Origin of the sequence: Arthrobacter gyeryongensis, assembly GCF_039543785.1 — a bacterium.
GTDB classification, from domain to species: Bacteria; Actinomycetota; Actinomycetes; order Actinomycetales; family Micrococcaceae; genus Arthrobacter; species Arthrobacter gyeryongensis.
This window is the reverse complement of the sequence record NZ_BAABKK010000052.1, coordinates 1-84,711: the sequence shown is the minus strand read 5'-3', so window position 1 is coordinate 84,711 and position 84,711 is coordinate 1. Positions and strand designations below refer to the sequence as shown.

The window sequence follows — 84,711 nt, the reverse complement described above, 5'->3', positions numbered from 1 at the left end:
GGCGCCCCCTCTCCAGCGGGGGAGGCCCTCGTCCTAGAAGGCGAAACGGATAGGGTCAACGATGCCTACAAGTGTCGTGTCCGTTCCCCCTGGTGGAGGGTCCCACTGGTGTCCATCCCGGACTTGTTCCTGACGTATATGAATGCCGACACACCCCGTCTGACAACCAACAACGCAGGGGTGCACCACCTCAACTCCGTCCACGGTGTCTACTTCCATCTGGAACACAGGGAACTTGGACGCGAGCTTCTGCCGCTTGCGTCCATTAACACGCTGACCATGTTGGGCGCTGAAACAGTGGGCCGAGCATATGGGGGAGGCATGCTGAAGATCGAGCCCAAAGAAGCGGATCTATTGCCCGTCCCCGGGCCAGCTCTTGTTGCCGCGCAGGCAGAAGCCCTTCATGCGATCCGTTCGCGCGTTGCAGCCGCTCTACGCGACGGCGACCTGCCACGTGCCGTTGAACTGGTTGACGGCGTCGTCCTCAAAGACGGGCTGGGCCTCACCGACTCCGATATCCAGGAACTCAAATCCGCCCAGCACGCCCTGTTTAACCGACGCAAGGCACGATCCAAGCCGGCCATCCGTGGCTAGCCGCGATGCTTTCTCAGATTTTGACGCGATACTAGCCGGGGCCTCAACGGCAAGTCCCTGGCAGCATCACACGCCCGGGGCGCCGGAATTTGTGCCGGACCATGACCTATTGTGCCGCCTTCTCTCGGTCCCGTTGGCGGCCGGAGATAAGTCCCAGAGCGGACGATTCGCCAAGGCCATCGACTCGTGGTTTGCTCACGAGCTCCGGCGGGCTGGATTCGGCCCGGATGAAGTCTGGCCGAGGGCCAGCAGGCCTCGGGTCGTGTCCCAGGACATCATGGCACTACTGGAAAAGCTGCCCAAAAATCTGGCAGCGGAGGTCAGAGAATCCATCGATTCGAGAGGTCTTGGGGCAGCTGATGCGCGAATACTTGGCCGGGCCTACGTAAAACAAGTTGATGTTGCCATCGCGCGATGGGACCGAGGACCCGAACTGATTCTCTCTACCAAGGCTATGAGTTCATCCTTCGGAAAGAACCTGTCAAACCGCTTCGAAGAAGCCTACGGTGATGCCGCAAACCTCCGAGGGAGGTATCCACTCGCCGCCGTTGGATTCGGTTTTGTCCAGCGAGGGACCATCGTTCGAGACGAACCGGGTGCCTTCGCCCGGACCATTGACATGATGCGGAAACTTCGGGACCGCGGCGACGGGCACGGCTACACGACTACTGCCTTAGTCCTAGTCGACTGGGACGATGAAGATCCTGCTGGGACTGCCAGGCTCGTCGAGGAGCAGGTCCCTGATGACCTGGGGGTGGCACAGTTCATGAAGACGCTCATAGCGACGATTTTGGAAGCAACACCCATCGACGAGCATGTTCGCGTTCGCGAGCTTTACGAAAACCGATTTATCCCCCTGGAGGAGTCCCGGGGCCCCTTAGGGGACAGCTGATCCACCACTCCAAAGAGCCTTGGACCTTGGCCTGTTTTGTCTTCGAATCGGTCTGAGGGTGGGAGCACCGCAACCCGGTTCACAGTCTGGGAATCTATCTTTGGGGTTTCCGGCCGAGTTCCATCGCGCGGTCCCGCAGCTCTGTTGCAAACGTGGCCGGCATACACCACCCATCGGCTACCTCGGACAGATAAGTCTGAGCTGCCTGCTTACGTTCTGCGGCAGTGCATGCCATTAGCCATCGTCGGTGCTGCACCAACGAGAGCGCGATCTCGTCAAACCGCGATCGTATGTCCCCAGCACCCTGGCCATGATCCCGCCCGACGAGTTCGAGCAGAACTACTATGCTCAAATAGACGCCTCATCAGACGACGAGGCCACCAGCAAGAAGACAGCCTAAAACCCGGTACGGTTCACCTTGATCGGCCGTGCGATTCGAGAACTGTTATCGAGGTGCTTCTCCCGAAGGCCTGGCACGCCTTCAATTCTCGATTGAGGTCGTTCTCGGATTCCTTCGTTATAGAGAGCCGCCTGAACACTGCGCACGCGGCCACAGTGTGGCCGGAGAGGCCCTTCACGGATGAGCGGCCGGGCACTGCCATGATGAATCCGAGACCACTGCAAGAACGATCATCCTGTTCATCCTGGCCGCAGCGGCGGAGATCGGCGGGGCGTGGCTCGTATGGCAGGCGGCCCGCGACGGTAAGGACTGGTGGTGGGCCGGACTCGGGGTCCTGGCTCTGGGCATCTATGGCTTCGCCGCGACCTTGCAGCCTGATCCCCACTTCGGTCGGATCCTCGCCGACTATGGGGGCGTATTCATGGCTGGCTCCCTGGCGTGGGGAATGATCTTCGACGGCTTCCGGCCCGACCGGTGGGACATCACCGGTTCGGTGATCTGCTTGCTCGGAGTAGCCGTGATCATGTTCGCTCCGCGCAACGCCGGTTGATCCCTGCCTCCAGCACACAATCACATGAATACACCCCGTGCAATCACGCAAAGCATTGCAACCGCGCGGGTTTCAAGCCTTCCGGCGGGTGCCGGTTCCCGGGACAGCTTTGGCGGCGATGGCTGCAAGGTCCCGGGCCGGTCCGGGCGGGGGTGTGGGGCCGGTCTGCCAGATGGCGGTCAGGGTGCGGCGCAGGGGCAGCCCGCGGACGGGGACGGCGACGAGCCGGTGCAGGGCAAGGTCGTCACGGACGGCCAGTGCGCTGAGCACTCCGGGGGCCGTGCCGGCGGCGATGGCGGAGCGGACGGCCGCCGTCGTCGATAGTTCCACCAGCGGTTCTGCCAGGGTGGCGGCTCCGGCGGCTGTGAGCAGGTGCTCGAGGGCGTCCCGGGTTCCGCTGCCGTGTTCCCTCGTGACCAGTGCGGTTGCTGCCAGTTCGCTTGCTGTGACAGGTGTCCGGCGCCGGGCCCAGGGATGGTCCGGTGCGACGACCAGGACCATGTCATCGTCCCGCACCGCCGCGGTGCTCAGGTCTGGGGGAAGGTGCGGGCTTTCGATGAAGCCGATGGCCGCCTGTCCGGATCGGACCAGGGCTACGGTGGCCTCACTGTTGTTCACCGTCAGCTCCACGACGGTGGGGACGAGTCCGAGGCTCTCCTGCTGGCGGCGCAGCGCGACCAGCCAGAGCGGCAGCAGGTGTTCGGCGATGGTCTGGCTGGCCGCGACCTTCAACTGCCGGGCGGCGTCGGATCGGAGCGAGGCGATTCCGGCGTCCAGCCGTTCCGCGGCAGCGAGGACCTCCGCCGCCCACCCAGCGACCAGTGCACCTGATTCTGTCAGGGTGGATCCCCTCGGGGTCCGGGTCAGCAGGGCGGACCCGATCTGGGACTCCAGGGAACGCATCCGCGAGGAGACAGCCTGCTGGGACAGCCCAAGGTATTTCCCCGCGGCGGACAGGGATCCCAGATCATGAACAGCGGCCAGCATTTCCAGGGCGGAGAGCTCCGGTATCCGGGGGCTGAGCATCGGGGAATCTCCTTCAGAAAGTCACATGCGGTACAAGTCCGGCTTGTGCCCTGACAAGTCTATGGCCCCTACTGCGGCAGGTCCGGGACCGGGAGCATGGAAGGTATGGGAACACTGCTGCTGACCGCCGACAAACACCACACCACACCATCGGCACAGCCGTCGGGTGGCCGCACCGGGGGCTGGCGCGTCCTGCGCCGTCTGGACAAGCCGTCGGAGCTGTTCGCGAACCTGACCCCGAATTGGTTCGCCTCCATCATGGGTACCGGGATCGTCGCGACCGCCGCCGCGACGCTGCCCCTGCAGTTCCCCGGCCTGCGCACCGGCGCCACCGTCGTCTGGGCCCTGGCGTCCCTGCTGCTGATCCTGCTGACCGCCGCGACCGGGGTGCACTGGATCCGGCACCGGGAGACCGCCGCAAGCCACCACGGCCATCCGGTGATGGCGCATTTCTACGGTGCACCGCCCATGGCGCTGCTCACCGTCGGCGCTGGGACCCTGCTGCTGGGCAAAGACATCCTCGGCGAGGAGCTTGCGCTCGGCATCGATGCGGTGCTGTGGATCGCCGGTACCGTGCTGGGGCTGGCCAGCGCCGTCGCGGTCCCGTACCTGCAGTTCACCCGGCACCAGGTCAGACAGGACAGTGCGTTCGGCGGCTGGCTGATGCCCGTCGGTCCGCCCATGGTCTCGGCCTCCACCGGGGCACTGCTGCTGCCCTATATCCCGGCCGGGCAGGCGCGCCTGACCCTGCTGATGGGCTGTTACGCGATGTTCGGGCTGAGCCTGCTGGCGTCCATCATCATCACCACCCTGATCTGGAACCGGCTCGCCGGGTACAAGATCGGGGCCGCCGCGGCGGTTCCCACCTTGTGGATCGTGCTGGGTCCGCTGGGCCAGTCCGTCACTGCTGTGAACCTCCTGGGCGGGAACGCCCACCTCGCAGTGTCCGGGACCCTGGCCCGGGCGATGGAAGCCTTCGGTGTCCTGTACGGGGTGCCGGTCCTGGGCTTCGCGATCATGTGGGCGGCCCTTGCAACCGCCATCACGATCCGCACCGCCCGCCAAGGCATGCCGTTCTCCCTGACCTGGTGGTCCTTCACCTTCCCCGTCGGAACTTGCGTCACCGGCCTGACCGGCCTCGCCGCCCACACCCACCTGGCCGTGTTCGACGTGATGGCAGTTGCTGGCTACGCCCTACTGGTCGCCGCCTGGATCATCGTCGCCGCCCGGACTTTCCACGGCGGCATCCTCGAAGGCATCCTTTTCCAGAAGCCCGCAACGACTGCCTCGTAGGCGGGCCGCAGCGGACCAACGGCCCAGCGGCTCCTCACCGGTGCGGTAGAAGTCCCGGGCCCATTCGAACTCGGCCGCAGCTTCACGGTAGCGGGCCTCGTCGAAGGGCCGGTGCCCGATTTGGCGGCACGAGTGCCTCACGGGCGCGCGTTCCGGAAAGACGGAGTGCTTCTTCCTGGAGGGGGCGGCTTCGTTCCAGTTGTATTCTCGCTGGTGGGCCTGGGCGAGCACGAGGAGAGGGCGGAAGCAATCCTTGGAACGGGTCAGCAGTTCCTGTCCCTCGTCGATTGCTTCCCTTGTCCGGGTCCAGCAGGCACAAAATCCATACCCGTTCCAGATCGGGGCACTGTGTGAGAGGTAACTCCTGGCGGCACGGTCCAGGACGACATCGCGAAGCGTCGCAGGGTCCGTGCGCCAGACATCGGCGGGTCCGCGCGTCATAGGGCGGCCTCCTCCCCTGCGGTGCGTGGCCGTGCCGAGGTCGGACGCTGCCAGCTATCGTTTTCGACGGTCATGCCGTAAGGAACGTCTGCCGCGGCCTCGACGGTGAAAAGCGAAGCGCTTCGACGGGTGACCCGGATTCCGCGGCCGTCCATGGCCGCAGTGGCGCGGATCTGAGCTACGGCGCGGTTCAGGTCTGCCTGCAAAGACTCGGGGTTGTTGGCAATTACGTCCACCGCGTCGGTGGTCCCCGGCCGGGCGTGCGGAGATGGGGCTGCGGTGTTCATGGGCATTCGTGTCCTCCGATCGGTTAGGGTGCAGGCCGGCCCCGCGTTGAATACTCTTAGATTTCCCACTCCGGAGGGAATCTTTTCCGGTTCCGGCTGTGGGCCGGAAGCCGGGGTGGCGCGCTGCCTGCCTGCGGGGCGCACCCAGTAGAGGTGCGGCAAATTTGTCGGGGGGTTATGAGCGCATGGGGGCTCTCCTTCCGGCGCATACCTAAGCGACAGGGCATCGCCCGATTCCGTGCCGCCGCCGGAGGCTAATCTCCACGGGCGGGCTCCTTCGCCACGAGGGGATGCGGTGTCCGCGCCCGCCGAGATGTTGTCCCGGCGGCTGGGGGCCGGTGTCTGTTGAAAGACGTTGTCTGCGCCGCGAATGGGACGTTCATGAGCCGGGTAGGCGCCCTGCCTCGATGGCCGTAGCCGATGCTAGGTTGCCCAGATGGCCGAGTGCGTTTCGAAGGGTTTCTTCGACTCCCGGTATTGCTGCGGCCGCTGACTGATTCTCGGCGCTGATCTGGTCTCGCCTGGGCCTGCGCCCAGCAGATCCGAAACGTCTACACGACTACGGACCCGGTCCTCGGCAGAGAGACTGCAGAGCAGCTCCTGACCTGTCCGATCCCCGAGATCGCCCGCCTGCGCCGCTGGCGAGCGGCGTTCCTGGCCTACCTCACCACCCTCGGCATATTGAACGGCCCTCACGGAAGCCCCGTCAACGGCATCGTCGATACCACCAGACGCGTCGCTCGCGGCTTCCGCAACTTCACCAACTACCTGACTCAATACCCTGCTCTCAGCCGACCGGCCCCCGCCCATAGAAGAAAACCCTCAAGCACGCTTAGATTGGAGGGGCCGGTTTCGTCAGGTCGAGTTCTGCGATGGTACCCTGGGGCACCACATTGGATAACTCAACAGTAAAGGTTCCAGGACTGCGGCGGGTCACGAGGATGCCGCGTCCTGGATTGGCGATTGCAGACCGGATGGCATCGTCGACGACTCGATCTAGTTCGCGTTCGAGTACCGCACGCCTATCGATCTCTAGCGTCTTCATATAGTCACTACTCATCAACCCCATAAGCAATTCGCACCCATCTGTAGTGGAGAGAATCCAACGCTCGACGATTCGGACCTTTTTCCTCGGACGAGGAGATTCCGACTCACTGGCCGGCCACTGGAGACGCATCCTCGACGTCCTCACCCTGACCTACGGCAACCGCCTAGGCGCAGCTGAGCCGATGCTCCCCTAAACAAATTTCCGGGCCACCCTCCCTACGGCCATTGACGCGCAAGGAACTGCTCATCTAGGTGGCGCAGAGCAATGAGCCGGCGCGAGTCGGGAACCTTTGTGACCGTCACCCGCGCAGGAGCAGGGTTGGTTATCGCGGGAGCGGTCCGCCGTTCTGCAGGTATGCGTCGAGCGGGTTTTCCGAACGCCAACGGGTCTCGACGGTCTCCATCGACTCAAAGACGACACCCGGATGGCTGGCCATGTGCTCGAGGAGCCCATCCAGCATGTTGAGGCGCGAACCGCGCCCGATGACCTGCGGGTGCATGATGATGGTCATGACGCCGCCAGGCGCGTTGGCGTAGGCGTAGTCGAACTCGGTCTGCCAGATCTCGCGCACCTCAGACGGAGTGTGCTGCGGGGATGCGGAGCCAGGTGTGAGCTCGAAGAGCGGAAAATCGTCGAGCGCCCAGGCGATAGGAATTTCGATCAATTCTGAAGGTTCACCGAAGACGAACGGTTCGGTCTTCGAAACGACATCGCCATTGCGGACGTAGTAGGGCCAGAAGTCGGTCGCGGCCAGAGTCGATTCGTAACGGAACCCAGCCTTGATCAGAAGATCGACGGTGTCGGGGCTGAACTGACCGGACGGAGCCCGGTACCCAATCGGACGCACACCCGCCACCTCGGCGAGAGCGTCAATTCCCCGCTGGAGGATCTTGTTCTCGCCGTCCCGATCGAATGTCGCCGGGTTTTCGTGCACCCAGCCGTGGTGCCCGATCTCGTGGTCGGCCTTGGCGATGGACCGGACGGTCTCGGGATAGGCGAGGGCAGTGTGGCCGGGCACAAAGAAGGTCGCCTTAGCCCCGTGCCGGTCGAGTAATGACAAGATGCGCGGAATCGCAAACGCCCCGAATTCTCCCCTGGAGATCATTGCGGCGTTATCCGTCTTGTTGATCCATCCGGACATCGCGTCCACGTCGAAGCTCAGGCAGACAGTCAGCCTGCGCGCATCTGCTTCAGTCATTGCCTTCTCCTCTTTGTCTCCGACGGCTGACCATCCGGTCCCCACCCCTCTACAGAATCTTGTTCTGTTATACAGAGGATTCAAGCAGAGTGTGGCGCGTACCGCAAGTGGGTGCGCGTATTCGCTTCAAGCTGCGGTCGAGCCCAGTTCCACCGGGCAGCCTGATACAGTTTCGAGGGTAGCCTTGTAGGCCTCCTCTCGCGTGCAAGCAGGGCGCAACTCCATCTTGGTAGCAGAGCGACTATCAAGCCGATGCCTGGATAAGAATCTAACCACCACGCCGACCATGGCCGCACTGGCACACATGGCCCATAACCCCGCTGGTCCCGCCCAGCTGAGAAGTCAGCCGCCGGCGATCGGGCCAAAGAACGCCGCCAGACAAAAAGAGAGCGAGTACAGTCACTTGCCCCTAAGCCGACGGGCGCCATTTCGGCTGCGAGGCCGGCGTGTGCGCCAATGGTGACCAACCCGACCCGGCCCTTGCGCCGCCGTGCCGCGGGCAACCAGGTCGCGGCAGAAGGCCAGGCGCCCGGCCTCTGATCCTGAGCCGGTAGCGAGTCGCCACCACACTGGTGGGGGCTTGATCGGCTCGGCCCTGGTACCCAGCAACCAGCCGGGACATGCTTGCCCCTTCCGCAGTTACAAGCACCGGGATCTGGACGCCGGCTCGGCAGGATTGCGCCGGTTCACCAGCTCGGGGCTGGCCGTCCGGTAGACCGGCGTCGGGCCGTCCACCGGAGAGCAGGGCGTTGACGAACGTCGTCAATATCTGTCCGTAGCAGGTCCGAGGACGCTCGGGGCGAGGTGCTCCTCGAGGAAGCGGGCAGGGTCGACAGTCGGAGCCTTCTAGCTGCGCAGCACGGGCGCCTACTCCGCATTGGAGAGTGTTCAGTCACTGGAGAGGTCGGCGAACGGTTTCACGCATAAACCATACGAAAACGCCTGCGATCAGAGCAGTAAAAATGGCGAGGAGAGCCGGGGCAAGATTGCTTCCGGTGGCAGAAATCAAGAGAGTCGCTGCGAGGGGAGCCAGCCCGCCAAAAACTGAAGTTGATATGTTGTATCCCACTGCCATAGCCGTGTACCGAACCTCGGTGCGGAATAGCTCAACGAACGCGGTCATCACGGCACCGGAGTAGATGGCAAGCAGCGCGGCTGGGATAAGTTGCCCGATATAGATCAGTGCGGTTGACCCCTGAGTAATCAGATACATGGCGGGAAAACTGAGCAGTACGAAGCCGATGCAGGATCCGAGCAAGAGTGGCTTGCGCCCGACGCGGTCAGAGAGGCCGCCAAAGATTGGGGTGAGCGCTGCGAACGCGACAATTGCCGTGACGTTAGACCAGCGCGCAGTGTTCGGATCGACGTGGATTACCGCAATCAAGTAAGACGGCATGTACATGAGGAAGATGAAGTAACCGATTGATCCAATTGTCGCGACCCCGATGGTCACGACTATCTCTCTCCAGAATTTTTTGATGCTAACCATCAATGGGTTGTGCACAACTGCATCACTCTTTTCGAGTGCCTCAAACGTGGGGGTCTCCTCGACTCCGAGGCGCAGCCACAGGGCTCCGAGAGTTGTGAATATGGCGAGAAGGAAGGGGATCCTCCATGCCCAAACGAAAATTTCTTCCTGAGTGAATACGGCTGACAGGACACCAATCGCTCCCGAGCTAAGCAATAGACCTCCAGCTGTACTTACCTGCTGCCAGCTTCCGTAGAGGCCGCGGTGCGCGGGCGGGGCCGACTCAACCATAAAGATGGCCGAGCCAGATGATTCGCCTCCAGCTGCGATGCCCTGGAGCAGGCGGAGAATTGTAAGTAGGATAGGCGCAGAAATTCCGATGGAGGCCTGGGTTGGCAGCACACCAATAAGTGCCGTGCAAATACCGATGAGCAGGACTGAAGTAACGAGAGCCAAGCGCCGGCCGTAACGGTCTCCAATGTGGCCAAACAGCACGGCGCCCAGTGGCTTCGTGACGTAGCCGGAGGCGAAGACGGCAAAGGTTAAGATCAACGCGCCGGTTCCGTTGTCAGAAAAGAAGAGCTTGGCGAGGATAACCGCCGAATAGCCATAAATCCCGATGTCATAACCCTCCAAGACATTACCGACTGCGGCGGCGATGGCGGCACGGCGAGGGTGGGTACGTACCGACTCAGACTCGAATTTGGACAGTGTTTGTTTCATTGGTCAGTCTTCTCTAATAGGCGGAGGGTGAGAATGTCGAACTTCTCCATGTGTCTAATTCGCGATCACTGATGCATCCGACCACTTGAAGCGAAGTTGTGTCGAACACGCGACGGCATGTCGCGTCGCAGAAGCTTTTTGTCTCGCTCGAGAGCATTTTCACGTCGAAGGTCAATCTCTCTTCCTGGGGGAGATTGACCTGGCGCTGCATTCCAGTTGGAGCATGATGGCCTGTGGGCCACTACCCTCTGTTAGGCAGAGAGTGATTCTGATGGATGCTATCCACTCGCTCGTCGTTCGTCAATGGTTCCGCTCAATCCGGGCTTCGCAGCTCGTGGCGGTCGCCCGCCTACTCGATCGCGTTGACGCTGGCCAGGCGGCCCAGTGGAGCCGTGGAGAGCCAATGTCGAGTAGGCGCACGGATGTTGGTATGGCGCCTGGCAGCCAGCCGGTTGTGGTTGCTGTTGTATCGGCGTGTATTCACGTCAACCAAGGCGTACCAATCGGGATGGGCTCGGCGGGCCCCATCAGCAGCTGGCGCACAACGAGCGTCAACCGACGACCGGGATGTCGACGGCGATCGCGGGCGTTCAACTTGTCACCGGCGTTGAATCACGGATCCCTCTTGACAGAAGGCTTCTCTGTGTGACAGAAATGGCAGATACTCGCCCCATAGGCGAGCCAGTTGCTTTGATCAGGAGGCTTGAGTTGAACACAGACCTGTCCGTGAACTACATATCCGTCGGCGGAATCAGGACGCGCTATATCGATCAGGGCGAGGGTCCGGTCATCCTCCTGATCCACGGTGGCCACTCGGGTATGAGCATGCCGGGCGGCGGGGATGGTTGGGCTCCCGTCATCGCTCCTCTGGTCGACAAGGGCTTCCGCGTCGTGACCTTCGACAAGCTGGGGCAGGGAGAGACTGACCTCGCGCCGACGCATGCCGAGTGGACGTTCGATGCGGTGGTCAAGCACGCCAGGGGCTTCATCGACGCTCTGGGACTCGAGGACATGATTCTGGTCGGGCACTCGCGCGGTGGCCTGCTGGCGAGCAAGCTCGCTCTTGACATGCCGGAGTCGACCAAAGGTCTCTTCATCGTGTCGAGCGCGACGCTCGCTGGCACCGACCCTAAGTTCCGCGACGTTGAGTTCTACGACGCGATCACGCGTTCGCTTCCGGCGGACGCGTCTCCGGAGGAGATCTGCGGAGCCTACTTCCGTGCGCAGTACGTGACCCCGGTGCCGCAGGAACAAATCAATGCGGCCGCCGCTAAGTACGTCAAGGAGAACCACCAGAACGCCCTCAAGACCTACCCGATGGTTGAGAAGAAATACTGGGAGCCGAGTCTTCAGGCGGCGAAGGACGACATCCGCGCTCGCCTCTTCGCCGGCGAGGTCAATATTCCCGTCGAAGTCGTCTGGGGCCGCGACGATCGCTCGGCGCCGGTTGACCTGGGCATCGCCTTCTACCAGAAGCTCGCCCTCGTCTCGGAGACCACGAGCCTGCACATCCTGGGAACCGCGGGCCACAACGTCTTCGCGGAGCGAACCGAGGACTTCGTTCGAATCCTGGCGGACTACGCAGGCCGTCGCAGCGCCAGCTATGCGACGCGTCGTTGATGGTGATCCTGGGGAACTATCCCGCTTGACGGGGTCTTCGAGTCCGTGCCGGATTGGCGCAGCGCGCCCAGATCGTGCTGCTGGCTTCGGCGTGCGAGTCGAACACCGCGATCGCGGACAAACTGGCCTGTATCTCTTGAAGTGGCCCCCCTGTTCGTGTCCGGTTTCCGGCGACCACGGTGGGCTCTGGGAGAGGGGCCGAAGACAGCGGCGGTTTTCGGCTGGGCGTGATGTGCCCGTGAAAGAGATCGCGGCGCCCGTGGCTCCGTCCTCCCCGGACGAACCCGGTTGAGGGAATTGTTGCCCGGGCTGGTGTGCCGGTTGCGCTCAGCGCGCCGGGCCGGCCCGGCGCAGGCGCCGGATGACGCACAAGCGCGGGATCCTTCGGCGGGCGACAGCCGCAGGGCGGCCCGCATTGGGGCATGGCGGTCCTCCCGCGGGGTGGATTCTACCCCTGATTCCGCTCCCCCTTCCACGGGCCACTGGCTGGCCCCGCCAGAGGGGGCGGAGGAAGAAGCGGTCCCCATCGTGGAAGCCCTCGGCTGCGGCCGGTTCTGGGTCTGAGATCGGTGCCGGGCGGGGCTCACACTGGCCGGGCCTTCAGATCGGACTTGGTCATGCGGAAGGACGCCTCAACCTGCCACAGGTCGTGATACGCGCCGATCACCGCTGCTGCGGACATCTTCTCGGCGCCGGTGACCTTCAGGAACCTCGCCTTCTTCAGCGGCGTGCTGCCCGGGCAGGGACTGGGGAATTAACGGTGTATCCGGCTCGACACGCCGGGGCGGCAAGCCTGGCGGGAAGGAGCCCGATATGGCCGCAACACTTGAGGCTGTGCCGAGTACGAAAACCGTTGACGAACTGACAGAGAAATCCGAGGCCGAGGCTGCCCGCGAGCTGGTCAGGATGGCGAGGGAGCAGGGGCTGTCCCTGGCCGGTCCTGACGGACTGCTCAAGCAGCTGACCAAGACCGTCATCGAAACCGCCCTGGACGAGGAACTGACCGAGCACCTCGGTTATGAACGGCACGACACGGCGGCGAAGGATACTGCCAACTCGCGCAACGGAACGCGGTCCCAGACCGTGCTGACGGAGACGACAGGCCCGGTGCAGATCGACGTTCCGCGGGACCGGGAGGGGTGCCGATAGGCCCTGCTGCGAAGGTCCCGTGCTGCGTTGGCGCCGAGGATCAGCCCCCGATATACGGGGCGGTTTCTAGTGAACGTTGCGAATTAGATGTGTTTGCATCCGGTGTCCTAATCGTTGCATGGCTGCCCGTGGCGAGCGGTCGTTGAGACATGCTCGGGGCCTGTCGTTGAGTCCGTCGCAGACGTCATCGAGCTGGTCTAACTCCACACGTTCAGGTCCGTGCCCTTTGGAAAGTACTGCCGGAGCAGTACGGGGTCGCTTTAAGGGCCCTTCGCAGTTAAGCATGGTTGATGTCTCGGCCGGGCAGGGGCACTGACGGTCGGTGTTGTTGAAACCAAAGACCGGGCCGTGGAGAACGCGGCCTTGAAAGCTGCCGTTTCGTATTTGGCTGCGTCGATCGGGAGGTGCGCCCGGGCTTGTAGAGCCGCAGACCGTCCGTGCCGCAGGCCCATTCCGGTGGCGGACGGTGTGCCTGCGGCGCGGACGATCTGCGGCGGGACGAACCACCCGAGACTCCCCTTCCGTCGTACCGGAAGCACTCCGAAAAGACCAGGACTTTGAACAACCTGAAGGACAGACCCATGACCACAAACTCCTCAGATCTGGCCCTCACGGTCGCCGTCACCCACCGTGGCGCTGGAAAAGAAGCCTTCGCGCACCTAACGCGGGGTGAATCCCTGGCCATGATTCCGCCGATGATCCTCGAACTTTCCGGCAGGATCAGCCGCCGGGCTGCGCTCCTAGAGGCGTCATCAATCGACGCGGCCCACAGTTCCGATGACCTGGCCGCCCTCGCCTGGATTCAGCAATCCCTGGAAGATGTTGAAGCCACCATCATGGGACTGTCGGAGGTAAACCGCCGCCGTTCTGCAGCGTTCCACGGTCCTGCCCCTTCTTCTGCCGGAAGCCTTGGTCCCCTAGGTTCCGCCGGGGCCGCCGGGATTTGGGCCCTGGCTTGATCATGCCGGCGGGCTGCCGCTCCTCCGTTCCGTCCCAGGGACATTTGGCGTGTCCCAAAGTACTGATCACCGCCCTCAGATTAAGGATTTGACCATGCACGCAGCACCCGGTTGTCTCGTCGTCGCCGTTCACACCCGAAAAGAACTGGACGCCGCCCTGGATGAAGCGGTGGATCTGCTGAAGCCGGCGGCGATGGCTGAACACGTCGGCATCTCGGTGGCCCGCCTCGCCCCGGGCCGCTATGAAGCGCGCCTGGACAGCGACGTTCCACGCGGTGTGACACTCGAAAGGTGGGGGAGCGGGCTGCGATGAACGGACAGCAGAGCGATCTCTCCGGCGCGCCGGCTGGCAGCGTTTTTAGCATGGTCTGCCCCGCCGCCCGCCAGGCCGGCTGTTCCCTGCGTACGGCGGCTCTCGGCGCAGCGCCGGGGAGGAATGGGTTGAAAGAGTCGCTGACAGAATGCGAAATCGAAGTCTTCCTGTCCCTGGCCCGCGGGCACCGCATCGCTGTGAGGGATCATGAAACCGGGGCATTGTGGTACGGGCGGGTTGACATGACGTTTCCGGAACACGGATTTGTCTGGGTCATCACGGACGTCGGTGAGCGGAAGTTGCTCGACGTTGGCGTGCACACAATCTGGCGGCCGGAGGAGTCCGGCGCCTGCGGCCGCGTTCGCCGGGAAGCCGGTCGCCTTGGGCCTTCGACGATGAGCAGGGTGAGGGCCGTCTGACGCCGGGGGCAGGGCGTGGCCGCATGCAGCTGCGGCGTGGTGCGGCAGGAAAGAGGTCAGGGCCTCTTTGAATTGGTCGCGACCAAGCAACCAATACCCAAAAGAGACCCTGACATGAATAACTCTATGTCGTGTTCCGGTGGCCGCTGGTGCACGCGCGCGGATGCGCTGCTCGGTGTCGAGGGCGTCCGCGTCAGCTCCGTCACGGCAACCGGTACCGGCCTGCTTCTGGGCGTCGAAACCGGGGAGAACGTCACCGGCTGCGCCGACTGCGGCGTCATCGCGGTCGGGCATGGACGCCGCCAGGTCCGTCTCCATGACATTCCCTGTTTCGGCCGCCCGGTGCGGCTGCTGTGGGCCAAACGTGTCTGGCGGTGCCCGGACCCGGACTGCCCGAGAACGACGTTCACAGAGGAGCACCCGCTGGCAGGACCACGGGCGAAGCTCACCGCCAGGGCCGCCGGGTGGGCGACCGATGCGCTCCAGCATTTCGACACCTCGGTCTCCGCCTTGGCCCATCAGCTCGGCGTCTCCTGGCACACCGTCTGGGACGCGGTCAGGATCGAAGCCACCCGGCGGATCGCATCGACCGGCCGGCTGACCGGGGTAGATGCGCTCGGGGTCGATGAGCATGTCTGGTCCCACACCGGCCCGCCCGGAACCGGCATGGTCACCGGGATCGTGGACCACACCCGCGACCCCGCGGGGGTGGTGCACGCCAGGTTGCTTGACCTGGTTCCGGGCCGGTCGGGGAAGGCCTATGCGGACTGGCTCAAAGAACGCGGCGCAGGGTTCACTGCCGGGATCAAGACCGCCGCGCTGGATCCGTTCCGCGGCTACGCGAACGCGATCCGTGACGAGCTGCCCGAAGCCATCGCCGTTCTGAACGCGTTCCATGTCGTGAAGCTCGGCTCGGCCATGATCGACGAGGTCCGCCGCCGGGTCCAGCAGGACACCCTGGGACACCGCGGCCGCAAGGGCGACCCGCTCTACGGAATCCGTCGAACCCTGCAGATCGGCGCCGAACACCTCACCGACAAACAAGCCGCCCGGCTCGATGCTAAGCTCAGCGCCGGGGATCACGGCCACGAAGTCACCCTGGCCTGGCAGTGCTACCAGAAGCTCCGCAACATCTACCACGCCCGCCCGGAGCGGGGCCGGGAACTCGTCAACGAAGTAATCACATCATTCCCGACCTCCCCATCCCGGAAGTCGCCCGACTCGGGCGGACACTCAATGGAAGACAGCGATCCTAGCCTACTTCGACACCCACGGCGCTTCCAACGGACCCACCGAAGCGATCAATGGCGTCATCGAAACCACCCGCCGAATCGCCCGCGGCTTCCGCAACTTCACCAACTACAGACTCAGATGCCTACTGGCCGCCGGCGGCCACCGCCCCTACCGGAACAAACAGACCAACCATGCCTAAACGCGAAGCCGCTTTAAGTCTTCTAGACCAGGCGCCCCTGGAGTTCTTCTGCGGCTGCCCGGAGCATGCCCCCGAGGTCGCTGCGAAGCTCCTCCGACATGCGGTGGGCCGGCACAGATACGTTGATTCCGTAGACAGTGCCGCTTGGGCCGGCAACCGCGGCGGCGACCGATGTCACCCCGTCTTCGCTCTCTTCGCGGCTATTTGCGTAACCCCTGTGCCGGATTTCGTCGAGCTCCCTTTCAAGGTCCGACCTGGAGGTAATTGAGTTGGTAGTCAGCTTGGGGAGTTCCTGCCCTGGGTACAGATTCCGCAGCTGCTTCTCACCGAGGAGGCTCAGCATCGCTTTACCAGTCGCAGTGCAGTTTGCTGGCAAGGTGAGGCCCTGGCGGGAACCGACGCGGACCGCTCGCCTGCTTTCGATGGCGTCGATGAATTGGACGTCAGTCCTCTCAAGCCTGGCGAAGTGGACGGTTTCTCCCGTTTGTTCGAAGATCCGCTCGAGGACCGGCCGGGCCAGTGTCCGGATGTCCACCTGCCGTCTGATCGCAAAGGCAATCGAGCTCAGCGCCTGCCCAGGTTCGTAGGCCCGGGTCGCCGGGTTCTGCCGAACGAAGCCACGGTAGAGAAGCATGCCCATCAGCCGGTGCGCCGTCGACGACGCCACGCCCAAGTAAGTGCTGGCATCGGTCAGCCTGATGCTGGGCTGGGTTTCGAACAGCAGGAGCAGCCGCAGGGCGTTATCAACAGACTCGATGGGGTATTGCGGCGGCGGACCGTATTTGGATCCGTCTTCTGTCTCTGTCGATCGCATGCCTTGTATCGTACCCAGCGTCGGCGGGACTGTCGGCACTGCCGCGCTGGCCGGCTTCATGGGCTGACGCTCAGCCGGGCGAGCTCGTGTCGCCAGGCGGTCGCGATGTTGAACGGCCCTCCGAGATCTGGCAGCTCCGCCATGTCGGGACCGGGAAGGTCGTGCAGCTGCCCTCCGGCTGCTGTGATCTGAAGCGACAGGCCTGCCAAGATGTTTACGCTGATGGCTTGGAGGACCGCCTGCTCCATCGTCGGCGCCGCGCTGGTGAGGCCGTGTCCGCGCAGCAGCACCACGGGCCGATCGCCCATGGCGTCGAGCATTTCCGCTGCGAGCTCGCGGTTTCGCACGAGCACTCCTCTGGGGTAGACGGGTATTCCGTCTGCCGCCAGGCGGGTGCCCGGGATGTCGAACGCCCCGACGATCGGCCGGATGGCGAGCCCTGCCAAGTCGGCGGCCACGACCTGCGGGGGGTGGGCATGCACAACGGAGTTGATATCCGGGCGCCGCCGCAGCAGCTCGGTGTGCAGAGGCAGCTCGTTGGGGACCGTGTAGCCGCTGTCGAGCTCGCCTTCGGCGGCGGGATTGCCGTCGAGGTCGACCAGCCGGATGTCGTTGGCTTCGGTGTGCGCGAGGCCACGCTCCTTGGGACCCCTGCAACGGACCAAGAGCTCGTTCTCCCCCGTTCGCGCACTGATGTGGCCGAGGATTCCGTCGGCGAGGCCGCGGCCGGCCAGGACCCGGCAGGCCATTGCGATGGCCTGCCGTTGCTCTTCGTGGACCACCGGCGGCTGACTTCCCCGCATCAGAGTGCCGCCGTCGGCCGGGGCTCGAGCAGGAGCTCGAGTTTGTCGCGCAGTTCCTGCACGCCGATCCCTGATCCCATGCCGCGGCGGCAGGCAAGCAGGGCCTTCGGCCAGTTCACGATCGCGGCACCGTACAGTTCCACTCCGTCGGTGGTGTAGAGCGCTGCGAACCGACCGTGCAGCTCAGGGTCTCCGATGAGGACATGGTCGGCGTTGCCTCCCACGCGACCGACGACCTGGATTTTCCAGTCGTGCTGGTCGCTCCAGACGTATTCAACCGGTGTGTACTCGCGGGGACTGTCCGGATGGGTGATGTTGTGGGCGACGCATGAGGCTTGCTCAACCGCGTTTGTCCAGTGCTCGATCCGGATGTCCGCACCGTGCTTCTGATGCCGCCAGCGCGCCACGTCGCCGACGCCATACACGTTCGGGGCGTCCACAGCCCTGCAGAACTCGTCCAGCACGACGCCGTTGTCCACCAGCAGTCCCGAGGAGGCCAGCCAGGCGTCGTTGGGAACCGCGCCGATCCCGATGAGAACGGTGGCGGCTTGTACTGTCTGGCCGTTGGTAAGCCTGACGCTGAAGGACCCGTGCTCGCCCTCAATGGCCTCGACTCCGGTGCCAAAGATCGTGGTGACGCCGTTGTTGCGGTGGAGTTCTCCAAACAGCTGTCCGATTTCGGCGTTGAAGATGCGGCTCATTGGTATGGGCATCGGGTCGATGACTGTCACTTCCAGACCGAGCGTACGTGCCGTCGCGGCTGCTTCGGCACCGATGAAACCGGCGCCGATCACTGCCAGTTCCCCGCCTTTGAGGAGGTCGGCGCGCAGTTTCCGGGCATCGTCCAGGGAACGGAGCACGTGGATCCCGGGCCGTTGGCCCCAGGGTGAGGGTCGGGCAGATGCGCCCGTGGCGATCACAAGGTTGTCGAAGTGTAGGGGTTCGTGGTCCTGGAGGTACAACAGGTTTCCGGCGACATCGATGCCTGTGGCGGCGTGCCCGAGCAGCAGCCGGATGCTGGCTTCCTCCGCCTGCTCGCGGGTAAGGAGGCGGATGGACGACTCCTCTGCTTTGCCGGAGAGGACGGATTTGGACAACGGCGGCTTGTCGTACGGGAGTTCCGTCTCAGCACCGACGAGGACGATGTCGCCTTCATACCCCTCCAGGCGCAGGGACTGGGCAGCACGCACGCCGCCGATTGAGGAGCCGACGATAACTGTGGTCGTGTTCATCAGTCCTCCACTACTAGGGCGGACACCGGGCAGCTGCGGGCAGCCTCGGTGACACGGGAACGCTCGGCCTCGGGAACTTTGGTCCTGAGGAGAACAACGATTCCGTCGTCATCCAGATCAAAGTAGTCGGTTGCCCCAACGACGCAGTTGGCGTAGCCCTGGCAGGCTTGCAGATCTGCTTTTACGGTAGGCATTGTCAATCTCCTTGGCCTCTAGATGTTGTTTTTGTTCTGGGGCGGCTGCTCGTCCTCGGTGACAAGCGGCCCGAACGGATGCCCGATCATGGCCGAGAAGGTTGCCGGCGCCTGCCAGGTGAGGGCTTCCAGCTCCAGGGGGCACAGGGACACCCACTGGCCGGAGCGCGGGGACTTGATCATCAGCCGCGAGCCGTTCCGCGTCTCGACGCGGCTTACCTGGACTTCGGAGAATTCGTTGGCGATCACGATCGGAGCGCCGTTGACCCGTGCTTCCAGCCGGTCGCGCTCCTCCGCCGCTCGAATGGCGGCAAGGCGGTCCTCCTCTTCGCCTTCCCATTCGAGTTTCATAGGAATATGGCCAGATTCTGCATCCGGATGACCGCCTCGTCGACCATGATGGTGCGGCGGGCGAGCTGCCAGCCGGAGCCGGTGCGGCGCAGCAGATCCTCCCTGCCTGCCGACACGGTCGCGGCCTCGCGGACGTCGCCCCGGCTGCGGAACAGCAGGACCGCCGAATCCACGATGATCTCATCCGGGTTACCGGTACGGAACGTCCGGACGTTGGTGACGTAGTGGCGCAGCCGCGACGGAGGGTCTTCGGTCCAGGCGTGTTCCGTGGCGAAGCGCGCCGCCCTGCGGCTCAGCGAGTACTTGTTTTCATCCATGTGCGCCATCCCGGGAGACGTGCTGTAACCGGCCCCGAGGGCAGTGGTCACCCTCACCGGCATGAGATAGTGCACGTCGTCCGTGAGGCGGCTCAGCCACTCGTCGTACTCCTGTGCGTCGAGCAAATAGGATTCATCGACAAGCCACTTGTGGGCTTGCAGATGAAGTTCATCATTGAACGGCAGGGAGTCACCCGTCCTCTGAGTACGGGGGGCGTGCCCTCCCAGCACCGACTGCTCCGAGAGAGATTTGTTGCTGCGTTCGGTTACGGCTTCAATACCCACGGCTAGCCCTCCTTCGAAACGGTCATTGCCGGGGCGTGCCCGTTGTGCTCAGCGGGAGCCGGGAAAGAATCCGGGGTGTCAGACGGACAGTCCTGCACCGGATTGCTGCCGACGTGCACCTGGGCCGCTTTTTCCATCGGTCGTTCAAGATGGTTGGCCCATCGCAGGAGCAGTTCACGCTGGTTGTATTCGCTGTATCCGACGCGGGTCGAGCCGGGGCCGGAGTACTGCTCGGGGGTCAGGGGTTCGACGACGTTCTGTCCGTTTTCCAGCATGCCCATGCGGCTGTTCAGCAGCAGGCGCCGTGCCATCGGGCCGCCGGCGGTGCTGGTCAAGGAAACCCAGTTTTCCACGTCGTCCTGCTCGAACATGCCGCCGCTGCCAAAGCACATGAGATAGGCCTTGTAGGAAAGTGCCTTAAACTCTTCGGGCGCGTTCTTGTCGACGGCGAACCACGATACGATCTCGGTCTCGTCTTCACTGATTGGCTGCCACTGCCGGATGGAGATGAACGGGAGCACTTCATCGGAGTCTTCTTCGACCCGTGGCCAGTTGTGCACGAAGCTCATGTTCGGGAACACCGACGCCGCCGACACCATGAACCCGTCCTTGCCCACGACGTCGAGCTGCTCCTGGCTCCACTGCTCTTTCATGCGGGCGATCATCTCGTCCGGGTAGCCCACGTAGCGGAGGCGGTCCTCCAGGCTTCCTTCGGGAAGCTTGTAGGTAGTTCCGCCGCCGTTGCCGGCCCAATAGGTTGTCCCGTCCTTGCGCTTTTCCGCCTTTGGTTCGCGGAACAAACCAATTTCGACGACGGAGGTGTGGGTCTGGGGGGTGTGATACATGTCGCCGGCGAAGTTTTCGGCTCCGATTTTCCAGTTGGCCTTGACCCGCCACCGCTGCGGCCCGCGCAGTTCAATCCCGCCGGAGCTTTGCTTCGTGTAGTAGTCCATGTAGAACTTGAAGTCACCCAGGAAGTCCTCCAACGGCTCTGCGTCAGGATCCAGGCTGACGAAGATAAGGCCGTTGTAGATGCCCAGGGAAGGAGCAGGCAGCAACGTCTGCCCCTGCTTCTTGAAGCCCTCTTCGCCGCCGTATGCCTCTTTGTGGAAGGGCAGTCCGACTATGCGGCCGTCGTTACGGTAGGACCACCCGTGGTACGGGCAACGGAAGTGGGAAGCGTTTCCCATCTCCGTGCGGCAGACCTGCATGCCGCGGTGAAGGCACATGTTGAACAGTGCCCGGATTTCTCCATGTTCATCACGGGAAATGATGAATGAGTCTTCCAGGACGCGGCGCACCACGTAGTCGCCAGCTTCGGGCACCTCGGATTCGTGGGCGACGAAAAGCCAGCTGCGACCAAAGACCCGCTCCTTTTCAAGCTCGAAGATCTCTTTGTCGTTGTAAATGTGTGCAGGGATCATGCCCTGCCGTACATCCTGAATCACGCCGCTGTGGTCAGTCATTGATGGATCTCCTTGTCCGGGCCGGCAAGACGCCAGTCATCTCTGGTAATCAGAGATAGTTTCTTTTAGAAAGAGAATGACCTAAAGTGTGGCGTTCGTCAAGCCCCAGTCGGCCGAGTGGCCGAGGCCCCGCCGGACCGCGTCCGTTGGCCGGGATTCAGTGACCGTTTTCCGCAGCATCTGAGTCCCGCGCAGCAGTTTCGCCCATATCCAGGCGGGCCAGATCGTTCATGTCGTCGGCGGTCAGGGTGAAATCGAACGCAGAGATGTTCTCTCTCAACCAGACGGGGTCCGAAGCCTGCGGGATGGGCACCAGGTCCTGCTGAATGTGCCATCGCAGCAGGACCTGGGCAGGTGACCTGTTCAGACGGTCGGCGATGGCCACCACAAGGGGGTTCGCACGCAGTCCGGATTCACGGCCGATCGGGCTCCAGGATTGGGTGAGGATTCCCAGCTCCCGGTGGACCGCACGCGGTTGTGTGCGCGCCAGAGCGGGACTTAGCTGAATCTGGTTGACGTCCGGAACGACTCCGGTCGCTTCGATGATTTTCCTCAGGTGGGCCGGCTTGAAGTTGGAGACGCCGATGGCCTTGACGGCGCCTTCCTCTAACAGGGTTACAAGGCCTTTCCATGCCTCCGCATACGCGCCAAGCGCCGGCACCGGCCAATGGCACATGAACATGTCCAGATAGTCGACCCTAAGCTTCCGCAGGCTTTCGTCGTACGCCCGACGGACGCCGTCGACGCTGTGGGACTCCTTGTTGAACTTGCTGGAAATAAAGAGTTCCGCCCGCGGGACGCCGGCGGTTCTGATGCCGCGGCCCACGGCTTCTTCGTTGCGGTATTGAACGGCCGTGTCGACCAGCCTGTAGCCGGTCTGCACGGCACAGCGGACGGCTTGCTCGCATTCGGCGTCCAGCATCGGCCATGTTCCGAGGCCGATCCGCGGCATACTGTGTCCGTTCAGCAAGGGCAGCCTTGAGGTCGCACCTGGTCTCGGAGCCGTACTCGTTTCATTTATCATCGGAGGGCCTCGTCTTTCGGATCTGTCGATAGTTTGCTAAACGGCTGAAGCCTCAGCTCTTTATGTTTGGGCCATCACGGGTGCGGTCAGCTCAAGGTAGGCGTTTGCCTCCTGCAAGCCAACGCCGCCGCCACACTTGTTGTCGATGTCGAACAGACTGGCCAGATGCGGCAGCTCGGCACGGTCGCCGTAATCCAGCAAGTGAAGCACAACGCATAACTGCTGTCCAGATGTTAATTCCGTTCAGCAGAGAACTGGCGAGATCTGCCGGTGTGGCAGTGGTAGCCGCCCGCCCAGCGCCGTCTGGCCTGTAATCCTCGCCAGTGGGGGCCATTAAACGCATCGCCATGAGATAGCTTCGGATAGGGCCAAGCCTCCCGGAGACCGCCTCCCTTTTGAAGAAGAGCGACCCGGGCCATGTCGAGGCGTTGGCCCGGGCTTTGTCCGTGCTGAAGGCCTATCAGCAGCCAGGACAGGCCATTGTCGGTCTCGGATGTTGCCGAGTTCGTCGGGATCGCCAGGACCGCGGCGGGGCGATTCATCCTCACCCTGGAATACCTGGGTTATCTGTCCTACGACGCCAGTGGCTATTCCTTGCGGCTAGCAGTGCTGGAGATCGGGGATGCCTATCTGCTGAGCCATAAGCTGCTGGCGGTGGCCCATCCGCACCTTGCGTCGCTGGTGCAGGAGGCTGGCGAGACAGCATCGCTGACGGTGCTGCACCGGGGCAGCGGGGTCTACGTGGACCGGGTCCACGCCGACCGCGTCCTGACCGTCAACATCATCATCGGCACCAGCCTGCCGGCGTACGCGACGGCGACCGGGCGCGTCCTTCTCTCCGGGCTCACCGAGGGGGAGCTTGATGAATATCTGGAAGCCCTGGTGCCGGAAAGCCTGACCGGCAACACCGCGATCGACCGCGAGGAAATCCGGAAGAGGATAACCGCGGCCCGGGAGCAAGGCTGGTCGCTGGCCGACCAGGAGCTGACCGAGGGCCTGCGGTCCATTGCCGTCCCCGTGCGGGATGCCGGGACCGGCATCATCGCGGCCGTAAACGTCTCCGCGCACGCCACCCGCGTCAGCGCCGATGCCCTGCGCACCACCGTCCTGCCCCGCCTGCTGGGGGCCCGGCAGGCATCGCAGCCGAGCTCGCCGCCGGCGATGCCTGTTCCAACCGGGTTTTCGATTCCAATGTGCGCGAGTCTACCGCGACTGGGCGTGCAGCTGAGCGCCTGCGGCCGGTAACAGCTCGCTGTCCGACGTCCCTCCGCCACCGCTGGCCGGCTCCGTCAGGAACGGCCGGAGGCGGGGATCGGCGCGTGGGCCTAGACCAGCAGGCCCTGCAATTCTTCAGCGGCCGCCTGAAGCTTGGCACCGAGTTCGACGCGGAGTTGGTCCGACATGCGGTGGGCCGGCACCGAGACGTTGAGGGCGTAGGGGGTGCCGCTTGGATCGGTGAGGGCGACGGCGACGGACGTCACGCCGTCCTCGCTTTCTTCGTCACTGCTTGCAAAACCGGTCTGCCTGATCTTGTCCAGAGCCGATTCCAGGTCCGCCCGGGACGTGATGGAGGCCTTGGTCAGGCCGGGGAGCTCTTGCTGGGGGTAAAGGTTCCGTAGCTGGTCATCGCTGAGCCGGCTCAACATGGCTTTTCCCGTGGCGGCGCAGTTGGCGGGAATCATCCGGCCCTGACGGGAGCCAACGCGCACCGCGCGGGAGCTTTCGATGGCATCGAGGAAATGCGTGTCTGTTCCCTCAAGCCTAGCGAAGTGGACGGTCTCCCCGGTTTCGTCGAAGAGCCGTTCCAGGAACGGGCGGGCGACGGTCCGGACGTCGCTCTGGCGTCGGATGGCGAAAGCGATGGAGCCCAGTGCCTGGCCAGGTTCATAGGCCCGGGTGGCCGGATTCCGGCGCACGAATCCACGGTAGAGCAACATGCCCATGAGCCGGTGGGCAGTCGAGGAAGCTACACCCAGATACTTGCTTGCGTCCGTCAGCCTGATGCTGGGCTGGGTCTCGAAAAGCAGGAGGAGGCGGAGGGCGTTGTCAACAGATTCTATGGGGTACTGCGGAGGAGGGCCGTATTTTGCCCTGTCGTCCGCATCTGTTGATCGCATTTTACTAATCATACCCAGCGTCGGCGGGGCTGTCGGAATCGCCAGGCTGGCCGGCTTGACGGGCTGACGCCCAGCCTGGCGATTCCGTGCCTCCAGGCGGTCGCTATGTTGAACGGCCCTCCGAGGTCCGGCAGCTCCGCCATGTCGGGACCGGGAAGGTTTCCGGTGCATCGGAGTCGCAGGCAGTGGAGAGTGCGAAGTCGAAGACGGAGATGTTTTCGCTGAGCCAGATGGGTACTGACGTCTGGACGATGGGTACGAGGCCCTATTGGACGTGCCAGCGGAGCAGGACCTCGGTCGGAGCGACCGGAGCAAGCTATACACTTACACGGGTGTAAGTGGCTTGCCGCGCTCGACACTGGCGGGTCGAGTGCGGCACACTGGTCAGTGTGGTCCCCGGTTTCGGGGTCGCTGCGCTGGGCCTTTGAAGGGATGGAATGAATGGCGGATGAGGGATTCACTCACCGTTTCAATCTGTCGCGTCGACGCCGGGAGAACACTCCCGCCGGCACCAAGAAGCGCCGTGACCTGTGGGTCACTGTGGAGGAGGAAGCCGCGCTTGTCGCGAGGGCTGAGCGGGAGAAGGTTACGGTCCCGAACCTGCTGATCACAGCGGCATTGTCCGAGACCCAGGAGACGACTACCGAACGGCGTGCCGCCATCGCGGAACTGATGTCCCTCCACAACCTGCTGGCCCGTTCCTCCAACAACATCAACCAGCTCGCACGCCAGGCCAACGCCACGAGCGAGTTCCCCGCCGAGGCGCGCGAAGCCCTGAAACATATCCGCTCCGTTGCCATGAGAATCGACGACGCCATTGACGGGCTGATGTAGGGATGATCCCGAACATCACCCGCGGCTCGCGCATGGGCGGGCTCATGGTTTACCTGGCCTCCACGGACGCCAATAAGACGAAGAACGCCCACTCCGATCCGCACCTGGTAGCCGGCGATGCTGCGATCATGTCGTGGTACGACGACGGTGTCCTGGACCGTGACGATGCCCTGGCAATCGCTAAGCATCTGGACCGTCCGCGCAAGGCTTATGGCGTATCAGTTCAGATCAAAGACATGCAGTGGGACGCGGCCAAGAAAGAACGCGTCCACGTCGGCTACAAGGACGCCAGCGTCTGGCACTGCTCGCTGAGCCTGCGCGCCGAAGAAGGCGCCCTGACGGATCAGCAGTGGGGCGACATCGCCAACGACTTCGTGGACTCTATGGGCTTTACCGAAGCCAGCGGAAAGGCGCAGTGCCGGTGGGCTGCGGTCAACCACGGCACGAGTGAGAACGGCAACCACCACATCCACCTGGCCGTCTCCCTGGTCCGCGAAGACGGCACCAAGGCATCCACCCACGGCGATTACAAAAGGGCGCAGGAGACCTGCCGGGAGCTCGAGGTCAAGTACGGGCTGGAACAGCTCTCCACCGTGCACTCCACCCGTGGCTACGACCGGGCCGAGAAGGCCATTGCCGTCCGGGACGAGCGGGAGATGCACCGCTCATCTCTGGCCCGGAAAGTGCGCGCCAGCGCCAGCGCCTCGGCCACCGAAGGTGAGTTTGTCCGGCGCGCCCGCGACACCGGCATGCTGGTCCGGCCGCGCTATGCGAAGAACACCACCGACGTCATCGTCGGGTACTCCGTAGCCGAGCGGCCCAAGCAGGGCGAACGGCCTATCTGGTTTGGCGGCGGCACCCTCGCGTCCGACCTGAAGCTCGGTGCTCTGCGTGAAGAATGGATGGACTCACCGCACCAGGCAACAGAGGCCGCGGCGGAATGGAACGCAGCGGCCCGCAACAGGCGCACCGTGTCCAGGACCGGCCCCGAGAACGGAACACCACCAGCGGAAATGTGGGTCGAGTACACCCGGAACGCGACCGCGCTTGTTGAGCAGCTGCGCGCACTGCCGCGTGATGACCATGCCACCTGGGCGAAAGCAGCAAGGGAAGTATCCGGAGCGTTCGCGGCGTGGTCCTACCGGCTCGAACCGACGCCGGGGCCATTGGCGGCCACCGCCGCCGAACTGTCCCGCACCGCCCAGCTCCGCGCACCACGGCAGCACAGCAAGCCCGTCGCCCTGCCGTCCATTGCCGGGACTGCCATGTTGTTCATGGCCGCGTCCGGTAAGAACAAGACGGCCGCCCAGTCCGCGCTCATGCTGCAGCTGGTCAACACTGCCTTCGCCATCCACGAAATGCACCAACAGTCCGGACGAACCAGAGAAGCGCAGCGGCTCCGTGCCGTCGTCACTGAGCAGTTGAAACCGTTCGCGGCGACCATGCCCCGGCCGGTCACCGTCGGTGCACCGGAACAGGCAGCGGCAACGAACTCCGTAGAACTTGGACTGCGCGGCATGGCGCCCATCCGTCCAGGGTCAGCGGTGCCGAGCACACCAACGCCGGCCAAAACCCACCAGCACACGGGCCGTGATTCCGGCCCCGTACTGGACCGATAAAGACCACCACCAACTGCAAGGGGATTCTCAATGACAAAGTCAAACGCCTTGAGTGACCGGTATCGTCCGGTACTCGAAGCGTTTGTGGTCTCTGAGGAGCGCCCAGATGACGTCGATGCGGCGTCGGGCCAGGGCGAGGATGGCTTGCTTGTGGTTTTTCCCTTCAGCGCGTTTCCGGGCGTAGTAAGCCCGCGAGGTTGGACAGTGAACGGACGCGGTTTGGGCAGAGAGGTAACAGGCACGCAGCAGTCTTCGGTCGTAGCGTCTGGGTCGGTGGTGGTTGCCGCTGACCCGGCCGGAGTCACGCGGGACCGGGGCTACCCCAGCGACGCCGGCAAGCCGGTTGGGGTTCTCGTACTGGTCCATGTTTCCGCCGGTCGAGGCGAGGAACTCGGCGGCGAGCTGCACACCAAACCCAGGGACGCTCAGCAGGATGTCGGCGTATTCATGCTCTCGAAACCGGGCCTCTATCTGGGCCTCGACCTCCTCAATCTCTTCGCGCAGACGCAGGATCTGAGCCGCGATCTTAGCCACCAGCATCGCGGCCGCTGCCTGCCCGGGCACGGCGGTGTGCTGTCGGTTAGCCGTTTCCACCGTGGTCTTGGCAAGAAGGTCGGCCTGGCGGACTCCTTGTTTTCGCAGCCAGTTCGCGATTCTGGCGTGGCCTGCTTTGCGGATCCCGTCAGGGGTTTGGTACCTCGTCAGCAGCACCAGCGCGCCTTTACGCAAGGAGTAATCGAAGGCCGCTTCCAGTGCCGGGAAATACCCCAGCAAGGTTGCGCGGAGCCGGTTAATGGCGCGAGTCCGGTCCGCGACGAGATCGGTGCGGTGAGCCGAGAAGAGCCGGAGCTCGATCGAAATTTCATCGGATGCCCGGACGGGGCGGAGGTCGCGACGCATCCTGGCCTGGTCGGCAATGATGCCGGCGTCCTTGGCGTCGGTCTTTCCGTCACCGCGGTATGTGCGGGAGGCGTGGTGCACGGTTCTGCCAGGGATGTAGAGGACTTGTTGGCCGTTATCGACCAACAGGCTGATAGCGAGAGCACCGCCTCCATCGTTCAGATCGGTTGCCCAGACCACTTCAGCGTCCTCTGCCACGGAGGGAACGTCGGCGATCATGGCCAGCAGTTCGGTCTCATCATTCGCCACGCGGCGAGAGAAGAGCCGCCGGCCCTCCTCATCGATCGCCACGCAGTGATGGTGAGATTTTCCAGCATCAATGCCCGCCCACAATCGCGTCACGGGTACCTCCTTGGCTCGTCGGGGTGTGCTACGCCCAGTCGACAACCTCGCCGTCGTGTCCTTACACAGCGATCAATGTCGCACTTCTCAATTAGAGGTCGAGTTGTCGCGGGGCACCGGGCGGCCAATCCCCTTCAGCCACAAGCAGGGCGTAGAACACGATGAAGCCATACCCGGTGCCCTTGGGTGATGGCGAGCATACAAAGCCCACCGATCACACACCAACACGTAAGGAGCACGATGAGTGAATCAGACGGAATGGATGAAGTTCTGGACGGCGGCATGCGGCAGTCCCTCATGATCGCGTCCCGCATTGCCGAGACCCTGGCCCGGCGCCGGCAGGAATCCCAACGGCAGCAGGAACACCAGGATGCCCAGGCAGCGCACGAAGCCCAGGCCCGCCTCGCTGCTTCACGCAGTGCGGCACGCGCGGCGCTGGCGCCGGTCAATAGGGACCAGTGGTGGGACAAGGCCCAGCCCCATGACATTGCCACTGCACATGCCGTTGCTGAAGGCTGGAAGGACCACGACCCCGCCGCACTGGCGGCCTCGGAAAAGATCCGTCAGGAAGTCGTGACGCGCTACGGCATCGACACCCGCGACATCGGCACGGACGCCGCCTACCTGGAGTCAGGGATCCAGACCATCACCACGGAGAAGGCCCGGCAGGACGCGCTGGAACGCAGCCAGGAAGAGACACGGACGGCGGCCACCGAACATGAGAAGGCCATGGGCCTGCTCGCTGCTGCCCGTGCCGAAGAACTCCGCGCCCAGGCCACGACACTGGCCCCGGAAATGGAACGCCACCAGGTGCCCGCGGAGTACCTTGCCAACCCCGAGCTCGCCCAGGCATTGCAGACGGCACACACCGCGAAGACCCCCGCAGCGGTACAGACAGCGGACGCCACCGTGCAGGAACGCCTGTTCCTCATCGGCAAGGACGGCATCAGCGGCCCCGACATCGACCAGCTGCGCAAAGAAACCACCTCGAACATCAACGGCGCCGGTGACTCGCACTTCGAGGACCCCGCGTTCGTCCAAGCAGCCAAGGACATGCACGAAGCCAAACTCCTGGCAGAGGGCGGCTTCACAGGCTCCGAAAGGACGCCCGTGGAACAGCGGTACGAGCGCGCCGAAAAGGAACTCTTCGCCCGCATGGAAAGCGTCGGCCGAGAAATCGAAAACCACATCACCAGCGACAGCAGCCGGCTCAAAGACCAGGGCCTGAAAACTGAGACCACGTCGGCCGCTGACTACGGCTCAGCGGAACGCCAGAAAGCTTTCGCCGCATCCCTGGCAAACACCGGCGCGAATGAAACCCAGATACGCGGACACCTCGCCGCCGCACGCAGCGAGGGAACACACCCCAGCGCAGCAGTGACCATGGGGAAGGGTGCCGCTAAGGCCAAAAGAACCCCCACAGGGGCGGCAGCCGGTGCTGAGAGGACTAAGAGTGGTCCCAGCCGGTGAGGACGATGGAGATGCCACGGGAGGTGGCACTATTCAGCACATGCCTCGAGCCAGCGTCGTATGTCGCTTTTCGGCCGCGCGGACTGTCATACCCAGCGATGCAGTAATGCTCAGGCGTAGAGACGAGCGCGGTCATAGCAACGAACTATAGGACACCAAGATCGTCGTGGGATCACGGCCTTGAGCCGGATGGCGCTGTGGATCTGGCTCTCACACAGACGGAACTCAGCGAACTGTTCGGCGTCCCCGTACCACCATCTACCCCGAGCGGGCATGCTGCCACACTGAGCTGAGGAAACGGCCTAACTTCTGTGAAAACGTTCTCGACGCGAACTCCGGATAAGCGCGGAAATCGAGTCCGATGACTATGAGGTCGGGGTTCTGGGCTCGGTACACCCTCATTAGTTCATCGCTGGCCCCGAATTCTAGGGCGTGCACCCGCGGCCGCATCGCTGCCAAGGCCTCCCCATCGCCGCTCAGCGCGCGTTGACCCAGAATTCGAGCGTAGCGAAGCTGTGACGCATGCTCGCCCATATCCGCGCGCATCTGGAGTTCCGTCTCAGCAGTTTCGTCGCCGTTCTTGGTTCGCTTGTCAAGAACATCAGCCAGAGCGAATTGGGCGTTGGATTTGCCCCTCGATGCAAGTTCTCGAAGTTCTGAGACCGCTCTCTCATCACCATTCTCCCCGAGGAGCTGAAGTGTGTGGGCAAAATTCACTTCAGCATAGACGTAGCGCTCTGCATAAGCACGGAGAGCGGATAGTGCCGATTCGTCGCCTTCCCTCGCGAAATGTGATGCTACCTGAATAAAGTAGCCATCTCGACCGGCAGGGGGGCCCGAACGGAACATTGCCATGCCAAAGGAGGCAAAATCTTCAAGCGTTCCCCATGTTGAATAACGATCCATCGCTGAGCTCGCGGACCGCCTTTTCCTAGGAGCAATACGCCAGTAGAGCCTCTCTGCAAATTTATCGCCTTGGCGATATCTTTCCTTGAGCAGATTGAGGAGCTTCATATGGGCGGATACATAACCGTAATCCTCGAATGCCTGAGATAGTAATCGGCATGCAACAGTGGTCATTCCTCTAGCTTCAGCATTATCGGCTAACTCCGTTAGAATCACGGGTCCCATTCGTCGTCCGTTGCCTAATAGACTGTTCCATAGGACATGACTTACTGGGCGATATTTGTATCGCTTTAAATGGTCCTGCAGCAAAAAATCATGCAAGTGATACGACTCATCGCACGCTTGCTTCGCCAAAGTCTCCCTTGAAAGGGCAGGGACTCCCATCATGTGGATATCGTGTGTATAGGTGGATGGAGCGATGGGATTGGCGTTTCCAGTCTCGTGTACCGCCTCGGCGATGGCCTTTGCGAGCCAATTCTCGGGTAGGTACGACAAAGCTTCGGGAGTAAGGTAGCTCGGCGCCGCGTCCATAATCGCCCAAGCAGGTATGGGATTCGGATATCCGATTCGTCGAAGCTCCGCTGCGGCTTGGATTACTGCTCGCACCGCTGGAAGAAAAGCGAGTGCCCGCTGTTCAGGAGTAGTCGGATACATGCGGGTGACAAGTTGTGGGCCCCCCGCGAGTACCTGTGTGATTTGACCAGACTGTGCCGTTTCTATAGCCAAAGATATTCTGGGGTCCGTTCGGTCTGCCGTCTCGAGTTCCTCGTCGGTGAAATCGTCCGGAACCTCTACCCATGCGATCCGTTCGTCCCGAAGTAAGTCAGCGACTTGGGAACCATTTTTAGAAGTATGGCGTGAGGCTATTCGTTCCTTATGTTGATGGGGCCAGATGGTACCTAGGATGGCTATCTGGCCTGCCGAGGGTCGGTCAAGTAGCTTCCGGAGCGCATCCGCGGCTTTTTCCCCGTCTTCTGTGGAGGGGAGGCAGCTTTGCAACTCATCCAGCCAAATCACCAGTCTCCGGGCTGTTATTCCGTGATCCACACTATTGATTACGTCTATTGGTGTTCTTGCAGCGATGGTTGGCCAGTCGCCTAGAATCTTCCTTGCAGCTTCGTAGATGCCCCGTGTTTTACCGGTGCACGAGTTCCCAGTTACGATGATGAGCTTTGGGCGTGACTCATAGGGCTGACATTCTGTCAGGTGCTGTTCCAGGTCGTGGTCATGTGGCCTGACTATGTATGGCGACAGGAAACCGAGTGCGGAATCAGGGCTTGCGATTGATTTGTGAATGCCTAAGCGTTCTGGATCCCAGGCGACTAATGGGCGGACAGGTGGCTTGTCGCTTGCCCGTCGTGGAAGAAGTACAAGCTGCGGTCGGTCTTTCAGTTCTGGGATGCTTTGGCCCAGACGCTCCCACCATCGGGTGGGGTGTGGAACGCCATCGCCCCAGCCTGGTCGGCCGAGCTCGGGGTGGAGTGCGGTGAGTGGTGTGAAGGCAAGGGTGCTTTGACCTTCGCGAGGCGCGTGGATGGCGACTACGCCAATGAGATATCCATCAGCTAAGACGGGTGCGCCGGACATCCCTGCCCAAGGCGTTGCGCCAAGGGACCCGATTCTCCGCGGAGGCAAGGGCAGGGGAGCATACTTAACGTGAAGGTGCCCCAGGCCATTCACCATCCCCGACAGCGTGGGAATCTCGCCTGTGGCATGTACCGTCTCACGGATCATACCTTCGGAGTGTTCTGCAAAGAGAGGGTAGCCGATTGCGTGTGCTTCCGTGATCGAAGTTGGTTCCAATGTGTCGCGATCAATACCAGCGATCGGGATCGGGGACACGTGGTTCGGCCAGTCCGGGACGGAAATGAGCGCCAAGTCCGGGGCTACCTTTCCTTCGGGATCCCCAACGAACTCTGGGTCTATGACGGCGGTGTACTCAATCTTCCCTGGGGTACGGACGAAGACGGCCAAAGCGTCCTTCACGACATGTGCCGAGGTCAGGACGGTACGTCCGGCAATAACCGCGCCGGATCCATAGCGCCAGCGCTTGCGTGTTCCTTCGCCTAGGTCACAGCACACTTCGACGACGCGAGAACCCATCGGGGAGTTAGGAACGCCGGGACCTTCTCGGGCGTCATCTTCTCCTGCGCCGGTGCTCGGCTCAGATGCTTGTATCGGTTCGCTGTCAGTCATAGTGGAAGCGCAATCCGATTTAAGTGTTCAGCACATCGTCAACTCAGCCCTTGCGATCGTTCGACTCATCCCGCACCCGGATGGGCCGACCGTCTTTATCCGTAGGGGCTTCGAAGGTGATGACGACCTTGTGCCCGGTATCTCTCTTCCTGCTTCCTTCTGCTCCGATGTCAATGAAGGGAACCTTGAAGCCAGCCTTACCTCCTGCCAGCCATCCGGCTGTAAGGGACAGTTCTACGGTTATGGAAGTGATCGGAAGCTGGAGATCGTCCTCCCGCTCGGAGTTCCGAGCTTTGTTAAGCTCTTCCCTCAATAAGGCAATCGCGTCTGCCAATCCCAGTTCTGAATCCTTCGTGTCTGAGCTTCGTTTCCCATTAGTCACTTGGACCACTCTGCCTTTCTTCAACGTCTAGTTGCGGTTCGTATCTTGAGCAGAGCACTTTCGGTGCGGGCCATTACGCCGCTGCCAGAGCAGCAAGACTGATCCGAAACTTCGAGATCTCGTAGGAATCACTTTTCACAATGCCAGAAGTTCAGCACCAGGGATAGTGCATGCTTTCGAAGTAGGCAGGGGCAGCAGCATGTCCTCAGGTTGAGCGGCTTTCTTGCGCAAGCTGCGTGCGTACGTCTGGGAACCAGCCAGCTGGTGCTTTCTTTGGTTCCAGGTGTTCGGGGTCTCGGTGTTCTTTCATGTCGCAGTTGTAGAACGGGCCCTGTGGGTTCAGCAGGACGCCCATGTGGTGGTCCGCGTGATCGCGCCACCAGACGCTCATGCCGGTGGCCGGGTCGAGACGGAGGTGCTCCCAGGAACGCCAGAGGGCCGCTACGCGGGAGACGGCTTCGGGGTGGAAATACCATTCGATGCACCACTTGGCGGTTTTTCCGGTGACGCTGCGGACGTATGTCGGCAGCAGTTGCTCGTGAAGGAACTCTTCGGCCGTGCCGTAGACGAGCTCCGGTGTCTTTTCCGGTTTGCCGTCCCCGCCGGTGCCGGGGTTGGGTGCGGGGGTGTCCGTGTCGAACAGTCCGAAATCATCTGCCATGGCTTTTGCTTCCTTACCCGGTGACCCAGGGATTAGCGGCCGGAGCGGCGGGCACCGGGACGGGCTCCGGTTCCTCTGGGCGGGGGCTGTATTTCTTGATGGACGCCTCCACGGCGTCCTTGTGCCGGCCGGTGTACCAGGGCATGGTCCGGACCAGCGTGGCGGGCGCGCCGGAGGCGAGGACCACGGCGCGGCCGCGGTCCAGCTCCGCGAGGTTGGAGACGTCGAAGATGCGTTCCTTGCCCTCCTGGCGGGAGCGGCTGGACCCCGACTTTCCCGATGAGACGGAGACGCTGGTGTAGCTGTAGTCCCCGATCAGGTCCGAGAGCGCCCGCAGGAACCCTTCTTCGGCCACTCCCCCGCCATAGACCTTGACGTTCGCGGCCGACCAGATTTTCCGCATGTTCGCCTCGCCCCACAGCTCGACGCCCTGGGACCAGGACTGCAGGATGCCCATGACGATCAGGCCCTTGGAACCGTAGTGGCTGAACTGATCCGGCAGGGCTGCCCAGCGGACGACGTTGGCCAACTCATCGAGGGCGAACAGTGCTGGTTTGGGCAGGCGGCCGCCGCTGCGCTCGGCCCGTTCCTCCATCGCCTCAGCGATCGCCACCGTCAACGCTGTGGTGAGCGGGGAAGCGGAGCCGGCCCCTTCCTTGGAGAGGATGTAGATCGTCTCCTGCGAGGCAGCGAAAGCGTGCGGATTGAACTGCCGGCGGGCATCCGTAGTCACCGTCGCGCCACGCGTCGGAGCGACCCAGCGCAGCGTGTTCCTGGACTTGAGGCACTGAATCATCTTCTCTGCGGTGCCGAAGATCCCGTCGCGCTGTTTGTCGGCCAGCTCCAGCGTGGACTCCAGGCCCTTGTACTGCAGCTCGTAGTCATGCTCTTTCAGGATGTTGATCGGTCCTCGGCTGACCTGCTCCGTCACCCACAGGTAGACCTGCGTGATGGGAAGCTCACCGAGCGCGGCCGCGAGGAAATACGAGGAGAGAATGTCCTCGGCTTTGGGGTCGAAGTAGGCATCCGGCTTAGACCCCGGGACCCGGGAGCCAACGGAGAAATGCTGGGTGAGCTTGTACGCCTTCTCTTCGTCCGTGACGTAGGAGAGCGGGTTCCACCACCACTGTGCTTCCTCCTGGGCGATCTTCTGCGGGTCGAACACCCACACCGGGCCGGTTGCCTCGCGGACGCCACGGGTGCCGTCCACCACGTCACGCTTGTTCGAGGTCGACACCACAGCACCCGGCGCGTCCAGGATCGCGGGCATCACCCGTGAGGTGGACTTACCGGTACGGGGGCCCCAGATATCGAGGCTGAGGTCTTCCCAGGACTGAATGAACGTCTGGCCGGTGGAGACAACCTTGCCCACCACGATGCCCGGCGTGCCCGTCACGCCCAGCCGATCCGCTGTCGCTTTCGCGCCCTTCTCGGAGAACGCGGCCAAGGACTTCCCGCGGCCCAGGTACCGGGCGGCCTTGTCGACGCGGGCACGCTTGGACGCACCCTTCCTCCACGCCACGAGCACGACGATGGCCAGGACCAGGACCAGGCCGGCCATGAGGGCGGCCGCGACGGTGGACTGGACGGGCCACGGCACGCGGCCCTTGACCAGCCCGGCGATCAGGTCGATGGGGTGTGCGGGGGGTGCTTTGATGCCGGCCATCAAGGAGCCGAGGTGGGCGGCCGCGTAGGTCCCGCCGCCGAAGACGACGATGAAGCCGATGGCGAACCAGACCAGCAGGGCATCCCCGAGGCCCATTCCTTTACGGTTCGGTGCACTCACAGCGTGCCTCCCTCAAGGGCTACGTCAGGGGCCATTGGCTCGAGGAGCCTTTCCGGGATCTCTCTCCACTTAGCCTCGGTGTCGTTGACTCCGTCCGGGCCTTGCTCCAAAGATGTCAGGCCCACCAGAACCGGGATCCCGGGCCGGCCGCCAACCTTGATCAGGAACTTCCCCCGTCCGGGAGGTTCGACGTCGAGCCCGCGGGAGTCCCAGGCGGGCGGGTCCTGCCAGGAGATGAGCTTCTGCTGTTCCTGCCTCGACAGCGGAATGGCCGAGGTCAGCAGCGGCATCTCCGAGGCCGGCAGGCCGCCGCAGATCACCATGCCGGAGCGTTCCACGAAGCCGCGGGCCTTCATCCGGTCCTCTTCCGCCGGGAGCGCCAGCAAGTCGGACATGGTGTGGGAAATCATGATCTGACCGACACCCACGGAGCGGTTCAACCGGGTCAGGGCATCCACCCGGTCCACCATGCCCTTGCCGGCGCGCAGCGCCCGCCACAGCTCGTCCAGGACGACGAAGTAGTTCCGGCGCGGTTCCAGACCGGCGTCCGCGAGGGCGTTGGCGACGTTGACAGTACCGAAGCCGTAGGACCAGCAGGCCAGCAGCACTGCGGCCTGCAGGTCGGTTTCGGTCTCGTCAATGCTGGAGACGTCGAAGACCACGGCGCGGTCGCGCATCATGGGGTTGGTGGTGTGCCGGGAGAAGATTTCCCCGAGCTTCCCGCCTCCGGTCAGGCCGAGCAGGGTCGCTTCCAGGGCCCGGGTTTCCTGCAGATAGACCGTCATGTCCCCGCGATCCAGCGCGACCTGGCGCAGCTCATCGGGCGCGGAGATGATCACGTCCAACAGGTCTTTGAGGACCGGGACGCCGTCGAACCGGTCATCGAGGACCCGCAGGGCGCGGTCCAAAATGGTCTGTTCCTGATCGGTGGGCGGGTTGTTCCGGCTGATCGTGATCAGGGAGACAACCATGGCCAGGCGCCGGCCGTGCGCGTCGGCGCGGACCCGGGCGGCGTCCTCATGGTGGCCGCTGTCTTCGAGCAGCTGCGCGGCTTCGACGGCCTGGCCGGGATCGAGGATGTTCAGGTAGCCCACTCCCCGGCCGAGCTTGATGACCTGCCCGCCGAGCGCCTGGACCGCTTTGGCGTGCTCGCCTTTCAAGTCCCCGAGGATCAGGGGGTGGACGCCCTGTGCGGAGAGCCCGATGAACATCCGGCGGACCACGGTGGACTTGCCCAGCCCCGGCTTGCCCAGGATGAACGCGGACGGATTGGAAATCAGCCGTGCCCGCTGGAACCAGCTGATCGGGTCACAGCAGACCGTGGCCTGGGTTTCCTCATGACGTCCGAGCGGGACGCCGATCATGGGCGAGGACGCCCCGGAGGAAAAAGGCCACAGCCCGCAAACCTGGACCGTGGTTCCCCGGTATTCCTTCACGGACGGCACGAGCTGGGCCATGCCGCCGCCGCGTCCGGTCCAGCCCCGGGCCGATGGCCCGGGTTGGCGCGGTTCCTTCTCAGCCTTCTTCTTCGGCGCGGCCTTGACCGGTGCTGCAGCTTTCCTGGCAGGGCGGGTGAAGAGTTTCATGCGGGCCATTACAGGGCATCCTTGATTTCGGAGGGCAGGAGGCTGTGCTTGGGAAGGACCAGACCCAGCGGCAGCGACGCGGCGAACGCGGTGTCCTGGGTGCCGTAGGCGCGGCGCAGCAGCACCCGGGCGGTGCCGGAGGTCTGCTCCACGGCGGCCACGGCATCTGCGAGGCGTTCCTTATCGGTCACGGTGGCCGTGACGACCATGCCGAAGTTCACCAGCCCGGCGCCCTGAGCTTCCTCCTGCGCGGTCTGCACGGCGGAGCGGGCATCGACCAGGGCGCGGGCGGACGGGCGGTTTCCGGAGGTGATGCGGACGTTGGCGTTGTTCTGGTCCCGCTCGACCACGGCCGCGGCACGGGCCGAATCCATGGGGCGGTAGAGCAGTGAAACGCGCTTGCGGTCGATGTCCCCGTGCGGGGCCAGCAGCCGGGACAGGACCGAGGAGTTCACGGAACCGCGCGGGGCACCGGTCATGGTCCAGGAGACGGAGAACGCGCTGTCGTGCCGGTAGTCATCCCAAGACGCCTGCGTCGCGGAGGGTCCAACTTCGCCCCAGGTCAAGAAGACCGGGGAGCCGGCGGAGTGCGCTTCGTCGATGATCAGGGCGGCGGGCGGATCGTAGGCGATCCGGACGACCTCGCAGAGTTCCTGCGCGGACATCGGACGGGCGATCCCGGCGCCGGTGGACTGCAGCCGGGCCGACAGCCCGGGGATCCGGGACGCGAGGTCACGGGCCACATCTTCGGGTGTGCGCTTCTTCGAGCCTGCCCGCAGGGAGGCGTTGAAGGACAGGGACACCCAGGCCCGGACCGTGGCCGACCCTTCCGGATACGTGTCGACGACCTCGTGGAGCACGTTTTTGGCAAAATCCGGGGCGTTCGGGTCGATGTTCATCATGACCTCATTGCGGAGCCGGTAGCCGGAATCCGGTGCGGTCTCCACCGTCACGGCCGCGGCGTCCAGTCCCGCTTCGTCCCCGAGGCCGGCGAGCCAGCCGCCCCAGTTCGCCACCCAGGCATCGACCTGTTCCGGGTCCACCAGGGACGCACCGTCGGGTTCGGTGGAGAAGATCACGGTGTAGTGGCTGGTGGAAGGCACATGCAGGAGGGCGAACGGGCGCTTGTAGGAGTCGGTGAATTCATACAGGGTGGACTTCGCCGCGAGGCCGGGCAGCTGGTACATGCCCCACTGCGTTACCCCGAGGGGGCCGGAACGGTAGAGGTTCGTTCCGGAGGACTTGGCGAGCCGGAAGCTCATTCGGGTTCCGAACCGGTCAACAACGGACTGGCCGTGCTTGTCCTTGACCGTCAGCAGCAGGGCTGCCGCCCCGGCTACGGCCAGGACAGCAAGGCCCGGGAACAGGCCCCAGATGGCGAAGCTGATGATGCCCAGCAACAACCCGGCCATGACAATGCCGGTGCCGATCGCGCCGAGGTTGCCCAGCCCAGCCGAGCGCGGGACGCGCCAGTTGCCGTAGGACGGTTCCTTGTATTCGGTATCAATTGCTGCCACTGGGGCCCTCCCCGGTTGAATCCTGCGCGGTCTGTTGTGCGGCCTGGGAAACCCTGGACGCTGCTTGCGCTCCTACAGCGACGGCCATGCCGGCCGGGCCGGCGGCTGACGCTGCACCCGAGGCGGCGCCTGCGCTACCGGCGGCAGCTCCTGCCCCTGCACCGGTAGTGCCTGCTGCGCCGGCTGTGGCGGCTGTGGAGGCGCTGGTGGCCCCGCCCGGACCGGTCGCCCCGGGCGTCGGCTTCCCGCCATTCCCTCTGGGGCCGGTTGTTCCGGTGCTGCCCTTCGGAGATGAGCCCGACTGGTGGGTTTGTATACTGGCCGGTGTCGGGGCGGCGTTGCCTTTACCGCTTCCGCTGCGGCCCATGGATACGGCACCTGTGGCCATGGCCCCCACGGCAGCCCCTGCTCCTGCTCCCCCGCCGGAGGCGACGGCACCGACCATCGGCGTCACGAACCGCATCAGCGCCGGCAAAGCGAACAGCGCGACGATCATCAACGTGAAGCCCGTGATGGACGTGATCAACGAATTCTTCCCACTGTTGCTACCCATGAGCAGGAATGCGACCGAATAGACGATGGCGGCGGCAGGTTTGTAGAGGATGAACGCGATAGTCCAGCCAACTGCTTTCTGGAACCACTGCCTGCCCATCTCCGTGTTGGTGAACGCGGCCGTGGTCGGCAGGATGCCCGCCAGGATCACCAACATGCCGCTGCGCACCACCATCAGTACGACCTGGACGAGAGATGCAATCAGACCAATCAGCCCCAGAACGATCAGGATAAACACCCCGACGCCGGTCTGGTTGGTCATGACCAGGATGTTCATCGCCTCTGCGAATCCCTTCCCGTCTGTCGAACGCTCGATGACGGCGACAGCGAAGGCGTCGGCCGCGATCACCAGAATTGAGATGACACCCAGGCCAAGGCCCGACACCAGAGTGAGCGTGAGCAGCGAACGGAGCAGGTCCTTTAGCGGCGCCCCACGCTGTTCCCAGATCAGCCGGATGCCTCCGAGGATGACGGCGAGTACCGCCAGCGCCAGCGTCCAGGGCATCAATTCGCTATTGACCGCAGAAACAACCGGACTTGGCGCGGTGCCGTCCTGGCTGGCCAGGTTCACGGTGGGCATCGAAACCCAGAAGGTAGACAGTGTCGTCACCATCTGGCTCATGCCCTCCATGACGGCTTTTGCAAGATTGTTGATTGCGTCGTCCGCGATCCCCGCCGCAACATTGCCGAGACGCTGTTCGCCCATGCAGACAACGTTCCAAACTTCGCATTCCTTTTCTGCCATGTCAGACGCCGGCCCAAGGGATAAATGAACTCAGGTCACTGACCTGGCGAACTGCGCCTCCGCCAGCGGGAGGGATATCCATTTTCCAGTCGCCGTCCTCCCAAAGCAGTGACGTCGAGAGAGCACCGTATCCGCCATCTTTGGTCTCGAAAGCCAGCTCCACAACGGCTGTTTCGGGAGTGTACGAATGGATCATGAAGCCGGCGATCTGGACCTTCGGTGAGGTCCCACCGCTGACGTCCTTGCCTTCCTTTATGGCCTGTACTGCTTTGTCCCGCGAAGGGCTATCAGCTGAAAGTTCCAGGTAAACCTGTTTTGCATAGCCGTTAAACGACGCTGCCCAGATGTTTACCGTTGCGTACAGCGCTCCTGTGGGGGATTGAGCGAAGCACGACCTCAGACCGTCCTTGCCCACCGTGCCGGGGCCTGCTGTTGATGGATCAGTTGGAACGGCCATGGTTCCGAGCAGGTCCCACTTGGATTTGGGGGCGGTTCCCAGTGCAGTTTCTTTACTCGCAGGGAGGCCGCAGACGCTCTTGCCAGCCTCAGCGGAGGCGCTGGGGCTGGCTGCGGATGTGCTGCTGGTCTCTGCCGGGGCAGGGCCGGGCTGGGCGTTTCCCTGTCCTTTGGGGAGCAGGAAGATGACGACGGCTGCTGCAATCAGCGCGACCACCAGCGCGGCAGCAATGAGGAAACCGGGTTTGGTGAACGGATTGCTTTCGGTGGTGCTCTCTGTTGACTGGCTCATGGTGAACCTCCCGTTGTTGGTGCTGGCTTAGACGAAGGCGCGGACGATGCCGGCGGCACCGGTGATGATGATGCAGCCCATCAGGACCCAGCCGAGCTTGCCGATGGCCTGAGCGCCCTCGCCGCGCTGGAGCTGGATGACCATGCCGATGCCGACGATGATGACGCCCAGGACGCCCAGGACCAGACCGATGCCGGAGGCCCAGTTCAGGATCGTGAGCAGGCCACCCGCCTGTTCCGGGACGACCGGGGTGGGGTTGGGGATGACGCTTGCTGCAAGTACGGAGAAGGAGTTCATGGTGAGACCTTTCAGTGGGTGGTGCCGGGTGTGGAGCCGGTAGCCAGGGCGGCTAAGTCAGTGATGAAGCGTTGAAATTCACGGGCCGACGGGGCGGTGGTGGAGTCTGCGTGCCGCCAGGCCTCGACCCAGGGCAGGGTCCAGGACCGGGGGGCTCCCCCGCTGACGATTGTCGCGAAGTCCCGCAAGGGTTTGGGGGTCTTACCCGGTGCGTCCGCGAGGACGGCGAGGCCGAGCAGATCAAGGGCCGGTGCCGCGCCTGATGCCCACTGGGTCAGGGCGCCTTGTGCAGCTGTCAGGCCGCGGATGTCTGCACGGCAAACCAGCAGCACCCGCGGCCTGCTGCCGTCGTGGAGGACGGGCCAGCAGTGACCGGTGACCCGTGCCCCGCCGATCAGGTCAGCGATGCGGCTTTCCCCGGAACCCCCGTGGGCGCCGGCGACCCACAGCGCCGCGGAGCCTGCGATGGTGCGGCGGCCAAGACGGTCTGCGGCATCGGGTTCGACCATTCCCCTGAGCGGTCCATTGATCACGGCCTGCGCAGGCACGTGAGCTTCCGGGGCTGCGGTGTCCGCGCCGTCGGCGGTGGCCGGGTGGGTGATCCAGGGGTTCAGGGACTGTTGCATGCTTGCCTCCTTTCAGAGTCCGTGGTGGGTGGGTTAGAAGACGGCGGCGACGGCGGCCGCGGCCGCCAGCCATGCCCGCTGGGTGGCGGGCTGGAGGGCTTCATAGCGGATGGGTCCGTTGACCAGGGCCGGATCGTAAGGAATCCGGACGACCGCCCGGACGAACGGGGCGAAGCCGTCAGCGATCCGCTGGGCCTCGTCCTTGGCCCGCTTCAGCGCCTCGCCGCTCATGCTGCGCTTGGCGTCGGTGGATTCCGAGACGATGACAACGGCGTTGCGGGCCAGTTCCGCGTCGTGGCCGCCCCGGGATTCCAGGGTCTGCAGCGTCAGCCGTGCGGCTTCTGCGCGGTCCTCAATGGCTGTCACCGGGACCACGAGCTGGTTGGTGTGGTCGATCATCCGCCGCCAGTTCGCGGCCCTGGCCGTGTTGCCGGAGTCCATCACGACGAGGCGGTAGTAGCGGGTGAGCACCTGGTGGGCGATGTCGACTTCCTCGGCCGTGACTTCGTGGTCGCCTTCTTCGTTTTCATCCGAGCGGAGGACGTCGAACTTGTCGGCGGTCTGGTGGTGGACGAACTTGGCGATTTCGGCGGCGTTCGTGGACGGGGAGAGCAGTTCGGTGGAGGCGTCGATCAGGTCCAGGACGCTGCGGTCGTGGGAGCCCTTTTCCGTCCGCCATCCGAGGGTGCCCTGGGATTCGTTGTTGTCCCACGCGACCGTGGCCGCGCCGCTGTAACGGGCAAGGATCGCCGAGAGCATCACCACGGTGGGGGTCTTGTTCGCCCCGCCCTTGCGGTTCACCACGGCGATGGTCCGGGGGCCGGGCCAGTGCTGGCTGACCGTGCGGACGTCCTCACGTTCGGTGAGTTCTTCCGCGGAGGGATCCATCCGCAGTCCCAGGCGTGTGAGTGTTCCGCGCCAGCCCTGGGTGGCAGGTTCCAGCACCGGGGCGCTGACCAGGAACGAGGTTTCCTTCAGGCTGCGCCGCGTCGGCGCTGCTTCCTCAACAAAGGCAGCTGTCTGTGGTTCCGGGGTGGCCGTCGCGGGGGCGGGCGGCCACGGCTGGGCGCCCACCGATGCTGCAGTGGCAGTGGCAGGAGCGGCCGCAGGCTCTGGTGCGGGTGCGGGGACGGTATCAATGACGGCCGGCGCTACGGTCGCGGGCGTGGTTTCGGGGGCTTCTGCCCGGCGGCGGGCCGGAGCGGGCTCGTAGGAGACGGATTCGATCTTGTTGTCCGGGTGGACGATGAGTTCGCCGTGTCCTTCGGGGTCCTCGATGCGGACCCGCACGGGGCGCTGGAGAGTCTGGGCTTCGCCCACGATGAGGGCCAGGGCGTTGTTGCGCAGTTCCTGCATGGAGTCTCCGGCAGGGACGATGCGGGAGTTGCCCGCGACGAGGACCTCGGCGGTGCCGTTGTCCCGGACGATGGCGCGGATGTTGGGAAAGGCCATAACTTGCGTTGGTGTGGTGCCCATGAGCTTCTTCCTTACGTGTGTGGGATGGACGTGCCGGCGTTTAGGAGGCGGGCGGGGTGAGGCGGTTGACCTTCCACGGGGCGTCCTTGCCGGTGCGGAGCAGCTGCACCGTGTAGGTCCCGGCGTTGGTGGGGACCGCTGCCATGACGCCGAAGCCGTTGGTTTCATCGACGCTGAGGGTGGCGGTCCCGGTGACGCGGGATGCGGGGATGTTGGCCGGGTCCACTGCCGAGTAGTCGGCGGTGGCCTGCGGGGTCAGCCAGCGGGCCAGGTCATTGGCCCACTGCTTGTCCTCCACGGCGGGGCGGGCAAAGTCCGTCATAGCGTTCTCTGCGACATCCATGGCCTCGTCCTTGCTGGCCTGATCCCAGGTAATGCCGATGGCGGCGGGGATAGTGCCGCCCGGTGCCTGGGGTCCACTGTTGGCGCTCAGCGAGACCGGCGCGGACGCTGTGGGCTTGCTGGTTGATGCCGACGGCGCTGTCGTGGTGTTGCCTGCCGGTGCGCAGGACACGCCGAGCAGCGCCACGGCGAGCAGGATCAAGGGCTTTTTCACTTTTTCTCCTCTTGAGTGGGCAGGTACAGGAAAGCTGAGGGGACAGTGCTGGTCACTGTCCGGGTGTAGTAGCTGTGGTCCGCCGGGGCTGGGTTGCCGTTGTAGCCCTCTTCGACGTAGGTCCCGTTGTCTTTGACTTCCTTGACCACGGCGACGTGACCGAAGTTCGGGTCCGCTCCCCCGGCGCCGGGCGCGTACCAGACAACTGCGCCGACCCGTGGTGTGCTGCCGGTTGGCCAGCCCTTGGCATCCCAACCGGCCTTCCACGTCAGGGCCGAGCCGAGGCCCTGCCCGTCGGGGCGGAAGGAGCTGTTGAGGAACTTGAAAGGAGCTTTCGTTGAACCCATCTGCTGGTTGACCCGCCACAGGGCGAAGTCCACGCACTCGCGGTAGTACATGCCGAGCGGTGAGGTGCTGGCTGTGTTTGCGCCGCCCTGTAGCCAGGTCGGGGAGTTCTTCCACGGGTAGTCATCCCCCGCGCCGGACTGTCCCGGGATGGCGCAGTCGCCGCCTTGAAGGGAGAACTTCGAGTTCGAGAGCGCCTGGACGAGTTTGACGGCTTCGGGCCAGTACTTCTGGTAGTGGTACGGGTCGGCGTTGCGCTGGACCTTGTTACCGGCAATGGTCGGTTCCAACAGCTCCCAGCCGGGCACGCCCTGCAGGGCCTTGATGAAGTTGGTCGCGCTCCTGGTGGGGTCCATGCGGTCTGCGTAAGAGCCCCACGCGCCGTTGGCGCGCTGCTGAAACAACCCCCGCGAGTCCGGACCGGCACCGTCGCCAATATCCAACGCCCGCAGGCCCGACTCCCCCAGGGCCACCATGACGCTGATCATCTGACCGTTGGCGGATAAGCTCAGCGCCTTGCCGGCGCCCATGATGGCTGCTGCGTTCTTAAGCTGCTCCTGGGTGTAGCCCTCAACCTTGGTGCTGCCGTCGATGACGACAGAAACGGACGGGCCGCAGTCAGCCAAGGCTGGTTTCGCGGGTGCCAGCAGCAGAAGCATGGAGAAGACGAGGCCGATCAGCATCAAGAGTGCCGCGACGGCGGCTCCTGTGCTGAGCATCTTGGACGGCTTCACGCTTCCCCCTGCGCTTCTGTGCTGTGTTGCCTTGCAGTCAGGTCTCGTAGGTGGGCCCCGGCTAAACTCGATCCCAGAAGCTACGATGGATTAATACAAGTTTTGAGATATCTAGATTTGTTTAATTATTGGTTCAATCCTAGCAGGTATTGATCATCCGCGCTTTTCTCATGCCATTTGTCTAAGGAGTGTCCGTGCCTGTCTCAGCCGCCGAATTTCGGGAGTGGTTGGAAGGGCGATCCCTCAGCCCATCCCCGACTGCGCTCAGTGCGTTGACCGGTATAAATCGGGGCACTCTGAACAATCAGCTCAGGCGTGGAAACGTTGCGGAGTCCACGGTGATCGCTATCGCCAGGGCCACGGGAATGAACGTCATCGATGCGCTCAGCGTCTTCAGTCCGTACCAGGTCATCAAGTCCCGGCCCATAGAACCCTCTTCCGCGGAGCTTTTGAGTCAGGTCCATCACGCGGATCTCATGGCAGAGCTGCAGTTTCGCACCTCCAAAAAGCACTATCCTCGTGAGCTCCGCAAGGGTATTGACCTCATACCCTTCCCGCATGAAGGGTCTGTGCGGACCTGGATCGATTCCATCGATCCAGGGGACATTCGCCAGCAAATGTCCCAGGAAACGGGCATGGCGCTTACCTACATCGCCACACAACTCACAGAAAACAAGTTGAACCCGCCTTTGGCGATCGCAGCCTCTCGAGCCGGTGGAGGCTCGTTCGCGACCGGCCTTGTGGTGACTGAATTGATCACGCCGGCCGAAGGCGGGTGGCAGATCAGGGCTCGCGAGGATGAGTTGCTGGAAGTTTCTGACGATGCTTTGGTCGAGGCCATTTCTGCCCGAATCCACCTCCTGCAGCGGCGTGTGAAGCAGCGAAAGGAAGCCCGCGAATACGCGGAGAAAATGACGGAACTCCTGGGATGAACCCGCTCACCGTCGTCCCGGTAAGTCTGATGCTCATTCTCCTGGGCAGCCTGACATTCAAACGCATTAATACCCCGGTGCTGGGACACCAGCATGCACTGCAGGGAAAAGCCAGCAGCATCGCTCTGTCGGGTATCTTCCTGACCCTCGCCTATCTACTGCTCCTGCCCCCGGTCTACATGGGCATGGAATCAATCATGCCGCTCACCAACGGCACCGACCTGGTATCCAAATACTTCGCCCTCGTCGCCGTCGCATTCCTGGGCGGTCACCTCAGCACTGCCTACGGCTCATCGTTCGCACGCCGGTGGACTGTCGGGGCACCGGGAGCGGCAATGCTGGGTACCGTCGCTACGGGCCTGCTGGGCACCCTCCTGGCGACCACCGCCCCGAACCCGTCACCGCAGCTGCTGGACTACGCTGCGCAGCCGAGCGTGCGCCTGAATACATGGCTCGTGCTGGCCTACGTCGCCTACATCGTCTTCCCCCTCATCAAGCCCGCCTACAAGGACTCCCGCAGGAATCCCCTGAGAGTCGGCCGGGTCGCGTCCGGACTGATCGCCGCCGGCTTTGCGCTGTCACTGATGCGCGCCTTCACCTATCCGGTTGAGTTGAGCGCGACCGGCGACGCCACCTACCTCTTCATGATCGTTTCCTACATCTCCACGGCCTTCGTGGTGACCGGCCTGGCACTCTTCGCCTACGCCCGCAAGAACCGCGTACCGCAGACTGAGCTTGGCTCAGCACTCTCCATCGACTAGAAAGGCTGCCATGAACTCGACGCCGCAAGACGCCCAACTAGCCGTCAAAAGCGTCCTCGCCGAGGTCAACAAAGAAAACGAAGCCGCCTACAGGGTTATCTTCGAAGCAGTGAAAATATGCATCGCCTCCGGAATGAATCGACAGGAAGCTGCTAAGTTCCTTGGCGTGCAGGCTCGACGAATCGACCGCCGAGGACAGTACTTCCGATCACTCCTGGCAACTAGGAACCTGTTCCGGGGCGCCTTGAACTCCGGGATCGGCTCAACAGCCGATGCTGCCGAGGTCGAAGCCGTCGTTCGGCGGGCCTGGAAGCGCTAACCTCGAAGCCGCAGCTTGCTCCATAACTAAAATTTCTTGAGTTTGTGACATATTGGAACCATGTCACCATCAACGTCGTGCAGCCTAGCCGAGGACCTACGCTCGCGCGGGAATAACGGGGTCGACCTGCGGGAACGACTGCGAGGCGATTGGCGCGACACGGCAGCGACATCCCACTTAAGGGAACCTGATTCCGGTTCCATGGAGAATGTCCATGGAAAACCAAGGAATGAGGATGCCATGCCACAGCCCTTCAAGGGAGACCGCCGGAACATCACCGTGCGGATGCAGGCTGCTGATGCCCAGAAGCTGCAAGCTTTCTCGGACATTACCGGCGACTCCAAGAGCGATGTTGTTGCTCGCCTGGTGATCGACTTCCTAAAGACCATCGACTTCGACAGCATCTCTGGCCAGGAGGCCCTGCCTATCGCTAAGGCCAGTTAAAAACTGAAGGCCCGCTTTCGCGGGCCTTCAAAAAGTATGACGTTCAGATCCACATCTTGGCGGATCAGCGATCTGAACTTATCAAGCTCCCCGTGAGGGGCGCTCCATTTGCTATACCCCGAAGGGACTAGCTGTTGTCTATGGTACCTGTAGCGGCCGTGCCGTCAACAACTGACGCACCGCGAGCAGCGCGTCAAGTCACACCCGACATGGCATGGGCGCTCGCTCCCTTGATCGCCGGCGCACCCACTTACCGCTTGGGACGCTGGATCGGCGGCAGGTTCCAGTACCCGCGGCCGCAGAATCCGCCCCGGATAAGTGCTGTGTTGCCGACACGGCCGGCGGCAGTCCTCATCCATGGGGCAGACGGCTCGGTGGCTACTCTCTGCCTTGACCTGGACACTTCCAAAGCGCTGCAGGGCGTCGTCGATGCCGACGCCCAACGCCTCGGGACCCTCTTGGAGAGCTGCGGTATCCGCTACGTTGCGGACTACTCCCCCAGCGGCGGCCGCCACCTCTACATCCCGCTCGCAGAAAGAATGAGCGGCCCGGAATCCCGGCAGCTCGTCGAAGCCATGACCCTCCTGGCTCCAAGTCTCGACCCCAGTCCACACCAGAACGTCACCGACGGCTGTATCCGGGTTCCAGGTTCCTCACACAAATCCGGCGGCCGGCAAATCCTGACCACTCCCCTGGCCGCTGCCTATGACATCCTGCGCCACCGGAATCCCGCCAGCGCCGTCACCGCGCTCAGACTGGCCCTGGCGCCCGAAATGAGACGCGCCCGCGAGCTCAAAAACCGCGCCGCCAAGATGATGGCCGCCGCCACGGCAGCGCGCGGTCTTTCCCCCGCTCCGATCGGCGGGAGCCAATCCCCCTTACGGGTGCTGGCCCGTACCGGCCTGTACGACACGGCCAAGTACGCCAGCCCCTCAGAGGCCCGCATGGCGGTCCTGAACCACTTCGCCGCCTGTGGCTGGACCCTGGACCAGGTCCGCCTCGAGCTGGGCGGCCAGTTCCCCGGCCTCGCCGCCCTCTACACGACCACCGACCGGCAGGAACGCCTCATCGACAAAGAGTGGGCAGAAGCCTGTCGCTGGATCCAAAAACGGGGAACCCAAGTCTCAGGTATAAGGACTACCCGTATTAACGACACAAGCCCCCCAGAACCCACAGGGGGGGCCAGCAGAACCAGCAGCAGGGTTGGCGTGCACCAGCTCGTGAATGATCTTGAAAATGTCCTCTACGCAGTCCTGGACCACAGACTCAAAGAACGCCGCCGCGAAGGCCTCAGCCTGCGCCTGCTGCTTCGCGCAGTGCTCGGCTACATGCGGACCATGGAAACTGATGTGCTGGATGTAGGCTGCCGGACCTTCGCCACCGCCCTGGGCAAACACCATGGCACCATCTCCAGGCTGCTCCCGATGCTCGAACAAGCCTCAGACGGCATCCTGACCAAAATTGCCGATGCCCGCGGCCGCAACGCCGATACCTACGTGATTCAACTCCCCCAGCACTTTGAACAACTTGCCCGGGAACTCTCCTGGCGCAGCGGAAAGATCCATGGCATCCGCCCTGTATTCCGGGCCCTTGGCGACGTCGCTGCCCTCGTATACGAATCAATCGAACGGGGACGCCTCTCCCCCACCACAGCAGCAATCGTCCGGTCCACAGGACTCAGTCGCACAGCCGTTGAAACGGCACTTGCGGCCATGAGCAGCTACAACATGATCGGACGCCGGCACGGGCAATGGAGCATCACGGCCGGGACCAGCCTGACCGCGCTGGCCCGCCGGCTCGGTGCACTTGACGACGCCGCAGAGCAGATCAGCACCCACCGAAAGCAGCGTGCAGCCTGGCACGCATGGCTGGACAGGAACCTCATGCCTGAAATCGCGGAACACGAAGTGGATGAACCGGACTCTGATCTCTACTGGATCCCTCCCTCCGAAACTGAACTGGACTTGATAGGGACGCTGTGGCGAGCGGCCTGATACAGAAAGCGTCAATAATGCAGTCATTGACTGCTATGCCAGCATTGCCCGTAAAAGTGTCAATACTTGCAATGCCAGTATTGAAGGTATTGACTGTAAAAAAGTCTTTGACACGATTACTTTCAAAGACCTCAAAGACAGTATTGACAGTAAGGTTGGGATCATGACAGCGACAACAGCGTTCGACCGGACAGGAATGGACCGCATCTGCGGCTTCGTCAACGGCAAGGGAGGCGTGCTGAAGACGACCCTGACGGCAAACGTCGGTGCCCTGCTGGCAACTTCCGGTTGGAAGGTTTTGCTCGTGGACATGGACCCACAGGGAAACCTTGGACTCGACCTGGGCTACAGGCATGGCCCCCTCGATGACGACGGTAGCGCCCTCGCGCAGAGCCTCATGTTCGGCTCACTGCTGACGCCACTTAAGGATGTTCGACCCAACCTCGATGTGATTCCCGGCGGGGCCGAGCTCGACCAGGCAGCGGCCGGCCTGATTGCGCAGGGGAGTAAAGATGGAAGCAAGGCGAAGCTGGCCCTGGCCCGATCACTCGCACCAATCGCTGCCAGCTACGACATCATCTTCATCGATTGCCCGCCCGGCAATGAACCTCTGCAGGTCGCGGCCCTCGGTGCAGCCTCGTACGTAGTGGTCCCCACCAAGACGGACAAGGCCGGACGTGAAGGACTCATTGGAGTAGCTAAACGCTTGGACACAGTCATCGATGTCAACCCGAACCTCGACCTGCTTGGCGTAATCATCACTGCCACATCCTCCACCGCGACCAACGTCCACCGGATGACGCGTGAGGCCATCACGGAGACCTTTGGAACGGATGACGTTCTTTTCAACGGAATGGTGCGTCACGCAGAAGCCCCGGCCCAGGCGGCCCGCGATAGGGGAGTGCTGGTCCACGAACTCGAAGAACAGGTCAAGGCCGCCCCCAAATGGTACGAAGTGCTGAAGGGAACAGCCGAAGCTGGCCAGAGCCAGCCGAGATCTGCGGCCAATGTCGCTGAGGACCTTTACCAGATAGCCCATGAACTCGTTGCCCGTCTGGAAGCGGCCGAGGAAAGGAACGCATCATGACTGAAAGCAACCGCAAGCCCATCGGCGTCCCGCCCCGCCGGCAACCTGACAACCTCTCCGTCCAGAACTTGGTGAAAGCCAACAGAAGCCCCGGATCGAACGGCGAGTCAGCCCCCGCCTCTCCGACGTCGCATTCTGGCCCGCTGCCGGACACTGCACCGAAACAGGTCACTTTCTACATGGCAACGGATGACCTGAAGCGCGCCAAAGCGGCCTATACGGGAACCAGCGGACAGGAGATGGACAGGAGCTGGTCTGATTTCATCTCTCGTGCAGTCCTCATGGAAGTGGAACGACGCGAACGCCTCTACAACGAAGGAAACCGTTTCGAAGGCGGGACTCGGAACCTTGCCCCCGGCCGGAAAATTCAGCTTTGACGGCATTGATGTCTTTGACAGTAATGCCGTCAAAGCAATTCGAAGTATGCCGATAGGCCTCCCGGCGAGGTTAGTGCGAGCGAGTTGGCCAGAACAGGCAATGCGACACCAATCCGGCTAGCGTGGCCCCTGAACCATTCTGGGTAAGGGGACAGCCGATGGCAGGGCGTAAGAAGCAAGTAGATGGTCAGCTGAGCTTTGAGGCTCTGTGGGCGGCACCAGAGGAGGATCGTGATGAACAAGTACGGCAGGCAGGCTCAGGAAGCCTGGAAGGCAGCAAGTCCGACGCGCTACAGCCAGATCCAGGACCCGGAGGACTTCTTCACCAAGCTGGGGGAGGAAGCCCAGGAACAGGTGGACGGGCTGCTGCTGAAGATCGCAGGACCGGACCCGCAGGGGGAGGGGTATCTAGAGAAGGTCGGCCGGTTGAACGCGGCGCGGAACCAGGCCGAGGAAATCGTCCGCTACGACCTGCTCTCGCCACCGGAGACGGCGGACGAGGAGGACGAGTACGTGAACCCGAGTATCCAGGAACACCTGGAGTTTATGGCCGAGGTGCAGAAGCTCAGGGAACAACTCTAGACACCGATCCGGACAGGTTCCGCCCCTCATCCCAAGACGACCTGGCACCATCGGGTACCCGCAGCCGCATCCGGGCGAACCTAGCAGCCCTTGAAGTACTGCGGACGCTGCAGAGCGGGAACCGCCAGGCCACGGAGGCCGAGAAAGCGTCACTGGCGCGGTGGGGGAGTTGGGGAGCCCAGGGCGTCTTCCAAATCTTCGATGAGTCCCGCGAGGAATACGCGGGAGACCGTGAGCATCTTCGCAGCCTCCTGAGCGAGGTCGAATACGATGCGGCCCGCAGGACAACGATCAACGCCCACTACACGGACGCCGCCTACGTGCAGGCCATGTGGTCCACCGCCCAGGAACTGGGCTTCACCGGCGGCACGGTCCTGGAACCGGGATCCGGGGTGGGAACCTTCATGGGCTTCGCCCCCGACGCCGCCGAGATGACCGGCGTGGAGCTGGATCCGACCACCGCGGCCATCTCCCAGGCCCTTTACCCCGCGGCCACCGTCCGGGCTGAGTCCTTTGCCGATACCAAGCTGCCGACCGGGCACTTCGACCTGGCTATCGGCAATGTGCCGTTTGCGAACGTCACCCTGCACGATCCCCGCCACAACGCCGGCGGCCACTCAATCCACAACCACTTCATCCTCAAGTCCCTGGAACTGACCCGCCCCGGCGGCATGGTCGCGGTGCTGACGTCCAGCTTCACCCTGGACGGAACGAACCCCTCAGCCCGCCGGGAAATGAACCAGCTGGCCGACCTCGTGGGCGCCGTCCGGCTGCCCACCGGCTCACACCGCAAGGCAGCCGGCACCGATGCCATGACGGACCTGCTGATCTTCCGCCGCAGGGAACCCGGGAAGGAACCGGCCTCCACCCTCTGGGAAACCGTCACCGCTCGCCAGGTCGACGGGACCATTACCCGCCTGAACTCCTACTTCGATGAATGCCCCGAACGCCTCCTTGGCGAGCTGCACGTCAGCCACGGCATGTACGGGGCCGAAACCCTGCAGCTGACCACCGATGATCTTTCGACCGTCCCGGACCGCCTGAACGCAGCGCTGGCCGACGTCGTACGCGAGGCCCGGACCGCCGGGATGATGATGACCGGGCGGACCGCTGACCAGGAGAGCCAGCGGGCCGCCTATGTTCCGGCGGCCGCCCACGAGTGGGACGGCCACATCAGCGCCGCCGACAACGGCTTCACCGTTGTCGAAAAAGGCTCACACACCGAACTCGCCGTGCCCAAGACCCAGGCCGCTGAACTCCGGGCCCTCCTGGGGCTACGCGACCGCGCCCGGCAGCTGCTCACCGCAGAGGCCGAAAGCCGCGAGGACACCGCCGGCATTGACGGGCTCCGTGACGAACTGAAGAGCGCCTACGACCAGTACGCGGAAACCTACGGTCCGATCAACCGCTACACGCTCCGGAATACGGGGCGCGTGGATGAAGAGACGCAGGAACCCATCCAGGCCCGCATGACACCCAAGGCAGTCTCCATCGTCTCCCGTGACCCGTTCGGTCCTCTGGTGATGGCATTGGAAAACTTCGATGAAGCCACGCAGACAGCTTCACCCGCCGCCCTGCTTTCCACCCGCCAGGTCCAACCACGCCGACCGGTCCTTGGCGTGGACACCGCAGAAGAAGCCCTCACCGTCACCCTCGACACCGTAGGCGAGGTTGACCTGGACTACGCCGCATCCCTGCTGGGCATCAGCCCTGACGACGCCCGGGCCGCCCTGGGGGAGAGCATCTACCAGATCCCCGGCACCGAGGAGACTTTCCAGACCCGGGCCGAATACCTGTCCGGGAACGTGCGGGAGAAGCTTGAAGTGGCCCAGGCGGCCGCGCTCTCCGATGACCGGTTCGCCGTCAACGTCCGGGACCTCGCCTCGGCCATGCCGGAACCGCTGCGCATGGATGAGGTGGAAGCGCGCCTCGGTGCGGTCTGGATCGACGCCGGCACACACCAGGAGTTTGTCCGGGAAATCCTGAACGATCCCTACGCCACGGTCTCCAACGCGGCCGGCTCCCTGTGGGACGTCAAAGCCAACCGCCACACCCTGGCCGCCACCAGCAACTGGGGCACGCAGCGGATGCCGGCCTCCGATGTCCTCAAACAGGTCCTGGAACAGCGCCCCGTGCGGGTCACGGACGAAGGCGAGGACAAGCGCCGCATCCTGAACCCCACCGAAACCGCAGCGGCCCAGGAAAAAGCCCAGCTGCTGCAGGAGCGTTTCAGCGAATGGGTGTGGGAAGAACCCGAACGGGCCACCCGTCTCATTGACGAGTACAACCGCCGCTTCAATTCCATCGTGCTGCGCGACTACACCACCGAAGGGGAGCGGCTGACCCTGCCGGGAATGGCCAAGGACTTCTCCCCACGCCCGCACCAGCGCGCCGCCGTGGCCCGGATGCTCTCCGAGCCTGCCGTGGGACTGTTCCACCAGGTCGGCGCGGGAAAGACCGCCGAGATGGTCATGGGCGTGATGGAACTGCGCCGGCTGGGTATGGTCAACAAGCCCGCCGTCGTGATCCCCAACCACATGCTCGAACAGTTCGCCCGCGAATGGCTGCAGATCTACCCGCAGGCCCGCATCCTCGCAGCATCCTCGAGCGATCTTGCAGGGGACAAGCGCCGGCAGTTCGTGGCCCGCGCGGCCGCCAACGAGTGGGACGCCGTAGTCATGACCCGCACCGCGTTCCAGCGCGTGAGCCTCAGCCCCGAAGCTGAAGCCTCGTACATGAGAGCCGAAGTCGCCCAGGCACGGGCCGAACTGGAAGCAGTCAGGGACAGCGGACAGGACAACGGCCAGCCCAGCACGAGCATCGTCAAACGGCTCGAAAAGGTGGTCCTGGGACGGGAAGAACGCCTCAAAGCCAAGCTCGATACCCCCGCCGATCCGGGAATCAGCTTCGAGGAAACCGGCATTGACTACCTCGTGGTGGACGAGCTGCACGACTACAAGAACCTGGAGACGCCCAGCAACATCCCCGGCGCCGGAATCCAAGGCTCCAACCGTGCATCGGACCTGCACATGAAGACAGAGTTCCTGCGCCAACGCGAAGGCCGGCGCGTGATCACCGGAGCCACAGCGACACCCATCGCCAACTCCGTCACGGAAATGTACGTCATGCAGCGCTACCTGCGCCCGGACCTGCTCCAGGCTGCAGGAATCCAGGACTTCAACACCTGGGCCGCGACCTTCGGGCAGGTTGTCGAGGAAATGGAACTCTCCGTCGCCGGCGGTGACCGGTTCAAACTCAAGAGCCGGTTCGCGAAATTCCAGAACGTCCCCGAGCTGCTGAAAATGTTCCACACCTTCGCAGACGTGAAAACCGCCGAGGACCTCAAGCTCCCCGTCCCGTCCCTCGCCGCACGCGACGGGGACGGGCTGCGGCAGCCGAACATGCTCACCGTGGAACCCAGCCCCGAACTCCGCGAGTACATCCAGGACATCGGCCAGCGGGTGGACCGCATCCAGCAAAAGCTCGTGGACGCCGAGGAAGACAACATGCTCAAAGTCTCCTCGGACGGCCGCAAAGCCGCCCTGGACATGAGACTCATTGACCCCGCGCTGACCCAGCAAGGACCGACCAAGATCAGCGCCACCGCTGACCTGCTGGCCAGTGTGTATGAAGAGCACAAGAAACGCATCTACACCGACCCGAAAACCGGGGAACCGGACCCCGTGCCCGGAGCCCTGCAACTGGTGTTCTGCGACTTCGGCACCCCCTCTGACCGGTGGAACGTCTACGGCGAACTCAAAGACCAGCTACGCCGCCGCGGCGTGCCCGAACACATGGTCCGGTTCATCCACGACGCCAAGAACGACACCGAGAAAGGCCGCCTCTTTGCCGCCGCCCGCTCCGGCCAGATAGCCGTGCTGATGGGATCGACCTCAAAAATGGGTGTTGGCACCAACATTCAAAAACGCGCCGTGCACCTCGTGGACATGGACGCCCCCTGGCGGCCCTCCGACGTCGAACAACGCCACGGCCGCATTCTTCGCCAAGGCAACCAGAACCCCGAGGTCCGCATCTCCCAGGTGGTCACCAAGGAATCCTTCGACTTTTTCATGTGGCAGGGACTCGAACGAAAGTCCCGGTTCATCAACCAGATCATGCGCGGACGCCTGGACGTGCGCGAAATCGAGGACATCGGCGACAACACCCTGAACTTCGCCCAGGCGAAAGCCATCACCAGCGGCAACCCTTTGGTGCTGGAGAAGGCAGTTGTCGATCAGGAACTGGCCCGCCTGAGCCGTTTGGACCGGGCCTACAACCGGAACATGGTTGCTGTCGCCCACACCAAGCGCGGTGAACAATCGGCGGCCGAGGCCGCCGCGCAGGACCTGCCCCTGATCCGGGCAGCAGCGGCGCGGACTCTCGACACCACGGCGGATGCCTTCAAAGCCACCATCGACGGGAAGTCCCTCGACAACCGCGGGGACGCGGCCGAGACGCTCCGCGCATGGGCCGGCAAGCACGGCCACCGGCTCATGAACCTCTACGGCTACGACGAACTCGGAACCATTGCCACCCTCGGCGGCCACGAACTCCGTGCCCGCCTCATGCCGGCCCGGGACCTTGACCGGGCAACCGTCGAAGTACGCATCGAAGGAGTGCCCCGGGCAACCACACAAATAGCCCGCCGCAGCCTGCTCTCCGCTGATCTGGGCACCGTCAGGCAACTCGAAAACAGAGTGTCATCGCTCCCGAAGCTCGCAGCCGACGTCGAAGGACGACGGCGGGAAGCACTCGCCAATGGCGCACAAGCAGAGAAGGCTTTGGCAGAACCGTTCAAGCACGCCGACGCGCTCAAAGCAGCCCAGGCAGACTCGGCACGGATCAACCAGCTCATGGCCGACGCCGCAAAACCGGAAGAACCGGCACAGCCAGAACCCCCGGCTGAAGTCGACCCACGGATGGAAAAGATGCAACGGCTCATGAACGCCTCATTTCCGCCGCAATCCGCCGCCGAGGCCGGCCGCGCCACAACCGCCCAACCGCGGACCCCGGACCAGCGCCGCCAGCAACAAACCGAATACGGGCGCTAACGCCGCGTCCCCGGCGCACCAAAGCTCTGCACACCTTGTCTGTGCAGAGCTGTCCGCCGACCCTAGCGATTGGGACAATGAACGCGCACCCCGGTATCACTTTGGTATCAGGGCAGTATCGTGGCGCCACTGATCCCAGGGTGGCCAATATAGGCCGCCTACGGATCATTCTGCATAAGGTGAACACATGACAGTTACTTGGACTCCACGACTTGATATAGCGCGCAACAACATAGTTGTGGGATGGCTCTCGCTTAAACCTGTAACCACCCAGGTACTCCCACGAATCGGGGAAGCGGTCTCCTTTTATCCTCTGCTGCCAGAAGAGATGGGGCTTAATTCGGATCTGTCTTACCGCCCAGAAGTGCAAAACGTTGAACATTGGGTTAGCGACCATGACTGCGAGATTAGGGTCGTCGTCAAGGTCACAACTGATGGGAGCGTTGAGCACTTTACGGCGATAGCGGAAGAAAATGAGTTGGTTTGGACCCCGAAAGCTAGCAAATAGCAGACGTGGTGCGGTGTGCATCTCGCACCGCACCACGTCGCCTGATTGCGTTTCTTGCTAACAGATTGAGCGCCCTTCCAGCCGAGATCACGGGCCGCGTTTGCCCAGGCCGAGAAGGTTCCGATCCCCGGGATAGGATCAGGCCATGAGTAGGTGCACAGCCCCGTCCCGTGGCCACCGATCGGCAGCCGCGGCCGCCGCCTGCCCTGTGCACGGCGGCAGAGGTTACGGGTACTCGCCAAGGTCCAACTACGCGCCGCCGGCCCGCACCCCGCGGAGCAGCAGCGGGAGCGGCTCGAACAGCGGAGGCGGATCGGCCGGCAGCAGGACGCGGCCGAGCTGGTCACCGAGTAACTCAACCGTCACCTACACAGCTGACCAAGTGCGGGCCTTGACGCCGCTTCGTCGCACGGCGGAGTTACGAGCGCGCCAGCAGCCTGCCCTTCGCGACATCTTTCTCTGCCACGCATGGGATGACCGGCGTGGTGCTGCTACGGAACTGCACGACCTCCTCAAGGCCGAGGGCGTGTCGGTCTGGTTCAGCGAGAAAGACATCATGCTTGGCCAACCGTTCCTGCGAGAAATCGACAGGGGCCTGGCGAAGTCGCGTACGGGTCTCGTTCTCGTGACCCCGGCGTTACTGAAGCGCGTCGACAGTCGTGGGGTCTCTGACAAGGAGCTTTCGGCACTCCTTGCGCGCGATCTGCTGATCCCTGTCGTGCACGAGACGACCTATGACGACCTTCGGATGGTCAGCCCCTTGCTCGGTTCCCGAAACGGCTTGGACACGGCGGACGATTCTATGGCCGTCGTTGCCGCAAAAATCGCCGAGATGGTCGCCATCGAGGACGACTGAGGACGACTTGTCGTTTGAGATCGCGGCGGGGGTCCTGAAGCTCAACCTCTGCCCAGATTTTCAAGAAGAATCTGTAGCTCGGCGAAAGCTAGGTAAGGCGCTGAACTCACGCCCGTCTTGCCAATGGGTTGCGGTTGGAGTGACTCCGGAGTCCGGGTGAACACAACTTCCGGGGTTATGACTAGCCCGAAAAAGTGATCGTACTGGCTGAAGTCATAGTTGTCTCCGACGGGATTATTCCGGATTGTTTTGAGTCGTTTTGCCCATTTGGAAACGTCTTCATCCACTTTGGTGCGAGCGTTCCTGACGCTGACGTAGTCGCCGGAATCATAGGGTCGTGCTAACTCATATTTCTTGCAGTCGATCAAGATCAGAGTGTCCTCCACAACCATGAGGGCGTCAGCGTCAGTGACGGGCTTCCCTCCCAAGTTCAAGGTGACGCCGCGGAGTTGTCGAATGGAGTCGATCGGCTTGAGAAGGGTGTCGTCGATGAGACGTTGAACAGCGAGTTCGAATTCTGCCGCCGAGGCGTTGACCCATTCCCCGCCCACACTCGCGTCGAGACGAAGGTCGTGGAGAAGCCCGCTGGTCAGAGATGCCAGGTCGATCAGGACGATACCGGGCCGCCATGGCCGAAGCACCGGCCCGTAGGCACTGGCCACGTCTGACAAGTCCATTCCTTTGACCAGGGCTAGGACGTCTGCCGGGTCAGCGGGTACATATCCGGCCATAACTGGCCAGGCAGCCTTCCTGGTACGAGCAAGGGTTTCGGCGATGATCAGGGCAAGCTGCTGCTCATCCATGATGATGTATCCCACTCGGGGAACGTTTACTCCCACTGAGTTCGAGTACAGCATGGCGTGCAACATGACGGCCTGGGACAAGATAACCAGCGCTGCAGCTTCGCGCGGCATGTCCATTCCGCCGATAGAACCTTCCACGATCGCCGGATTTAGAGGGTCCGTTAATCGCATTGCTCCGAATCCGAAACGGCCTGGAGCCATAAAGGGCTTCGGATGGTCTGCCATAGCCCCTTGCCACATGACGGTTTCCCGAATTCCATGGAGGTGCATCGTCGCAATTGCCAACAGCGGCTCTTTGGCGTGAAGATCGAAATCCCTTGAAATGAGGGGATGCCAGCGATTGGTGGCGGCCTGAAGGGCACGCTTATCGAAGGCTGTGATTGCGGCCTCTAGCTCCTCATCGAGCTCTAGGTCCGGTAACGATGATTCCCCCACGATGAACCGGGTTCCCTTGCTTGATCGCCTCAGCCATCCTTCGACGTGGTTAAGCTGCTCGGAAATGGCAAGCATCCGGGCGAGCCTAGCTGTGACCTCCAGCGAAATGTCGAAAGTCAATGGGGATTGAAGGAGGACCGGGTCATCGTTCGGATGGCACGTGCTGAGGCCGGTAAGATTTTCTGCGATTCGTAGGATAGAGATCTCGGTATTCGGCAGATAGCCTCGCACTAGTTCGGGGTCTGTTCGACGTAGATACCAGAGCCAACGGGTGGAGGAGTACGCGTCTCGGACAGAGCGCGACGCGGAAATGAGCGAGGATCGAATCGCGTTTAGGTAGCCTGCCGCTTCCGTTCCGTCGATCACTGTTCCAGCTGGCGGCTCTGCGGGTATGGCCCTAACCAGCTTTCTTTCTGCCCACCTCCTTGACCGCGGCATCGCCTCCGCTGTCATGTCGCGCAAGAGAGAGTAGACGCGGCCTGCCTCGGGTGATTTGGCTTGAGCAGCCGCTTGCGTGTGGTTGTGGCAGTTTGAGTTGGACCCGGTGTGACGGTTTGATTTGAGCCCACCTGCCGACTCGCCGGGTAGCTTGTGACGGTTTGATTTGGACCCACCCCAGCGTTGTTCTCATCTGGTTTCCAAGGGTGGAGGGCATGGGATGGGGTCAAAAGTGGAGCTGTTCGCCAGAATTCGCCGGGACGCGCGGGTGGAGGGACTGTCTATTCGTGCGCTGGCCCGCCGTCACGGAGTTGGGCGAAGGATTGTGCGGTTGGCGTTGGATTCAGCGGAACCGCCGCCACGGAAAACGCCGGTGAGAGTGGCCCGTCAGCTGGAGCCGGTCAAGATCCTGATTGATGCGATGCTGTCCGAGGACCTTCAGGCGCCCAGGAAGCAGCGTCATACGGTCCGGCGGATTTTCGCCCGGCTTGCTGATGAACACGGATTTACCGGTGCTTCGTATTCGACTGTCCGGGATTATGTCCGGGTGAAGCGTGTGGAGATTGAGGCCGGAGCCGGGCGGGGACCGGAGGTCTTCGTTCCTCAGGAACACGCGCCCGGTGCTGAGGCCGAGGTTGATTTCGGGGACGTGTGGGTGGACCTGGCCGGGGTGCGGACCAGGTGTTATCTGTTCGCTTTCCGGCTCTCTCATTCCGGCAAAGCAGTCCATCGGGTTTACCCGACGTGTGGCCAGGAGGCTTTCCTGGAGGGTCATATCGACGCGTTCGACGTGATCGGCGGGATCCCGGCGCGGCATATCCGGTACGACAACCTGAGCAGCGCGGTGACCAAAGTCCTTTACGGGGGCGGCCGGCAGAGGACGGAGAACGAGCGTTGGGTGCTCTTCCGGTCCCATTTTGGTTTTGATCCCTTTTACTGCGAGCCTGGCATCTCCGGGGCCCATGAAAAGGGCGGGGTCGAAGGAGAGGTCGGCAGATTCCGGCGGAATTTCCTGACTCCGGTGCCGGCCGTCGAATCCCTGGCGGAGTTGAATGGGAAGCTCCGGGCGTGGGACCGAAGTGAGGACAGCCGGCGGATCGGCAACAGGATCAACACCGTAGGCCAGGACTTCGCCGCTGAACGTCCTTACCTGGCGCCGGTACCTGTTGAAGGGTTTGATCCGGGCCTGGTGCTTACGCCCAGGGTCGACCGCTCAGCGCTGATCAGTGTCAGAACGGCCCGGTATTCGGTTCCGGTCCGGTTCATCGGCCGCAGAGTGCGGGTCTCACTACGGGCGACCGAGATCCGGGTCTTTGACGGCAGAACACTGATCGCTACCCATCCGCGCACGGTTGCCAGGGGTGGCCAGTGCGTTCAGCTGGATCACTATCTGGAAGTACTGCGCATCAAGCCCGGTGCCCTGCCGGGATCCACCGCCCTGTCGCAGGCCCGCGCTTCGGGTGTTTTCACCCCTGCCCATGACGCGTTCTGGGCAGCGGTAAGGAAAACCGACGGCGACGCGGCAGGGACCAGAGAACTGATCGATGTTCTGCTCCTGCACCGGTCGATGGACGCCCGGGACGTCGTCGACGGAATCACTGCAGCGCTGCGGGTCGGGGCAGTAACGGCCGATGTCGTCGCAGTGGAAGCCCGTCGGGCAGCCTCTGAACGCGGCACGGTGCGGGGTCCGGTCGATCAGAGCGGTCCCGGGCCAGCGGAAATTGTTCAGCACCGTGTTCTCAGCCTCACCCAGCGGCGCTTCGCAGATCCGGCGGCAGTGATCGCCGGCCTGCCCGCAGACAAACGGCCGCTGCCATCGATGACAGCATACGACCGGCTCCTCAGGTTCCCGGACCGCGCCGCGGCCCCGGATCCCGTCCCTGCCAGAGAAGGAAACGCATCATGAGCCCGACCCCACCGGTTGTTATCTCCCAGACGCTGCGCCGCCGACGCGGAATGACGGAACAGGCCGCCATGGCGGCCGTGGAACAGGCATGCCGGCGGCTGCGCCTGCCAACGATCAGGACCGTGCTTGAGGAAGCCCTGGCCGTGGCAGGGAAAGAACAGCTTTCCTACCAGGGGTTCCTCGCGGAGTTGTTGCTCGCCGAGTGTGATGACCGCGACCGGCGCAGTTCATTACGGAGAGTGAAAGCGGCGAACTTCCCGCGAGATAAATGGCTCGGTGATTTCGACTACGAGGCCAACCCGAACATCAACCAGGCCACGATCAATACCCTCGCGACCGGCGACTGGATCAGGAAAGGCCAGCCGCTGTGCTTCATCGGGGACTCGGGAACCGGAAAGTCCCACCTGCTCATCGGTCTCGGTACGGCCGCCGCGGAAAAGGGATTCAGGGTCAGATACACCTTGGCCACAAGGCTGGTGAATGAGCTGGTCGAGGCAGAAGACGAAAAGGTCCTGGCCAAGACCATCGCCCGTTACGGCCGCGTCGATCTGCTGTGCGTTGACGAGCTGGGCTACATGGAACTGGATAAACGTGGCGCCGAACTGCTCTTCCAGGTCCTCACCGAACGCGAGGAGAAAGCGTCCGTGGCGATAGCAACCAACGAATCATTTTCCGGCTGGACCAAAACCTTCACGGACCCCCGGCTTTGCGCGGCGATCGTTGACCGGCTCACGTTCAAGGGAACCATTATCGAAACCGGTACGGACTCCTACCGGCTCGCCCACACCAAAAACCAGCAGCTGGCGGGTTGAATGACTACCCTTGGCTGCTATCCCAGAAAATGGGATCCCGTGAATCCCAAGACAGGCGTGTCGCACCCACCCGCCTGACCTATGTGTGCAATTCATGAGCATGAATTCGCAGGATCCGGCAAAAGCATTTCAGAACGGCAGAATCGAGAATTAAGCGTCAAGCCGGTTTCTCCCTGTGCAGGAGCCGTGGCTCACGAAGCTGCAACCTCTATGAAGAGATCGGCGAGTCGGCTTCGCTGCCACCGGGCGTGAATCATCCACAGGGGGGCCATTATGTCATCTGGGTCGATGTCTACGGCCACGACTCCGGTGCGGGAGATGTTCGCATTCAAGGTCGAGAGAAGGGCGATGCCTACGTTAGCGGCTGTGAGCGCCAGCTGCGTCTCCAGGCTCGTGGCATATCCCTTCACCAACGGTTCGAATCCCGCGGACCTGCACGCCGAGACGATCAAGTCGTAGTAAGAGGGGTTGAACTCGCGCGGCAGGAAGACCATCGGCTGCTCACGCAGGTCTACAAGTCTAAGGCTGGTGCGTGCAGCGAGGGGATGTTCCTCCGGGAGGAATGCCTTGAATGATTCGTCAAGAAGGTGTGTGGCCACAACCTTGTCGTCCAGCGCGGCTGGGCGTACGAATCCGATATCGATATTCCCTGCAATGACTGCCCGCACCTGCGCCCCGGCATCGAGGAAATGTTGAAGCTCAACCATGCATCCCGGTTCTTTCGCAAGAAGGCGCCGGATGAGTTCAGGCACCGGGCCATTGGCTGCCGCACCGAGACAGCCGATGACCAGGCGGCCGAAAAGACCGTCCCTTGCGTCGAGTACGGTCTCCCGCGCACGCTCCGCCTCGGAGAGAGTTCGACGGCAAGACTGGAGGAACAGCTCACCGATCTGGGTCAGGCCGACGGCCCGGCTGGTCCGTGTGAGCAGTTGAACGTCCAGCTCGTCCTCAAGCTTGCGGATCTTCTGGCTGAGCGCCGACTGACTCATTTCCAGCTGCTGGGCTGCCCTGCCGAAGTGCAATTCATCCGCGAGTGTACGAAAGGCCAACATGTCCTTAAGATCCATAAGTACAGATTATCGCATCAGAACCTCCAGCCCATCGACTTATTGATCGGCCAGCTTCAAACTGGACTTATGTTCAAGAAAATCTCGCCCAGCTGGCTGAATCGGCTCTCCCCCGACCGGAACAGCCTGCTGCGAAATCCATCACTGTCGTCTTCCGTCGATCTGGAAAGGGGTGCATCTGATGTTGTGGCAGAAGGAGTTTGAAGCTCCTCCACGCAGGGCCGTTAGGGAAGATAGTCATGCCGTCCCGGTGCCAGCGAATTCATCTACCGCTCGAAAGCTTGCATCATGGTTCGTGAGGTTTGCACCCACCATCATATTGATCGTCCTCGCCCTGCTGTTCTGGCAGTTCGTGCTCGCTCGTGGCGGCAAATTCCTAGGGATTCCTTCTAGATATCTGGGCTCTCCAGCCGGCATCGTCGACTCGCTCGTCACGCTCGTGCAGTCCGGCTACACGGGAACCCCCTTGTGGGAGCACTTCCTCGCGAGTATCAGCAGGACGCTTGCCGGGGTGGGGCTGGCTACCGTCGTCGGAGTACCGCTCGGCCTGGCCATCGGGCTCAACCGGTTCCTCGACCGGCTGCTCGGGCCAATAATTGGGTTCCTGCGGCCGATCCCGGCACTTGCCTGGATCCCGATTGTCGTGATCTGGCTGGGGATCGGTGAACAGTCGAAGGTATTCGTCATCTTCATGACGGCGGTGCTCTTCGTGACGACCGGTGCGGCTCTTGGTGTTCGCGCAGTGCCCCAGGATTTCTACCTTGTAGCCCGCAATTATGGACTGAGCCGGCTGCAGTTCCTGAGGGAAGTCGTGCTTCCACCAGCACTACCGCAGATCCTTGCGGGGCTGCGGACGGCACTAACCGTCGGCTGGGCTGTTGTGGTCGCGGCGGAGTTGATCGGCGCATCACAGGGCCTCGGCTACATGATCCGTAATTCGTCACAGGTCTTCGACGTCAACACCGGCTACGTGGGCATTCTCCTTATCGGAGTGGTCGGCGTTGCCTTCGAATACGGGTTCCGTTACTTCGAGAATCGCCTGTTGCATTGGCAGGTTTCACGATGAACCGGAAAAACAATCTCTTGCCCCACAACACTGGAGAGCACGCCATGAACGGCACCTCGGCACGCGTGATCGGCGATACAAAAATCACTTTGACTGGTGCAGCCCAGGCATACTCTGTTCGCGGAGGACGCCGGGAGGTGCTCACCGGGATTGACATTGAAATCAAGACAAACGAGAGCGTCGCTGTCATCGGACCGACCGGCGTCGGCAAGAGCACGCTGCTCCGCCTGATCGCCGGATTCGAAGATCCGACCAGTGGCGAAGTGAAGCTTTGGAATGACGGCAGGAGCAGCGTCGCCGCGCCGGCCGCCGACATCGGGTACCTCTTCCAGCAACCGGCTTTGTTCCCATGGATGACTGTGAAGCAGAACGTGCTGTTCGGAGCCCGCCACGGGAAGACGTACGGCCACGACAAGCAGGAAATGCTCTCCCAAGCCGACTACTTCATGGAACGGGTCGGGCTCTTAGACGCGGCGGACCTCTTCCCGTATCAGATCTCAGGCGGAATGCGTGCCCGAACAGCTCTGGCAAGGGTCTTCCTCACCCGCCCAAAGGTGCTCCTCATGGACGAACCGTTCGGCGCACTGGATGCCCTGACCCGCCGCGAGATGTACGTGCTCCTGCGCGACCTCGTTTCGAAATCCCCCGAACTCACCACGGTCATGGTCACCCACGACGTCGACGAGGCAATCACCTTGTGCGGAACCATCATGATCATCTCGGGCATCCCGGGAACCATCACCTCCGTCTACCGGAGTGGACTGGCCGCAATGGCCGAGTCTGCCGAGGACCTGCAGCGCGAGCCCGATTACGTCGAGCTCAAGGCTGCGCTCCTCAAGTCGCTTAACGCGCGCCGGAATGAAACCAGAACAACCAGCGGCACGGCTTCCTAGATACATCCAATACACATCACGAATCAACGGAGATCGAAAATGTTTAAACTTCGTCGGCGTCGGTACGCCATCGCTTTGGTGGCGGCCCTGACGCTGTCCCTGGGACTTTCAGCCTGTTCATCCGCCGGTGGATCAGGCGCCGGAGAGGGTGAGACACCCACCATTCGAGTTGCTTATGCACAGGGCCTGCAGGCCAACTTCTACTATGCCCTCCAGCATGATCTCTTCACGAAGCACGGAGTCAAGGTTGAAGGCACGAAGTTCGATTCCGGGCCTGCCCTCATCTCCGCCCTAGTGGGCGGCAGCGCAGATGTGGGTTACTTCGGAGTTCCCGCGATGGCTACAGCCAACGAGCAGGGCGCACAGCTCCAAGTCTTCAGCATCGCAAACAACGCCGGAGACATGGCTGCCCTATATGTCAAGCCGGACAGCGGCATCCATTCCATTCAGGATCTTCGAGGCAAGAAGGTAGCGACCACACAGAACACAGTGGCGCACATCTTCCTGCTGATCGCCCTGGAAAAAGCGGGCATGACTCCCAAGGATGTTCAGATTGAGTTCTACGACCCGGCTGGCCTCGTGGCCGGCTTCGACCGCGGGGACCTTAATGCCGTGTTCATGTTCGCCTCAGTCGGCGCCAAGTTCATTTCCAGCGGTGCACAGATCGTGAAAGGCACGACATCGACCGACCTCGGCGTTCCGGATACCGGAAACTTCATCGCGTCGAAGGACTATATCAGCAACAACAAGGCTGCATTGCAGAAGTTTCTGGCAGCCGTCGACGAGGCGACTCCCATTGTCAATCAGGACAAGGCCATCTACATCGACGCGCTCCAAAAGGGTATCGGCCTTGCCGGGGATCAGGCTCAGATCATCTACGACAACCAGCCATCGCCTTGCCTGGCCTCTTCCACGCTTGCTGACCCTGGTTCGCCCGTTTCTCTGACGCCGGGCGGCGGCTTCACGAAGATCACCCAAAAGATGGTCGAAACTATGACGAAACTCGGCATCCTCAAGTCCGCTCCGAACGTCGCCGACTTCGTCACATCATCCGTCGTGGAAGGCGCGGGCAAATGACTAGACCATCACATGCCCGACCAAATGTAGTGATCGTCATCTGCGACGACCTAGGCTACGGTGACCTCTCCTGCAATGGCGGAACAGTCATCGCTACACCCCGGCTCGACGAGCTTGCAGCAAACGGAGTGCGTGCCACGGCCATGTACAGCGGGGGCCCCACATGTTCACCGGCCCGGGCGGCGCTGCTCACGGGCCGGGTGGCAGCGCGCACCGGCGTAGGCAGGGTGCTGTTCCCGGACGAGGACACCGGTCTCCATAAGGACGAGATGACCATCGCGTCCTACCTGTCCGGAGCCGGTTATGCCACAGGAGCATTCGGCAAGTGGCATGTGGGACAGATGCCGGCGAGGGGTCCGCTCCGTTTCGGCTTTGACCATTACTTCGGCCTGCCGTTCAGTAATGACACTCCACCATACTTCCTGTATCGAAATGAGGAAGTGCTGGAGGACGGTCCGGATATGTCTTCCCTGACCCGCCGCTATATCGAAGAAGCCATTGAATTCATTGACAACGTTCCTGAGGGACAGCCGTTTTTCACGTATGTCGCCTTCAACACTCCGCACTACCCTCTGGAGCCCGACCCCGAGTTTGAGGGCAGGTCCGCCGGCGGTCCCTACGGGGACACCGTTGAGAGCATCGATCATCATGTCGGAGTGCTACGCGACGCCCTTGAGGAGCGAGGCATTCTTGAGGACACGATTTTCGTGTTCACCGCTGACCACGGCCCATGGTTCGAGGGGTCAACGGGCGGTATGCGAGGACGGAAGTTCGAGACGTGGGAAGGGGGTACGCGTGTCCCGTTCCTGGCGTCGTGGCCACGACAGCTTCCACGGTCAGGGGTTGTGAACTCGCCTCTCGCGTCGGTTGACCTGCTGCCGACCATTTGCCACTACCTTGGGCTGGATCCTGACGGAAAGCCAGTGGATGGCCAGATCATTGCGGACACCCTTGAGGGGAGGGAAGCCCCCGAACACGACCCCATCTGGTATTTCGACGGATATGAACTGAATGCAGTCCGCAAAGGGAAGTGGAAGCTGCACCGTCGTCGACAGACCTGGGCAGCGGAGCGATTCGCCACCATGTCCCTGCCACAGCTGTTCGATGTGGAGGCCGATGCCGGGGAGTCCTATGACCTCAGCAGGAGGCATCCCGACGTCGTCGCCGAGCTCAGCCGCCTCATGGACCAACAGGAGGGAACCATCCACAGGTCCGATGACGATGGACGCCTTTGGTGGCTCGAAGGCAATGTCGACGCCCGATGAAGGAAAGTCTCAAGAGAAGGACTAAAACCATGTATGCATACCAAGTCAATGCCTGGGGTGACGTTGTCGGCACCCCCGGAGCCGTCACTGATTTGGCTTCCGGACACTATTTCACCCCAGGAGATTTGGACCCCGCACTTGAAGCCATAGCCGCAGCAGGGTTTCCCGGCGTCGAAATCTTCGACGGCAACCTGTTGGCCTTGGGCGACGACGCGCAATCATTCGGACGCCGCTTGGAAACCCATGGCCTTGCTCTTGCAGGTGTCTACTCGGGCGGCCACTTCATCTATCCAGACGCGCACGAGGAGGAATACCTGCGTTTCGAGCGCTCCATCAACGTGGCCGCTTCCCTGGGTGCCCGCCACTTCGTTATTGGAGGCGGCGGAGTGAGGGCCCGCGGTCGGCTCAATTCCGACTACCAGGTTATGGCAGAGCTGCTGGAACGTGTAGCGGAACGCGCGGCGGCGGAGGGCCTCATACCCAGCTACCATCCGCACCTGGGCAGCCTCGCCGAAAATCCCGACCAGATCGACGCCCTCTTCACGGCCTCATCCATAGGCCTGTGCGCCGACGTTGCCCATCTCGCCGCTGGAGGTGGCGATCCGATCAGGATCATCGAACGCTATGCAGACCGGCTCAAGTACGTCCATCTTAAGAACTACCTCGCAGCTTCGAGCACCTTTGTCCCACTGGCGGAAGGGGATCTCGACATTCATGCCATCCTCGCTGCGATAACAACCCTCGGCTACTCCGATTGGATCGGAGTGGAACTTGACGGCTACCCCGGTGATCCGAGCGTGGCAGCCGCCGACAATTTCAAATTCCTTCAGGAGGCTACCAATGCGTGATGTAAACATCGCCCTCATCGGCGGAGGCTTTATGGGCAAAGCCCATTCTCTGGCCTACGCCGCAATGCCAATGTTCTTCTGGCCGGCACCCGCCCGCCCCATCCGGAAGGTGGTAGTCGACGCTACCGACGAACTGGCCCGGACCGCAGCCGATCGCTACGGCTGGGAGCGGCACTCCTCGTCCTGGCAGGAGATCGTCGACGATCCCACCATTGACGTCGTCGACATCGCCACGCCCAATCATCTCCACGCCGAAATCGCAATTGCCGCCGCGAACGCGGGCAAGCACGTCATTTGTGAGAAGCCCCTGGCACCAACGGCAGACGAAGCACGGCTCATGCTCGAAGCAGTCGAAAGGGCAGGAGTGGTCAATGCCGTCGCCTTCAACTATCGACGAACCCCGGCCGTGGTGCTGGCCAGGAAGTACATCGAGAACGGAGACATTGGTGACATCCTAAACTTCCGCGGCACCTACTTGCAGGATTGGAGTGCAGACCCCAACTCACCCCTGAGCTGGCGCTTCCAGAAAAAGATCGCAGGCTCCGGTGCCATAGGCGACATCGGCTCGCACGTCGTCGACCTCGCACGCTATCTCGTCGGAGAAATTGCCGAGGTAAATTCCCTCGTCTCGACGTGGATCAAGGAGCGCCCGCTGCAAAGTGGCGGATTCGACACCCTCGGCACCGCCAAAGTCTCCTCGGGACCACGCGGGACCGTCGACGTCGACGATGAGGCCGTGACTCTGGTCAGGTTCAGCAACGGGGCAGTAGGGTCGCTGGAAGCCTCGCGAAATGCCTGGGGCCGGAACAATTTCTTGACGTTTGAGATCCACGGCACCCGTGGTTCCCTGGTATTCAACTACGAGCGCCGGGACGAACTCCAGGTCGCCTTTGCGGATGATCCGGCAGACCGGCGAGGCTTCCGCACTGTGTATACCGGTCCGGCCACGCCCTACGGCGAAGCACTCTGGCCCATTCCTGCACTCGGCATCGGATACGGCGAGACCAAGATCATCGAGGCCTACGAACTCATGAAGGCCGTGGAAACGGGGGACCGGATTCGGCCGGACTTCGCCGACGGCTATCAAGCGGCACTCGTCGATGAGGCGATCGCGACATCAGGAGCCACGCACGAGTGGGTAAAGGTGGAACCCGTGCCGACGGGAGCCCACGCCCAGCGGTGACGGGCGAATATTAGGAAATGGGAGAAACATGATGGTCGGCTGCTGTTCCACATCCATCAAGCCGGGAAGCGACACCAAAAAGCGTCCCGTGGTTCAGGACGAGAATCCAACTTCTCGTTCCTGCCTGTTAGTCCATGACGAAGTGTTGCTTTCCGGAGGAGTGTTCTCCATGGGGGACGCATTCGGTGAGGGCTACGCCGCCGACGGCGAGACACCTGTCCATAAGGTGCGGCTGGATGCTTTCCGAATCGACGCGACAGCGGTCACCAACAGCATGTTCGCGTCCTTTATCAAGGAAACCGGGTATCGGACTGAGGCAGAGCAGTACGGCACCTCCGCGGTGTTCCATCTGCTCGTCCGTGCCCCTGAGCGAGACATTGTGGGCACCGCGGCGGGAGCGCCGTGGTGGCTCAACGTCCGCGGTGCCGACTGGGCCCATCCTTCCGGCCCGGATTCCCACTGGACCGAGGTATCCGATCATCCGGTCGTGCAGGTGTCCCACTTGGACGCCCTGGCCTATTGCGCCTGGGCCGGTCGGCGGCTACCCACGGAGGCGGAGTGGGAATACGCCGCCCGCGGGGGACTCGAAGGCAAGCGATATGCCTGGGGTGACGAGCTCACCCCAGGCGGAGAGCACCACTGCAACATCTGGCAAGGCGTCTTCCCCGGAGCAAACACCAGCGAAGACGGATACCTTGGAACCTCGCCGGTGAAGGCCTTCCCTGCCAACAGCTACGGGCTCTACGAAATGGCCGGCAACACTTGGGAATGGTGCGCCGACTGGTTCTTGCCCAAGTACTACCGCAAGTCACCCATGGACAATCCGCAGGGCCCCACGATCGGTGCCGGACGCGTCATGCGCGGCGGCTCCTACCTCTGCCATGACTCCTACTGCAACCGCTACCGCGTCGCCGCGCGCACCTTCAACACGCCCGACTCCTCCAGCGGCAACTGCGGCTTCCGCACCGTTAGGAACGGGTCATAATCCGGCGAAGCCTGCCGCGGCATCATCGAATAAGGAACATGGAGAATCGAGAATGAAAGCAGTCATCCTTCCCGGTGACAAGCGAGTCATCGTGGAAGAGCGGAAAATCCCTGACCTCGGCCCGCATGACGTACTGGTTCGCACCCGCGCCTCGGCCATTTGCCGCAGCGACATGAGCCTCTACCACGGCAGCCCGATTGTCGGCGGTGAAGGCGCCCGACAAGGATCCGTAATCCCGGGACACGAAGCCGCGGGCGAAGTCGTCCGCATCGGCGACTCCGTCACGCACGTCAAGGAAGGTGATCGCGTCGCCGGCTACCTCGCCGTGGGCTGCGGCTTCTGCGAATACTGCCTCAGCGGCTACATGATGCTATGCAAGCAGTGGAAGTGTCTGGGATTCGATGTCCACGGCGGCGACGCCGACTACTTCGTCCTGCCTGAACGGAACTGCCTACAGCTCCCCGACGAGCTCTCCTTCCGAGCCGGAGCAGTCATGACCGACATGCTCGGCAGCCAGTACCACGTGCAAAAGCAGCTCGGAGTGGCAGGCGGCAAGACCCTCGCCGTCTTCGGCATGGGTCCAATGGGGTTGGCCGCGGTACTTGTAGGAAAGGCGTTCGGCGCCCGTATCATCGCCGTCGACGTCATCGCCAACCGGCTGGAACAGGCAAGCCGGCTCGGGGCAGATGTCGTCATCAACAGCGGGACCGACGACGCCCTCCAACGGGTCCGTGAGCTCACCCAAGGGCGCGGGGCCGAGATCTGCATTGATTGCTCCGGCAATCCGGCCGGGCAAAACTCTGCCCTGGATGCTGCTGCGAAGCTAGGAGCCGTCGCCTTAGTTGGAGAATCCCGAGCAACCGAAATCAACCCGAGCGAGCAGATCATACGCAAGCTTCTCACCGTCGTCGGGGGCTGGTACTTCCCCATCAGTGACTGGGAAGGAATCGTCCGCCTTGTCCTTGATCAGAAAGTCCCGGTTGAAAAGCTCATCAGCCACGAATTCTCCATCAACCAGGCCGAGGAAGCCTTCCAAGCCTTCGATCGTCGCGAAACCGAAAAAGCACTCTTTATCTGGTAGCCCCAAAATCAGTTTCTTCGAAAGAAAATCTCATGTTCAGATATGCCGCCGAACTGGTCCCGTTCCACGACTACGACTTCGAGGATTCGATCCGCGACCTCGCCGACATCGGCTTCAAAGAAGTCAACCTCTGGTCGTCAGCGGCACCGCTGGCTCATCACGTCAACCCCGGCGACGACCCGGGCACCATCCGTGGATTGCTCGATAAATACGGACTCACCCCCTGCGGGCTGACTGTCTACGGCAAGACCCAAGACGAAATTCTCGAACGCATCGATTTCGCCGCTGACCTGGGCATCGACACCCTGATCTTTGACTGTGAGGCAAACTATTCCGACTTCGTCTCCACCTTCCTGCCTCCAATCGTCGAAGCCGGAGCCCGCAGCGGTGTGCGGATAGCTGTTGAGAACCACCTCACGGTTCCTTTCGCCCGGGACTTCGAATCCGGCGCCAACGAAGACAAACGGTGGGCCGAGGGGGTAGACACCCTGGCCCAGATCAAGCGCCTGGTCCGCGACATCGACCACCCCTATCTTGGAGTGTGCATAGCACCCCCGCACCTATGGGTTATGCAGGAGACCATCAGCGAGGCCATCACCTTTCTCGCCGAACGCAAACGGCTCTTCTACTACTACATCTGGGATATAGACCGGGCCTACCGTCACGGCAAGGACGGCCTCAACTTCGGCCCCGCTGACCAACAACTCCCTCGCCTCGACGGAACCCTTGATCACTACGTAATGCTCAACACCCTACGCCGCGTCGGATATCAAGGCGCGGCAAGCCTTAAGTGCCATGGAACCGGGGGCTGGAGCTTTGAAAAGATCAGCAAACACCTCCGGGCCTCCGACGCCTACATCAAAGAATGTATGAAAGGAGATCGGGTGCCCTGAGCGCGAACATCGGGAGGCCACTGGAACGGCCACACAGCCGGCTCAAACAGCGGCTCTGAATGATGAACAAGGACCGGCGCCGGAGGCCACCAAGCAGGGAGCTAATCCCAACACGCTCTTTACCAGCATCCAATCCCAGGCAGGAGAAACAGCAGTGAAAGACAAACGGCTCGGCGTAGCCCTGATCGGTTACGCCTTCATGGGGAAGGCCCATTCGAATGCCTGGCGGAACGTGGCCAGCTTCTTCGACGTTCCGGCCATCGAGCAGAAAGTCCTCGTCGGTCGGGACGCCGATGCAGTCGCGGAAGCAGCGGCAAAGTACGGCTGGGCCGAGTCGGCCACGGACTGGCGGTCCGTCATTGAGCGGGACGACATCCACATCGTCGATATCTGCGCGCCCGGTTGGATGCACGCCGAAATCGCCATCGCCGCCCTCCAGGCCGGCAAGCACGTGCTCGTGGAAAAACCCTTGGCGAACACGATCGCCGAGGCGGAAGCCATGACCGCCGCAGCCCGGGCCGCCCGGACCCGCGGCGTGCAGTCCATGGTCGGGTTCAACTACCGGCGGGTCCCGGCACTGGCCATGGCCAAGGACCTGATCGCCGAGGGCCGGTTGGGCACGGTCCGGCACGTCCGGGCCGCGTACCTTCAGGACTGGCTCAGCGATGCTGAATCCCCCATGAGCTGGCGTCTACGTAAGGAAACCGCGGGCTCCGGCGCGCTGGGCGACATCGCCTCGCACGCCATCGACCAGATCCAGTACCTGACCGGGCAGTCCGTTCTGGAGGCCTCCGGAGTATTGAAGACTTTTGTTGAGCAGCGGCCTGGGCCGAAGGGTATGGAAGATGTGACCGTTGACGACACGGCGTGGGCAACCTTCTGGCTCACCGGGGACATGGGCGCCTCCGTCGAAGCGTCGAGGGTCGCAACTGGCCAGAAGAACAGCCTCCAGATCGAGGTCTACGGCACTGACGGCGCGTTGACCTTCAACCTGGAAAACCTCAACGAGCTGAACTTCCTGGACGCGACCCTGCCGGTTCGAGAGCAGGGCTTCCGCCGGATCCTGGTCAACGAACCCGAACACCCCTACATGGATGCCTGGTGGCCGCAGGGCCATGTGATCGGCTGGGAACACACCTTCACGCACCAGATCCGGGACTTCCTCCTGGCTGTCGATAGCGGGTCCGCGCCGTCGCCGTCGTTCGAAGAGGGACTCCAGGTCCAGCGCGTGCTGTCCGCCGTCGAGGAGTCAGCGAACAACAAGAGCACGTTGACCGTTGTCGACCACAAGTCGTTTGCTACCGAAGGAGCCTGACATGCCCCGCCCGTATACCTTGTTCACCGGCCAGTGGGCCGACCTCCCGTTCGAGGAAGTCGCCCGCCTGGCCTCCGGCTGGGGCTACGACGGCCTGGAAATCGCCGTCTCGGGCGACCACCTGGACGCCTGGCGCTGGGACGAACCCGGCTACGTCGAAGCCAAGCTCGCCCTCCTGGAAAAGTACAACCTCAAGGTCTGGGCCATCTCCAACCACCTCAAGGGCCAGGCCGTCTGCGATGACCCCATCGACTTCCGCCACCAGGGAATCGTCGGGTCCAAAGTCTGGGGCGACGGGGACCCCGAAGGCGTCCGGCAGCGCGCCGCCGAGGAAATGAAACACACCGCCCGGCTCGCCAAAGCCCTGGGCGTGGACACCGTCGTCGGCTTCACCGGCTCCTCCATCTGGCAATACGTCGCCATGTTCCCGCCCGTCCCGGAAAAAGTCATCGAGGCCGGCTACCAGGACTTCGCGGACCGCTGGAACCCCATCCTGGACGTCTTCGACGAGAACGGGGTCCGCTTCGCCCACGAAGTCCACCCCTCCGAGATCGCCTACGACTACTGGACCACCGTCCGCACCCTCGAAGCCATCGGCCACCGCGAAGCGTTCGGCCTGAACTGGGACCCGTCCCACTTCATGTGGCAGGGCATCGACCCCGTCTCCTTCATCTGGGACTTCAAAGACCGGATCTACCACGTGGACTGCAAGGACACCAAGCTGCGCCCCACCGGCCGGAACACCGTCCTGGGCTCCCACCTGCCCTGGGGCGACCCCCGCCGCGGCTGGGACTTCGTCTCCGCCGGCCGGGGCGATGTCCCCTGGGAATCCTCCTTCCGGGCCCTCACCGCCATCGGCTACACCGGCCCCATCTCCATCGAATGGGAAGACGCCGGCATGGACCGCCTCCACGGCGCCCCCGAAGCCCTCACCAACCTCAAAAAGTACGACTACCCCGCCTCGAACACCTCCTTCGACGCGGCCTTCAGCGCAAAGGACTAGGAGTTCCTCCGACTTAGAAAGCCTGCCGATGACGCAATCTCATGTTCACGGCGCGAGGGTCGAGCTATATGGAAAGCCAGCTCGAAAAGTCCGTCGGACTCCTCCGCTCCTATGGAACAACGCATGATTGCAATGAATGGTAGGGCTCGCTGCGGAAGCACACCGGCAATGCCAAGGCCACCGGAAAGGTCGGTTGCGACGGGCCTACTACGAGATTTCCGATGAGAACCACAGGATGCAAATGTCAACTAAGAAAGCGCGTTTGCGCGATGTTGCAGAGCTGGCAGGTGTCTCCGCAACTACCGTCTCGAACGTGGTCAATGAACGAGGAAATGTAGCCGAAGCTACTCGGGTCCGGGTCCAAAAGATACTGAACGAAGTTGGCTACGAGAAGGACGAACACGCTCTCGCGCTTCGAGGTCGAAGACCAGCCCGCCGGCTTAGTCCGGACAATTACGGCCCCGCTGAGTCTTCCGGCGGTCAGGATCCGGTTGACGAAGGACAAGGTGAAGCTGGAACGAATCCGTCTTTTCGGTTCACGGTCGGCGACAGGATCCGGTTCCAGACGGGGATGTACAGCGTCTCAGGCGTGATCGATGACCTCATGCCGGATGGCTCCGGCTTTTGGATTCGGTGCGATGGCGTCGGCCGGAAGTTTCTTGCCCTGCCAGATGAAAGACTCGTACCAGCCGAGCCCTCATGACAGACGCCAGCGATCCGCCCTGTCCCTGCCGACAATAAGCCTGCAGCAGTGTCACTCGCGCAAATTAACATACTCACCAAGCAGGAAGTCCCAACGTGATGTGACGGGCAGCGACATCGCACTCCACCCGCACCTCATCCCTAAACCTGGCAGGCACCCGCTCAGCACACCAACGGCGCGCACGGGCAACATCGAGCTCGGGCAATCCGGAAGAAACCATACCGACGATAATCCCAGAAGCATCACCAAGTGGGCTCAATTCAAACCGTCACAGTGGGTCCAGAACTACTTGACACAATCATGCGTGTCCATCGACGTCACTTTTGGTCTTTCGTTGAGGCGTAGCCATGAGCCAGGGCGAGGGTGTTCTCCTGTTGGGCATATGCCTAGAATGCCCGTCTTCTACAAGATGCTGTTGGGCAATCCCACCTCTTTGTCACGAAAGTTAGCGGGAACCAAGGAGTTCTTTGACGTGTCTACGCATCGCAAGTCTGACGGTTCCTCGACTTTGAGGGTTCTCCAGCAGTTGCTGCCATGACTTGCCCGCTTCTGACGAATTGCCTCGAAGCCACTCGTGCGCGGCGGCCGTCTCCGTAGCGATCTCCTGGGGTGTTGAAGCAAGATCGTCGCACCAGTCTTCGATCAGGTCAGCTTCCTCAAACTGCTCCGCGGTTACACCTTGATACTCGAATGTCGGGACGATCACTCGGCTGTTGTGGTGTACCCATCGCTGCAGGAGGAGGTTAACTCCGACCTGAGACATGCATGCGATTCTGTTCTCCGTCCTGAGTTCAGCGGGTTCAACGAGATAAGGTTCATGCATGTGAGCGGCAAAGTGGTTCGATCCCTCTCCCTCCAGTTCAGGAAGGGGCATGAGCTTGAAACGGCCCTTCCATTCGCCCACCGGAATTAGCGGTGAAGAGCGTACTTCCGCGACCAACAATCGGGGTACCAAATCCACGCCGTCCGTCCGAAGTGCGCACGGATGCTGCATGACGAGAACTGTTTTTTTCGGGTCGTCATCGGAGGTTGAGCACCGGGTATCCCGGAAGACGTCACCAGTGAAGATTGGTCGAGAGGCTGATACATCCGCGCCTCTGGCGCGGTACAGGCTATTCCAATTGGGTGCGTCGCGCGTGCCGGGCGCCGCAAGGTCGCGTTCTGACATTCAGAGCTAACCCTTCGGCCGGATAGACATTTGGCCGTCCTGAGCGCGAAACGTCTCGAACTGCGAGTCGTACGTCTCTCGCCAAGATGGGTCGAAGCGATTGAGTGCTTCCTCAGGGTTCAAATGCCCGCTGGCAAACTCCAGGACTAGAAAAGCTTGATTAGCAGCCCAAAGGTCAATGGGCGTGACGGGAACCCCTTCGACAATGGGCATTTCAAACCAAGATTCGATGTCCTGAATATGGAACTGGGAGGCGATCAGGTCTATAGCAGCAATTAGGCCGGCCAGTTTGAGCCGGTTCTCTCCAGAAGACTTCTCACCTTTGCGCCATTTTTGGATTGCTGGCACGCTGACGCCGAGCATGCGGGCGAGATCTCTCCAGGCAAAACCAGCGTCTGCCAAGAGTTCTAGCAAGTCTTTCACGCTAAGCGTTGAGCGGTTCTGCGTACGAATACGCCACTCCAGACCCATCGCTTCCACGTGGGTTGTTCGGACATCTTTGGTGAGCGTAGTGACCCGAGACACCAGCGAGCTAGCTGTCTGTGTCTGCCTCAACGCAGAAATTGGCGTCGGTGTGGAAGTAGATCTGAGAGTAGTACTAGACGTGGGAGTGCCGGTATCAAATTGGGCCTCAGGAAAGTTTTGCGATCGAGTCGGACCCTGCGCGGATTGTGTCATTTGCGGAACACCTCATTTCGTAGGCGGTCAGTGATCAATTGCTCAAACATCTCACGAACAGGGGCATGCAATGCATCTCCCTGAGAAGTCAGAAGGGTGGGCGAAAATTCCGGAACGCCAGCTTCTGGAACCCAGAAGCTGTCCACGTCGAGCAGGAAGAAGGGGCCGGGATAGGAAGGTGATTTTCTTCGAAGCTCTCCGTTTGGATCGGTAGCAAACCCCTCGCCGGATGCGTAGCGCAGGACTAGGGAACGTCCTTTCTCAGGACCAAAGGCGGCGACTCCCTGCCACTGTTTGAGGGGGAGACCGATGCCGTTCGCGGATCGCGGCCCTAGTAGCGAATCATTCAAGTACATTCCCCAGTCCGGAATGTCGGTTCCGGGAACACGTATCTCGTCAATGTACCTGAGCCCTATGCGCTCTACTCCATCAATGTTGGAGACCTCATGCCTGGCGCTGCAGACGGCAGCTAAGACTTCGCGGAATCTTTCCCATCCGGGGTATTGCGTAGTCTCGACGATTGTTGAACTTTTGAGAAGCGAAGCGGCCATCGTATTCTCGCGGTCAAAATACTTAGGAACTTCCTCAGTGCTGACATGTTGTACGGGCCCGGAGGGCCCAATCTCAACAGTTTGCACGGTTGATTGTTGGGTTCGCATTACCGGGAGATACTGGCGAATCAGTTCCTTGAAGAGGGATCGCTGTTTCGCGCTCAGAGTGTCAGACTCCGGGTGCCGTAGTTCAAAGGAGACCGAGACCAAGGGAGCATTCGGGTAGATCTCACGCTGGTTCATGCCTTGATGATACTCATACAGAAACCAAAACGGTAACCATAGGATGAACTGTCAGTCAACTCACAGGCTAGCGCGCTGTTACCGGGATCCGACGCGGAACTTTGTCAGACCAAATGCGTGGTTCACCGTTGTCCTCGATTGGGCCAGGCAGACCATCGTCACCGCTGCGGGGGCTCGGCCGGACATGGGTCCGGCTGGCAGTCGATTGGGGTTACCTCCCTTCCATCTCAAATACGATCCATTGCTGAGACGCCCGGGCCATTTCCCGGAGAGTTTCGGAAGTGCCGGGATTCCGCGGTTCGACACGGACCTTCGCTGTCTCAAAACCCGTCCAACAACATGTAGTCTCACAACGGAAAATTGATCGGGATTAAGAGAATAGCGGGGCGGCCGTGGCTGTAATCGGGTATGCGAGGGTTTCGACGGCGGAGCAGAACCTTGATCTCCAGCTCACGGCACTCCAGGCTGCCGGCGCAGTCCGGACATTTGCCGACACTGGCGTCAGTGGATCCACGGTAGAGCGTCCTCAGCTCGCCAAGGCCCTGGACCGGATTGAAGGAGGAGACGTGTTCACAGTCTGGAAGCTCGACCGATTGGGGCGCAACACCCGGCACGTCCTGGACGTTATCGAGGACATCAGGGAACGGGGAGCGGGTTTCCGGTCCCTGACCGAGGGGCTGGACACGACCGGACCGATGGGTATCGCCATGTTGACGATCATGGCCGCATTCGCGCAGCTGGAGCGGGACACGATGATCGAGCGCACCAGGGCAGGACTCGCCGCGGCCGCGACCAACAACCGCCATGGGGGCAGACCACGCAAGGTGGACGATGCTGCCGCTGCCCGGGCCAGGGAACTGAAAGGCAAAGGAGTCAGCGCCTCCGACATCGGTCGGATGCTCGGGGTCTCCCGTGCCACCGTCTACCGGTACCTTGTATAGGCAATACGGGGAGACGAGAATTGCTGCCGCCGAGGCGGCCGGGTCGACGAGAAGCCTTGAATCCTTAGGATTGTGAGACGCGGCTAGGAGCCGAGGTTGTCGACCACGTAATCGTCGTCGTCGGTCTCTGTCACATTTCCCCGGCGTTCCTCCCAAGTCCGCATGTCGTTGAAGCCCTTGCACGGGCCAAGGCACGCGTCGCAGTTCAGATTATTGTGCTGGGCGGCACGGCGGACTCGCGGATCCTCTGGTCCTAAGTCGATCGACTTCTCTACTATGCGCGCCTGCGGGTAACGCGGCCGCGCTACCATCGACACTTCCTCGGGAATGACGTTGCGCGCGTTCGCGTAGGCCGCGGTCGCGTAAGTCTCCCCGACCTGGTGCTCGCACTCGGTTGCCCTGCAGATCGAACACAAATCCTCGTCGTCGCGCGAGGCGGTCTTGTCGTAAACTTCGCCCAAGTTGTGGTCGCAGTCCTCGACCATCCGCCCACAAATCGAGCACTCGAAGTCGCTGATAAGCCCGGCGGACATTCCAGCGCGCAAGTGAGACATGTTGATCGAACAGTTCGTCCAGAACTCGTCATCATCGCGCAACACGATGTGACAACCGTACAAACCGCGTCGCATGAAGGCCGCCCGATGTATTGCCGTGTGAGCGACCTCCGCGAGCTCGTGATCCTCGAGGTAGTTCAGCGCGGCTACGGCTGCGGACTCCGATCCCCGGATCATTGGCTCAACCGCGTTAAGCGTTTCCTGGTCGACCGTCGCCGAAAAGTCGAGCCACTCGGAGCGCTTCTGCCGCTGCACTTCTCGACGAAGCGCGTCGTCATCCGTTACCGACGGCATATGCATCGCCGGTATCTCATCAGCGCGCTTGCCAAGGGCCGCCAGGGCCGCCGCGTAGGACTCGTCGGCGGTTCGCAATGACTCCCTCCCGTTTACGTCGAGGTAACGGTCTCGGCGCGGTCCACCCGATGGTGGGATCGGTCCCCATTGCATGACCATCGTTGTGAAACGTCGACCCTTATCTCCGGACACTGCGGCCATCGCCAGGCTGGTCGAGGGACTGCTGCTTGAGGACCCGCAGAGCTTCGAGGACGTCGGCACCGCTGCCCTCGATCTCGATATTCCGTGTCGTGCTGGTTTCGGCGATGGACACCTTGAGGGGCAGTTCCCGTACCACCTCGTCGGTCCATCCCTGTGCCTTTGCGCGATGGCTGATGAACTGCTCGACGGTGAAAATGAGCCAGTCGCTGGTCACGGTCACGAGAGTGAGGCCGAGCGCCCACATCTCCGGGTCGATACTGAACTCCTGCAGATACTTTCGCGTGCCCTCGGGAGTCGAAAATTCCACGGGGATGCCTGCGGCGCGGGCGGCCTTAGGCAGGTACCGCACGTTGTCTGTGTAGCGCGGAATATTATCCCCGTCGTCATCCACTGGCTTCCTCGTGGGAATGACGTAGACCTTGTCCGGCTGCACGTTATCTGGGATTGCTCCGGCGAGGGGGGTCCATTCACCTTCGGTAATTTTTGCTGTCATGCCACGGAGGATACCGGTGGCTACCGCAATGAAGCGAACGCGCCGACCATCCATTAGGTCAGATCCTTCGGCCGGCCACCTTCTTTCGCTCCGCTGTGGAAGAACGTGTCGTGGGCGGAGGCGAGCCACGCCGTCCGGTCCTAACTGTCGGAGGCTCCATGTAGATTCAGGTTTGACTTGCCTTGCGCCGCTCACGCTGAAGGACCTTAAAATGACGAACACCCTGCTCAGCTCCCTGAGGGAGCGCATCCTCGACGAATCCGAGCCTCTGGCCGGACTCCTGCGTAAGTGCCTACTGCTCGGAGCCGAGACGGGTTCCGAGTCCCTGCGGCAGTGGGCCCGATACGAGCTCAACGGATACGACGGGGACGTCGACGTGCCCAGCTATCGGCTGCTGCCGTCGCTGCCGATCAAAGTGGACTCGATCAGCGGGAACACCTGGGCCAGGGGCCAGACCTTCGATCGCCTCCAGCTGCCTCTGGAGGCGCAGAAAGGAGTGCCTGAGTCGTTCCCGCTTCGTCAGCCCGTCGAGGAGTTAGAAAGTCTCGCAGGAAAGTCCTCACTTTCATTTACCAACGCGGGACTGGCCTACGCCCAGACGGTCTGGAATGACTCACTCGGCCCGTTCCAGCAGATCGTGGGGATGTCATACTCGCTTCCAGGCTCGGTACTCACCGGTGTCCTGGGGCAGATCCGCACTCAGCTCGTCGACGTTCTCGCCGACCTGACCGCGGAAACTCCTTTGGCCGAGCTGCCGAAGAAAGCCGCCGTCGACGCCGCCGTGGGCCAGCACATCGGCACGCAGTACAACACCACCATCCAAGCGGCCAACGGGCCGACCGCAATCGGGAACAAGGCCAAGGTCAAGACCGAGGGGCTGAGCGTCCAAGACGCCATCAAGTTCCTGGACGCCGTACAGGCCGCTGCAAAGGACGTACTTGACGACGAAGGCCGAGTGGAGCTACTGGCGGCGGTCGAGGAACTGCGGGCTACAACCCAGCAGGAGGCCACCGACACAGGCGACGTCGTGAAGACGGCAGGCAAACTGCGCGTCATCGCCGCGCGTATTGGGAGTCCAGCCGTCACCGCAGCCGTGAGCAGTGCGGTCGAGACGGTCACCTCGTTGGCACTATCCGGTGCATTCGGCTGAGCAGCGAAGGCACTTGGTGCCTCGAAGCCTCCATGTCTCGAAACGAGAGCCCATAACCTAACGAACTGAGACGCAGTTATGAGTGTGGCGTCAGAGTTCCACTTAGAGGAGCGAAGGATGAGTTCGCATCGTGGGGGACTCTAGTAGGCCCGGGTCTGCGGCGGTGCTGCCGCTGTTTTATTTCTGATAATTCTGATCGGGCTTCTACATCAGCAGCTTTGACTCTGCGAGCCACGTGGGTGCGAACAAGACTCCCGGGAACCCAGGGTGGCAACAGCCACCGATTCCGCATCCGCGTCGTCTTCAGGGAAGCGAAGGTTAGCCCGATGGGGAGTAGAAGGAGAACCAGGATGTGAAGCACACCTCGGTGGGGAGCGACGTTCAATATCGTAAGTACCGCAACAACAATCAGCAATAGGCAGCTCGCACTGGCTTGCCACCGGTCCACGACGTCGTCTTTGAACCAGCTGGCGGCGGTGACCGCAAAGGCTGCGAGCACGAGCACGGCCCAGACAGCACTTATGACGTACGAAACAACCCAGGACCCCCAAGTGAACTTGCTCATGATGATCGCCTCAAGCGTTCCAATCACAGCGGTGATCGCCAGAATGTCGAGGAGGCCTGCTATGAACCAATGGCGTACCGCCAGCCCCGACAACGGGGGCAGCCGCTTCCGCCGGTAGTGAGAAACGACTTTCCGTGCGGCGCTGACTTGGATGTCGAGGTTGTTGGTGTCGATCCGGTGTATGCGGCCTGCTGCGTCGGAGGCGATGAAACAGTTCATCGCGGCCAGCGTCGTGACTACAAGAACGTTCGCCAATCGTCCGAAGGAGCCTTCACCCAAACTTAGCCAGGCGATGGTGGCCAGGATGAAACTGACGGTGGAGCTCATCAGGGCCAGAAGCATCACAACTTTCCGGTGTCCATGCTCCTCAAGGGTTTCCGACTTCTTTGAATATGCCGTCTGGGCCATGACTTGGAGGGCGATGGTCCCTGTGGCAACTGCTGCCAGAGCCCCCAGTGTTTCTCCGGGGCCAAGGGGTTCCATGTCATCAGGCAGTAGCTCCAAACGCCCCGTCCGGACAACGTGACTTAGGTACATGATCGCGACCACGTAGAGGGTCGCGCCGATACTGACGCGAAGCACACGCCAAAACGTGAGCGACGCCCCCATCTCCAGACGAAGCATGACCCTAAGGGGTATCGGAAGTTTCTGTTGGCGCAAAGGGGTTCTCCTGTTAAGCGGCTCGTTCGCGAATCGGGTTCGTGCGACGGGGACGAACGCTACCGGGGGATCATCGCATTACGATTGCTCAAGTCCAGCGTATTGGTCATAGTCGGCATCTCCTGGCTTCAGTATTTTGACTATTTCTTCGGCGCCCACGGCAGCATCCACTCGAACATCGCCTGAGAGTTCATCCTCTTTTCGGGACAGGACGGATGAAAGAGGGGGGTTGAAGTGCATCGGGCGAATTGCGTTGTCGATGCGCAGTGCCAGCTCGATGAGCACAGGAAAGCCAGGTTGAGGAGGGCCTGGATCCATCCGATTGTCAGCCGCAAAGTAGATCCCTTCGCCGCCCCATTTTCCCTGGAGGAGTTCGAAGTCGGACGGTGTGGTGAATTTCGTGGAACCTATGCAGGCATGGACCTGCCCTTCCCTCTTCGGCAGCTGGTCTTGGAAGTAAGAGCGCAGTCCGTCATCGGTTCCGTACATGGAAGTGGCCATGAGTGTACTAGCGCTGTGATCGTTGAGATGGCCGTGGTGAACCGCGAGCTGGATTCGCCGTGTGAATAGATCTCGGCTGAACGGTCTCAGACCCTCGAGCCGCACGAGATCGAATTCGTGGGGGAGCAGCCGGCTGAAGTGGAATGCTCGGAGGCGGGAGCCGGTTAAGGAGCTGATGAACGCGGCTTCACTTTCGAGCGCTTCGAGGTCCGACATCTGGGTCAGCTCAGCCAGCCGGGTTTTCACGGCTGCCGGAAAGGTGTCGGGAGCGTCGGGGTCAATGAATTGGCTGTCCATGCTGCCACGATACGTGGGAGTGCTGACTACCTATCGTCCTCTGTTCCGGCCACGTGTGCCGCGGGTCAACAGTCCAATATTGGCGGCCCCCTGTGGAAGACTGTCGGAGTGCTAGATGTACTTCGCGAAGACGATACGAACGAGCTGAGGAAGGCCCGTGGGGCTTTTTTCACGCCCTCAGCGGTGGCCGACTACATTGCTAGCTGGGCCATGACGGATGGCACCTCTAGAGTCTTGGAACCGTCCTGCGGCGAAGCAGCCTTTCTTCTTTCCGCTGGCATGTTCGCCAAGGAACGAAAGCTCCCGAACGTGAGCTACTCCGGTGTCGAACTGTTTGAGACCTCAGCCCGTTTCGCGGAGATGATCCTGGCAGACGCGGGGATCGAAGCACACGTTCGTGTTAGTGACTTTTTCAGCGTCGCCCCCGACCCGGTGCACGATTGCGTGATCGGAAATCCTCCGTATATCCGGTACCAGGAACACGCAGGCGAATCCCGCGGGAGATCACGGAGCGCAGCTGCCGCAGCCGGGGTAGACCTGAGTGAGCTCGCATCGAGTTGGGCAGCCTTCGTGGTTCATTCCGCGCAGTTCCTTCGACGCGGCGGTCGACTGGGACTGGTGTTGCCGGCCGAGCTGCTGTCAGTTAACTACGCAGCTCCTGTCCGTAGATTTCTTCTTGAACACTTCAAGAAGGTCGAGCTCGTGCTGTTCAGCGAACGAGTCTTCCCGACAGTCCAAGAAGAAGTAGTTTTGTTGCTGGCCGAGGGTTTCCGTGAGGGACCCACCGACCGCTTCACGCTATTCCAGGCGGAAAGCGTCCAGGACCTCCCCTCGATGGACGCGCCGAGTACTTGGATCCCCGGGGCCGCAGGAGACAAATGGACGGCCGCCATGGTCGGTCCGCGGGCGCGTTCCATCTACGACGCGGCACTCTCGGGTGATGGCTTTTCTGTCCTTCACCATTGGGGAGAAACGTCGCTGGGTGCGGTGACAGGCAATAATTCCTTCTTCGCTCTCACTTGGGAGCAGGTGAAAGAA

General features: G+C 62.3%; 77 protein-coding genes and 3 pseudogenes. 42 read left to right on the top strand and 38 right to left on the bottom strand.

Features of this window, described 5'->3' with window-relative positions:
• The 4 genes and pseudogenes from ABEA18_RS24555 to ABEA18_RS24540 all read left to right on the top strand — a co-directional run.
• Positions 1-594: pseudogene (locus ABEA18_RS24555) on the top strand (SAM-dependent methyltransferase); the annotation flags it as partial.
• A 262-nt stretch (positions 595-856) separates the two neighbouring features.
• Positions 857-1,486 (top strand): hypothetical protein, encoded by a 630-nt coding sequence (locus ABEA18_RS24550; protein ID WP_264963787.1) that lies wholly within the window; start codon positions 857-859, stop codon positions 1,484-1,486.
• A gap of 247 nt (positions 1,487-1,733) precedes the next feature.
• Positions 1,734-1,886 (top strand): hypothetical protein, encoded by a 153-nt coding sequence (locus ABEA18_RS24545; RefSeq protein ID WP_345454053.1) that lies wholly within the window; start codon positions 1,734-1,736, stop codon positions 1,884-1,886.
• Between the two features lie 229 nt (positions 1,887-2,115).
• Positions 2,116-2,436 carry a YnfA family protein gene (locus ABEA18_RS24540; protein ID WP_264963790.1) on the top strand — a complete coding sequence of 107 codons (321 nt, stop codon included), beginning with the start codon at positions 2,116-2,118 and terminating at the stop codon, positions 2,434-2,436.
• A gap of 72 nt (positions 2,437-2,508) precedes the next feature.
• Here the strand turns inward: ABEA18_RS24540 and ABEA18_RS24535 are convergent, their stop codons facing one another.
• Positions 2,509-3,462: a LysR family transcriptional regulator gene (locus ABEA18_RS24535; RefSeq protein WP_345454050.1), complete on the bottom strand. Its 954-nt coding sequence runs from the start codon at positions 3,460-3,462 to the stop codon at positions 2,509-2,511.
• A gap of 105 nt (positions 3,463-3,567) precedes the next feature.
• On the opposite strand from ABEA18_RS24535, the gene ABEA18_RS24530 reads away from it, so the two are divergent.
• Positions 3,568-4,755: a TDT family transporter gene (locus ABEA18_RS24530; protein WP_288338176.1), complete on the top strand. Its 1,188-nt coding sequence runs from the start codon at positions 3,568-3,570 to the stop codon at positions 4,753-4,755.
• On the opposite strand, the gene ABEA18_RS24525 is transcribed toward ABEA18_RS24530, so the two are convergent.
• From ABEA18_RS24525 to ABEA18_RS24510, 4 genes are all read right to left on the bottom strand, one after another.
• The gene (locus tag ABEA18_RS24525) at positions 4,657-5,196 is read right to left on the bottom strand and encodes a hypothetical protein (RefSeq protein WP_345454047.1); all 540 of its coding nucleotides are present in this window, start codon (positions 5,194-5,196) and stop codon (positions 4,657-4,659) included. The genes ABEA18_RS24530 and ABEA18_RS24525 overlap by 99 nt on opposite strands.
• Positions 5,193-5,483: a hypothetical protein gene (locus tag ABEA18_RS24520; protein ID WP_288338177.1), complete on the bottom strand. Its 291-nt coding sequence runs from the start codon at positions 5,481-5,483 to the stop codon at positions 5,193-5,195. Before ABEA18_RS24520 ends, ABEA18_RS24525 begins: the two co-directional genes overlap by 4 nt.
• 1,370 nt (positions 5,484-6,853) lie before the next feature.
• Complete coding sequence (locus ABEA18_RS24515; RefSeq protein WP_345454044.1) at positions 6,854-7,729, bottom strand: polysaccharide deacetylase family protein; 876 nt, start codon at positions 7,727-7,729, stop codon at positions 6,854-6,856.
• Between the two features lie 892 nt (positions 7,730-8,621).
• Entirely contained in the window at positions 8,622-9,920 is a 1,299-nt protein-coding gene (locus ABEA18_RS24510; RefSeq protein WP_345454041.1) for an MFS transporter, read from the bottom strand.
• A 708-nt stretch (positions 9,921-10,628) separates the two neighbouring features.
• Here ABEA18_RS24510 and ABEA18_RS24505 point away from each other — a divergent pair.
• The 6 genes and pseudogenes from ABEA18_RS24505 (at position 10,629) to ABEA18_RS24480 (ending at position 15,812) form a co-directional block, all read left to right on the top strand.
• On the top strand, positions 10,629-11,540 hold the full coding sequence (locus tag ABEA18_RS24505; protein WP_345454038.1) for an alpha/beta fold hydrolase: 912 nt from the start codon (positions 10,629-10,631) through the stop codon (positions 11,538-11,540).
• 813 nt (positions 11,541-12,353) lie between these two features.
• Positions 12,354-12,680: pseudogene (locus ABEA18_RS24500) on the top strand (transposase); the annotation flags it as partial.
• A gap of 590 nt (positions 12,681-13,270) precedes the next feature.
• Positions 13,271-13,648, top strand: a complete 378-nt coding sequence (locus ABEA18_RS24495; RefSeq protein WP_345454035.1) for a hypothetical protein — start codon at positions 13,271-13,273, stop codon at positions 13,646-13,648.
• Positions 13,649-13,742: 94 nt separating this feature from the next.
• Positions 13,743-13,961, top strand: coding sequence for a hypothetical protein (locus ABEA18_RS24490; protein WP_047040755.1), 219 nt, complete (start codon positions 13,743-13,745; stop codon positions 13,959-13,961).
• Positions 13,958-14,380, top strand: a complete 423-nt coding sequence (locus ABEA18_RS24485; protein WP_156525812.1) for a hypothetical protein — start codon at positions 13,958-13,960, stop codon at positions 14,378-14,380. Before ABEA18_RS24490 ends, ABEA18_RS24485 begins: the two co-directional genes overlap by 4 nt.
• Positions 14,381-14,494: 114 nt before the next feature.
• Positions 14,495-15,812, top strand: a pseudogene (locus ABEA18_RS24480) (ISL3 family transposase).
• A gap of 22 nt (positions 15,813-15,834) precedes the next feature.
• Here the strand turns inward: ABEA18_RS24480 and ABEA18_RS24470 are convergent.
• The 9 genes from ABEA18_RS24470 to ABEA18_RS24430 all read right to left on the bottom strand — a co-directional run bounded on the left by ABEA18_RS24470 (position 15,835) and on the right by ABEA18_RS24430 (position 22,508).
• Complete coding sequence (locus ABEA18_RS24470; RefSeq protein ID WP_047040750.1) at positions 15,835-16,626, bottom strand: IclR family transcriptional regulator; 792 nt, start codon at positions 16,624-16,626, stop codon at positions 15,835-15,837.
• A 56-nt stretch (positions 16,627-16,682) separates the two neighbouring features.
• A complete protein-coding gene (phtC, locus tag ABEA18_RS24465) occupies positions 16,683-17,429 on the bottom strand; it encodes a 3,4-dihydroxyphthalate decarboxylase (protein WP_345454030.1) in 747 nt (248 codons plus the stop codon).
• Positions 17,429-18,661 (bottom strand): NAD(P)/FAD-dependent oxidoreductase, encoded by a 1,233-nt coding sequence (locus ABEA18_RS24460; RefSeq protein WP_264963629.1) that lies wholly within the window; start codon positions 18,659-18,661, stop codon positions 17,429-17,431. The genes phtC and ABEA18_RS24460 overlap by 1 nt, the downstream gene beginning before the upstream one ends.
• Positions 18,661-18,855, bottom strand: coding sequence for a ferredoxin (locus tag ABEA18_RS24455; protein ID WP_264963630.1), 195 nt, complete (start codon positions 18,853-18,855; stop codon positions 18,661-18,663). The genes ABEA18_RS24460 and ABEA18_RS24455 overlap by 1 nt, the downstream gene beginning before the upstream one ends.
• 18 nt (positions 18,856-18,873) lie before the next feature.
• On the bottom strand, positions 18,874-19,206 hold the full coding sequence (locus ABEA18_RS24450; protein ID WP_047040740.1) for a hypothetical protein: 333 nt from the start codon (positions 19,204-19,206) through the stop codon (positions 18,874-18,876).
• Positions 19,203-19,808: a 3-phenylpropionate/cinnamic acid dioxygenase subunit beta gene (locus ABEA18_RS24445; RefSeq protein WP_047040738.1), complete on the bottom strand. Its 606-nt coding sequence runs from the start codon at positions 19,806-19,808 to the stop codon at positions 19,203-19,205. The genes ABEA18_RS24450 and ABEA18_RS24445 overlap by 4 nt, the downstream gene beginning before the upstream one ends.
• Positions 19,809-19,810: 2 nt before the next feature.
• Positions 19,811-21,274, bottom strand: a complete 1,464-nt coding sequence (locus ABEA18_RS24440) for an aromatic ring-hydroxylating oxygenase subunit alpha (RefSeq protein ID WP_047040736.1) — start codon at positions 21,272-21,274, stop codon at positions 19,811-19,813.
• Positions 21,275-21,431: 157 nt separating this feature from the next.
• Positions 21,432-22,226 carry an aldo/keto reductase gene (locus ABEA18_RS24435; protein WP_225341339.1) on the bottom strand — a complete coding sequence of 265 codons (795 nt, stop codon included), beginning with the start codon at positions 22,224-22,226 and terminating at the stop codon, positions 21,432-21,434.
• A 132-nt stretch (positions 22,227-22,358) separates the two neighbouring features.
• Positions 22,359-22,508 carry a hypothetical protein gene (locus ABEA18_RS24430; RefSeq protein ID WP_157894436.1) on the bottom strand — a complete coding sequence of 50 codons (150 nt, stop codon included), beginning with the start codon at positions 22,506-22,508 and terminating at the stop codon, positions 22,359-22,361.
• Positions 22,509-22,757: 249 nt separating this feature from the next.
• Between ABEA18_RS24430 and ABEA18_RS24425 the strand changes: the two genes are divergently transcribed.
• A complete protein-coding gene (locus ABEA18_RS24425; protein ID WP_345454065.1) occupies positions 22,758-23,543 on the top strand; it encodes an IclR family transcriptional regulator domain-containing protein in 786 nt (261 codons plus the stop codon).
• 80 nt (positions 23,544-23,623) lie between these two features.
• Here ABEA18_RS24425 and ABEA18_RS24420 read toward each other — a convergent pair whose 3' ends face one another.
• Entirely contained in the window at positions 23,624-24,415 is a 792-nt protein-coding gene (locus ABEA18_RS24420) for an IclR family transcriptional regulator (RefSeq protein WP_264963634.1), read from the bottom strand.
• Between the two features lie 441 nt (positions 24,416-24,856).
• Here ABEA18_RS24420 and mobC point away from each other — a divergent pair, with 441 nt between their 5' ends.
• Positions 24,857-25,249, top strand: coding sequence for a plasmid mobilization relaxosome protein MobC (gene mobC, locus ABEA18_RS24415; protein ID WP_345454011.1), 393 nt, complete (start codon positions 24,857-24,859; stop codon positions 25,247-25,249).
• Positions 25,250-25,251: 2 nt separating this feature from the next.
• On the top strand, positions 25,252-26,868 hold the full coding sequence (locus ABEA18_RS24410; RefSeq protein WP_345454007.1) for a relaxase/mobilization nuclease domain-containing protein: 1,617 nt from the start codon (positions 25,252-25,254) through the stop codon (positions 26,866-26,868).
• Between the two features lie 39 nt (positions 26,869-26,907).
• Here ABEA18_RS24410 and ABEA18_RS24405 read toward each other — a convergent pair whose 3' ends face one another.
• Entirely contained in the window at positions 26,908-28,110 is a 1,203-nt protein-coding gene (locus ABEA18_RS24405) for an IS110 family RNA-guided transposase (protein ID WP_345454004.1), read from the bottom strand.
• A 240-nt stretch (positions 28,111-28,350) separates the two neighbouring features.
• Here ABEA18_RS24405 and ABEA18_RS24400 point away from each other — a divergent pair, with 240 nt between their 5' ends.
• Positions 28,351-29,580 (top strand): hypothetical protein, encoded by a 1,230-nt coding sequence (locus ABEA18_RS24400; RefSeq protein WP_345454001.1) that lies wholly within the window; start codon positions 28,351-28,353, stop codon positions 29,578-29,580.
• A gap of 258 nt (positions 29,581-29,838) precedes the next feature.
• On the opposite strand, the gene ABEA18_RS24395 is transcribed toward ABEA18_RS24400, so the two are convergent.
• From ABEA18_RS24395 to ABEA18_RS24335, 13 genes are all read right to left on the bottom strand, one after another.
• On the bottom strand, positions 29,839-32,682 hold the full coding sequence (locus ABEA18_RS24395) for a S1 family peptidase (protein WP_345453998.1): 2,844 nt from the start codon (positions 32,680-32,682) through the stop codon (positions 29,839-29,841).
• 43 nt (positions 32,683-32,725) lie between these two features.
• Positions 32,726-33,064 carry a trypco2 family protein gene (locus ABEA18_RS24390; RefSeq protein WP_345453995.1) on the bottom strand — a complete coding sequence of 113 codons (339 nt, stop codon included), beginning with the start codon at positions 33,062-33,064 and terminating at the stop codon, positions 32,726-32,728.
• A gap of 205 nt (positions 33,065-33,269) precedes the next feature.
• Positions 33,270-33,725, bottom strand: a complete 456-nt coding sequence (locus tag ABEA18_RS24385) for a DUF4913 domain-containing protein (protein WP_345453992.1) — start codon at positions 33,723-33,725, stop codon at positions 33,270-33,272.
• A 13-nt stretch (positions 33,726-33,738) separates the two neighbouring features.
• Entirely contained in the window at positions 33,739-35,511 is a 1,773-nt protein-coding gene (locus ABEA18_RS24380; protein ID WP_345453989.1) for a type IV secretory system conjugative DNA transfer family protein, read from the bottom strand.
• On the bottom strand, positions 35,508-37,106 hold the full coding sequence (locus ABEA18_RS24375; protein WP_345453986.1) for an ATP/GTP-binding protein: 1,599 nt from the start codon (positions 37,104-37,106) through the stop codon (positions 35,508-35,510). Before ABEA18_RS24375 ends, ABEA18_RS24380 begins: the two co-directional genes overlap by 4 nt.
• Positions 37,106-38,614, bottom strand: a complete 1,509-nt coding sequence (locus ABEA18_RS24370; protein ID WP_345453983.1) for an SCO6880 family protein — start codon at positions 38,612-38,614, stop codon at positions 37,106-37,108. The genes ABEA18_RS24375 and ABEA18_RS24370 overlap by 1 nt, the downstream gene beginning before the upstream one ends.
• Positions 38,601-39,872 carry a TrbL/VirB6 family protein gene (locus ABEA18_RS24365; RefSeq protein ID WP_345453980.1) on the bottom strand — a complete coding sequence of 424 codons (1,272 nt, stop codon included), beginning with the start codon at positions 39,870-39,872 and terminating at the stop codon, positions 38,601-38,603. Before ABEA18_RS24365 ends, ABEA18_RS24370 begins: the two co-directional genes overlap by 14 nt.
• A gap of 40 nt (positions 39,873-39,912) precedes the next feature.
• The gene (locus tag ABEA18_RS24360) at positions 39,913-40,659 is read right to left on the bottom strand and encodes a DUF8175 domain-containg protein (RefSeq protein ID WP_345453977.1); all 747 of its coding nucleotides are present in this window, start codon (positions 40,657-40,659) and stop codon (positions 39,913-39,915) included.
• Between the two features lie 27 nt (positions 40,660-40,686).
• Positions 40,687-40,956 (bottom strand): hypothetical protein, encoded by a 270-nt coding sequence (locus ABEA18_RS24355; RefSeq protein ID WP_345453974.1) that lies wholly within the window; start codon positions 40,954-40,956, stop codon positions 40,687-40,689.
• Between the two features lie 11 nt (positions 40,957-40,967).
• Positions 40,968-41,582, bottom strand: a complete 615-nt coding sequence (locus ABEA18_RS24350; RefSeq protein WP_345453971.1) for a DUF6668 family protein — start codon at positions 41,580-41,582, stop codon at positions 40,968-40,970.
• 33 nt (positions 41,583-41,615) lie between these two features.
• Positions 41,616-43,058 carry a chromosome partitioning protein ParA gene (locus tag ABEA18_RS24345; protein WP_345453968.1) on the bottom strand — a complete coding sequence of 481 codons (1,443 nt, stop codon included), beginning with the start codon at positions 43,056-43,058 and terminating at the stop codon, positions 41,616-41,618.
• Between the two features lie 40 nt (positions 43,059-43,098).
• A complete protein-coding gene (locus ABEA18_RS24340; RefSeq protein ID WP_345453965.1) occupies positions 43,099-43,614 on the bottom strand; it encodes a hypothetical protein in 516 nt (171 codons plus the stop codon).
• Positions 43,611-44,678, bottom strand: coding sequence for a CHAP domain-containing protein (locus ABEA18_RS24335; RefSeq protein WP_345454062.1), 1,068 nt, complete (start codon positions 44,676-44,678; stop codon positions 43,611-43,613). Before ABEA18_RS24335 ends, ABEA18_RS24340 begins: the two co-directional genes overlap by 4 nt.
• A gap of 353 nt (positions 44,679-45,031) precedes the next feature.
• Between ABEA18_RS24335 and ABEA18_RS24330 the strand changes: the two genes are divergently transcribed.
• The 10 genes from ABEA18_RS24330 (at position 45,032) to ABEA18_RS24285 (ending at position 57,604) form a co-directional block, all read left to right on the top strand.
• On the top strand, positions 45,032-45,625 hold the full coding sequence (locus tag ABEA18_RS24330) for a hypothetical protein (protein WP_345453962.1): 594 nt from the start codon (positions 45,032-45,034) through the stop codon (positions 45,623-45,625).
• Positions 45,622-46,386, top strand: coding sequence for a hypothetical protein (locus ABEA18_RS24325; RefSeq protein ID WP_345453959.1), 765 nt, complete (start codon positions 45,622-45,624; stop codon positions 46,384-46,386). Before ABEA18_RS24330 ends, ABEA18_RS24325 begins: the two co-directional genes overlap by 4 nt.
• Before the next feature lie 10 nt (positions 46,387-46,396).
• Complete coding sequence (locus ABEA18_RS24320; protein ID WP_345453956.1) at positions 46,397-46,705, top strand: hypothetical protein; 309 nt, start codon at positions 46,397-46,399, stop codon at positions 46,703-46,705.
• A gap of 240 nt (positions 46,706-46,945) precedes the next feature.
• Positions 46,946-47,149: a hypothetical protein gene (locus ABEA18_RS24315; protein WP_243182081.1), complete on the top strand. Its 204-nt coding sequence runs from the start codon at positions 46,946-46,948 to the stop codon at positions 47,147-47,149.
• A gap of 209 nt (positions 47,150-47,358) precedes the next feature.
• The gene (locus ABEA18_RS24310) at positions 47,359-49,143 is read left to right on the top strand and encodes a hypothetical protein (RefSeq protein ID WP_345453953.1); all 1,785 of its coding nucleotides are present in this window, start codon (positions 47,359-47,361) and stop codon (positions 49,141-49,143) included.
• 163 nt (positions 49,144-49,306) lie between these two features.
• A complete protein-coding gene (locus ABEA18_RS24305; RefSeq protein WP_345453950.1) occupies positions 49,307-50,230 on the top strand; it encodes a ParA family protein in 924 nt (307 codons plus the stop codon).
• On the top strand, positions 50,227-50,607 hold the full coding sequence (locus ABEA18_RS24300; RefSeq protein WP_345453947.1) for a ParB family protein: 381 nt from the start codon (positions 50,227-50,229) through the stop codon (positions 50,605-50,607). The genes ABEA18_RS24305 and ABEA18_RS24300 overlap by 4 nt, the downstream gene beginning before the upstream one ends.
• A gap of 234 nt (positions 50,608-50,841) precedes the next feature.
• The gene (locus ABEA18_RS24295) at positions 50,842-51,189 is read left to right on the top strand and encodes a TnpV protein (RefSeq protein WP_345453944.1); all 348 of its coding nucleotides are present in this window, start codon (positions 50,842-50,844) and stop codon (positions 51,187-51,189) included.
• Between the two features lie 329 nt (positions 51,190-51,518).
• Positions 51,519-56,240, top strand: a complete 4,722-nt coding sequence (locus ABEA18_RS24290; protein ID WP_345454059.1) for a helicase-related protein — start codon at positions 51,519-51,521, stop codon at positions 56,238-56,240.
• A 653-nt stretch (positions 56,241-56,893) separates the two neighbouring features.
• On the top strand, positions 56,894-57,604 hold the full coding sequence (locus tag ABEA18_RS24285; RefSeq protein ID WP_345453941.1) for a toll/interleukin-1 receptor domain-containing protein: 711 nt from the start codon (positions 56,894-56,896) through the stop codon (positions 57,602-57,604).
• A 41-nt stretch (positions 57,605-57,645) separates the two neighbouring features.
• On the opposite strand, the gene ABEA18_RS24280 is transcribed toward ABEA18_RS24285, so the two are convergent.
• On the bottom strand, positions 57,646-58,917 hold the full coding sequence (locus ABEA18_RS24280; protein ID WP_345453938.1) for a hypothetical protein: 1,272 nt from the start codon (positions 58,915-58,917) through the stop codon (positions 57,646-57,648).
• A 583-nt stretch (positions 58,918-59,500) separates the two neighbouring features.
• Between ABEA18_RS24280 and istA the strand changes: the two genes are divergently transcribed.
• Positions 59,501-61,186: an IS21 family transposase gene (gene istA / locus ABEA18_RS24275; protein ID WP_345453935.1), complete on the top strand. Its 1,686-nt coding sequence runs from the start codon at positions 59,501-59,503 to the stop codon at positions 61,184-61,186.
• Complete coding sequence (gene istB, locus ABEA18_RS24270) at positions 61,183-61,998, top strand: IS21-like element helper ATPase IstB (RefSeq protein ID WP_345453932.1); 816 nt, start codon at positions 61,183-61,185, stop codon at positions 61,996-61,998. The genes istA and istB overlap by 4 nt, the downstream gene beginning before the upstream one ends.
• Before the next feature lie 191 nt (positions 61,999-62,189).
• Here istB and ABEA18_RS24265 read toward each other — a convergent pair whose 3' ends face one another.
• A complete protein-coding gene (locus tag ABEA18_RS24265) occupies positions 62,190-63,050 on the bottom strand; it encodes a LysR substrate-binding domain-containing protein (RefSeq protein ID WP_345453929.1) in 861 nt (286 codons plus the stop codon).
• Between the two features lie 310 nt (positions 63,051-63,360).
• Between ABEA18_RS24265 and ABEA18_RS24260 the strand changes: the two genes are divergently transcribed.
• The 12 genes from ABEA18_RS24260 to ABEA18_RS24205 all read left to right on the top strand — a co-directional run bounded on the left by ABEA18_RS24260 (position 63,361) and on the right by ABEA18_RS24205 (position 75,377).
• Complete coding sequence (locus tag ABEA18_RS24260) at positions 63,361-64,131, top strand: ABC transporter permease (protein ID WP_345453926.1); 771 nt, start codon at positions 63,361-63,363, stop codon at positions 64,129-64,131.
• A complete protein-coding gene (locus ABEA18_RS24255) occupies positions 64,128-65,024 on the top strand; it encodes an ABC transporter ATP-binding protein (RefSeq protein ID WP_345453923.1) in 897 nt (298 codons plus the stop codon). Before ABEA18_RS24260 ends, ABEA18_RS24255 begins: the two co-directional genes overlap by 4 nt.
• 39 nt (positions 65,025-65,063) lie before the next feature.
• A complete protein-coding gene (locus tag ABEA18_RS24250; protein WP_345453920.1) occupies positions 65,064-66,101 on the top strand; it encodes an ABC transporter substrate-binding protein in 1,038 nt (345 codons plus the stop codon).
• Positions 66,098-67,366, top strand: coding sequence for a sulfatase-like hydrolase/transferase (locus ABEA18_RS24245; RefSeq protein ID WP_345453917.1), 1,269 nt, complete (start codon positions 66,098-66,100; stop codon positions 67,364-67,366). Before ABEA18_RS24250 ends, ABEA18_RS24245 begins: the two co-directional genes overlap by 4 nt.
• Positions 67,367-67,395: 29 nt before the next feature.
• The gene (locus ABEA18_RS24240; protein WP_345453914.1) at positions 67,396-68,214 is read left to right on the top strand and encodes a sugar phosphate isomerase/epimerase family protein; all 819 of its coding nucleotides are present in this window, start codon (positions 67,396-67,398) and stop codon (positions 68,212-68,214) included.
• Positions 68,207-69,397, top strand: a complete 1,191-nt coding sequence (locus tag ABEA18_RS24235; RefSeq protein ID WP_345453911.1) for a levoglucosan dehydrogenase — start codon at positions 68,207-68,209, stop codon at positions 69,395-69,397. The genes ABEA18_RS24240 and ABEA18_RS24235 overlap by 8 nt, the downstream gene beginning before the upstream one ends.
• Before the next feature lie 28 nt (positions 69,398-69,425).
• Positions 69,426-70,382, top strand: a complete 957-nt coding sequence (locus tag ABEA18_RS24230; protein WP_425550574.1) for a formylglycine-generating enzyme family protein — start codon at positions 69,426-69,428, stop codon at positions 70,380-70,382.
• 52 nt (positions 70,383-70,434) lie between these two features.
• Entirely contained in the window at positions 70,435-71,463 is a 1,029-nt protein-coding gene (locus tag ABEA18_RS24225) for a zinc-binding dehydrogenase (RefSeq protein ID WP_345453908.1), read from the top strand.
• Positions 71,464-71,495: 32 nt separating this feature from the next.
• Entirely contained in the window at positions 71,496-72,356 is an 861-nt protein-coding gene (locus ABEA18_RS24220; protein ID WP_345453905.1) for a sugar phosphate isomerase/epimerase family protein, read from the top strand.
• 154 nt (positions 72,357-72,510) lie between these two features.
• Positions 72,511-73,671, top strand: coding sequence for a Gfo/Idh/MocA family protein (locus ABEA18_RS24215; RefSeq protein WP_345453902.1), 1,161 nt, complete (start codon positions 72,511-72,513; stop codon positions 73,669-73,671).
• A gap of 1 nt (position 73,672) precedes the next feature.
• Positions 73,673-74,674 carry a sugar phosphate isomerase/epimerase family protein gene (locus ABEA18_RS24210; protein ID WP_345453899.1) on the top strand — a complete coding sequence of 334 codons (1,002 nt, stop codon included), beginning with the start codon at positions 73,673-73,675 and terminating at the stop codon, positions 74,672-74,674.
• 136 nt (positions 74,675-74,810) lie between these two features.
• Positions 74,811-75,377 (top strand): LacI family DNA-binding transcriptional regulator, encoded by a 567-nt coding sequence (locus ABEA18_RS24205; protein WP_345453896.1) that lies wholly within the window; start codon positions 74,811-74,813, stop codon positions 75,375-75,377.
• Positions 75,378-75,822: 445 nt separating this feature from the next.
• On the opposite strand, the gene ABEA18_RS24200 is transcribed toward ABEA18_RS24205, so the two are convergent.
• From ABEA18_RS24200 to ABEA18_RS24190, 3 genes are all read right to left on the bottom strand, one after another.
• On the bottom strand, positions 75,823-76,545 hold the full coding sequence (locus tag ABEA18_RS24200) for a hypothetical protein (RefSeq protein ID WP_345453893.1): 723 nt from the start codon (positions 76,543-76,545) through the stop codon (positions 75,823-75,825).
• A gap of 6 nt (positions 76,546-76,551) precedes the next feature.
• Positions 76,552-77,025 carry a helix-turn-helix domain-containing protein gene (locus tag ABEA18_RS24195; RefSeq protein WP_345453890.1) on the bottom strand — a complete coding sequence of 158 codons (474 nt, stop codon included), beginning with the start codon at positions 77,023-77,025 and terminating at the stop codon, positions 76,552-76,554.
• A 194-nt stretch (positions 77,026-77,219) separates the two neighbouring features.
• Positions 77,220-78,017, bottom strand: a complete 798-nt coding sequence (locus ABEA18_RS24190; RefSeq protein ID WP_345453887.1) for a TIGR04255 family protein — start codon at positions 78,015-78,017, stop codon at positions 77,220-77,222.
• A 392-nt stretch (positions 78,018-78,409) separates the two neighbouring features.
• Between ABEA18_RS24190 and ABEA18_RS24185 the strand changes: the two genes are divergently transcribed.
• Positions 78,410-78,958, top strand: coding sequence for a recombinase family protein (locus tag ABEA18_RS24185; protein WP_264963536.1), 549 nt, complete (start codon positions 78,410-78,412; stop codon positions 78,956-78,958).
• An 83-nt stretch (positions 78,959-79,041) separates the two neighbouring features.
• Here ABEA18_RS24185 and ABEA18_RS24180 read toward each other — a convergent pair whose 3' ends face one another.
• Positions 79,042-79,884, bottom strand: coding sequence for a hypothetical protein (locus ABEA18_RS24180; RefSeq protein ID WP_264963537.1), 843 nt, complete (start codon positions 79,882-79,884; stop codon positions 79,042-79,044).
• Positions 79,885-79,984: 100 nt separating this feature from the next.
• Positions 79,985-80,500 carry a hypothetical protein gene (locus tag ABEA18_RS24175; RefSeq protein WP_264963538.1) on the bottom strand — a complete coding sequence of 172 codons (516 nt, stop codon included), beginning with the start codon at positions 80,498-80,500 and terminating at the stop codon, positions 79,985-79,987.
• A 211-nt stretch (positions 80,501-80,711) separates the two neighbouring features.
• Between ABEA18_RS24175 and ABEA18_RS24170 the strand changes: the two genes are divergently transcribed.
• A complete protein-coding gene (locus ABEA18_RS24170; RefSeq protein ID WP_345453878.1) occupies positions 80,712-81,650 on the top strand; it encodes an AbiTii domain-containing protein in 939 nt (312 codons plus the stop codon).
• 76 nt (positions 81,651-81,726) lie between these two features.
• On the opposite strand, the gene ABEA18_RS24165 is transcribed toward ABEA18_RS24170, so the two are convergent.
• Together ABEA18_RS24165 and ABEA18_RS24160 are read right to left on the bottom strand one after the other, a co-directional pair.
• Complete coding sequence (locus ABEA18_RS24165; RefSeq protein ID WP_345453873.1) at positions 81,727-82,839, bottom strand: hypothetical protein; 1,113 nt, start codon at positions 82,837-82,839, stop codon at positions 81,727-81,729.
• A 114-nt stretch (positions 82,840-82,953) separates the two neighbouring features.
• Complete coding sequence (locus ABEA18_RS24160) at positions 82,954-83,673, bottom strand: hypothetical protein (protein ID WP_264963789.1); 720 nt, start codon at positions 83,671-83,673, stop codon at positions 82,954-82,956.
• Positions 83,674-83,781: 108 nt separating this feature from the next.
• On the opposite strand from ABEA18_RS24160, the gene ABEA18_RS24155 reads away from it, so the two are divergent.
• On the top strand, positions 83,782-84,711 hold a 930-nt coding region (locus tag ABEA18_RS24155), incomplete at its 3' end, for an HsdM family class I SAM-dependent methyltransferase (RefSeq protein ID WP_345453863.1).

What these genes read in the sequence shown, in the direction of transcription:
- ABEA18_RS24535 (WP_345454050.1), bottom strand. Translation starts at nt 3,462, where the DNA reads ATGCTCAGCCCCCGGATACCGGAGCTCTCCGCCCTGGAAATGCTGGCC.
- ABEA18_RS24530 (WP_288338176.1), top strand. Translation starts at nt 3,568, where the DNA reads ATGGGAACACTGCTGCTGACCGCCGACAAACACCACACCACACCATCG.
- ABEA18_RS24525 (WP_345454047.1), bottom strand. Translation starts at nt 5,196, where the DNA reads ATGACGCGCGGACCCGCCGATGTCTGGCGCACGGACCCTGCGACGCTT.
- ABEA18_RS24520 (WP_288338177.1), bottom strand. Translation starts at nt 5,483, where the DNA reads ATGAACACCGCAGCCCCATCTCCGCACGCCCGGCCGGGGACCACCGAC.
- ABEA18_RS24515 (WP_345454044.1), bottom strand. Translation starts at nt 7,729, where the DNA reads ATGACTGAAGCAGATGCGCGCAGGCTGACTGTCTGCCTGAGCTTCGAC.
- ABEA18_RS24510 (WP_345454041.1), bottom strand. Translation starts at nt 9,920, where the DNA reads ATGAAACAAACACTGTCCAAATTCGAGTCTGAGTCGGTACGTACCCAC.
- ABEA18_RS24495 (WP_345454035.1), top strand. Translation starts at nt 13,271, where the DNA reads ATGACCACAAACTCCTCAGATCTGGCCCTCACGGTCGCCGTCACCCAC.
- ABEA18_RS24490 (WP_047040755.1), top strand. Translation starts at nt 13,743, where the DNA reads ATGCACGCAGCACCCGGTTGTCTCGTCGTCGCCGTTCACACCCGAAAA.
- ABEA18_RS24485 (WP_156525812.1), top strand. Translation starts at nt 13,958, where the DNA reads ATGAACGGACAGCAGAGCGATCTCTCCGGCGCGCCGGCTGGCAGCGTT.
- ABEA18_RS24470 (WP_047040750.1), bottom strand. Translation starts at nt 16,626, where the DNA reads ATGCGATCGACAGAGACAGAAGACGGATCCAAATACGGTCCGCCGCCG.
- phtC (WP_345454030.1), bottom strand. Translation starts at nt 17,429, where the DNA reads ATGCGGGGAAGTCAGCCGCCGGTGGTCCACGAAGAGCAACGGCAGGCC.
- ABEA18_RS24460 (WP_264963629.1), bottom strand. Translation starts at nt 18,661, where the DNA reads ATGAACACGACCACAGTTATCGTCGGCTCCTCAATCGGCGGCGTGCGT.
- ABEA18_RS24455 (WP_264963630.1), bottom strand. Translation starts at nt 18,855, where the DNA reads ATGCCTACCGTAAAAGCAGATCTGCAAGCCTGCCAGGGCTACGCCAAC.
- ABEA18_RS24450 (WP_047040740.1), bottom strand. Translation starts at nt 19,206, where the DNA reads ATGAAACTCGAATGGGAAGGCGAAGAGGAGGACCGCCTTGCCGCCATT.
- ABEA18_RS24440 (WP_047040736.1), bottom strand. Translation starts at nt 21,274, where the DNA reads ATGACTGACCACAGCGGCGTGATTCAGGATGTACGGCAGGGCATGATC.
- ABEA18_RS24435 (WP_225341339.1), bottom strand. Translation starts at nt 22,226, where the DNA reads ATGCCGCGGATCGGCCTCGGAACATGGCCGATGCTGGACGCCGAATGC.
- ABEA18_RS24420 (WP_264963634.1), bottom strand. Translation starts at nt 24,415, where the DNA reads ATGCGATCAACAGATGCGGACGACAGGGCAAAATACGGCCCTCCTCCG.
- mobC (WP_345454011.1), top strand. Translation starts at nt 24,857, where the DNA reads ATGGCGGATGAGGGATTCACTCACCGTTTCAATCTGTCGCGTCGACGC.
- ABEA18_RS24410 (WP_345454007.1), top strand. Translation starts at nt 25,252, where the DNA reads ATGATCCCGAACATCACCCGCGGCTCGCGCATGGGCGGGCTCATGGTT.
- ABEA18_RS24400 (WP_345454001.1), top strand. Translation starts at nt 28,351, where the DNA reads ATGAGTGAATCAGACGGAATGGATGAAGTTCTGGACGGCGGCATGCGG.
- ABEA18_RS24395 (WP_345453998.1), bottom strand. Translation starts at nt 32,682, where the DNA reads ATGACTGACAGCGAACCGATACAAGCATCTGAGCCGAGCACCGGCGCA.
- ABEA18_RS24385 (WP_345453992.1), bottom strand. Translation starts at nt 33,725, where the DNA reads ATGGCAGATGATTTCGGACTGTTCGACACGGACACCCCCGCACCCAAC.
- ABEA18_RS24375 (WP_345453986.1), bottom strand. Translation starts at nt 37,106, where the DNA reads ATGGCCCGCATGAAACTCTTCACCCGCCCTGCCAGGAAAGCTGCAGCA.
- ABEA18_RS24365 (WP_345453980.1), bottom strand. Translation starts at nt 39,872, where the DNA reads ATGGGCGAACAGCGTCTCGGCAATGTTGCGGCGGGGATCGCGGACGAC.
- ABEA18_RS24360 (WP_345453977.1), bottom strand. Translation starts at nt 40,659, where the DNA reads ATGAGCCAGTCAACAGAGAGCACCACCGAAAGCAATCCGTTCACCAAA.
- ABEA18_RS24355 (WP_345453974.1), bottom strand. Translation starts at nt 40,956, where the DNA reads ATGAACTCCTTCTCCGTACTTGCAGCAAGCGTCATCCCCAACCCCACC.
- ABEA18_RS24350 (WP_345453971.1), bottom strand. Translation starts at nt 41,582, where the DNA reads ATGCAACAGTCCCTGAACCCCTGGATCACCCACCCGGCCACCGCCGAC.
- ABEA18_RS24345 (WP_345453968.1), bottom strand. Translation starts at nt 43,058, where the DNA reads ATGGGCACCACACCAACGCAAGTTATGGCCTTTCCCAACATCCGCGCC.
- ABEA18_RS24335 (WP_345454062.1), bottom strand. Translation starts at nt 44,678, where the DNA reads ATGCTCAGCACAGGAGCCGCCGTCGCGGCACTCTTGATGCTGATCGGC.
- ABEA18_RS24325 (WP_345453959.1), top strand. Translation starts at nt 45,622, where the DNA reads ATGAACCCGCTCACCGTCGTCCCGGTAAGTCTGATGCTCATTCTCCTG.
- ABEA18_RS24320 (WP_345453956.1), top strand. Translation starts at nt 46,397, where the DNA reads ATGAACTCGACGCCGCAAGACGCCCAACTAGCCGTCAAAAGCGTCCTC.
- ABEA18_RS24315 (WP_243182081.1), top strand. Translation starts at nt 46,946, where the DNA reads ATGCCACAGCCCTTCAAGGGAGACCGCCGGAACATCACCGTGCGGATG.
- ABEA18_RS24310 (WP_345453953.1), top strand. Translation starts at nt 47,359, where the DNA reads ATGGCATGGGCGCTCGCTCCCTTGATCGCCGGCGCACCCACTTACCGC.
- ABEA18_RS24305 (WP_345453950.1), top strand. Translation starts at nt 49,307, where the DNA reads ATGACAGCGACAACAGCGTTCGACCGGACAGGAATGGACCGCATCTGC.
- ABEA18_RS24300 (WP_345453947.1), top strand. Translation starts at nt 50,227, where the DNA reads ATGACTGAAAGCAACCGCAAGCCCATCGGCGTCCCGCCCCGCCGGCAA.
- ABEA18_RS24295 (WP_345453944.1), top strand. Translation starts at nt 50,842, where the DNA reads ATGAACAAGTACGGCAGGCAGGCTCAGGAAGCCTGGAAGGCAGCAAGT.
- ABEA18_RS24290 (WP_345454059.1), top strand. Translation starts at nt 51,519, where the DNA reads ATGTGGTCCACCGCCCAGGAACTGGGCTTCACCGGCGGCACGGTCCTG.
- ABEA18_RS24285 (WP_345453941.1), top strand. Translation starts at nt 56,894, where the DNA reads ATGAGTAGGTGCACAGCCCCGTCCCGTGGCCACCGATCGGCAGCCGCG.
- ABEA18_RS24280 (WP_345453938.1), bottom strand. Translation starts at nt 58,917, where the DNA reads ATGCTTGCCATTTCCGAGCAGCTTAACCACGTCGAAGGATGGCTGAGG.
- istA (WP_345453935.1), top strand. Translation starts at nt 59,501, where the DNA reads ATGGGGTCAAAAGTGGAGCTGTTCGCCAGAATTCGCCGGGACGCGCGG.
- istB (WP_345453932.1), top strand. Translation starts at nt 61,183, where the DNA reads ATGAGCCCGACCCCACCGGTTGTTATCTCCCAGACGCTGCGCCGCCGA.
- ABEA18_RS24265 (WP_345453929.1), bottom strand. Translation starts at nt 63,050, where the DNA reads ATGTTGGCCTTTCGTACACTCGCGGATGAATTGCACTTCGGCAGGGCA.
- ABEA18_RS24255 (WP_345453923.1), top strand. Translation starts at nt 64,128, where the DNA reads ATGAACCGGAAAAACAATCTCTTGCCCCACAACACTGGAGAGCACGCC.
- ABEA18_RS24250 (WP_345453920.1), top strand. Translation starts at nt 65,064, where the DNA reads ATGTTTAAACTTCGTCGGCGTCGGTACGCCATCGCTTTGGTGGCGGCC.
- ABEA18_RS24245 (WP_345453917.1), top strand. Translation starts at nt 66,098, where the DNA reads ATGACTAGACCATCACATGCCCGACCAAATGTAGTGATCGTCATCTGC.
- ABEA18_RS24240 (WP_345453914.1), top strand. Translation starts at nt 67,396, where the DNA reads ATGTATGCATACCAAGTCAATGCCTGGGGTGACGTTGTCGGCACCCCC.
- ABEA18_RS24235 (WP_345453911.1), top strand. Translation starts at nt 68,207, where the DNA reads ATGCGTGATGTAAACATCGCCCTCATCGGCGGAGGCTTTATGGGCAAA.
- ABEA18_RS24230 (WP_425550574.1), top strand. Translation starts at nt 69,426, where the DNA reads ATGATGGTCGGCTGCTGTTCCACATCCATCAAGCCGGGAAGCGACACC.
- ABEA18_RS24225 (WP_345453908.1), top strand. Translation starts at nt 70,435, where the DNA reads ATGAAAGCAGTCATCCTTCCCGGTGACAAGCGAGTCATCGTGGAAGAG.
- ABEA18_RS24220 (WP_345453905.1), top strand. Translation starts at nt 71,496, where the DNA reads ATGTTCAGATATGCCGCCGAACTGGTCCCGTTCCACGACTACGACTTC.
- ABEA18_RS24210 (WP_345453899.1), top strand. Translation starts at nt 73,673, where the DNA reads ATGCCCCGCCCGTATACCTTGTTCACCGGCCAGTGGGCCGACCTCCCG.
- ABEA18_RS24205 (WP_345453896.1), top strand. Translation starts at nt 74,811, where the DNA reads ATGGTAGGGCTCGCTGCGGAAGCACACCGGCAATGCCAAGGCCACCGG.
- ABEA18_RS24200 (WP_345453893.1), bottom strand. Translation starts at nt 76,545, where the DNA reads ATGTCAGAACGCGACCTTGCGGCGCCCGGCACGCGCGACGCACCCAAT.
- ABEA18_RS24190 (WP_345453887.1), bottom strand. Translation starts at nt 78,017, where the DNA reads ATGAACCAGCGTGAGATCTACCCGAATGCTCCCTTGGTCTCGGTCTCC.
- ABEA18_RS24175 (WP_264963538.1), bottom strand. Translation starts at nt 80,500, where the DNA reads ATGACAGCAAAAATTACCGAAGGTGAATGGACCCCCCTCGCCGGAGCA.
- ABEA18_RS24170 (WP_345453878.1), top strand. Translation starts at nt 80,712, where the DNA reads ATGACGAACACCCTGCTCAGCTCCCTGAGGGAGCGCATCCTCGACGAA.
- ABEA18_RS24165 (WP_345453873.1), bottom strand. Translation starts at nt 82,839, where the DNA reads ATGCTTCGTCTGGAGATGGGGGCGTCGCTCACGTTTTGGCGTGTGCTT.
- ABEA18_RS24160 (WP_264963789.1), bottom strand. Translation starts at nt 83,673, where the DNA reads ATGGACAGCCAATTCATTGACCCCGACGCTCCCGACACCTTTCCGGCA.